The following is a 115343-nucleotide window of genomic DNA, read 5'->3' as shown; positions in this document are numbered from 1 at the left end:
CAACACCGGGGGCGCCGAGGTGCCCGGCCCGGGGCGCCCTTTCATGCGTCCCGCCGGCCCCTTCGCCAAGGTGGCTCCCGGAGCGCCCCGCGCGGGACGGCGCTGGTATTGCCAGGAGGGCGCGGGCACCCGCGGCCTGATGGCAGCACAGGCGCTGGACGCATGGGGACCCCGGGGGTTCTTGAGCCACATCGCGCGAGGGTCCATCGTCGACGAGGCGGCGCTCATCCGCGCGCTCCAGGAGGGCGCATCGCCGACGCCAGCCAGGGTGTCTTCGAGCACGCGCCGGACGTCCCTCCCACCCTCGCGGCCTGTGGGAAGGTCGTCCTGACGTCCCATGCGGCCAGCGCCACCGGCGCCGCGCGCGGACCAGGTCTTCGCCAGCGTGCGAGACCATTTCAGCAGCAAGCTCTGACAGCGCTCAGCTGTCTCGAATCTCGGGGTTCGAGAGGGATTTATCATCCAGACATGTCACTGAGGACTTGGGGTGGGGGCACGCTATGAGACCTGGCGCGAAGCCCACGCCGGGCGGCGCATTCCCCGTTGTCAGATAGACGAGCATCCATGTTCAAGCAGGCAGCAGTCCTCGCCGCGACCGGTGTCGCATGGCTGGCCGGTTGTGGCGGTGTCGAGCCTCAGATGGAGCAGGAGGAGATCATCGCCAACCTCATCGAGGCGGGCTACCCGGCCCGGGACATCCAGGTCATCGACGAGGCGGTGTTCGTGGGCGGCGACGCGCACGTGACGCTCCAGGCGTCCCGCGAGATGCTTCAGGCGACCGAGGGGAGCCAGGAGCAGTTCCGCACGACCAACCTCGTCGGCGCCCACGTGACGAAGATCTGCATCAACCCCGCGCCTGGGTACGACGACTACATCTTCCTGCGCCAGGGGCTCGACCTGGCCATCGAGAACTACAACGCGCTGGGGCTGCGCTTCACCCTCGCGCGCGGTCCGACCGACGGCTGCACCGCGAACATCACCATCGCGCCCACCTCCGAGAACGTGAGCAGGGCGGGCTTCCCTGATCTCGGGCTGCCCTACGCGAACATCACGATGACGACCCAGCTGGGCGAGTTCTCCCTCGACGTCACCGAGCACACCATCACCCACGAGATTGGCCACGCGCTCGGCCTGCGCCACTCGGACTACTACAACATCTACATCAGCTGCCTGCAGTACTACGGCCACAACGAGGGCGACATGGGCGTGGGCGCCATCCCCATCTCGGGGACGCCCGAGGCCGCCACGTGGGACGGCTCCGTCATGAACACCTGCCCTCACGTCAACAGCAGCGGCGAGTTCACCAGCTCGGACGCCGACGCGCTGTTCGCGCTCTATGGAAAGCCCTGCGGGAGCGTCAACGTCGCGGAGTATCGCGGACAGACGGGGAAGCAGCTTCGCTGCGCCTGCTCCTCGGGGGGCTCGGGCTCGGTCTGGGGGACGAACAACTACACCGATGACTCGGACATCTGTCGCGCCGCGGTGCACGCGGGGGTGATGCCCCCCAGCGGGGGGAAGGTGACCGTCGAGGTGCAGCCGGCCCAGAGCACGTTCATCGGAACCACCCGCAACGGCGTCACCTCGTCCTCCTACGGCTACTGGGGCGGGAGCTACCGCTTCATCGGGGCGCAGATTCCACAGCCCCAGACGACGCCGCTCTGCTCGACCTACAACTTGACGTCCTATCGCGGGCAGACCGGGAGGGCCATCCGCTGCGGCTGCCCGACGGTGAGCCTGGGCGCGTCGATCTGGGGCACGGACCTGTACACCGATGACTCGGATGTCTGCGCGGCCGCCGTACACGCGGGCGCGATTCCCGCCTCCGGTGGAGATGTCACGGTCACCATCCAGCCGGGCCAGAGCAGCTACACGAGCACCAGCCGCTACGGCGTCACCTCGTCCTCCTACGGCTCCTGGGCGGGGAGCATCTCCTTGAGCCCGTAGTCCTCCTCGCGGCAACGGGCGGCCCGGAGGAGAATGCTCCGGGCCGTCTCACCCAATCACAGACGCCGCGAGGGACTCGGGGCCGCGTGGTGCCTCCATCGGCGAGCACCTGCCTGCCAATACGGCGCGCTCCCGGGGCACCACCCTGACGGGATGACGCGCCTGGAGTCAGGAGCAGACCTTGGCGCACGAGGAGGCCATGCGGGCATGGGGTTTGAAATGCCACCGCGCCCATGAATGACACCGACGCCCCACCGCCCCTCCCGGACTCCCGCCCGCGCCCACGAAAGGTGTGGCCCTGGGTGGTGGCGCTCAGCCTGCTGTCCTGCTGTGGCTTCAATGTGTTCGCGGTCATCCTCCCCAATTACAAGGCGGCGCAGCTGGACCGGGCCCAGTACGACCTGAAGAACCTCCGGCGCATGCTGGTCGGCTACCGGATGAAGACAGGGCGATACCCGACGCGAGAAGAAGGACTCCAGGCCCTGGTGACGAGCGGGCTCATCATCGGGGCCGTGCCGCTCGACCCCTGGGAGCGGCCCTATGGCTACTCGGTCGAGGCAGACGCCGTGGAGGTGTGGAGCCTGGGCCCGGACGGCCGTCGCGGCTGCGAGTGCGATGACCTCGTGGATGGGTATCCCGAGGGCCGACGTCCACCGTGCGCGGCGCCGCCGCACGCGCGATGACGACTATCGCGCGGGGCCGGGCGGGGACCTCCCGCTCGGCCTCACACGGTGCGAACACGCCACGGACCTCCGCGAGGACTCAAGCGACGCGAGGGAAGTCCACCTCGGTGCCCGCCACGACGTTGAGGTAGTTGGTGAGCACGTTCTGCGCGACGGCGGCCACCACCTCCACCAGCTCCGCGTCGCTCAGCCCCACCTTGCGCGCCTGCGCCAGCTGCGGGCCCACGTCCGCCGCCCGCGTCCGGGCGATGGCCACGGCCAGGTCCAGGATGGCCTGCTCGCGCGGGTCCGCCGAGCGCCCCGAGCGGAACCCCGTGAGCTCATCCGCCTTCACCCCCTGCCCCTTCGCCAGCGCCGTGTGCGCGGAGAGGCAGTAGGTGCAGCGGTTCAGCTCCGCCACCGCGATGGCGATGGCCTCCTGCGTGCGCGCGGACAGCTTCGCGCCGCCCATGGCGTTGAAGTAGCCCGCCACGGCCTCCAGCGCCGCGGGCGAGTGCGCAAAGGTGGAGAACATCTTCGGCACACCCCCGAACTTCGTCTTCAGGGCGGCGAGCGTGGGCTCGGAGGCCGCGGGCGTGTTCGAGGGGCCAACAGGGGCAATCAGGGGCGTCGTCATGGGGTGCTCCCAGGGACTGCGGGTGGTTCAGCGGGTCGATTGGTATCGACTCGACACTAAATGCGCCCGTCCCCTTCGCTTGTCAACTCAGTATCGACACGATACCTTTTGACCCATGGCCGGCGACCGCCTCTACGCGCTGCTCGAGCGACTCGGGAACCTGCTCCGAACGGAGGAGCGGGCGGCGGGGCTGCCCCATGGGTTGCAGCCGGTGCACCTGCAGGCGCTGCGCTACCTGCAGGCGTGCAATCGCTACAGCAACACCCCCGCGGCGCTGACGGAGTACCTGGGGCTCACCAAGGGCACCGTGTCCCAGACGCTGCTGCTGCTGGAGGAGAAGGGGCTGCTCCGAAAGGAGGCGGACACGGAGGACCGGCGCGTCGTCCACCTGCTGCTGACGGACGAGGGCCGCGCCGTGCTGAGGGCGGCCCTGCCACCGGAGCTCTTCAAACGGGCCCTGGCGCGGCTGCCCGGCGATGGCGAGGGACTCGAGGAGGCGCTCACCGGACTCTTGAGCGCGCTGCAGGCGGCGAACGCCCAGCGCAGCTTCGGCGCCTGCGCCACCTGCAAGCACTTCCAGCGCGAAGGCTCGGGGCGCTTCCGCTGCGGACTGACGCGCGAGCCGCTGTCTCGCGAGGACAGCCAGTTGTTGTGTCGGGAGCATGAAGCCCTGCCCGTGCCTCACTGACACGAGGCTCAGTGCGTGCGCCCGGCTGCGATTCCATCCGGTGGAACGGCTCCCGGACACCCTTCCCACCGAGGGCTTCGACTTCACCGTCGCCCCAGCGCCGCACGGAGCGTGCTGAAGACGCGAGACGCCCCGTGGGAGGCAGATGGTTGCCGGATGAGTGGCATCCAGACACCTCCTTGAACCTGTCTCCTCGGAGGAGGTCTCATTGCATCAGGGCACGCGGTGGTGATTCACGGCCCCAACGGAGGAGGCATCGGATGCGGAAGGCGACGTTCGCGAGATTGGGAGCCATCGGCACCGTGGTGATGCTGTCGACGGGGTGCGGCTTCGAGAAGAGCGTTTACGACATCGAGCTGAACGAGGCCGAGCTGAGCGCCGTGCCCTACGTCTGCGACAACGGCCGGAAGGGCTTCTCGGCTGCCTGGGAGGTCTCTACGAAGCAGCGATGGACCATCACCGCGGGAGAGCATGGCGACACGCGCATCGAGGTCCCTGGCTACTTCCGGACCCAGCTCCACAAGGTCCCCCTGGATGAGACGCCCTTCATCGTCAACGGAACCTCGGTCGAACGAGGCCCGTTCCAGTTCGTGGGCCTCGAGACCTTCATCGAGGACGACACCGGCAGTGGGACGGTGGTGCAGCGCTTCGTCATCGAAAGCGATTCGCTCGAGGCAGACCGCGTCGAGGGATTCATCGACCTCAGGACCCAGCTCATGGATGCCAACTTCGACACGCCCACGTGCAACTACGTGGTGAGCTTCACCGGCCGCCGCGTGGACTGAGTCTCGCGATACTCCACCAAGAGGCGCGCCTGGCGCACCGCCAGCCCCTGACACGAGCGGGCTGGCGGCGCCGGAGCAAGCTCAGCGAGTCACCTTCGCGCGGCCCTGCACGGCCTGGGGCCGGGTGGGGCTGGACGCGACGGCGGCGGAGACTCCGAACACGACGTCGTCGTTGTCATCGTAGAAGCCGAAGGTGCAGCTCAGCTGCGGGCTGGACGCTTCCACGAACTGGGCCCTCAGGACGTGCTGACCCACGCTGCTGCCCGCGGTGAAGGTGTGGCTGAAGGTCTTCGCCCCGCTGCCCGTGCACTGCAGGCCGGTGACGAGCGTGGACCAGAGCGGGAAGCCGGACACGGGGGCGTAGTAGAGGTTGAGCTTGTCCGTGGCGTCGTAGCACCACACCGTCACGTCCACCTTGACCTGCTTGCCCGGGGTAATCGGCCCGCCGTCCACGCTGCGCAGCACGACACGGTCGATGCTCTCGTCCAGGTGGTAGAAGCCGAACGGACCATCCGGGCAGCCATCCAGCGTGTTGGGCTCGTTCGGCTCCGCCGCCAGGAACTGGCTGCCACGGCTGTTGACCAGCGTGCCGGTGTCGCAACCGCAGCCGTTGCCGCAGACGGGCGTGCCGAGCGTGGCGTCATACGTGGCCACGGGCGGCGTGGTGCACGTGCCGCCTCCGCCCGTCTGGGTGGTGAAGCTGAAGCCCGCGCTGTAGTTGCCGGCGCCGCACGCATCCACCGCGCGCGCCCGCCAGAAATACTGCGTGCCCGCCGTCAGCGCGGACGTCACGCTCCAGGTGCTGGTGGGGAGCGTCGAGGCCGAGCGGACCACGCTGGAGAAGCCCGCGTCGGTGGCCACCTGCACCTCGTACGACGTCGCGCCCGTCACATCCCCCCAGTCGAGCACGGGGGACAGCGCGACGCCCGTCGCGCCATTGGACGGCGTGGCGAGCACCGGGGCCGCCGCGGGCTGACAGGTGGTGTCCGCGGTGGTGAAGCGGAAGGCCGCGCTGTAGTTGCCGGCGCCGCAGCCGCTCACCGCTCGCACGCGCCAGAAGTACTGCGTATTGGCCGTCAGCGCGGGCGTCACGCTCCAGGTGCTGTTGGAGAGCGCCGTCGCCGAGCGCACCACGGTGCCGAAGGCCGCGTCGGTGGCCACCTGCACCTCGTACGACGTCGCGCCCGCCACGTCCGCCCAGTCGAGCACGGGCGACAGCGCCACATTGGCCGCCCCATCCGCCGGGGTGGAGAGGGTGGCGACACCCGGGGGCGTGCACGGACCGCCGGCCGTCGCGCAGGTGCACGCGGCGGCGGGGCCGTAGCAGGCGCTGGAGCTGGCCGGCACGACGGAGTAGCAGTACTGCCGGCCATTGGCGACCTCACCATCCGTGTACGTGGTGCCGGTGACGGTGGCGACGCGCACCTTGCCGAAGTCACAGCCCGCGTAGCCCTCCGTCTTCATCACCCAGTACTCGCTGGCGCCGGGCACGCTGTTCCAGCCGAGCGCCACCTGGCCGTCGCTCGGCGTGGCGGTGGCGGTGGGCGCCGTCTTCGGGCCCGTGGCGCAGCCGGAGTTGGCGGGCGCGGGCGTGGAGCAGGCGATGCCGTGGCGGTTGAACGCCGCGTGGATGGCCGTCATGTGCGGCGTGCCGTCGTTGAGGTTGCCGTTGTCGTCGTCCGCGGCCAGCCACTGCATGTAGCCGTGGCTCGCGCCGCAGCCATCGGACGTGCCCGCCGAGCAGTTGCAGGCGTGCCACGAGCCCACGTTGCCGCTGCCCTGGTAGAAGACCTTGTTGCCGATGATGAACGCCGTGTTGGAGTCGTAGTTGAACGGCGCGGCCTGCAAGTCACGAGCGACCAGGTCCCACGCGGCCTGACGCACGGGCGCCGCGGCGCAGTGCACCTGACGGCCGCAGGGGCCGGTGCCGGAGGAGCAGCGCGAGCACACGAAGTTCTGCGGCGTGGCCGGCGTCTGGTTCGCGTGCGCCAGGTAGTCCGCGTCGCGCACGCCGGAGCAGCGGGTGTTGCACCACGTCCCGCCCGCCTGCGCCTCGTTCTGGTTGTAGCCCGTGCCGTCCGGCGTCATGCCGCAGCCCAGGTTCGTCGTGGCGAAGAAGCCATAGCCCACGCACGAGGCCTGCAACCGGTAGATGGACGCGATGTCCGCGTACGCCTCGCTGGAGTTGCTCAGCGCGCCGCCGGAGTCGAAGTCATCCATGCCGTGGCCCCACTCGTGGTCGAACACGGCCGCGATTTCGCCCGTGTTCCGGCAACCACCGCCGCTGCGGTAGAAGTTGACGGTGGAGCCGTTCCAGAAGGCGTTGCACGTGCTGTTGATGTTCACGTTGGCGGTGAGCTGGTTCTGCAGCCACGTGTTGTTGGGCAGCCAGCCGCGGCCCAGCTCGGCGATGCGGTTGAGCTCGTAGAAGGCGGAGCGGGAGGCCGGCGTGTTGCCCGCGCCACCGCCGCCCGTGGTGCAGTCGTGCTGGTTGTTGGCGCCGCCCAGGTTGAGGTTGCCGGTGGCCGAGCTGGTGCTGGGCGAGCCGCACGTGTCGCTCACTCGCACGTAGCGGCCGGCCAGCGTGGTGGTGACGTTGCCGGAGGAGTAGTTGAAGACGCCGGCGCCGTCGGTGAAGTTGTTGGGCGAGGCCAGGCCCGTGTTCGCCCAGGGCATGGGCGTGTCCAGCTGCATGGTGCCGCAGGTGGTGTTGTCGGGGCAGATGCCGGTGCTGCTCAACGGATAGATGCCGCCCTTGATGGTGGCGTCCAGGTAGTGGTTGTCGTCCTCGAGCGCGAGCACCTCGCCGGAGTGCGCGTCCACCGTCACCTTCCAGCGCTCCACCTCACCGGGGTTCTGGAAGCCATACGTCCAGACGAGCTGGTGACGGTAGCCCTCGCCGAAGGCCGCGTCGGCGCGCGCCAGGGGGGCGAGCTCCAACGTGGGCTCCTGCCACAGCGTGCTCGGTGTCTCCAGGAGGCCAAAGCGCTCACCGCCGAGCGTCAGGGCCTGCTCGGGGCTCAGCGTGGGCTTCGTGGCCGCGGTGACGTTGCTCCACGCCTCCGTCCCCAGGAGCACCATGTTGCCGTGGCTGAGCGTGGCGACGAGCTTGCCGTGGCGCACGGGGATGCCGTCGACCTCCTGCGGGATGAGCACGTGCCACAGCACGTCGGTGACTTGCTTCACGCGGGGCTGGCCCAGCTGGCGCAGGTCCACGCCGAGCGCGGCCTCGTTGTCGCTCAGGAACTTGAAGAGTGCATCGGCGACGACGGCCTCGTCGACCTCGCCGGTGGAGCGGCCCAGCTGCTGCTGGAGCGAGCCGAGCGTCACGGTGTTGCCCACGCCCTTGCCGGGGATGAGGGGGATGGCGCCCTGGATGGCGGAGGGCATGCCCGTCAGCGGGTCCAGGTACACGTGGAAGTCGCGCCCGTTGCGGGCGAAGAAGTCGTCCCACGCGCCGGGCGCCGCGCCCTTCAGCTTCGAGCGGGCTTCATCCAGGGACACGTTGGAGACGGGCAGGTACAGCTCCGGCTTGAAGAACGCCTGGCTCGCCAACGGGCTCGGTTGTGAGGGCTGGAGTGCCCACGCCAGCGCGCTGCAACACAGCACGAGACAGGCGACCCACTTCGACGATTGACGCATGCGGTCCTCCCGCGAAACGCGAAAGACAGACACTCCCCCCTGGGAGCACGCGTCCAGTCGAGCCCGCATCTGCGGGGCGTGAAAATCGCTACTTTCAGGAACTGTCGGACTTGCGGAAACCCCTCTGGGGACGCGGAGCTGGACAGCCCACGAGTGAACACTCACAGAGACTTCGAGTCTCACGCGTTCAAGACGGCGGGAAAGCAGCCGTTGCACTGGAGTTGACGCTTCGCGCCGGGGTGGGGCTCAGGCTGGGAAGAGCAGCCGTGTGTATTGCTTCACCCAGGCGCGGCGGGTGTCGAGGGTGCGGAAGTCGAGCAGGAGGACCTGGTCGAACACGCGGGGGAGCATGGACACGAGGAGGATGGAGGACCAGACCTGGGTGAGCGCGAGTCGCCGGCGCGCTTCCTTCAGGTGGGGTGTGGCGGGGGCGAGCTTTCGGGACAGCGCTTCGAGGAAGGTGTTGAGGCGTTGGACAGCGGCGCCGTCGTAGCGTTGGTGCACGAGCGCGTCGTGCAGGTGGGCGTGGGCGATGCGGGGGTAGCGGCCGACGTTGCCGACGACGTCCTCGAGGAGGGTCTCGAAGGCCTCGCGGACGGAGAGGCCCTCGTCGAGGAGCCTGTCGAAGTCGAGGAGGACGTGGGTGAAGGCCTGGTCCAGGGTGGAGTCCAGGGCCTGGGTGATGAGCTTCTCCTTGCTGCGGAAGTAGTAGCTGATGGCGGCGCTGTTCACCTGCGCCTCGCGGGCAATCTCGCGGATGCCGGTGGCATCCAGCCCGTCGCGCTCGATGCAGATGATGGTCGCCCGGAGGATGCGCTCCCGGGCGTCCTGTTCCTTCGTTCCCATGCGCCACCATACGGTGGACCTCAGACCTCGGTGAAGCGCATCCCCGTGACACCGAGCGCTTCCAGTTCGAGCTTGAGGTCCTCGGAGATGATGAGCGCCACGGACCAGCCCCCCGTCCGGAAGAGCTTCGCGTCACCCACCTTCGACGGGTCGATTCTCAGCCCGTCCACGTCCCGGTACTGGCCCACCTTCTCGGGCCGTCCGTCCTCGGCTGTCCACCGCTCCACTTCTCGGGACGCCGCGTCGTCGATGCATTCGATGAGCCTCGTCGCCACGAGGATGCTGTACTGCTCGGGATGCCCGGGAATCTCCACGGGGATGACCTGCACGTCCTCGGGTGCCAGCTCCGTGAGCAGCGTCGCCACTCGGACGTGGACGACCGGTGTCGAGATCCCCGCGAGGGTGAAATCGAAGACCCTGCCCGGGACGTCCACGGGAATCCTCAATCGACCCGGGTTCTCGATGCGACGCCCCTTCTTGAACAGCCAGGGGTCCTCGACCTCGCGGCCACTCATGTCCGTGGGGATTCCGAGAGAACATCGCCCAGGGAGCGACATGTCGGGAGCAAGCTCGAAGAACCGTTTCGTCATGGGCTTTGAGCAGAAGGCTGCAAGTACGTAGCACCCATCAAGTCCCCGGGAGCGCCTCCGCGCGCCCCAGCGGCTGCGCGCTCTTCGACCACAGCACCGCGCAGAGCGCGCCAATCACCAGCTCCGCCACCATCGCCGCGACCAGCTCCGGCGCGGGCGTGCCGTCCACGGCCAGGCTCAGCAGCCGCGACATGCCGTAAGACAGGTACAGCGTCGTCGACACCGCCAGCGACGTGAACGTCAGCCGGCTCCAGATTCCGCCGGCCATGATGAGCAGCCCACACGCCAGCAATGCCCCTCCTGGCGCGCGCACCTCGCTCAACAGACTCACCTGCCCCCCATGGTCGATTCCACTCCACCCGTGGAACGCCTGCGGCGTGAACAACAACGCCGCGCCAATCGCCCCCCCGATTGCGCCCACGACCAGCAACACCGCCTTCGTCATCCGGTTTCGCATCGCCGCCCCTCGCTTGACACCGTGTCAATTGACTCCGCGAGAGATATTCGCGACTTTACATCATGTCAAGTGAACCGCCGGAGACCCGGACCCGCATCCTCGCGGCCGCGCTGCACCTGTTGGAGACACGCCAGGGGCAGGCCGTCCGGATGAGCGACATCGCGAAGAAGGCCGGGGTCAGCCGTCAGGCCGTCTACCTGCACTTCAGCACCCGGGCCGCCCTGCTCATCGCCACCACGCTCTACCTGGACGAGCTCAAGGACGTGCGCACGCGCCTGGTCCCCAGCCGCACCGCGAAGAGCGGCGCGGAGCGCCTGGACGCATACGTCGGCGCCTGGGCCGACTACATCCCCGAGATTCGCGGCGTGGCCAAGGCGCTGATGGCCATGGCCGACACCGACGAAGAGGCCGCCGAGGCCTGGAAGAAGCGCATGGAGGACATGCGCGAAGGCTGCGCCGCCGCCATCGAGGCCCTGCGCACCGACCACACCCTCTCCCCCGACTACACACCGCGCGAGGCCACCGACCTGCTCTGGACGCTCCTGTCCGTGCGCAACTGGGAGCACCTCACCCTGGAGCGCGGATACTCCCAGCCTCGCTACAAGGACCTGCTGCTGCGCACCGCGCGCCGGCTCTTCGTCCGCGCCCCGCGCTCGACTTCATGAGCGTGCGCCAGCCGCTGCGCACCGTGCAGTCCCCTGCACACGTCCCACCCCCTGCCTCCGCTGCAACTTCCTCCAGGTCCGTGCGTTGCAACTCCAGCACGCCATGAACCCACGCCTCCTCTGCGCCCTCCTCGTCCTCCTCCCCTTCGCGTCGCAGGCCCAGGTCTCCTTCCCCAAGAACGAGACCTGGCTCACCGTCGGCCCCCTCGTCAGCATCGACGACCTCACGGGCAAGCCCCGCTACGGGCTGGGGCTGGAGTCCACCCTCAACTGGGTCCATGAAGTCCAGAGCCTGGGCGCCTTCGCCCAGGCCCAGTGGATGACCCAGGGGGAGGCCCGCCTCGCCGGCGGCATCCAGGGCACCCTGCTCTTCGCGGGCCTGGAGCTGGGCGCCTACCACCTCACCGGAACCGAGGACCACCTGCCCACCACGGGCCTGCAGCTCACCCCCTTCCTCACGGGCATCTACGGCTCGCTGGGCGTGCGCATCAGCCTGCCCCTGAGCGACAAGGGCGGCGCGCTCGGCCCGGACGGCGTCCCCGGCCGCGTCCGACAGGGCCGCGAGGTGGGACTCGTCCTGACAGGCAAGCTCCCCTTCCTCCTGGGCGGCACGAGCACCTACGAGCCGTCCTATCCCTGGAACTAGGAGCGCATCCCTCCTCGGGCCCCCTTCCCTCCCTCGCTCCGGGTGCTATCAAGCACCCACCATGCCTGAGTCAGCGCCCCCCGCCCTGTTCGACGCCGTACCCGCGGAGATGGACTTCCCGGCCGAGGAACGCCGCATCCTCGCCTTCTGGAAGGACCGTCGCATCTTCGAGCGCTCGCTCGAGGCGCGCGAAGGGGCCAAGAGCTTCGTCTTCTACGAGGGCCCGCCCACCGCCAACGGTCTGCCCCACAACGGCCACGTCCTCACCCGCGTCATCAAGGATTTGTTCCCCCGCTACCAGACGATGCGCGGCCACTACGTGCCTCGCAAGGCGGGCTGGGACACCCACGGCCTGCCCGTGGAGGTGGAGGTGGAGAAGGAGCTGCGCATCCACGGCAAGGCGGAAATCGAGCGCTATGGCGTGGAGCCCTTCACCGAGCGCTGCATCGAGTCCGTCTTCCGCTACACCTCCGAGTGGGAGCGGCTCACCGAGCGCATCGGCTTCTGGGTGGACCTGAACCAGGCCTATGTCACCTACCACCGCCCCTTCGTGGAGAGCGTCTGGTGGGCGCTGGCGGAGCTGCACCAGAAGGGCCTGTTGTACCAGGGCCACAAGGTGGTCTGGTGGTGGCCGCAGGGCGGCACCGCGCTGAGCTCGGCCGAGGTGGGCCTGGGCTACAAGACGGTGGACGACCCGAGCGTCTACGTCGCCTTCCCGCTGCGCGACGCGCCGGACACCTCGCTGCTCGTCTGGACGACCACGCCCTGGACGCTGCCGTCCAACATGTACGCGGCCGTCAACGCGGGCGTCGACTACGTCACCGTGGACGCGGGCGACCGCAAGCTCATCGTCGCCGCCGCGCTGCGCGAGGAGCTGGCCAAGAAGCTCAAGAAGGACCTGCCTGTCCTCGACACGCAGCCGGGCCGCGCGCTGGTGGGCCAGCGCTACCTGCCGCCCTTCGACGTGTACTTCTCCAAGGAGGGGGACACGCGGCTGGCGCTGCGAGACGGCGGCGACGACGTGCGCGCCTGGCGCGTGCTGGCCGCCGACTTCGTCACGCTGTCGAGCGGCACGGGCATCGTCCACATCGCCCCGGCCTTCGGCGAGGACGACTACGACGCCTTCCGCAAGGACCGCGAGCGCTTCGCCCAGCCGCACGCGATGGAGCTGTTCTGCGCGGTGAAGCCGGACGGCACCTTCTCCGAGGACGTGCCGCTCGTCACCGGCAAGTTCGTGAAGGACGCGGACAAGGACATCCAGCGCAACCTCAAGGAGCGGGGCCTGTTGCTCGTCACCGAGCAGTACAAGCACGAGTACCCGTTCTGCTGGCGCGCGGATGACGACCCGCTCATCCAGTTCGCCCGCCCCGCCTGGTACATCCGCACCACGGCGGTGAAGGACCGCGCCATCGCCAACAACCGCGCCGTCAACTGGGTGCCCGAGCACATCAAGGAAGGCCGCTTCGGCGACTTCCTGGCCAACAACGTCGACTGGGCCCTGTCGCGCGAGCGCTACTGGGGCACGCCGCTGCCTTTGTGGGTCCACTCGGAGACGGGCGAGGTGGAGGCGGTGCCCTCGCTCGAGGCGCTGCGCCAGAAGCCCGGCAGCAACCTGGGCGCCGTGGAGTCGGAGCTCGCCGCGTTCCTCAAGGGCAAGCCGCACGAGGCCAACGCGCGCCACCTCATCGTCCACAAGCCCTGGATTGACAAGGTGACGTACGAGAAGCCGGGCACCCCGGGCCGCTTCGTGCGCGTGCCCGAGGTGGTGGACGTGTGGTTCGACTCGGGCTGCATGCCCTTCGCGCAGTGGGGCTTCCCGCATGCGGAGGGCTCGCACGCCATCTTCAACCGCGCCTTCCCGGCGGACTTCATCTCCGAGGCCATCGACCAGACGCGCGGGTGGTTCTACTCCCTGCTCATGGTGAGCACGCTGGTCTTCGACGAGGAGACGCAGGCGCGCCTGGGCCTCGTGCCCCAGCGGGAGTGGCCGCACCCGTACAAGAGCTGCATCGTGCTGGGCCACGTCTCCGACAAGGAGGGCCGCAAGGAGTCCAAGTCCAAGGGCAACTACACGCCGCCCGAAATCATCCTCGACGAAGTGCGCATGGACTTCGCGGTGCTCACCGCCGCCGAGGCGGGCATGCCGGGTGAGCCGGGCGTGGCGCTCATCGCGCGCGAGGACCTGGAGGGCCTGGACCTGGTGGAGGGCGCCAAGGTGCAGGTGTTCCGCCCGGACCGGCCGGACGTCTTTGTCACCGTGACGGTGAAGGCGCACAAGAAGCTCAAGCGCCGCGTGGTGCTGCTCGGGCCCGCGGAGCACGAGAAGCTGGGCGTGGCGCCGTCCGCCAAGGGCGCGGGCGTGATGCCGGTGGAGGTGCCGAGGCTCGCGGCCTCCGAGCGCGTCACCGTGAAGGACCCCAACGCCAAGGCCCCCGGCGCGGACGCGTTCCGCTGGTTCTTCTACGCGGCGAGCCCCACGTGGTCCAACACGCGCCACTCGCTGGCGAACGTGCGGCTGTTGCAGAAGGACTTTCAAATCAAGCTGCGCAACGTCTACTCGTTCTTCACCATCTACTCGAACATCGACGGCTTCAACCCGGCGAAGGGCAACCCGGACGCCAAGGCGGCGCCGTGGGAGGCGGTGAAGCAGAGCCAGGGCTGGCGCGAGGTGAAGCAGCGCCCGCTCCTGGACCGGTGGATCCTCTCCGAGGTGCAGCTGGCGCTGCGCGACGTGGAGAAGGCGCTGGACACCTATCAGGTGTACGACGCGGCCCAGCGGCTGGTGGCGCTGGTGGACGGCCTGTCCAACTGGTTCCTGCGCCGCAGCCGGGACCGGTACTGGACGGCCGGCCTGGAGCAGGACAAGCAGGACGCTTACTTCACGCTGTACGAGGCGCTGACCACCATCGCCGCCATCTCCGCGCCGTTCATCCCGTTCTTCGCCGACGAGATGTGGGGCAACCTGGTGCGCAAGCCCTGGCCCGCGACGCAGCCGGAGAGCGTGCACCTGGCGGACTTCCCCAAGGCGGACGCGAGCCTCATCGACGCGGAGCTGGCCGCGGACATGGCGGCGGTGCGCGAGCTGGTGTCGCCGGGCCTCAAGGTGCGCACGGACAACAAGCTCAAGGTGCGCCAGCCGCTGGCGCGCGCGGACATCATCCTCGCGCGCAAGGAGCTGACGGAGCGGCTGGCCGCGTACAAGGACTTGCTCGCGGACGAGCTGAACGTGCACGAGGTGCGCTTCGTGGAGCCGGGCAGCCCGGACGCGGACGTGGTGCGCTTCCGGGTGCGGCCGAACCTGCGCGCGGTGGGCGGGCGGCTCGGGCCCAAGCTGGCGCCGGTGCGCAAGGCGTTCGACACGGGCGACGGGCGCGCGCTGCACCGCGAGCTGCTCCAGACGGGGCAGGTGGCGCTGGAGCTGGGCGGCGAGAAGCTGGTGTTCACCGGCGAGGAGCTGGAGACGCTCGTGGAGGCCAACCCCGGCTTCGCGGCGGCGGGCACCGGCGCGGGCGTGGTGGTGCTCCACACGCAGCTCACCGAGGCGCTCATCGACGAGGGGCTCGTGCGCGAGCTGCTCGCGCGGGTGCAGGGGGCTCGCAAGGATTTGGAGCTGGGCTACACGGACACCATCCAGCTCTGGGTGGACGGTGATGCGCGCGTGAAGCGCGTGACGGACGAGGGCCGCGCGTTGATTGCGCGGGAGACGCTCGCCTCCGCCATCCACGTGGGGCCCGAGGGCTTCACCGGGCAGGAGGAGGAGGTCAGCCTCAACGGCCTGCCGGCCCGCCTGCGCGTCCAGCGCGGCTGAGCCTCACCGGCCCGCGTGCTCGACACGCGGGCCGCGCCCCGGGGTGCGCTATTTCGCGCGAGCGCGCGGGCGCCAGGCACGCCCCGGGCCCACCCTCACGAAGCTCGCGGGTTCAGCGACACCAGGCCCTGGCGCGATGGCAGGAGCAACATCCGCGCGAAGCGCGCATGGCTCCGCCGGCCCCTCATCTCGGCGCGAGAGCAAGGTCGACACCGGCGCGAAGCCCTTGTGAACCGGCGACGTGCTCGCGAACCCGCGCAGCCTCAGCGCACCAGCAGGAACAGGAAGACGCCCAGGAACACCAGCAGCAGGAAGCCCACGTGGCTCAGCCGGCTCAGCCCCTCCTCCCCGCGCCCCACCGCGCGGAGGAAGTGGTCCCGCATCCGCTCGAACCCGCGCAGCGTGCGCACCGTCAACTCACTCGGCTTCGAGTCCTCGCGCTCCGCCCCTCGCGTCAAGAGTCGCCACCCGGGGAGCACCCGCCGCGACAAGGGCCACAGCACGTCCCCCGCCGGTATCTCCGGCACGCTCCGGCCCATGCGCCACGCCACGACGCTCACGGCCACACCCAGCGCCACGGGCCAGGCCGCGGACAGCAGATTCTTCGGCTCCAGGAGCTTGGGCAGGAACTCCGAGCCCACCGGCGGCCCTACCAGCAGCACCGTGTCCACGACGAGCAGCAGCACCCATGACAACCACATCCCTCCGGTGGCGCGAGTCCCCTGCTCGGGCGCATCGGGGAGCACCGTCACCAGGAAGCGCGCCATGATGAGCGTGCTGCCCACCGCCGCCAGCGACAACAGCGTCGGCACCACCTCCGGCGCGTGCGCCACCGCCTCCGCCGACTTCAACGACAACTTCGCCAACGCCCCGCTCGTCAGCGGCGCTCCGGCGATCTCCAGCCCGGCCCACACCAGCCCCACCCACACCACCACCGCGCGCCAGCCCCGGCGCCCCGTCTCGTGCACCAGCCCGGCGCCCAGGAACAACAACCCCTTCGCCAGGGAGTGGTGCGTCGCATACACGAGCACCGCGCCCACCAACACCGGCGCCGCCTCCGGTGCGCCCAACGCGAGCCCCACCGCGAGCGTCAAGAACCCCATCTGGCTGATGCTCGAATAGGCGAGCACCGTCTTCGCCTCCCTCTGCGTCAGCCCCACCAGCACGCCGTAGAAGCTCGCCGCCAGGCCCAGGACCACGAGCACCTGCCCCACCTGGGGCACGCTCGCCTCGCCCAGCGGCAGGAAGCGCAGCCAGCCCAGCACGCCCACCTTGATGATGGTGCCGCTGAGCACCGCGCTGCCCGGCGCGGGCGCCACCGGATGCGCCAGGGGCAGCCACATGTGCAAGAGCAGCACGCCCACCTTCACGCCGAAGCCCGCGAGAATCAGGACGCAGATGAGCGCGCGCTCGGGCGACTGCGCCACCACGCGCGGCACCTCGTCGAACGTCAGGTTGATGCGCGTGCCCGCGATGAGGAAGAAGGCCGCGAGCAGCAGCACCTCGCCCACCAACGCCATGATGATGTACACGCGCCCCGCCCGCGCCGCGCGCTCGTCCCGCGAATGGACCACGAGCCCATACGCGCAGAAGGTCATCATCGCGAAGAACAGGTAGAAGCTCGCCATGTCCCGCGCGAGCACCGCGCCCACGTTCCCCACCAGCGTCGCCAGGTAGAAGCCCCAGAACGAGGCCTTCCGCCCGTCCTCGCGCAGATACCCTCGCGCGAAGAGCCCGGAGAACAGCCACAACACGCCGGTGAAGAGCAGGTACGTCCGCGTCACCTCGTCCGGCGCGTACAGCCGCATGCCCAACAGCACGTGCGGCCAATACACCGTCGCCCCGGCGCTCAAGCCCAGCACCACCGTCGGCAGCGCCGCCCACGGCGCCAGCAGGACGCCCCCCTTGCGCGTCGCCGGCAGCAGCACCGCCACCGTGAGCAAGAGCGGCACGCCCAACGTCGCCATGACCAGCAGCGAGGGCACCTCCTCCCAGCCGCTCATGGCCGGAACTCCCGGTCCGTGATGAGCCGCGTCCAGCCCAGGGGACTGAGCTCCGCGCCCGCGAACAGCCCGGCGGCCACCGACAGCACCGCCGTCACCACCGTCGGGAACAGCAGCGCCCAGCCAATCTCCCACCCGTGGGGACGCGGGCTCGGCGTCCAGTCCTCACGCGGCGCCTGGAACCACGCCGAGTAGACGATGGGCAGGAAGTAGCCCGCGTTGAGCAGGCTGCTCAAGAGCAGCACCACCACCAGCCACGACTCGTCCGCCTCCAGCGCGCCGATGCCCAGGTACCACTTGGTGATGAAGCCCGCGACGGGCGGAATCCCAATCATCCCCAGCGCAGCGATGGTGAAGGCCGCCGTCGTCAGCGGCATCCGCCGCCCCACCCCACGCAGCTCCTTCACCCGGTGCAGGTGCAGCTCCTCCGCGTAGTTCCCCGCGCAGAAGAACAGGGTGATTTTCATCACCCCCTGATGCACCAGGTGCACCAGCCCTCCAATCGTCGACACCGTGCCGAAGATGGAGATGCCCGCCACGATGTACGCCACCTGGCTCACCGTCGAGTAGGCCAGCCGCTTCTTCAAGTCCCCCTGCTGGAGCGCCTTCAGCGAACCGTAGAGGATGGTGATGGCCGCGACGACGGCCAACGGACGGGTCACCCCCAGGTCGTGCACCAGGTAGACGCCATACACGTCGTAGATGACGCGGGTGATGCCGAACGCCCCCGCCTTCACCACCGCGACAGCGTGGAGCAGCGCGCTCACCGGGGCGGGCGCCACCATCGCCACCGGCAGCCAGCCATGGAACGGCACCAGCGCCGCCTTCACCGCGAGCCCGCCGATGAGCAGCGCGAAGGCCACCGTCAATTCCGCGCGGTGGCCCGCCACGGCCGACAGCGCCCCCCGCTCGGTGAACTCCACCGAGCCCGCCAGCGTGTAGAGCAGCACCACGCCCGCCAGGAGCAGCGTGGCGCCGCTGAGCGTGTAGCGCAGGTACACGTTGCCCGCGCGCAGCGCCTCCTTCGTCCCGCGGTGGATGACCAGCGGATACGTGGACAGCGTGAGCATCTCGTAGAAGAGGAAGAACGTCAGGAGGTTGCCCGCCAGGGCGATGCCCATGGTCGAGGCGACGCACAGCGAGAAGAAGCCGAAGAAGCGGCTGCGGTGCCCGGTGCCCTCCAGGTAGCCCACCGCGTAGATGGTGGTCACGAACCACAGCACCGCGGACAGCGTGATGAAGAGCAGGCTGAACGAGTCCGCCCTGAGCACCAGGTCCGCGTTGGGGAAGAAGGTCACGCGCGACTCGTACTGACGCCCCTGGAACACGCCCCAGGCCATGGCCGCCGTGAGCAGCAGCTTCGTCGCCGCGGCCGTCAGGTTGAGCACCGTGCGCGTGCGCCGCGCCTCCTCGGAGAGCAGGAAGATGATGAGCCCCGGCAACAGCGAGCTCAAGAGCACGCACATGGGCAGCCAGGTGTTCATCGCGCCGCCCCCACCGCCAGCAGCCCCAACGGGAACCAGGGCACCAGCCCCAGCACCAGCGCGATGAGCGCCAGCGCGAACGGCGCCAGCTCGTTGCCCAGCGGGATGGCGCGCACCGTGACGCCCTCGGGCAGCGGCAGGAACGAGCCCCGGAGGATGCGGAAGACGTACGCCGCCGCCTGGAGGCTGCCCACCAGCAGCACCACGCCCCACCACCACTGGCCCGTGGAGATGGACGCGTTGAGCAGCAGCCACTTCGCGATGAAGCCCCCGCTCGGGGGAATGCCAATCAGGCTGATGCCTCCCAGGCCGAGCGCCAGGAAGGTGAACGGCATCCGCCCCGCCAGGCCCTGCACCCCGCCCAGCGTGGTGATGCCCACCGCCTGGTGGATGTTGCCCACCGCCACGAACATGGAGGCCTTGGCCGCCGCGTGCGAGACGACCAGGTAGATGGCCCCGGCCCTCGCGTCCTCCGTCGCCATGGGGAAGACCAGGAACAGGTAGCCGATCTGCGCGACGCTCGAGTACGCGACCACGCGCTTGAGCTGCGACTGGAGCAGCGCCAGCAACGAGCCCCAGATGACGGCGGCCGCGCCCAACAGCCCGAGCAGCTGCGCCACCTGGGCGTCCATCACCGGCGCGAAGACCTCCATCCACAGCCGGAACAGCACGTAGTAGGAGCCCTTGGAGATGAGCGCGGACAACAGCGCCGTCACCGGCGTGGGCGCGCCCGCGTACGTCGGCGGCAGCCACACGTGCAGCGGGAACAGCGGCGTCTTGAGGCACAGCCCCACCGTGACCAGCGCCGCCGCCACCCACGTCACCGGCCCGGGCTGGACGCGCTCGGCGAGCAGCCCCACGTCCAGCGCCGCATAGGCCCCGTACAACAGCGCGATGCCCAGCAGGTAGCAGAGCGAGCCCGGCAGCGCGAAGAGCAGGTAGCGCAGCCCTCCGTCCAGCCCCGGCGAATCCCGCCGCACCGCGATGAGCGCCACGGCGCCCAGCGTGGTCAGCTCCAGCGTGACGTAGAGGTTGAAGGCGTCCGCCGACAGCACCAGCGCGTTGAGCGCGCACCAGACCAGCAGCCACAGCGGCAGGAACTCCCGGTCCTCCCGGTCCGGCAGGTGGTCCAGCGCGTGGACGCTGGTGAGCGAGCCCACCAGGGCGATGGTGAGCAGCATCAGCACGGCGAGCCCGTCCGCCCGCCACTCGATGCCCAGCGGCACGCCCCAGCCGCCGATGCTCTGGCGCAGCACACCCCGGTGCGCCACCTCCCACGCCAGCACGGCGGACGCGCTGAGCGTGGCCACCGACGTCACGCCCGAGATGAGGCGCACCGCGGGCCGTCCCACCAGCAGCGCCAGCACCGCGCCCAGCAGAGGGATGACGACGGGCCACGCCATCAAGGCCGAGGCTCCCGTCATGAGAGCTCCCCATCGGAGACGGGCTCCCGCTCCGGGGTGTGGGACTGCTCGGCCTGCAGCCGCGCCATGCGCCGCGCCAGCGCCACCGCGAGCGCCGTGGCGCTCACCGACACCACGATGCCCGTGAGCACCAGCGCGTGCGGCACCGGGTCCGGCACGCCCGTGGGCACCCGCCGCGCGAGCGCCACCAGCACCAGCAGCACGCCGGAGCCCGCGATGTTCGCCGCGAGGATGCGCTTCACCACGTGCTGATGGGAGAAGAGCCCCACCAACCCCACGCTGAACATCGCCACGCCCGAAAGCGCATAGACGGCCCACGGGCTCACGGCGTCTCCTCCGGCAGCGCCCGGGGCGGCCGCGTCCCGGGGAAGAACATCAACAGCACCATGGCGATGGAGACCGTCAGCGCCGCCTCCACGACGAAGATGAGCGTGCCCGCGTACTTCTGGGGGTACTCGAGCAGCCGCCCTCCGGAGACGAGCGGCGCCACCGCCACCAGGATGAACATCAACGGCCCGGTGAGCAGCGCCCAGCGCACCCGCGGGGACGACATGCGCGGCGTGCCCATGCGCGCGGTGAGGATGGCCACCACCCCGCCGCCCGCGAGGATGGCGCCCGCCTGGAAGGCTCCGCCCGGACCGTGGTCGCCCACCCAGACCAGGTAGCCCGCCACCAGCAGCAGCGCGGGCGTCATCATCCGGAACAGCTCCCCCGTCAGCGGGTCCTCCATCGCCTCCTTGTCCGGCCGCTCGCTGCGCGGGTTCACCGCGCGCGCGCCCAGCGCGGCCACCAGCAGCACCGCGATTTCCAGCAGCGTGTCGTAGCCCCGGAAGTTCAAGAGCACCGCGGTGACGGGGTGCTCCACGCCGCTGTCCCCCTGGCGCGCGGCGATGAGCGGCCCCAGGCCCCGGCTGTCGGCGGGCAGCGCAAGCACCGCCCAGCCCAGCGGCGCCGCCAGCGCCACCGTGCACAACAGCGCCCAGGGCCTGCGCCGCGCGCGGGCGCGCACGTCCGAGGAGTCCTCCTCCGTCCAGCTCAGCGTGTGCATCAGCAGCGCGCCCGTCAGGCCCGTGCCCACCGCGGCCTCCACCAGCGCGATGTCCGGAGCGTCCAGCCGCGCCCAGCCCAGCGCGGAGAACAGGCCGAAGGCCACGAAGAGCACCACCGCCTGCGACAGCGCCTCCGTCCTCAGCACCAGCCAGGCCAGGAGGGGCAGACAGATGGCGAGGCTCGCGTCGAGCAGCCCGTCCATCATGACTCCCGCCGTCCAGTCCAGGCGGGCGTGCCCCGCCGCAGCGCCGCGCGGGCGATGAGCTGACACGTGAAGGCGCTGGCGACGAGGACGAACAGCCAGACCAGGAACAGCTTGAGCGCCGTGGCCCACGAGCCCGACTGGAGCGCCAGGCCCACCACCACCAGGCCCAGCCCCAGGTTGTCCACCTTGGTGAGCGCGTGCAGCCGGCAGTACACGTCCGGGAAGCGCAGCACGCCCACCGTGCCCGCCAGACAGAAGCCCGCGCCCGCGAGCATGAACGCCGAAGAGACACCGTCGAGGAGGGTCATCGGCGCGGCTCCTCGCCGCGAGCGCGCGCGTCCTCCGCGTCGCTGCCCACCGCGAAGCGCACGAAGGCCACCACCGTGACGGGCGCGAGCAACGCGAAGATGAGGGCCACGTCCCGCAGGGGAGCGCTCCCCTCGTTCCCGGCGAGCAGCACCAGCACGCCCACGCCCGTGGTGCCGAAAAGCTGCGCCACGATGAAGCGGTCCGTCAGCGTGGGCCCACGAACGACGCGCACCATGCCGGCCAGGATGTTCAGGAGCAGGAAGAGGGCCAGGCCCGTGCGCAACTCATGCATGGGCGCCCTCCCGCGGCGGAGCGGACGCGTCCAGGCCGAACAGGCGGCGCACGCGGCGCTCCAGGTCCTCCAGCTCCTCATGGATGCCCTGCCCCCGGTCCACGAGCGCGTGCACCACCAGCTCCTCGCCCTCCACGTCCGCGTTCAGCGTGCCGGGCATCAGGCTGAGGGTGATGCGGAACAGCGTCTGGGGCGCGCCCTCGGGCAGGCGCATCGGGTAGCGGACGAAGACGGGGGAGATGGGCAGGCTGGGCGAGAGGGCTCGCTTCGCCACGTCGAAGCCGCCGTGCACCGAGCCCTTCAGGAAGAAGAGCGCGAAGCCCGCCACGCCCAGGAGCGTCCACGCGTGGCGACGCGGCGGACTCAACACGAAGCTCACCCCGGACACGACGCCCACCACCACCAGGCCGAACGTCAGGCTGCTCGGGTCGCCGTCACACAGCGCCCACCACGTCAGCGCCAGGAAGACCACGCGCGCCACCGCGCTCTTCCAGGCCCCCACGTCCAGCCGAGGCGTCCGACTCCGGCCCTCCTCCGCGCTCGCGCGCGCGTCTCCAGTATCCACGGGGTCCACGCGTCGGACCCTAGGCCAGCCACCCCGCACGCGGCGGACGGAGTCCCTCGTCACGTTCGTCATCGGACGCTTGGTGGACGCAGTGGCGCATAACCGACGAAGCCCGGAGGCTCCAGGGGCGCGCTCGGGGCCTTTCGATTCCAGACATGCGCGGAGGCGCTCTGTCCGGGGCCCGCAAGCAGCTCGCCCTGCGGGGCATCGCCCTCGAGGACTGTCCGTCGGTTCAATGGGCAACGGAACCTCGGCGCCGCAAGTTCGTCGTCCCCAGCCCCCTCGATGAGGAGCGTCGCCGATGACGAAGCCCCAGGTCCTGCCCGAGCCCTTCCGCATCAAGATGGTCGAGCCGCTCGCCCTGCCCTCGCGCGACACCCGCGAGACGGCCCTGCGCGCCAGCCACTACAACATGTTCCAGCTCAAGAGCCGGGACGTGTATCTGGACCTGCTGACGGACTCCGGCACCGGCGCCATGAGCAAGGCGCAGTGGGCCGCGCTGATGAACGGCGACGAGTCCTACGCGGGCGCGGACAGCTTCTACACGTTGAAGAAGACCCTCCAGGAGCTGCTCGGCTTCGACCACTTCCTGCCCATGCACCAGGGGCGCGCCGCGGAGCACGTGGTCTTCAGCTCGCTGGCCCGCGAAGGGGACCTCATCCCCATGAACATGCCGTTCGACACCACGCGGGCCCACATCTTCCAGGCCCGGGCCCAGCCGCTCAGCTGCGTGGTGGAAGAGGCCTACCAGCCGGAGGTGGACGCCCCCTTCAAGGGCAACGTCGACCTGGGCAAGCTGGAGGCGGCCCTCGCGCAGCATCCGCACTCGCGGCGCATTCCGCTCGTCATGGTGACGGTCACCAACAACTCCGGCGGTGGCCAGCCCGTCAGCCTGGAGAACCTGCGGGCCTGCGCGCGGCTGACCCGCGCACGCGGCATCCCCCTGTTCCTGGACGCCGCGCGCATGGCGGAGAACGCGTACTTCATCCAGCAGCGCGAGGCGTCCTGTCGGAACCTCACGTGCGCGCAAATCCTCCGCCGGATGATGGACTGCGCGGACGCCATCACCGTGAGCTGCAAGAAGGACCCGCTGGTGAACATCGGCGGCCTGGTGGCCATGCGCACCGAGGCCCTCTACTACCAGCTGGCGCCCCGGACCATCCTGCACGAGGGCTACCTCAGCTATGGCGGGCTCGCGGGGAGGGACCTGGAGGCCCTGGCGAGAGGGCTGCGCGAGATGGTCGACGAGGAGTACCTGGCCCACCGCGTCTCCCAGGTGCGCTACCTGGGGGACCTGCTCACCGAGGCGGGGGTGCCCATCCTGCGCCCGGTGGGCGGACACGCGGTCTTCATCGACGCCGGCGCGTTCCTGCCGCACATCCCCCAGCGGTGCTACCCGGCGGACGTGCTCAGCGTGGAGCTGTATCGCGAGGGCGCCATCCGTGGCGTGGGGCTCGGCGCGCTGGCGTTCGAGGACACCGACCCGGTCACCGGCAGGAAGAAGCTCCCGCGCCTGGAGCTGTTCCGGCTCGCCATCCCGAGGCGGGCCTATACGAACCACCACATGGCCTACGTGGCGAAGTGCGTGGCCGCCGTGCATCAGCGCCGCGCCTCCATCCGCCACGGCCTGAAGCTGGTCCAGGACTCGCCCGTGCCGGGGCTGTCGCACTTCGTCGCGAGGCTGGAGCCCACGCCGCTCTGAGACACCCTCCCCCATCCGGGGGAGTCGGGAGCGCCTCGGCTTGGGGTGGGGCGCGACCGTGCACCTGGCTACGGTGGCTCTCGCGGAAGTCACTTCCCGAAGGAGCCGGCACGATGAGCATCGTCACGACGAAGGATGGAGCGCGCATCTTCTACAAGGACTGGGGCACGGGTCAGCCCGTCGTCTTCAGCCATGGCTGGCCGCTGAACTCGGACAGCTGGGACGAGCAGCTCCAGTTCGTCGCCTCGAACGGCTACCGCGCCATCGCGCACGACCGCCGGGGCCATGGCCGCTCCACCCAGACGTGGTCCGGTCACGACATGGACACCTACGCCGACGACCTGGCCGCGGTGCTCGACGCGCTCGACGTCAAGAACGCGGTGCTCGTGGGCTTCTCCACCGGCGGCGGCGAGGTGGCGCGCTACATCGCCCGGCATGGCACCCGGCGCGTGGCCAAGGCGGTGCTCGTGGGCGCGGTGCCTCCGCTCATGGCGAAGACGGCCAGCAACCCGGGCGGCCTGCCCATCGAGGTGTTCGACAACATCCGCGCGGGCGTCCTCGCCGACCGCTCCCAGTTCTTCCAGGACCTCACCACGCCCTTCTTCGGCGCCAACCGCCCCGGCGCCAAGGTCTCCCAGGGCGCGCGCGACGCGTTCTGGCTGGCCGGCATGCAGTGCGGCCTCAAGCCCGCCTACGACTGCGTCAAGGCGTTCTCGGAGACGGACCAGACCGAGGACCTGAAGAAGTTCGACGTCCCCACGCTCATCATCCACGGCGATGACGACCAGATCGTCCCCATCGAGGGCGCGGCGCGCGCGGCGGCCCGGCTGGTGAAGGGCTCCACGCTCAAGGTCTACGCCGGCGCTCCGCACGGCCTGACGGTGACGCACCGCGAGCAGTTCCACGCGGACCTGCTCGCCTTCCTGAAGTCCTGAGCCTGAACGGGCCCGTCGTCAGGGCGGGCCCACCTGGATGACCTGCGTGGCGAAGGCGCTCGCCCCCAGGTCGTCCGTGGCGGTGAGCGTGACGGTGTAGCGGCCCACGCCCGTGTAGCGGTGCTCCAGGTACGCCGCGTCGGACGTGGTGCCGTCCCCCAGCTCCCACCGGAAGCGCTGAATCCAGCGGCCCGCGCCCGTCGCGGTGCTCGTCGTCGCGTCGAGGAACACGTTCAAGGGCGCGCTCGTCCCGGAGAAGGGTCCACCGGTGATGCGCGGCACGGGACGCGAGCCTCCCCCCGAGGCGGGCGCGAGCAGCTTGCGCACCGTGGACGCGCCCTGGTCCACCACCAGCACGTCCCCGTTGGGCAGGCCCGCGATGCCCGCGGGCAGGCTGAAGGTGGCCTGCTCCGCCGCGCCATCCCGAGCGCCATGCGCGCCCGTGCCCGCGTACGTCCTCGCCCGGCCGGAGGCGACGGCGCGGATGCGCTCGTTGCCCGTGTCCGTCACCAGCAGCCGGTCCTGGACGTAGGCCGCGCCGAGCATCGGCAGGAACAGCGCCGCGCTGCCCGCCCCGTCCGAGAAGCCACCGGTGACGGCGCCCGCGGCGGTGGAGGTGGTGAAGGAAGCGTCCAGCGCCACGCGGCGGATGAGGCGGTTGCCCGTGTCCACCACCCACAGCGCGCCGCCGCCGAAGGCCACGCCCGTGGGCCGGTGGAGCTTCGCCTGGCTGGCGGGCCCGTTGGTGCTGCCCGAGCCGCGCGCGCCAATCAGCGTGCTCACCCGCCCGTCCGGGGAGATGCGCGCGAGCCGGTGGTTGAAGGTGTCCGCCACATACAGGTCCGTCCCGGCGAACGTCACGCTGGAGGGTGTCTGGAAGCGCGCGGCGGTGCCCACGCCGTCCACCTTGCCCTGCCGTCCGTCCCTCGAGCCCGCGAAGGTGCTCACCGTCCAGCGCTCGTCCCGGGCGATGCGGACGACGCGGTGGTTGCCCGTGTCCGCCACGTAGAGCGTGCCGTCGGTGGCGATGGCGATGGACTGCGGCGAGCGCAGCGCCGTCGTCGCGCCGGCCCCCTCGCCCACCCCCGGCGTGCCCGTGCCCGCGATGGTGGTGACGGTGCGCGCCGCGTCGTTGGCGATGCGCCGCACCGCGTGGTTGCCGGTGTCCGCGACGAACACGTTGCCCTGCGCGTCCACCGCCACGCCCACGGGCCGACGCAAGCGCGCCTGCGCCGCGGGGCCGTTGACGAACCCCTCCTGGAACGCGGCCCCCGCGAAGGTGGACACGCCCGCGGACTGTCCGGTGCGGTCCACGGGCCTGGGGTCGTCCGCGCCGAAGGTGTCGCCCGCCAGCGGCGGCACGAGGCCCGCCCTGCGCAGCACGTTGTCGGTGATGCGCTGCACGCGCAGGTCCGCGAAGTGTGGATGCGACAGGCCGTGGGACCAGGAGATGCCGCCGCTGGCGAAGACGAACGCGCCCGAGGGCGCGGTGTAGAGGGTGGAGGTGTGCCGGTTGGGCTCGCCCCTGCTGCTGATGGCCGGCGACTCGGCGAGGGCGACGAGCCCCGGCGGCGAGGCCCCGTTGCTCCACGCGCGGTCGATTTCGTAGCCCACCACGGAGAGGAGGGAGTCGCCCTGCGCGAGCCCCGTGCCGGCGAAGGGCCAGGCGCCCGGCGTGCGCACCACGTAGGGCTGCGGGATGAGGCCCCACGCGTCGGACATCACGCCCACCAGGCCGTTCTCCGGCTCGCCCAGGCGCGCGTTGCGCCAGCGCACCGTCATGAGGTTCGTGCCCGCCTTCGGGTCCTCCTGGGGCGCCTCGTCCTTGTAACAGACCTGCCTGCGCCTGGACGTGCCCGTGGGCCCCGCCTCCAGGCGGATGAGCCAGCAGCTGGTGTCGCTGCCCAGGAACGCCAGGTTCACCCCCGACGCCAGCGCCGCGTCCACCGCCTGCTTGAGCGGACGCGACCAGTACTCGTCATGCCCCACCGAGATGAACAGCTTCTGTCCCAGCAACAGCGAGGGGTCCCGGTCCAGGTCCACGTTGGTGACGTAGTTGAGCTCGTAGCCCTTGGACTCGGCCCACAGCACGAAGTGGTGCGAGGCATGGAAGTACTCGCCCGCCCCATTTCCATCCAGGTACGGCCGGTCGAACGAGGCGACCTTCGCGTGGCCTCCGGACAGTCCCAGGGAGGTGGCGTAGAGGCTCTCTCCGCCCCAGGCGTTGTAGGCCTGGAACGTGGTGAACGGAATCAGGACGACGCCCGTGTTCTTCCGCTCGTCGGCGCGCACCACGAAGATGACGTAGGACTGCGGCCCGTCGTCACGCACCAGCTTGAGCAGGTACACCCCGCTGGGCCACGAGGCCTGGGTCGCCACGGTGAAGCTCACCGGCCAGCGACACTCGACCAGCCCCGTCGTCCTGTCCGCCGCCGGCGTGGGCTGCGGGCCGAGGGTGACGGGACCTCCGGACGCCATGCGCCGCGAGCCCGCGCCGCCGTAGTGGCCCATGCGGTACAGCTCCCAGCGCACCGCATGCGGGCTGTCGGTCCGCACGTGGATGTCGATGGACTGGCCCCGCTGCACGCTCGTCGCGCTGGCGTAGCCCTCCAATTGCGCGCCCGTCGCCGGTTGGCTGAGCGCCCACTCCGTGCTGCCGGGCAGCCGGGCCTCGCTGCCCGCTGGAGCGACAGACATCAGCCCCACCCACATCGTCAGGAACATCGACAGTCCCATGCGCGCTCCTCCCCACGCGCCGTTGTCCCCGCACGCCTCGCGCGCCTCAACCCTCCGGGCCCGCGAGTGGGCGCCCCCGGACAGACTTCGCACGCGATGTGCCGGGGCCGACGCGGCGACTGTCCGTCATGACCCGCCTGCATGTCCCGCGCGACTACGGGGTTCCCGCGGGTCAACTGGCCCTCGGTACACTGCCGCCTTGTGCGGCAACGTGAGCGCGCCTGCGCGAGTCGTGACGTTCCGTCGGGTGGTCGACTTGCGAGCATGCGGGCTGCATCGTCCCGTGCGCCCCGCATCATCTAGACTCGCGCCATGACCAAGTCAGTCACCACTCGAAACAATGTGCAGGTCATTGGCCGAGGCGACGATGTGATTGTCTTCGCCCACGGCTTCGGCACCAACCAGAGCGCGTGGCACCACCAGGTGCGCGCCTTCGAGGACACGCACCGCATCGTCCTGTTCGACCACGTGGGCACGCACGGCACGGACCTGGAGGACTACAGCCCGCATCGCTACGCGGCCCTGGAGAGCTACTCGCTGGACCTGCTGGAGGTGCTCGAGTCGGTCAAGGCTCGCAACGTCTTCTACGTGGGCCACTCGATGAGCGGCATGATTGGCGTGCTCGCGGGGCTGGTCCGACCCGAGTTCTTCCGGGGCATGCTCTTCATCGGCGCCTCGCCCCGCTACCTCAACTCGCCTGACTTCAAGGGCGGGTTCGACCGCCAGGCCGTCGACGAGCTGTACAAGACCATCGAGCAGCACTTCGAGGCCTGGGCCAGCGGCTTCGCGCAGGCGGCCATGGGTCCCGCCGCCACGCCGGAGATGGTCAAGGGCTTCGCCGACTCGCTGCTAGCGCTGCGCCCCGACATCGCCGTCGGCGTGATTCGCATCATCTTCGAGTCGGACTACCGCGAGCAGGTGACCCGGCTGAAGGTGCCCACCTGGGTCGTCCAGCCGCTCAACGACTTCGCCGTCCCCACCGCGGTGGGCGAGTACCTGGCCAGGAGCCTGCCGAGCGGCAACATCCGCTACGTCCCCAACCAGGGACACCTGCCGCACCTGAGCGCGCCCAACGAGGTCAACACGCTCATCTCGGACGCCCTCGCGGCAAGCGCCCTCGCGGCGGCGTGAGCGCTTCCTCGACGGAAGTGACGGAACCGGGGCCCCCTCCCGGTTCCCTGACCGTGGACCCCGCGCTGGCGGAGCTGATGGTGGCCGCGGTGCGAGCGCTGGGCACGCGCGACGGCGGCCAGCTCACCCGGCTGCTGGAGGTGGTGCGTCAGGCCTGCCGCGCGGACGTGGCCGTCAGCCTGCGCCGCATCGACCCGCTCACCGTGTTCGAGCTGGCCGGCACGCCCGCGCAGCGCCCTCGGCTGGCGCACCTGGGCGAGGCGCTCTTCCGCGGCCCCCTGGCGGAGGACTCGACGTGGCGCTTCCATGAACCCCGTCCCCTGGAGAGCGGCGTCCCCGAGTCGCTGCGCGGCGCCATGGCCGTGCTGCCGTGGCACTCCGTTGACGACCGCAAGGGCGGCCTCGTGCTGGTGCGCCAGGGCCCCACGGGCTTCTCCCCCGCCGAGCGCGCCTGCCTCCAGGCCCTGACGGGGCTCCTGCTCACCTGCGCGCGGGAGAGCGACCTGGAGAGCGCCACGGAGACCTTGCGCGCGCGCGTGGACGCCATCACCGACGCGGTGCCCTGCGCGCTGGTGTTCCTGGAGCACAACCGCGTCGAGACGTGGGTGAACAAGCCGGGCGCCGTCATGCTCGGGCTGCCCGAGGGGCAGGTGCCCGCCCACCAGATGTCGCGCGCCATGGCCTCGCTGCGAGAGCGCGCGACCAACCGCGCGCAAATCGAGGAGCGGATGGCGAGGCTGTTCGATGGCAGCCAGCCGGAGCTGCGCGACATGCTCTGGCGCTTCGAGTCACCACACCAGACGTTGTCCGTCTCCTGCGTGCCCGCGCGCCGGGGCTCCGCGCGCGGCAGGCTGTGGGCGCTGCTGGACGTCACCGAGGCCCAGGACGCCCTCTCCAGCATGGGGGAGAAGAACCTGGCGCTGGACGCCGCGCGCGCGGAGGCGGACGCCGCCAACACCGCCAAGTCCAGCTTCCTGGCCAACATGAGCCACGAGATCCGCACACCCATGAACGGCGTGCTGGGCATGGCGCAGCTCTTGCGTGAGACGTCGCTCACCGAGGAGCAGCGAGAGAGCGTGGACGTCATCCACACCAGCGGCGAGGCGCTGCTGCGGCTCATCAATGATCTGCTCGACTTCTCCAAGATTGAAGCGGGCGCGTTCGAGCTCGACGGACAGTCCTTCTCGCTGCGCCAGAGCCTCAAGGAATGCCTGGGCCTGTTGGGGCCGCAGGCGGCCTCGCGCGGCCTGTACCTGAAGCACACGGTGGACGCGGACGTGCGCGACGCGCTGTGGGGCGACAAGACGCGGCTGCGGCAGGTGCTGGTCAACCTGGTGGGCAACGCGCTCAAGTTCACGCACGAGGGCGGCGTCAGCGTGCGCGTGTCGCGCGGGGAGCTGAAGCCGGGGCTCGAGCCCGACAGCTGGCCCCTGCGCTTCGACATCCAGGACACCGGCATCGGCATCCCCGCGGAGCGGATGAACCGGCTGTTCCGCTCGTTCAGCCAGGTGGACGCGTCCACCAGCCGCCACTACGGCGGCACGGGCCTGGGGCTCGCCATCAGCCTGCGGCTGGCGGAGCTGATGGGCGGCACCATCCGCGTGCACAGCACCGTGGGCCTGGGCTCCACCTTCAGCGTGGAGGTCGTCCTGCGCGAGGGCGAGGAGGTGGCCACCCGCGCCTCCGCGGAGCTGGACGCCACGCTGGGCCAGCGGCTGCCCCTGCGCATCCTCCTGGTGGAGGACAACCCCATCAACCAGAAGGTCGGCCTGCGCCTGTTCAAGAAGCTGGGCTACGACGCCGACGTGGCGGGCAACGGCGTGGAGTCGCTGGGCGCCCTGGAGCGCGAGCGCTACGACGTCGTCTTCATGGACGTGCACATGCCGCAGATGGACGGCCTGGAGGCCACGCGCCGCATCCGCGCGGACGCTCCCCGGTATGGCAGCCCCCGCATCATCGCGATGACCGCGAGCGTCATCCAGGGAGACAAGGACCTGTGTCTCCAGGCGGGGATGAACGACTTCGTGACGAAGCCGGTGGACGCCACGCTGCTCATGGCGGCGCTGGAGAGCGCGGCGCGGCTGCCCGACCTCCCGCTGGCGCCGCCGCCCGAGGCGCCCGGGTTCGACGCCTCCGCGGTGCAGAAGCTGGAGCTGCTCACCGGCCCGGACCGGGGCGAGCTGGCCACGCTGGTGCGCGACTTCCTGCGCAACGCCGACAAGCACCTGTCCTCGTTCCAGCAGGCCCTGGAGACCTCCGACGCGGCGGCGCTCACCCGCCACGCGCACAGCCTGCGCTCCAGCGCGGCCCTGTTCGGCGCGGCCCGGCTGTCGCGCCGGTGCGAGGCGCTGGAGACGCGCGCGCCGCACGAGCCGCTGGAGCTGCTCCGGGAGTGGGTGGACCTGGCGCGACGGGACTTCGAAGAGGCCCGTCAGGCGCTGGAGTCCGCCGTGCCGGAGGTCCTCGCGGGCCCGCCGTCCGGCGCCTGACGCGGCGCTTCGTCGGACAGGGTCAGCTCGTCCAGCCGCGCGTCCGGCGCCTCGACGATGCGCCCCAGCAGGTGACGGAAGGCCCGGGCCAGCTGCTCCACCTCCGCGGGATGGAAGACGGCGGAGGCGTACTCGAAGGCGCCGCGAAGCCCCGCCAGGTCCTCGCGCAGCAGCAGCGTCAGCGCATGGCGGGCGAACCCCGGCACGGATGCGTCCGGCGTGTCCGACAGCAGCGTGCAGGACAGGCCGGGGATGGACAGGTCCACCCCCGTCGCGCTCTCGAACACACACGCGGCCTGCAGCCCGTGCGGGAGGCTCGCGGCCACCTCGTCGAAGGGGAGCTCCTGGTGGCCCAGGTCCTCCGTGGTGCGCAGGCGGTGGCGCCGGAGCAGCTCGCGGAAGGACGGGTTGCCCGTCAGGTCGCAGCGCAGCGCCACGGTGTTGGAGAGCAGGCCCACCACGTCGCGCAGCTCGCGGCGTCCCCGGTTGGCCACCACCGTGCCCACGAGCACGTCCTCCTGGCCGGACACCTGGCGCAAGAGCGCGGCGAACACCGCGGACAGGGCCGTGAACAACGTGGCGCCCTCCGTGCTCGCCAGCGACTTCCAGGCGGCCGTCAGCGCCACGGGCACCTCGAAGCGCACCAGCCCGCCCTGCCCTCCCGCGGCCTCCTCGCGAGTCCATCGCGACGTCAGCGAGAGCGGCGGGGCGCCCTCCAGCCGCGCGCGCCAGTACTCGCGCTGCAGGCGGGCCGCGTCACTCGTCGACCAGCGATGTTGCCAGCGCGCCACGTCCACGGGCTGACGCGCGGGAGGCGCCAGCGGCGAGGGCACCCCGGCCTGGAAGACGCGGTACAGCGAGGCCAGCTCCCGCCCGAAGACCCCGAGCGACGGCCCGTCCGTGATGAGCTGATGCTGCGTCACCAGCAGGACGTGGGTCTGCTCCGCCAGGATGACCAGCGCGGCGCGCATCAGCGGACCGGACGCCACGTCGAAGGGCGCGCGCGCCTGGGCATCGTTCATCGCGCGGAACGAGGACGAGTCCAGCGCCTCCTCCGGCGCGCCCCCACCTCCGCCCCGCAGGTCGACGACCGGCAGCTCCAGTCGCGCCGCGGGCGAGACGACCTGGGTCAACGCGCCGTCGCCCTCGCGGAACGTCGTCCGGAGGGCCTCGTGCCGACGCACCAGCTCCTCGAGGCCGAGCTTCAGCGAGTCGACATCCAGCGGCCCGTCGAACCGCAGCCCGAAATGGACGTGGAAGCGCGGGCTGTCGGGCACAGGACGCATCAGCCGCCACAGGCGCCGCTGCCCCGAGGACGCGGGCGCGGTGTCCGACGCCAGCCCCCCCGCCGCGTCGCCCGCATCACTCACGGGCGACAGGGAGAACAGCGTGTCCGGCGAGGCCAGGGCGCGCGCCAGCGACTCGATGGTGCGCTGCTCCCAGAGGAACGACAGGGTGAGGGGCAACCCCAGCCACTGCTCCAGGTCGTACGTGAGCCGCATCGCCCCCATCGAGTCGAGGCCCTGCTCCACCAGGGGGCGCCGGGTGTCGATGGAGGCCGTGGGCATCTGCCAGTGCAGGGCGAGCCACTCCACCACCCAACCCTCGATGGTCACATTGTGAGCAGGCAGCCGTGACGCGGACAACCCCGGCCGCGACGGGCGCTCCCAGGACACCTCTCGGTCATCGGCTCGGAGCTTCACCACATCCTTCTCGTCGCGCACGCACGGCCACCAGGGCTGAGGTGGATGCGTGGAGGGGCGACGTCAAGGAGCGCTTACAATAGTCTGACATCCGGTCGTGCAAGAGCAGACGCGGCGCACCCAGGGGCGCGCCCCCAGGGCAGGGTTGCTGTCGCCTGGTCACCGCGCGCGCGCGGGTCTACGAGCACGCACGCCGGCCAGGAGCAGCTCCAGGCCGAACGTGAAGCGCGCGTCGAAGTCGGGGTCCACCAGGGCCTCCACCGCCCGGGCCACGTGGGGGAAGCGCGGCGTGGCCAGGGCCCGCATCTGCTCGGCCACCGGGGGCGCCTGGGCGTCGCGCGTGCCCAACGACTGCTCCTCGATGGTGAACCCGAGGACGTAGTCGAGCAGCGTGAAGGTGGTCCACCCCGCCTCCTTGGAGGACAGCCCCGCCTGCGTCAGCGCCTCCATCAGCCACTCGCTGACGCGGAAGGTGTTCTCCGTCGCGACGACGGTGCCCGCGAACACCCGGGCCGCGTCCCGGTGGCTCAGGAACGCGCGCCGCAGCTCCCCCGCGACGGCCTTCACCACCACCTCCCAGCTCCTCCCCGTCGGGCGCTCCACCGCCACGTCCGCCAGCAGCGCGTCCGCCATCGTCTCCAGCAGCGACTGCTTGCTGGGGAAATGCCAATAGAGCGACGGCGCCTGGATGGAGAGCGCCTGCGCCAACGAGCGCATCGTCAGCCCCTCCACACCCACCTCATCCACCAGCGCCCACGCCGCCTGGACCACCTGCTCCTTCTGGATGCGCATGCGCCCGTGCCACCTCGTGTTGACGGCCCAATCTAACGCCGTTAGATGAAAACTAACAACGTTAGATTCGTGATGAGGAGGCAGGTCATGGAGCTGGACGTCGAGGTGGCCATCGTCGGAGGTGGCCCCACCGGGTTGATGCTGGCGGCCGAGCTGGCGCTCGCGGGCGTGGAGGTGTGCGTCCTGGAGCGAAGGGAGGCGCCGGTGCGGGAGTCACGCGCCCTGACGATGCATCCGCGCTCCCTGGAGGTGCTGGCGCTGCGGGGGCTGGAGGCGCCCTTCCTGGAGCGCGGGCGTCCCCTGCCCACCGGGCACTTCGGCCTGCTGGACACGCGGCTGGACTTCTCCGGGCTCGACACGACGTTCCGCTACACGCTGTTCCTGCCCCAGGCGCTCACCGAGGCCCTGCTGGCGGAGCACGCGCGCGGGCTGGGGGTGGACATCCGCCGAGGCCACGTCGTGGAGTCCTTGCACGAGGACGAGGAGGGCGTGGTGCTCGCGGGGAGCGTCCAGGGGACGGCGTTCCGCTGCCGCGCCCGCTACGCCGTGGGGGCGGACGGCGCGCGCAGCGTCGTGCGACAGCTGGCGGGCATCGGCTTTCCGGGGACGGACTCCACGCGCACGTCGATGCTGGGCGACGTCACGCTGGAGCACCCTCCCTCCACGCCGTTCCTCGCGCTCACCAACGCGCGCGGCAACGCCGTCATCGTGCCCCTGGGCCAGGGCCAGTACCGCGCCATCGTCACCGACGCCCGGCGCGAGCGCACCTCGCCACGCGAGCCGCTGTCCCTGGAGGAGCTGCGTGAGAGCCTCACGCGCGTGGCCGGCTCCGACTTCGGCATGAAGGAGCCCCGGTGGCTGTCGCGCTTCGGCGACGAGACGCGGCTGGCGGAGCACTACCGGCGAGGCCGCGTGCTGCTCGCCGGAGACGCGGCGCACATGCACTACCCGGCCGGTGGACAGGGGCTCAACGTGGGCCTGCAGGACGCGATGAACCTGGGCTGGAAGCTGGCCGCCGTGCTGCGCGAGGGCGCGCCGCCCACGCTGCTGGACAGCTACCACCAGGAGAGACATCCGGTGGGGCAGTCGCTCCTGAGCAACACCCAGGCCCAGTCCGCGCTCATGGGCTTCACCCCGGAGGTCCTCGCGCTGCGCGAGCTGATGAACGGCCTCTTGCGCCTGCCCGCCATCAACCAGCGGCTCGCCGAACAGCTCGGCGGACTGGACGTCGCCTTCGCTGGTGCACCCATCCCCGCGCCTTCACCGAGCACCCTGCCGGGCTGGACGGGACGCAGGCTCCCGGACTGGACGCTGCGACTCGCCGACGGAGGCCAGCGCTCGCTCTACTCCGGCCTCCATGACGGCCACTGGCTGTGGCTGCACGCGACACCCGCCGCCGCGCCGTCCTCGGACTGGGAGCCCGCACCTGGCTGGCGCCCCCGCGTCAATGCCCTGGCGCTGGAGACTTCCGCCGACACAGCCGCGCTGCGGGGCGTGGACGGACTGCTCGTGCGTCCGGATGGCCATGTGGCCTGGGCGTGGACAGCCTCGTTTCCACGCATACCGAGACGCGTCATACGACTCTGCTAGGGTGTCGGCCTTCAGAGGTTCTCCCCTGCGGACACGCTTCACGACAGGTTTCTTCCGGGCTTGGGGTACGGCCGCCCTGCTCTTGCTGCTTCCCTGGGTCGTCTACGGAAGCGCCGTCTCGCTGCGCTACGGCCTGAGGGACGACTACGCCATCCTGCGCGAGGCGCGCGAGGAGCCCGGGAAGATTCTGCGCGTCTGCGGCGCCATGGGCCGTCCGCTGTATGGCTGGATGCTGGAGCGCACCACGCGCGCGGCCGAGGACCTGGACGGGCTGCGCGGCCTGCGGGCCCTGGCGGTGCTCGGACTGGGACTGCTCGCCGTGGTGCTCTACCTGCTCTTGCGCGCCGAGGGCTGGAAGCAGGTCCCCGCCGCGCTGCTGGCCGCGTTCATCCCGCTGATTCCGTCCGCGCAGGTCGTCGCCAACTGGAGCATCTGCTGGCCGCAGGCGGTGGCCCTGCTCGCGAGCGCGGGGGCCTTCGCGCTGACGAGACAGGCCATCGGGCCAGCTGGCGCGTGGCTCGGCGGCGTCCGCGGACGGCTGCTCCTGGTGGGCGGCGCGCTGGCGCTGGCGGCGTCGACGCTCATCTACCAGGCCAGTGGTCCGTTCTACGCGGTGCTGCTCGCGGCGGTGCTGGTGACGCGGCGACACGAGGACGTGCGCGCTCCGGCCCGCTGGCTCCTGGGCCACGTGTCCGTGCTGGGCGTGGGGCTGGGGCTGGCGTACGTCGTCACGCGCGTGAGCTTCGCGGTGGGGCTGTTCACCCCCTCGCCGCGCATGGCGCTGGAGCGACACCTGCTGGACAAGGCGGCGTGGTTCGTCACCCAGGTGCTGCCCAACGCCCTGGCGCTGACGGCCATCGACGACACGGACACAACGCCCGCGTGGGGCTACTGGCCCATGGTGGGCGTGACGCTGGGCCTGCTCCTGCTGACGCTCGTCGTCGAGTGGCGGCGCGCGGGGCGCACGGGCGTGGCCGCGTGGCTCCTGGCGCTGGTGGGGCTGTCCGGCGTCGCGTACTGCGCCAGCCTGCTCGCGGGTGAGCGCTGGCCCACCTACCGCACGCTCTTCGCGCTCGCGGGGGTGTGGAGCGTGTTCTTCTTCGCGGGCGTGGTGAAGCTGGGCGAGCACTGGCCCCGACACGGGCCGCGCGTGGCCGGCGCGGCGCTGGCGCTGCTCGTCGCGGTGAGCGGACTGCTCGCGCATCAACAGTCGCTGGAGCTGTTCGCCTGGCCCCAGCTGCGGGAGCTGGAGCTGATGCGCCAGGGGGCCGCCGCGCTCGTCCCCACGCGCACGCCGCGCGTCTTCGTGCTCACCGCCCGACAGACGGACTCCTCCGCGCCCCAGCGCTACCTGGACGAGTTCGGCTCGGTGTCCGTCGACACGGAGTGGGTGGCCAAGGAGCTCTTCGCCCTGGCGGCCCGGGAGCGCTTCCCCGACGTGCGCGCCAGCTACCGCTTCGACGCGGGGCCGGTACTCCCCAAGGCGCGGGCCTACGACATCCTGGTCGACATGCGTCAGCTCCGGACCTCCACCTCCCGGCCCATTCAGCTCGCCCGCTGACGCTGTCACCCTCCGAGCGCACTTCCCCGTTGACGCGGGGGAGCCCATGGAGGGATGCCACCGATTCGTGCCCTCCTACGAACAGCTTTTCGAGAACAACCGCCGCTGGTCCGCCGCCAAGACGAAGGACGACCCGCAGTACTTCGAACGACTGTCCGCGGAACAGAGCCCCGAGTACCTCTACATCGGCTGCTCCGACAGCCGGGTGCCCGCCAATGAAATCATGGGCGTGGAGCCCGGGGACGTCTTCGTCCATCGCAACGTCGCGAACCTCATCAACAACGTCGACCTGAACGTGATGTCGGTCATCAACTACGCCGTGCGCCAGCTGTCGGTGAAGCGCATCATCGTCTGCGGCCACTACGGCTGCGGGGGCGTGCGGGCCGCCATGCAGCCCAAGGACCTGGGCATCCTCAACCCGTGGCTGCGCAACGTGCGCGACGTCTACCGCCTGCACAAGGCGGAGCTGGACGCGCTCGAGGACGTCGAGGCGCGCTATGCACGGCTGGTGGAGCTCAACGTCACCGAGCAGTGCATCAGCGTCATCAAGACGGCCGCGGTGCAGCGCTCGTACGTGGAGAAGGGCTTCCCCACCGTGCACGGCTGGGTGTTCGACATGCGCACCGGCCTGCTGAGGGACCTGGAGCTGGACTTCCCCCAGCTGCTGCGCGGCGTGCAGGAGGTCTACAACCTCACCGACAAGGACTCCATCTTCTAGAGGGAGACCGCGCTTCCGCGCCGGGGCGCACCGGCGCGGAAGGCCTCAGGCCGCCTTCGAGGGACTACTGGCTCTCCTCGGCGCCCGTGGGAGCCGGGTCGTCATCGAGGCTGCCGTCCGTGCCGTCCGCCGCGTCCACGCCCGAGCCACCCGTGCCCTCGGTCGAGTCACGCGGCTCGGAGCCACCCGGCTCCTCCATGACGTCCCACTTCTCGCCGTCCGGCGTCGTCACCTGGGTGTCCGTACCGGAGCCACCCGTGGCCTCGTTGTCGTAGATGGTCGGCGCCCCGCCCCGGTCCCGGCGCTCGTTGTCCACCACGTCCGCGGCCTCACCCGGGCTCTCGTTCGCGTCGCGCTCATCCTCGCGCGCCTGACGCTCCTGCTCGGCCGCGTCCACCGAGCCCGAACCACCCGTGGCGCTCGGGACGCTGGAGCCCGAGGGGCTGTCCGCCCGCGTGCTCGCCGAGTGGCTGGAACAACCCCAGAACGTCAGTGCGGCCACGGCCGCCATCAGTGGAAGCTTCATGGAAGTCTCCTTGGGAAAGGATGGTTCCTGAAAGCTGGAGACTGTTCCGGAGAGGACAACCCGGGACACAGGCCCGTGTCGGCCGGCCCGCCCCAAGGCAGGCGGCCGGACGGGCGCTCACTCCTGACGGAGCGCGATGATGGGGTCCACCCGCGTGGCGCGCCGCGCGGGCACCCAGCTGGCCAGGAGCGCCACGGCGACGAGCAGCACCGCCACCGCGCCATACGTCACGGGGTCCCACGGGGCGACGCCGTACACCAGCCCCTCCAACAGCCGGCTGACGACGAGCGCCAGCCCGAGCCCCACGCCGAGCCCCACCAGCGTCAGCCGCAGGTACTGTCCCAGCACCAGCCGCATGAGCTCCACGCCGCGCGCGCCCAGCGCCATGCGGATGCCGAACTCCCGCGTGCGGTGGCTCACCGCGTGGGCGATGACACCCGACAGGCCCACCGCCGCGAGCAGCAGCGCGAGGAGCGCGAAGCCCGTCGTCACCAGCATGTAGAAGCGCGGCCGTGACAGCGCCTCGCCCATCAGGTCCTCGAGGGTGCGCACGCTGCCCAGCGGCAGGCTCGCGTCCAGGGCGCGCACCTCCTCGCGCACCTGGGCCATCAGCGAGAGCGGCGCGTCCTTCGTGCGCACCACCACCGTCATCTTCCCGTACAGCGCCTGGGAGAAGGGCACGTACACCTGGGGGAAGGAGGCCTTCTCCAGCCCGTTGTTGCGCGTGTCCCCCACCACGCCCACCACCTGTCCGCCGAAGCGGCCCAGGCCGAAGTTGATGCCCATCTCCACCGTGCGCCCCAGCGGGCTCTCCCCGGGCCAGTAGCGCCGCGCGGCCTCCTCGCTGATGAGCAGCGCGCGCTGCCCCTCGCCCAGGCCATCCGCGGACGTCAGCCACCGGCCCGACACCAGCCGCAGGCCGAGCGCCTCCGAGTAGCCGGGGGTGATGACGCCCACCTGCACGCCCCAGCTCTGTCCCGGCCCGGGCTCCGGCCGCGCCGAGTCCCACATCCCCGTCACCATGTAGCGGCCGTCCAGCGGCACGCCCAGCGCGGCCCCCGCGGCCTGCACGCCCGGCAGCGCGCGCAGCCGCTCCAGCAGCGCGTCGTAGAAGCGCTGGTTCCGCGTCGACGCCCAGCCGTAGGCGCTCTCCGGCAGGTCCAGCTCGAAGCTGAGCACCCCGTCCGGACGGAAGCCGGGGTCCACGTCGGAGAGGCGGTGGAAGCCCTTGAGCAGCAGCCCTCCACACACGAGCAGCACCACCGCCAGCGCCGTCTCGCCGACGATGAGCAGGTGACGCGCGCGAGCACCACCGCGCGTGCCGCCCTTGGCGCCCACCTCGCGCAGGCTCACCGCCGGACTCTCGCGGGAGGCCTGGAGCGCGGGCAACAGGCCGAACAGCAGCGCGGTGACGAGCCCCAGTCCGCACGTGAAGGCGACGACACGCGCGTCGATGGCCACCTGGGCCAGCCCGGGGATGTCCTGCGGGGACAGGCTCACCAGGACATCCAGGAGCCACCCGGCCAGGAGCACCCCGAGCCCCGCCCCCATCGCCGCCAGCACGCCGCTCTCCACCAGCAGCTGGCGCAGGATGCGGCCCCGGCTGGCCCCCAGCGCCATGCGCACGGACAGCTCCCCCCGACGACTCACCGCGCGGGCGAGCAGCAGGTTGGCGAGGTTGGCGCACGCGATGAGCAGCACCAGCCCCACCGCGCCCAGCAGGAACAGGAGCGCGGGACGGACATTGCCCAGCAGCGCCTCGCGCAGCGGTACCAGCGTGGCGCGGTACCCGCCGTTCGAATCCGGGTAGGCCACCGCGAGCGCCTGGGCCACCGCGGCCACGTCCGCGCGGGCCGCCTCCAGCGTGACGCCCGGCTTGAGCCGCGCGTAGACGCGCAGGCTGTGGGTGGCGCGCATCGTGGCCCCGGTGAGCGACTCGTCCCACACGAAGGGCACCCACAGCTGCGTCTCCAGCGGGAAGCTGAAGCCCTCGCTCGCCACACCCACCACCGTGTGCCGCTCACCGCCCAGCCACAGCGAGCGGCCCAGCACCTCCGGGTCCGCGTTGAAGCGGCGCTTCCACAGCGCATGGCCGAGCACCACCACCCGCTCCTGCCCCGGCTGCTCGTCCTCCGGACGGAAGGCCCGGCCCAGCGCCACCCGCGCGCCCAGCACGTCGAAGAAGTCCGCGGTGCTGGTGGTGCCGCGCAGCCGCTCCGGCGCCGCCCCGTCGCTGGCCAGGCTCTGCTCGCCGCTGCGCACCGCCGTCATCCCGGAGAAGGAGCGGGTGCGCTCGCGGAAGTCCACGAAGTCCGGCCCCGACGACGGCGAGTCACCCGGCGAGCCGTCCGAGCTGTACAGCCGCACGAGCCGCTCGGACTCCGCCATGGGCAGGGGCCGCAGCAGCACCGCGTCCACGACGCTGAAGATGGCGCTGTTGGCGCCGATGCCGAGCGCCAGCGTCAACACCGCCACCAGCGTGAACCCCGGCGAGCCGCGCAACCTGCGCAGCGCGAGGCGGAACTCCTGGACCAGGCCCGTCATGCCAATCTCCCAAGCTGAACCAGCGACTCGGTCCCGACAGCAAGGCGGGTGCCACGGGCTCTCCACTGGGAGCCCCCCGTGGGACACACCTCCGCCTTCCCACATCCGGGGGAAGGGTGCCCGAAAATGGGATGTGCTGATACGCCGGCTGGCGGGTGGAATTTGGCGACAACGGCGCAATACACAGCCATCGCCGAGTTTGTCTCGGATTCACCGCCTTTCGCGTGTTACAAGAGGACGGGCTGTCTGCCTGTCTTTCCCTCACCCCCTCGGAAGACGCCCCCATGAATCGGATTCCCTCCCGCCGAGCGCGCTGGCTCGCCGTGCTCGTTCCCTGGTTGAGCGCCTGTGGCCCCACCACCTCCGAGCCTGTCTCGGAGCCCCCTGGCGACACGGCCGAGGCGCGGGCGCTCCAGGCCGTCACCTTCATCGCCGCGGGGAGCACCTGGCGCTACCGCGACACGGGCGTGGACCCGGGCGCGGGCTGGACGTCGGTGGGCTACGCGGACACGTCGTGGGCCCAGGGGCCCGCGCAGCTGGGGTACGGCGACGGGGACGAGGCCACCGTCGTCGCCTACGGCCCGAGCACCAGCTCGCGCCACGTGACGACGTGGTTCCGCCGGGCCTTCACCGTCGCGGACCCGGCGCGGGTGAGCAACGTGGTGCTGCGGCTGCTGCGCGATGACGGCGCCATCGTCTACCTGAATGGCCAGGAGGTGCTGCGCAGCAACCTGCCCTCGGGCACGGTGACGGCGTCGACCTTGGCGAGCACCGTCATCGCCGACAGCGCCGAGCAGGCGTGGCACACCGCGAGCATCCCCAGCACCGCGCTGGTGGCGGGCACCAACGTGGTGGCGGTGGAGGTGCACCAGTCCACGCTGAACTCGTCGGACCTGAGCTTCGATGCGTCGCTCACGGCCGAGGTGGAGGACGCCCCGGCCACGCCGTGCTTCGCGCTGAACCTGCCGGCGCTGAGCACGCTGCGCGCGTCGCCGAAGAAGGTGTTCGCGCACTACTTCTCGCCCTACCCGCTCTCGCTCGACAACCGGGAGCCCTCGGTCGACTACTACGCGCGCAACTACCTGCAGCCCACCGGGGAGAACTCCAAGTTCGCGTACTGCGGCGGGCTGCTCAAGCAGCGCCCCCTGCCCCAGGCCCCGCGCGCCTCGGGCGTGGACTACGAGCTGGCGAACTTCGAGGTGGAGGTGCGGCGCGCGGCGGCGCTGGGGCTGGATGGCTTCACGTATGACATCCTCAACCACACCGGCACGCACTGGAACCGGCTGCTGAAGCTGCTCCAGGCGGCGAGCAACGTGGACAGCGGCTTTCGAATCGTGCTCATGCCGGACATGAGCTCCACGTACTCGGGCACGGACGCGGAGGCGCTGTCGGCGTTCGTGAGCTCCATCGGCTCGGTGGCCTCGCACCCGGCGGTGTATCACCTGCCGGACGGGCGGCTTTTGCTCTCGCCGTACATGGCGGACAACCGCACGCCGCAGTGGTGGGCGTCGGTGCTGCAGGCGCTCCAGGCGCGGGGCATCCCCTCCGCGCTGTGGCCCGTGTACGTGCGCCCCTGGGTGGCGGCGACGAACACGCTCCAGGCGGTGGTGCCGCTGCATGGGACGTCCACGTGGGGGAACCGAACGCTCGGTAGCGCGGCGGGACAGCGCACCAACGTGGGCACCGCGCACGGGATGGGGCTCCAGTGGATGGCGCCCGTGGCCGTGCAGGACTCGCGGCCCAAGGACCTCGTCTACACGGAGGCGAACAACTCCCAGGCGTACCGGGCGCTGTGGGACGCGGCCATCCAGGGCGGCGCGGACTGGGTGCAGCTCATCACCTGGAACGACTACTCGGAGGCGACGGAGATTTCGCCCTCGTCCGGCACGCAGTGGGCGGCGTTCGATTTGACGGCGTATTACACCGCCTGGTTCAAGACGGGCGTCCAGCCGACCATCGCCCGGGACGCGCTCTACTACTTCCACCGCGTGCACTCGACGAGCGCCGCGCCGGACCTGACGCAGCAGCGCGCGCCCTACGAGCTGCGGGGCGGGGCTGCGGCCGCGAACGAGGTCGAGCTGCTCGCCTTCCTCACCGCGCCCGGGACGCTCGAAATCGAGTTCGCGGGCGTCGTTCAGCGCAGGGACGTGGCGGCGGGCATCCAATCGTTCCGGGTGCCGCTGCAGCAGGGCACGCCGCGCTTCCGGCTGGTGCGAGGCGGCGTCACCGTGGCGTCGGTGACGAGCGCGTTTTCCATCAACAACACCATCGTCTACCAAGACATGCTGTATCGCGCGGGAGGCAGTCTCGCTTGCGACCGTTCGTTCTTCTTTCCCTGACATGAGTCGGGTCCGCCGTTGAACAGACATGGCGGACTCGACGGCCGTGAAAGACTCGCATGCCTAGCTTTGGGCCGCTTCACCTCCCACAGGAGTGGCTCACATGCGATTCGTCCCAGGCAGGAAGGCTCGGGGTTTGTTGACGGCGGTGGTGTGCGCGGGGTTGTTCGCGGGCTACGCGGAAGAGGACGCCGTGTCACCGTCGGGTGACGCGGCTTCGTCGTCACAGGCGCTCACTGCGTTGCCGCCCCGCGTGGGGCTGACGTTGCAGGCCATCCGGGACGCGGGGTCGAACCTCCCCTACTGCGACCTCTACAAGGACTACCTGACGCCGCAGGTGCTCCAGGCGTACTACTCGGACCAGGGGTTCGACGGGTGCGTCGTGGCGTGGATTGGGGACACGGGTGAGACGCTGGAGGTGAACACGAACTACGCGGAGGATGTCTACCGCGTGTATGTGAAGCGCTCGGGGCCGGTGCTCAACAACACGGTGTACCGCAAGCTCGGGGACGGAGTCGGTCCGGTGGACCTGCGGCTGGGTGGGCCGCCGGGGAGCGCGGTCAACACGTTCACGCTGGCGCTGGACGAGCGGGGCTTTCCCACCGTCGCGTGGCTGAAGAAGGCGTCGCCCCACTTCAGCAACGTGGAGCTGCGCGCGTCGCGCTGGGATGGACAGGCGTGGCATGCGCTGGGCGGGGTGCTCAACGTGAATGACGCGCAGGACTCCGTCGCGTCCCAGCCCGTGCTGAGCTGGGATGTGCAGGAGCGCCCCGTGCTCAGGTGGGTGGAGACCACGGGGGCGTCCACGGTGAATGTCACCCGGACGTGGAACGGGAGCAGTTGGGAGTAAGGACCGACGACGCGAGGGGGCTTATCTCCCCGAGGGCCGCAGCGGCGCCAGCCGGGCCTTGTCCAGCTTCGCCGCGACACCGACGCTGCGCCCCGCGAGGTTGGCGACGACGTACTGCACGCTCGTGCCCATCACCTGCGCGCTCTCCGAGAGCGACAGCCCGTAGTCCTGCGCCAGCCACTGCGTCAGCCCGCTCGTCGCCTGGCGCAGCGCATCGTCGAGCGAGCCCGCCTGTCCCAACACCATCAGGTGCGTGGGCGACTCCACTCGCGGCATCGACGGCGCCTTGCCGCGGATGACCTCCACCGTCAGCTCCACCTCCATCGACGTCTCCAGCGCGAACTGAGACGTCTCGCCATCCCCCTGCCCCGCGTGCGCGTCCCCCACGTAGAGCAGCGCTCCCGGCTGGAACACGGGCAGGTACACGGTGTTGCCCTCCACCACCTCGTTGAAGTCCATGTTCCCACCGAAGCGCCCCGTGTCTCCCGTGGAGACAGGGGGCGAGCCGAAGCCCGGCGCCACCGCCAGCCCGCCCAGCATCGGCCGCAGCGGCACCGTGAAGTCCTTCAGCTTCTCCGTGGGCGACTCCGGCCGCGCCACGCCCTTCTCCCAATCCAACGTCCAGCGCACGGGCTTGCCCAGCTCCGTCGCCTTCGACGCCAACAACGGCGTCATGGCCCGCCCGACGATGCTGTCCAGGCTGTCCGCGCTGCGCCGGTTCAATCGCAGGCGCTTCAAGTGGACCGCCAGCATGTCCCCCGGCCGCGCATCCGCGATGAAGAACGGCCCCGTCTGCGGATTGCCATACAGCGCGCGTGAGACACCGTGCTCATCCATGCCACCGGAGTCGAGCGTCGTCGTCTTCACCGTGTCCCCGGACCACAGCGTCAGCACCGGCGCCCGGTCCGCCGAGAACTCGTTGGACCACGACGTCGGCGTGAACTCATGCCGACGCGGTGGGCCTGAAGGCCGCTCCGGAATCCGGCGCGCCGTGAAGGCCCGCTTCACCCGCGCCTTCTTGTCGTTCGTGTCCGGCACGTCCGCCGTTCCCTCCAGCCGGTCTCCCCGCACCTTGCCCGTGTAGACGTAGCGCGCCTGCCGTGAGTCGGTGACGTTGAAGCGGACCTCGTTGCCCGTGCGCTCGCCCTCCAGCGCGTCACCGTCGAACGTGCCGGACAGCTTCTTCCCCGAGCGCTCCAGCGTGAGCCCCTGGTGCAGGGCGTTGCCCCACATGTCCGTGGTGACGACCCACTCCTCCTTCACCACCGACTGCGCGAGGACGAGGGACGGGACGCAGCAGCACAACCAGGCCAGGAGGAGTCGTCGCATGTCCGCGGCACCATGCCAGAGACATGGAGGGTCCGCACACTGCGCCGCCTAAGACTTCTTCAGCTGCGCCTCCACCGCCTTCAGGAGCGCGTCGAAAGACTCCTCGAAGAGCCGCACGCCGTCCACGGCCAGCCGCTCGGTGACGCTCTTCATCGACACGCCCCCGGCCTCCAGCTGACGCAACGTCTCCTTCGCGCCCGCCAGGTCCTCCAGCAGCGTGGTGCGCACCTTGCCGTGGTCCCTGAAGGCGTCGATGGTGGCCGGCGGCATCGTGTTCACGGTGTCCGGGCCAATCAGCTCCTCGATGTAGAGCACGTCCCGCAGCTTCGGGTCCTTCGTGCTGGTGCTCGCCCACAGCACCCGCTGCACCTTGGCGCCCTTCGCCGAGAGCGCCTTCCAGCGCGGGCTGCTGAAGACCTCCTGGTAGATGCGATAGGCGAGCTTCGCGTTGGCGATGGCCACCTTGCCGTGCAGCGACTCCAGCACCTTGCGCTGCTCCGCGGTGACGCCCGCCTTCAATCGCTGCTGAATCTCCTTGTCCACCGCGACGTCGATGCGACTGACGAAGAACGAGGCCACGCTGGACACCTTGCTCAAGTCTCCGCCCGCCTTGGCGAAGCGCTCCAGGCCCGTCAGGTACGCGTGGGTGACCTGCCGGTAGCGCTCCTGGCTGAACAGGAGCGTCACGTTGACGTTCAGCCCCTCCGCCGTGAGCTGCTCGATGGCGGGCACCCCGGCTTCCGTCCCGGGGACCTTGATCATCACGTTGGGCCGGTCCAGCGTCTTCCAGAGCCTGCGCGCCTCGTCGAGCGTGGCCTTCGTGTCGTTCGCGAGCCGCGGGGAGACCTCGAGCGAGGCGTAACCATCCTTCCCCTTCAGCGCGTCGTAGACGGAGCGCAGGATGTCGGCGGCGCCCTGCACGTCGCGCACGGCGAGCTGCTCGTAGACGTCACCCGCCGAGCGCCCCTGGCCCCGCGCGGCCTGGAAGAGGTCCTCGTAGTCCTCGCTGCCCGACACCGCCTTCTGGAAGATGGTGGGGTTGGAGGTCAGCCCCTTGAGCCCATCCTCGGTGATGAGCTTCTGGAGCGTCCCCTGGGTGATGTAGCTCCGCTGGAGGTTGTCCACCCAGACGGCCTGGCCGAATTCCTCGAGCTGACGCAGTGGATTCATGGCGGTTCACACCCCTGGCTCTGAATCTGCCCACGCGCGCCGGAGCGTGAGCGGGCCTGCACACGGGAGCCCCCTCGTCGGGTTGCCCTGCGAGGAGAGGCCCCTCGTCCGCCCTCTCCCCGCGCGCGCCCGCGCCGCTTCACCCGAGGCCCCGCCATCAACACCCTACGGAGGTCCCCCAGCCTGGAGAGAGACGATGGCAGACACACTGGCAGGGCTCGCGGCGCAGCTGCGGGTCGACAGCATCCGCGCGACGACGGCGGCGGGCTCCGGACATCCGAGCTCGTCCATGTCCGCGGCGGACATCGTCGCGGTGCTGTTCCAGAAGTACCTGCGCTTCGACTTCCAGCACCCGCACGCCCCGGACAATGACCGCTTCGTGCTCTCCAAGGGCCACGCCTGCCCGGTCCTCTACGCCGCGTTCAAGGCGGCGGGCGCCATCGACGACGCGGAGCTCCTGACCCTGCGCCAGTTCGGCAGTCGCCTGGAGGGACACCCCAACCCGCATGTGCTGCCGCTGGTGGACGTGGCCACCGGCTCGCTCGGCCAGGGACTGGCCATCGGCGTGGGCATGGCGCTCACCGCGCGCCTGGACCAGCGCCGCTTCCGCACGTACGTGATGATGGGCGACAGCGAGACGGCGGAGGGCTCGGTCTGGGAGGCGTTCGACAAGGCCGCACACTACAAGCTCGACACCCTGTGCGCGCTCATCGACATGAACCGCCTGGGCCAGAGCGGCGAGACGGAGCTGGGCTGGAACGGCGAGGCCTATGTCGCCCGCGCGCGTGCATTCGGCTGGCATGCGCTGGCCGTGGACGGACATGACCTGGGCGCCATCGACCGCGCGCTGGCCGAGGCCCAGGCCACGAAGGGCAGGCCCACGTGCCTCGTCTTCAAGACGGAGAAGGGCCATGGCTACTCGCTCATCGCCAACCATGAGCACTGGCACGGAAAGCCCCTGCCCGAGGACAAGGCGCGCGAGGCCATCCAGGAGCTCGGCGGCGAGCGGAACCTGCGCTTCGACGTGAGGAAGCCGGAGGTGACGAAGCCCACCGCGAAGCCCGCCGCCGGGCCGCTGAAGCTGCCCACCTACGCCACGGACGAGAAGGTCGCCACGCGCAAGGTGTACGGCGACGCGCTCGCGGCGCTGGGGGATGCCTACCCGGACCTGGTCGCGCTGGACGCGGAGGTGTCCAACTCCACGTACTCGGAGGAGCTGCGCAAGGCGCACCCGGACCGGTACTTCGAGATGTACATCGCCGAGCAGAACATGGTGTCCAGCGGCGTGGGCATGGCGGTGCTGGGCAAGCGCGTCTTCGTCAGCACCTTCGCCGCCTTCCTGTCGCGCGCATATGACCAGCTGCGCATGGCCGCCGTGTCCAACGCGACCTTGCACGTGTGCGGCAGCCACGCGGGCGTGTCCATCGGCGAGGACGGTCCCTCGCAGATGGGGCTGGAGGACCTGGCGATGATGCGCGCCGTCGCCGGCAGCACCGTGCTCTACCCGAGCGACGCCAACCAGACGGCCCGACTGATGGCCGCCCTGGTGGACCTGCGCGGCATCAGCTACCTGCGCACCACGCGCGCCAAGACGCCCGTGCTCTACGCGCCCACCGAGGAGTTCCCCATCGGCGGCAGCAAGGTGCTCCGACGCTCCGACCGGGACGTCGTCACCATTGTGGCCGCCGGGATTACGCTGCATGAAGCGCTGGAGGCCCACGCGCGCTTGCAGGACGCGGGCGTGTCCGTGCGCGTCATCGACCTGTACTCGGTGAAGCCCGTGGACGTGAAGACGCTGCGGCAGGCCGCGAAGGAGACCCAGGGTAGGCTCCTCGTCGTCGAGGACCACTGGGCCGAAGGCGGGCTCGCGGACGCGGTGCTGGAGGCCTTCTCGGACGGAACCGAGCCCTTGCCCCGCGTGAAGCGCCTCGCGGTGCGCAAGCTGCCCGGCTCCGGCAAGCCCGAGGAGCTGCTCGCCGCGGCGGGCATCGACGCGACGCACATCGTCGAGGCCGTCCACGCCCTGCGCGACACCCCGGCCTCCGAGGGCTCGCGCGCCACCGGCACGGCGCAGACCCGTCGCACCCATTGAACCCGATGGAGGGTCGCCGCGAGAATGCGGCCCTCCATGCCCCACGACCTCGCCTCCCTCACCGAGCTCTCCACCCTCGAATCCCTCCTCGCCGCCGAAGGGGTGGACGGACTGCTCGCCGCGCTCGACGACGCGCTCGCCCGGACACCCGCGGACACGCGCGTGCTGCACGAGGACGGGCCCACCGTGGGCCCCCAGACGCTCGGCGTGCTGCGCAAGGCCGTCGCGCTCGACGCGGACTTCCTGCGCGAGCACCCCGAGACCCTCTTCCAGTGCCTCTACAACCGGCTGCGCTGGTACGACGCGCCGGACGCCGCGCCCCACTACGCCACGACGGGACAGGGCCCCTGGGACGACCCGGAGGCGCACCTGTACCAGCTCGCGGCATGGTGGCGACGACAGCGCGAGGCCTCCGGCGGCGCGGCCTGGGTGGAGTCCCTGCTGCCGCTGCGTGGCGCACTGGACGGCGCCGACACGTACCTCTGGCACGAGGCCCACGTCCTGTGCGCGGCGTTCGATGCGACGGGGACGAGGCTGGCCACCGGGTCGAACAGCGACGCCGACAACGTCCACGTCTGGGACGTGGCGACAGGCAAGCAGCTCCGGGTGATGGAGGGCCACGAGATGGAGGTGCGCGGAATTGCCTGGAGCGCGGACGGCAAGCGCCTGGCCTCGGGCTCCAGGGCGCATGACGCGCGAGTCTGGGACGTGGAGACGGGCGAGCAGCTCCACGTGTTCGGGCGCCAGGAGGGCCAGGTGACGTCGGTGGCCTTCAGCCCGGACGGCACATTGCTCGCGGTGGGCAACCTGGGCTGGCGCATCCACCTGTACGACCTGGACACGGGCGAGAAGGTCCGCACGCTCAAGGGGCACCAGCAGTCGGTGTTGAGCGTGGCGTTCCATCCCTCGGGCCGCTGGCTCGTGTCGGGCGCGTCGGACGACACGGTGCGCGTGTGGGACGTGTCCACGGGCGAGCAGGTGGCGCGGCTGGACACGCAGCGCTCCGTGAGCACGGTGGCCTTCAGTCCGGACGGCGAGTGGCTCGCGTGGGCGGACCTCGACGACGTGGGCGTGGCGGAGACGAAGACCTGGCAGCGGGTGCGCGGCCTGCAGGGCCAATCGCGCTACTCCCACGTGCAGTGGCTGGGGACCTCGCGGCTGGGCCTGTTGGGATACGACCGGCTGGAGATGCTGGACGTGAAGGACGGCGCCACGGTGTGGTCGCGCCCCTATTCCTCGGATGGGCATGAGCGCGGCGCGGCCTTCTCGCCGGACCTGAGGCACTTCGCGTTGACGGCCGTCGATGGCGGCGTGCTCGTGAGCAGGCTCGACGCGCCCATTCCGCCCAGGCTCCTGTCCGAGCAGCACCGCGTGAAGCACCTGTGGGGGCGGGCCGAGGGGACCCTGGCCGTCGCGAAGCGGATGGACGGCATGCTCGTCATCGACGCCCAGGGCCGCGTGCGCGAGCCGCCCCGTGATGCCCACGACTCCGGCCTTCATCCCTGGAACCTGAGCCCGAACGAGGCGTGGGCCGCCTATCCCGTCACGCGCTACCTGGATGACGGTTGGCGGCGGGGCATCCAGCTGTTCGACGTGGCGCGCATGACGCCGACGACGGAGCTGACCGACGAGCCGCTGGAGGGGCGGGACGCGTCCCGGAAGATGACGATGGAGCAGGTGATGACCTTCTCCCCGGACTCGACGCTGCTCGCGGGCACGTTCGAGCTGGGCGTGGTGCGTGTGTGGCGCGTGGCCGACGGACGGCTGCTCCACACGCTGAAGGGCCCCGAGGCCGTCGTCACGATGGTGGAGTTCACGCCGGACGGCGCCCATGTCGTGTCGGGCTACGAGGCCCTCTCACGGCTCCAGGTGCACGACGTGAAGACGGGGCGGCTCGTGCTCGACACCCAGGCCTTGATGAAGCCCGCGGTGGCGTACACGGCGGCCGAGCGCGTGCCGCGCATCGCGGTGGGCCGGGCCACGGGGGAGCTGGAGCTGCTCGACCTGCCCGCGGGCTTCCGGCGCGTGCTCCAGGTCTCCGAGGAGCCGGTCATCGCCGCGCGGTTCTCCGCGGATGGCTCGCGGGTGGCGGTGTGTACGCTGGACGACCGGGTGCGCCTGTACGAAGCGGACACGGGGCGGCGGGTGTACGAGGTGCCGCACCCCGCGCTGCCGTTCGAGGTGGCCATGGAGGGGGACGTGCTGGTCACCCGCTCGGATGACCAGAAGACGCGCTTCTTCGACCTCGCCACGGGCGCGCCCCGGGAGGTGCTCGACGGCAACGCGCCGCCGGACGAGGTGACACGCCGCGCGTACTGGGAGGTGCTCGGCGACGCGCCCGTCGCGTTCCACCGCCGCCTGGACACCACGCCCCTGGCGCACTTCCACGACTCGCTGGAGGAGACGCTCATCCTGCGCGATGGAATCGTCGTGGCGCGCGGCCTCACCGTCCCGGACTTCCTCTACGTGCTCAAGCTCCACGACCCCACGGGCGGAGCCTGAAGCCCGCCATCACTCGCAGCCCACGCGCCGCGGGCCCACGGCCAGGTCGTCCAGCCACCAGTCCGTGGGCGTGGAGAGCCCCTGGTAGAGGAACACCCCCGCCTCCAGCACCGTGAAGTCGCGAGCCTTCTCGCGAATCAACGGTGCCTCGGTGGGCGGGTCGGAGAAGACGAACGTACGAGGCCACTTCAGCTCCACGCCGTCGAGCCACACACGGGGCTCGGCGGCCTGGGGCGCGTCACCGTTCGCGCCGTCGAAGAGCCACTCCACGCAGGCCCACCGGTCCAGCACGAGCGGCGTGTCGGAGACCTGCACCCACTCCGGGAAGCCGGGCGGCTCCGGGGGATGCCAGATGGCCATGTACTTCTCCTGGTACGTCGCCACCTCGTACCAGTCGAGCGCCTCGAACGCGGTGTCCTGGCTCCCCGGGCGCGGATACCGCGCGTTGAAGAGCCCCGCGTGCGAGGCCGGCCGCGCGGGTGTCACGTAGACGTGGACACGCCCCCAGAGCACGGGGCCGAAGTCCTTCGGGAGCTGGAAGCGCACCGTCTTCTTCGGCCCCCCCTGCTCGCCTTCGCGCCCCCCGACGAGCTGGCTCGCGTGCAGCGAATACCTGCCACCATGTGCACGCGTGGCATCCACGAGGAGCTGGCCGCTGAACTCGTCACGGAACGGTGTCCAGCCTTCCGGCAGTCGCCCCTCCTCGAAGTCCCAGCACAGGGTCCCGGGTGCCGAGCACCCCGTGGCCCCCGTCCGCTCCGAGGAGGCAGGGTGTGCACACGCGGACACGAGCAACACCACGAGCCATCCAGGAGCGACTGCGACGCGCATGTTCCCCACCTCTCGGTACCCGGGTGGACGGTACACCCGCGCAAAACACGGAGGCCATGAGACTTGCCGCGAGCGGCCCCGTTCTTCTCCAAGAGCCCGAGGAGGAGGACACCATGCGAAGGATTCCGTCTCGACTGTGCACCCTGGTGATGGGCGTGCTGCTGGGTTGTGGCACCCCCGAGGAAGCTGGCGGCCCTGAAGCCCTCTCGCGACAGGCCGCGGCCCTCGCGGAGCCCATCAACGTCACGCTCCACAAGCCCGCCACCGCGAGCGCCACGCAGGGCAGCTTCCTGCCGGAGTACGCGGTGGATGGGGACATCAACAGCGATGACTCGCGCTGGTGCCCTGGCGTCTACAACGAGACGCGCCTGTTGGACATCGACCTGCAGGGGACATTCGACCTGGTGCGCATGGAGCTCTACACGGGCTTCCGCGCCGACCGGCCCATCAAGAGCTACGAGCTGTTCTACGACGACGGCACGGGCTGGAAGCCCATCCCCGGCGCGAGCCAGACGAACAACACCAGCATCGCGGTGTCGACGACGTTCACCCAGCCGGTGACGGCGAAGAAGGTGCGATTCTCCTGCAAGGACCCGCTCGCGGACAACTGCCGCGTGAAGGAGCTGTGGGTCTTCGGCACGCCGCACGCCACCGAGGTGAACATCCCGCCGGTGGCCAACGCCGGCCCGGACCAGGCCATCACCCTGCCCACGAACAGCGTCACCTTCAGCGGCGGCGCCACCGACGCGGACGGCACGGTGGTCTCGCTGGCATGGACACAGGTGAGCGGTCCCACCGCGACGCTCTCCGGCGTCAGCACCGCCACGTTGAGCGTCACGGGACTGACGGTCGGCACCGCCGTCTTCCGGCTCACCGCCACCGACAATGACGGCGCCACCGGGACGGACGAGGTCAGCGTGACGGTGGCCCCCGCGCCCCAGACGCTCACCAACGTGGCACTCGGCAAGCCGGTCTCCGCCGGCAGCAGCAACGCCAACCTGCCGCCCTCCAACGCCGTGGACGGGAACCTCACCACGCGCTGGGAGTCCGGCTACCACTTCCAGACGCACAATTATTTCGACGTCGACCTCGGGAGCGCCCACGAAGTGCACGGCGCGACGCTGCACCTGTCCACCAGCGCGACGTCGTCCTACGCGATGACCGCGTTCGAGCTGCAGAGCTGGGACGGCGGCTGCTGGAAGACGATTCCGGGCTCCGTGGTGGAGGGCAACCCGACCAACACCACGCAGCGCTCGCTCACCTTCACCGCGCCCGTCACCACCACGAAGGTCCGGGTGGTGTGCAAGGACCAGCCCTACTGCCGACTGCGCGAGCTGGAGCTGTCGGGCCGACCCGGGGTCGCGTCGACGGCGCCCACCACGTGCGCCGCCGGACAGCAGACGCTGGTGCGCAACGTCCGCTACGACTACGCCCTGTTCCTGCCCCAGCAGTACAACGCGGACCGCACCACCCGCTGGCCGCTCATCATCGCGCTGCACGGCCTGGGCGGCGCCACGCTGGCCACGGACCGCTCCGGCGTTCTCGCCAACCCCGAGGGCCTGGCGCGGCAGTTCAACTCCGCCAGCTTCCGCGCGGCGATGAAGGCCATCGTCATCTCCCCGAACCAGCGGCTGCCGTTCACCAACTCCGGCACGGGCTGGTTCAACAACGACGCGCTGCTGGCCCTGGTCGAGGACGCCAAGAAGGACTACCGCGTGGACACGGACCGCATCTACTTCACCGGCCTGAGCGGCGGCGCCAACCGGAGCCTCGAGCAGGGCATCACGGACAACGGGCCGCTCGCGGCCATCGTCCCCATCGCCTTCACGTCCACGCCCACCAACGACGCGAACGTCTGCAACCTGAAGGCCCTGCCCATCTGGTCCTTCCAGGGCGAGTTCGACACGCCGAGCCGCCCGAGCAACCTCAAGAACTGGCTGGACACCCGCTGCGGCGCGGGCTCCAGCGCGATGCGCTTCACCGTCATCCCGGGTGGACGCCACGACGGCTCGACGTGGGACACCGCCTACGCCACGCTCGAGCTCTACGACTGGCTGCTCCAGCAGCGCCGCAGCCACCGCCCGTAGCCGGCCCTCGGGCGGAGGGACAACGCCGTCACTGTCCCCCGCCCCACATGGCGCTGCCCACGGGGCCGATTCCCGCCACGTCCTCCAGCCCTAGATTCCGGGGGGCCGTAGGCGGGGAGCATGGGGATGAGCCTGGAGAACCTGGTCGTGCTCATCCCGCCCCTGTGCTGGGGCATCCAGCCGCTGCTCGTCGCGAAGGTGGGCGGTCTTCCCAAGCAGCAGGTCCTCGGCAGCACGCTGGGCGCGCTGGCGCTGGCCCTGTTCGCGCTCAACGTCGTCTCACCGCACCTGTCGCGCACGGTGGTGCTGGCGGGCTTCGCCTCCGGCGCCTGCTGCGCGGTGGGCCAGACGAACCAGTTCCGCTCGTTCGCGCTGCTCGGCGTGTCGACGGCGATGCCCGCCATCGTCTGCCTCCAACTGCTCGGCACCTCGCTGATAGGTGTCCTGGTGTTCCACGAATGGCCCACCACCGCGAAGGTGGCGCTGGGGACGACGGGGCTCGTCGTGGTGATGCTGGGCGTCGCGATGACGTCCTACAAGGAGGTCCGCGACACCGCGAGCCCCGCCCAGCGCAACGCGGGGCTCACGGCGCTCCTGCTCTGCGGCGCGGGGCTGGTCGCCTACGTCATCATCCCCAAGTGGTTCGGCGTCAACGGCTGGGACGCCATCCTCCCCCAGTCGGTGGGCCTGTTGACGACGGCCTTCCTGCTGTCACTGCGTGGCGAGGGCCGGCCCTTCGTGAAGAAGACCTGGCTCAACATCCTCCCCGGCCTCATCTGGGCGACGGGAAACCTGGCGCTCCTGCTGGCCGACGAGCGCGTGGGCGTCACCACCGGCTTCACCGTGTCGCAGATGGGCGTCATCATCTCCACGCTCGGCGGCGTCTTCCTGCTGGGCGAGCACAAGACTCGCAAGGAGCTGGTGCTCGTCTTCATCGGCGTCGCCCTGGTGATTGCAGGGGGCGTCCTCGTGGGGCAGGCCCGCGCCTGACGGAGGGGCCTCCGGGTCCGAGCCCCCCCTCCTGGAGCAGTGGCACACCGCCATCCGCCTCCAGCGGAAGAACGACCCCGCGAAGGCGATGGAGGACCTGCGCCGACTGGTCGACGCGGGACACATCCCCCCGACGAGTACGAGTCGAAGCGGACTGAAATCCTGGCCCGGATGTGAGGCCGGGACGTCAGACGGGCAGCCCCTCGGCCTCGAGCGCCTTGCGCACCGCGGGACGCGCGGTGACGCGCTCCATGAACGCGAGCAGGTTCGGGAAGCCGGACATGTCCACCTTCACGTACTTCGCCCAGCGGGTGACGGTGTAGAGGTACGCGTCGGCGATGCCGAAGGTGTCCCCGAAGAGATAGGGACGCGTGGCCAGGCGCTCCTCGAGCAGTTGGTAGCGCTTGAACAGGTAGGCCGTGCGCTCCTCGCGCACCTCGGCCGACGTGTTGGGGCGGAAGAGCGGAGCGTAGGTCTTGTGCAGCTCGGAGTTGATGTAGCCGAGCATCTCCTGCACGCGGTAGCGCTCCAGGCTGCCCGCCGGAGGCACCAGCCCCGCCTCGGGCCGCAGGTCCGCCAGGTACTGCACCAGCGCGGGGCCCTCGGTGAGGACGTCGCCCGGCTCCAGCTCCAGCGCCGGCACATAGCCCTTGGGGTTGATCTTCCAGAAGTCACCGCCCGACTGCATGACCTTCGTCTGGGTATCGACCTTCTCGAGCTGCAGCGTGAGGCCCGCCTCGTGCGCGACGATGTGGGGGGACAGCGAGCAGGCGCCCGGCGCGAAATAGAGCTTCATCGGCTTCCTCCTGGTGGGTGGGAACGACGGCGCATGAGTAACGGGGCCGGGTTACTTCTGGAAAGTAGCGCGGATAAGGTGAGCGCACTTTCCACTCACCCCGCGGTAACTCCACTCACCTGGCGGTAAGTCCCCATGTCCCTGAAGCTGCGCAAGAGCAAGGCCCCACCGCCACCGCCCGGCTGTCCCATCCATGCCTGCATGTCGCTCCTGGGTGGAGCGTGGACCACCCATGTCGTCTGGCAGCTGTCCGGCGGCCCGCGGCGCTTCGGCGAGCTGTTGCACGACATCCCCGGCATCTCACCCAAGGTGCTCACCACGCGGCTGAAGGAGCTGACGGCGAAGGGCGCGGTGACGCGCGAGGTGCGGCCCACGTCTCCGCCCTCGGTGGAGTACGCGCTGTCCCCGCTCGGAGAGGAGCTGGTGCCGGTGCTCCACGCCATCGTCCGGGTGGGAACCCAGCTGCGCGAGGTGACCCTGGACCCACATCGCCACGAAAGGCCCACCCGCCGCGCGCAAAGACAGACCTGACCCCTCCTCGATGTGGCCCCAGGTCCAAGTGCCGTCTGGTCAATGATTGTCACGCCAGGAACCCGACAGCCTCCTTGCCCCCAGGTGTCGGCCCCCACGGCGCCAGGGCACGTATCCGTATGCTGTATGCCCATCAACCCAAGGGGCATTCATGCGTCGTCACGTGTCGGGCTTCGTCGCGGGGCTTCTCGTCATCGCGGGGTGTGGTGTCGGACCGGAAGCGCTGGAGCCGGAGCCAGGGGCCTCGACGAGCCCGGCAGAGGTCGGCGCCGCCGAGCAGGGACTGCTGACGCTGGTGACCTGCGGAGGCACGGTCATCTCCACCTTCGACCCGCCCCTGAAGAACGAACCGCAGGACGTGGTGGCCTCGGCGGGAGGCGTGCTGTCCAACTGCCTGCTCTCGGGACTGACCGCCACCTTCGTGCCTCGGACGGGCCCCATCAAGGCCGCGTCGTGCCTGGACCTCCTGCACTCCAGCTACGGCACGCTGCGGCTCATCTGGAGTGAGCCGGGAAACCCAGCCCCGGGAGAGTCCGAGGTCCTCTTCTCCGCCACCGTCATCGGGGTGGGAGACGTGGCGACGACCATCACCGACACGGGCACGGTGAGGTCGGGGAGGTTCGCGGGCGCGACCATGGTGCGGGTCAGCACCTACGCGAACGACCTGCTCGGCAACAAGTGCGCTTCGCCAGAAGGGCTCGCCACGCTCAACGGGTCCGTGACGTTCGTCCTGACCAGGCTGTTGTGAGCCCTTGGAGGCACGCCAGGGACTGCCCCGAGGTGCGCTGAGCCGACGGGCGGGGGCTCGTCCGCGCGGATGCCCCCGATGAGTCCGCCTTCAACGAGGCCGGGGCGTCCCCACCCTGCACCGGCCTCGCGTGTTACAGGGGCGGCATGATTGTCCGCCCGCGAATGCACTGGCTTCGCATGCTCTTCGTCTGGCGTGGCTCGGTCATGCCACGCATCTTCCCCCGGCTCGGCTTCTTCCTCGCGCTGGCGTGCCTGGCCGTCGTCCTGCAGCCGCTGCCCTTCAACCTGAAGTTCAACCTCCGGGAAGGTCCGCTCGGCCTGCTGGGCGTGGCGCTCGCCATCTTCCTGGGGTTTCGCAACAGCACCGCCTACGACCGCTTCTGGGAGGCGCGCAAGCTGTGGGGCTCGCTGCAAATCGTCTCGCGCTCCTTCATGCGCCAGGCCCTCTCGCTGCCCACGCCCGCCCTCTCCGCCGAGGAGCGCCGCGACGTGACGGACCTGCTCCGCGCGCTCGCCCTCACGCTCAACCACCAGCTGCGCGGCACCCCCGTGGCGCTCGACGCCCTGCCCCCGGGCGTGCGCGCGTGCGTGGAGCAGACCGGACAGCGTGCCCCCCGCGTCATCCTGGCGCTGGCGGACTGGGTGGCCCGGATGCGGCGGGAGGGACGGCTGGGCGAGCTGCTCGTCGCCCCGCTCGAGGCCAACCTGGACCGCTTCTCGGAGGTGCTCGGCGGCTGCGAGCGCATCGCCAGCACCCCCATCCCCTACGTCTACAGCGTGATGCTCCACCGCACCGTCTACATCTACAGCCTGCTCCTGCCCTTCGCCCTGGCCGGCAGCCTGGGCTGGTCCACGCCCCTGGTCTCCGTCTTCGTCACATACACGTTCATCGCGCTCGACATGGTGACCTCCGAGCTGGAGGACCCCTTCGGCACCGAGCCCAACGACTTGCCGCTCGACGCCCTGACGCGGAACATCGAGCGCGCCGTGCTGGAGCTGGCCGGCGAGCCCCTCCCTCCACCCACACGGCCCGACGACAGCTTCCTGCTCACCTGAGGCCCCACCGGTTTTTTCCGGTGTCTCCCGCGCGACACCATATTACGCTCATCATACGTCACGCGGGAGCGGGAACCATGCAGGTGAAGAGCGCACTCTCCTCGGAGGCCGAGGCCAGCGGCGAGCAGAAGGCGGGCGCCGCGGGCGCGGACATCCGGCAGGCGCTGCTGCACGGGCCCATCCTCCCCACGCTCTTGAAGCTGGCGGTGCCCACCACGGTGGTGCTGGTGGCGCAGTCCTTCGTCGGCGTGGCGGAGACCTGGTACGTGAGCTTCCTGGGCACCGACGCGCTGGCGGGCGTGTCGCTGGTGTTCCCCATCTTCATGTTGATGACGATGATGTCCAACGGGGGCATCGGCAGCGGGGTGGCCTCCGCGGTGGCGCGGGCGGTGGGCGCGCACCGCAGCCAGGACGCGGACGCGCTGGTGTGGCACGCGGTGGTGATGGGCGTGGGCCTGGGGCTCGTCTCCACGCTGCTCGCGTGGCTGGGAGGCCCCGCGCTCTACCGCGCGCTGGGCGGCGAGGCGGGGGCGCTGGACGCGGCGGTGGAGTACTCGAACTACCTGTTCCTGGGGGCCATCCCGTTCTGGGTGGTGAACCTGTTGGCGGCGGCGCTGCGAGGCGCGGGCAACGTGAAGCTGCCGGCGAAGGTGACGCTGGCGGGCGCGGGGGTCCTCGTCGTCATCTCCCCGGCGCTCATCTTCGGCGTGGGGCCGCTGCCGGCGCTGGGCATCGCGGGCGCGGGGCTGGCCATGGACCTGTTCTACCTGGGCGCCGCGCTCTGGCTCCTCAAGCACCTGGCGTCGGGGCGCACCTCGCTGCGGCTCTCGCCCGCGCGGCTGGAGGGGCGGCTCGTCCGCGACATCCTGCGCGTGGGGCTGCCCACGGCGTTCAGCGCGGTGCAGCCGAACCTCACGGTCATCATCGTCACCGGCGCGGTGGGCCTGTTCGGCGTCGAGGCGCTCGCCGGCTACGGCATCGCCTCCCGGCTGGACTACCTGCTGGTGCCGCTGCTGTTCGGGCTGGGGACGGCGGTGCTGACGATGGTGGGCACCAACGCGGGCGCGGGGCAGTTAGAGCGGGCGCGGCGCACCGCGTGGGTGGGCGCCTGGCTGGGCTTCGGGGTGACGTCGGCCATCGGACTCGTCGTGGCGGTGGCGCCCGGCCTCTGGCTGCACCTGTTCAGCCAGGACCCTGCGGTGCTCGCGCCCGGGGCGCTGTACCTGCGCATCGTCGCGCCGTTCTACGGCCTGCTGGGCCTGGGCTTCGTGCTCGGGTTCGCCTCCCAGGGCGTGGCGCGGGTCTTCTGGCCCGTCGTCGGAGGCACCGCGCGCATGCTCATCGCCGCGGGCCTGGGCTGGCTCGCCGTCTCCCACTTCGGCGCGGGCCTGCCCACCCTCTTCGCGCTCGTCTCCGCCGCCCTCGTCGCCTTCGCGGCCGTGACGAGCGTGGCCACCCTGGCCGGCGCCATCTTCCGCGAGGGGCCCCGGTAGCGCGCTTCATTCCCACGAAGTGACGCGGACAGGGGTGATGGAACATTCCGGCCGGCAAAGGAAGACAAGCCCCGTGTGAGGAATGAGGCCAGGAGCGCCACGATGTCCTGGTAAGATTTGCATCGCATTGAGCGCATGGCCCCTCGCCCGAGCAGCCGGGCGCAGGGTTCCCTCTCGACATCCCGTCGGTCCTCGCCAGGATGAGGAGACCATCTCGTCCGGAGATGGCCACACCTCTGACTCGAAAGGATTCGCGATGCGATGGAGCTCCGTCCCCCTGTTCCTGATGGGCGCCGCGCTGATGGGCGGCTGTGGTGGGCCCGAGACGCCGTCCGCGGGTGGCCCCGGTGGCGCCCCGGAGGAAGGCACCCTGATTCCTCCCATGCACGTGGAGACGGGAGGCGCGCCCTCCGGCACCGGCTCCGTCACCGCCAGCGCCATCTGTAGCGACGTGGCGACGTGGGACCCGGCCTGGGCCGCGTTCGAGGAGCAGGTCCTCGTGCTCGTCAACCAGAAGCGCGCGGCCGGGGCGACCTGCGGCGGCACGGCGTATCCCCCGGCGCCCGCGCTCACCATGAACGACCAGCTGCGGTGCGCGGCGCGGCGACACTCCAAGGACATGGGCGTCAACAACTTCATGAGCCACACCGGCTCGGACGGCTCCACGCCCTGGCAGCGCATGACGGCGGCGGGCTACTCCTACCGGCGCGCCGCGGAGAACGTCGCGGCGGGCTACGCCACGCCCACGGCCGTGGTGAACGGCTGGATGGCCAGCAGCGGCCACTGCGTGAACATCATGAACGCGCAGCTCGTGCACATCGGCGTCGGCTACTACAACGCGCCCTCCAGCACCTACAAGCACTACTGGACCCAGGCGTTCGGCGCGCCTTGAGCCTGTCGCACCCGGGCCCGCGCCTCACCGGCGGGCCCGGGGCAATGACTGCTCATCCAACGCCGTATCGCGGGATGAGTCAGACCTCGCCACCCGTTTGCCAATCAAACCTTCACGCGGCTGTAGCGCTCCTCGCCACGCGTCGGACGGATTCGTGGCGGAATGGGTTACGCCCTTTCGTCCACCGGTCGACACTCCCACCTCCCCTCGGTCGGGGAGGTCCGGGGGCTGTCTCAGGAAAAACAAACAATCCATGTCACGGGCACGAGACCTGCTTTGACAGACACCACGACCGACAATCCCTGTCGGCCGTGCCTCCTGTCTCATAAGGGGTTTCCCCATGTCATACCGTCCCACGCGGGGTCTTCTGGACCTCGTGCTGCAACCGCTGCGCTCGCTGCCCCTGTCCGTGCTCGCGCTCGGAGGCCTGCTGCTGGCCCCGATGGCCCGCGCCGCCGACCCAGACCCGCAGGCGGAGAAGGGCGCCGCGGCGACCATCACCGGGCTCTCCCTGGTGGGCGAAGGCGGACTGAAGGTCCGCATCCAGTGGGCCGACAACCAGGAGCTCCCCTCCGGCCTCGTGCTCACGTCCTACAACGGCAAGGACGAGGGGACGGCGAGCGTGGAGGTGCAGCCGGAGCCCGGCAAGGAGACGGAGATCTCGCTGGATGGCGCCATCAAGGAGTTCTGGGAGACGGGCTGGTCCCAGCGGCTGGTGCTCGAGGACAGGGAGGGCAAGGAGACCCTCCTCACGCAGCCCTACAACCTCAACCTCGACTGCCCTGACGACAAGGAGTGCCAGCTCACCGTGGCGCCGGGCGCGGGGACGAGCGGCGACGTGCTGCACGTGAGCGAGGAGCTGGACGCGGCGCTCGCCGAGGTCGCCGCGAAGGCCGGTGAGGGCAAGGAGGTCGACCTGCTGGACGAGGTCGTCGCCATCAATCCCGCCCTGCGCGGCCAGGCGGTGGCCTACTCACTGGCGCTCTCGAAGCTCCAGGTCCAGGGCCCCTGCACCTGCGTGTGGCAGGCCGTTTATGGCCAGAGCCCCTCGGGCTCCGGTTACAGCGTCTACATCAACAACAGCGGAGGCATCGTCAGCGGCACGAACGGCCCCGGCGCCAAGCACGCGCTCACCGCCCTGGGGCGCAATGGCATCTCCTACGGGTTCTCCGGCATCAGCCAGGTCAACCTCCGGCTCAACTGCTCGCGGTGGATCATCACCTATCACATCGAGTGGATCGTCACCTGGCCGGGTGGCCCGCGCTTCCCCATCCTCGTTCCCCGCCTGAGCATCGCCGCGTGCACCTCGACCTGCCGGGTGCGCTTCGACCACCAGGGCCGCATCAGCGGCTCCACCTTCGCGGCCTATACCAGCCCCGGCGCGGCCACCGCGTACGAGCAGGGCTCCTATCGCGTGGACGGCACGTATCTGTTGAACACGAGCGCCAGCAACGGCGGGTTCTTCAACCAGCTCAGTGGCGTGTCCCTGTTCTCCAACGTCGGCACCATCGGCCGCGTGGACTCCTACGGCTACGTGTATGCCTACTCCCCGACCTTCCCCTACTTCGCGTCGGCGTCCATCTCGAATGGCCACTCCATCGCCATCCACGGTCAGTCCTCCTGCCCGAACGGGCCCTATGGCCACGCCGCCGTGTGGACCTACGGCACGTCGCAGGGCACGCCGCAGACCACCAGCCTGCGCAACTCCATCCGGAACTTCTTCCTGAACTGGGGCATCTGGACCAACCCCTGAGTCCCGAAGCGGAGTGATGGCACCCCGGAGGCCAGCCCGAGCACCTGGGCCGGCCCCCGCCGGGGCGCCGTCGTCCTCAGCGGCCCGAGGCCTGGGCGTCCACCGCGGCCAGCTCGTCCTTGCTCAGTGAGAGCTCGGCGCCCGCGAGGTTCTCCTCCAGGTGCTTCACCGAGGAGGTGCCCGGGATGGGCAGCATCACCGGCGAGCGGGCCAAGAGCCACGCGAGGGCAATCTGCGCGGGGCTCGCCTGGTGCTTGCGCGCCGCCGCGTCGAGCGCGCCGCCCGGCTTCGCCAGCCCGCCGGTGGCCAGCGGGAACCAGGGGATGAAGCCCAGCTGCTCCTGCTCGCAGTACGCCAGCACCTTCTCGTGCACGCGGTCCGTGAGGTTGTAGCGGTTCTGCACCGACACCACGTCCACCACCTTGCGCGCGCGCTGGATGTCCTCGACGGAGACCTCCGACAGGCCGATGTGGCGAAGCTTGCCCTCCTTCTGGAGCGCCTTGAGCTCGCCCAGCGACTCCTCGACGGGGACCCTCGGGTCGATGCGGTGCAGTTGGAACAGGTCGATGCGCTCCAGCTTCAGGCGGCGCAGGGACATCTCCACCTCCTGGCGGAGGTACTTGGGCGCGCCCACCGGGTGCCACTGATTGGGGCCGGTGCGCACCAGGCCCGCCTTGGTCGCGATGACCAGCCCCTTCGCGTACGGGTGCAGGGCCTCGGCGATGAGCTCCTCGCTGACATAGGGGCCGTAGGAGTCGGCGGTGTCGATGAAGTCCACCCCCAGCTCCACCGCGCGGCGCAGCACGCGCACCGCCTCCGCCCGGTCCTTCGGCGGGCCCCAGATGCCGGGGCCGGTCAGCTGCATGGCGCCATAGCCCAGGCGATGGATGGGCAGCACTCCGCCCAGCTTGAAGACGCCGCTCTTTTCGACAGGTCGTGACGAGGTGCCGCTCATGGAACGCTTCCTCCTTCTCTGAAGGTAGGGCGCGTGGATAACGCCCCTGGAGGACGCCTGCTCGCCGCGATGACGGGCGACGGGGCCTGCGTCCCCCCGGGCCCTCCAGCCGGGGAGCGGGCGTGCTCGACGTGGTGCGTCGCCCTGGGGGCTTGCGGCTCCCCGATATCCTTTTCGACCCCGAGCGTTCCAGCCCCGCCACTGAGTTCTCCGACGCGACAAGGGAGGCCATCGATGCACCGAGCCCTGGCTGGTCTGGTGTTGCTGCTCGCGGGTTGTGCGAGGAACGTCCGTCCCCCCGAGCAGGCCGAGGCCACCCAGCCCGCCCCGCCGCCCGTGGAGCCGGAGCAGCCGAAGTACGAGCACATCTTCCTGATGCCGCCGGAGCGGGCGCTCGCCGAGGCCGCGAAGCTCCTGAAGAACGAAGGTTGGGTGCTCCAGCCCATGGAGGACCCCCGGCTGTTGCTGACCGAGTGGCGCGCGGCGCAGATCGGCACGAAGTCCTGGGGCTACCAGAGCGACGGCGACCACACGCGCTACCTGGTGTCCAGCGAGTCCCTCTCCGAGCGCGAGTGCATCATCCGCATCTTCCGGATGAAGCGCGTCGCCTTCAGCAACGACGTCGAAATCAAGCCCGAGGCGAGCGGCGCCATCCACAACCGCTTCGTGGGCATGAAGCGCTTCGAGGACGAGTTCCGCGCCCGGGGCGCGCCGGTGGAGCTGGCGCAGCGCGAGCGGGACACCGCGGCGTGGGTGGAGCTGGACGGCGCCACGCAGGGGACGCGGGACTTGGAGCTGGAGCGGCAGCTCACCCTGATTCTGGAGTCGCGCCCCTCGCTGGAGACGCTCACCGGCTCGCTGAAGCTGTCGCGGGATGACTCGTTCGCGCGGGATCCGACCTTCTATCTGCGGCGATGGAAGGAGCCGGTGCAGGAGCCCTGTGAGCGCAAGGTCCCTGGGTTCCAGCCGCTGCTGAAGGCGGGGCTCACGGTGCTCATCGGTGAGCAGTTGGGCACGCGGGAGGTGCCGGCGAGCGTGGGAGATTTGATGTGCGAGGCCTCGCAGGCGGGCCATGCCGTCACGCTCGCGCTCACCGTGCCCGACAAGGAGCAGGCGCGTATCGATGCGTACCTGGCGAGCGCGGGCAAGCCGGCGGACCAGGACGCGCTGCTCGGGGGCCACTTCTGGCGCAAGGTACAGCAGGACGGCCGAGGCAGCCGCGCGATGATGGACTTGCTGGACCGGGCGCGGGCGCTGAAGGCGCAGGGACGCGCCATCTCCGTGGTGGCGATGGACACGGACATGAGCCAGGGGAAGGCGCGTGACGCGCACATGGCGGGCAAGGTGTTGAAGCCTCGCGCCGCGCGGCCCCAGGACGTGTTCCTGGTGCTGGCGGGCAATGCGCACACGCGGCTCGGGGACGCGGACTGGAACGATGACTTCGTGCCCCTGTCGCGGCACGTGGTGGAGAAGCACCCGGACGTGAAGGTGCTGGAGGTGGGCTACGCGCAGGGCCGCCGCTGGGGTTGTGACGTGGAGCTGAACGGGGACATCACGTGCAACGTGATGGGCATCACCCCAGGCCCGGTGGTGGAGATTCGTCCCCAGACGCCCGTGGGTATCCGGATGCTCCCCAAGGTGCACTCGGAGGGGTTCCATGGCTTCCTGGACGTGGGGGCGCTGACTGTGTCGCTGCCCGCCATCGCGCTGCGAGGACATGAGCCAGAGGCGCCGGCCGCCGAGCCCGCGAAGCCCCAGGCTCCCACGCCAGCGGCCAGTGGGGCGGCGACGACGCCCAGGTCCGCGCCGTAGCTACCGGAGTCGGGGAGCCAGTTCCGGCACGGGCGGCGCTTCCGGGTGCCAGCCATTCAGGGAGGAGCGCTCGCCGGGCTGGCGCTTCTCGACGCGCCACTCGATGCGCTCGGTTGGGGCGCGCACGTCCAACGAGAAGCAGACCACCCAGTGCGCCGCGTACTCGTCGAGCGGGAAGCGGCTCTGTACCAGCGAATCGCGAATCACCACGCCCCCGGACATCCCGGTGGACCAGCGCACCTCGATATCGACGGCGACCTTGGCCCGGTCCGAGTCGTCCTTCAGCAGCGTGAAGTGGGGATACACCTCGGGAGGTGCATCGACGACGCGCAGGCCATTGCGGTCGGCGATGTCGACGAGCAGCGGCTGGCAGTAGAGCTCGAGCAAGGACGCGAGCAGCCGTGAATCCAGCGTGGCCAGCTGCGACTGGATGACAGGCTCCAGCAAGGTGCGGACAGCGAAGTGGATGTCTTGACGTCGAACCGCCGCGGCGAACTCGGTTTGCAGGTTCACGAGCGTTCCCCCCACCTGATTCCCCGCAGCATTAATCGAACCCGTCCCCCGCCGCCAGTTCCCGCCGCTTCCGGCCACGAGGGGCTACCCACTTCGCTCAGGCTTCGTCGTCCGGTAGGAGCGCCCGGAGAAGTTCGTCTTCGGGTCCGAGCGGGCGCCAGCCGATAGGCGGGGGATTGGCGAGAAGCGCACTCCCTGCCCGGTCAACCCGCTCCCTGTGGGTTAGGGGGGTGTAGGCGAACCACGACCCGAGTCCCATCGCCACTTCGACACGGGATGCGTCGTCCAGCACGTCCGGCCAGCCATTCGGGAATCTCTCGGCCAACTCGCGCACGAGGACGTCACGAACCAAGCGCGTGACCTGATTGCGGTGCTCCGCCTCGTACATCAAGCCACTTAGGATCTGCACGGCAGCAACGTCGTTGCCCATTTCGTCGGCCAAGACGTACAGCGGAACGGCAGGGCGCGACTCAGCAAATGCGGTCAGTGAGTCGTAGCCTCGCTCGCGGACCCGTTCGTACAGGCGAGCCTTGATGTTGCCCTGCCAAGCTGCTCCGTCGCTCATCGCCTTCTCCTCTGCATGACGTCCAGATTGACTCGTGGCGGCGCTACAACGTGGTGCCCCGCCTCACCCACTGGCGGGGCCACCATCTCCGGCTCAGGCTTCGTCGTCGGGTAGGAGAATGCGGAGCAGCTCATCGTCGGGGCCCATCGGACGCCAACCGGGCGGCGGCGGGTTTGTGCGAAGCGCAGCTCTGGCGTGCTTCACGCGCGCCTCATGCGTCTCCGGGGTGTAGCAACTCCAGCGAGCGAGGGCTTGGGCAACATCGAATCGGTTTGTGTCATCCCGTACAGAGGGCCACCCAGTAGGAAGGCTCGCATGCAGTTCACGCACGAACTGCCCACGCACCAAACGAGTGACCTGATGGCTTCGCTCCGCTTCAGCCACGAGCCCGCTGAACACCTGCACTCCGGCAACATCGTCAGGCCCCAGTTCCTCGGCCAGTGCCGCGAGCGAAGCAGTCGGGCGTGCCTCGGCAAATGCGGTCAGCGAATCGTAGCCGCGCGCTCGGACGCGCTCATACAGACGGGCCTTCCAGTTCCCCTGCCACGAACGCCCGTCGGTCATCGGCTCGTCCCCTTCATGAACTTCATCGGGATGTCGTACTCCTTCAAGTATCCCGCGATGAGCCTCAAGATCTCGTTCCGCGTCAACCTCTGGCCGTTTTCTGCTTCAGCCTCCCGCAGCACCTTCATGATCATCCGGTTCCACTCCCCGGGCCATGTGCGTCCCAGCCTCCAGTTCCCCCCTCCGTGAATCGCCTCGTGATGGGCCTGCTCCAGGCGGACACAGAACTGGTCGATGTCCATGTCGCCCTTGAAGCCGCGCTGCTCGAACCACTCGCGGTGCTCCTTCGGCATGACATGGTGCCTTGGCACCTCGGACATGCCCGCCCCAGCTCTACCTGTCACCCGCATACCGCGCACCTCGGGACTGTCCCCCAGCGCTTCTCGCACGCCCTCGGGCAAGTCCTGGTGCGCCTGCGCCATCATCACCTGTCCACTGTGGATGCGGACCGCCGCGCTAACGACGGGAAGTGAGATGACGCCTGCCTGCACCAGTCTTCGCATCATCTCCACCCACTCAGCGGAGACAACGAGCTGGGAGCCCGCCATGACGCCGCCTGAACTCATGACGAGTCCCACGCCGAGCGTCGCAGGGGCGGAAGGTGGAAGCCTGGGCATCCCCAGCTTCAGCGTGGAAATCATGGCGAGCATCTCCAACACCTGCGCCGCCACCATGACCTTGCCTCCGGTCTCCATGGCGGCCCTGGCATCCGCGTGCATCCTGTTGAACTCGCGCGTCAGCTTCCCCATCAGCTCAGGCATCGCGAGTGCCGCCGCCTCCACTCGCTCGGGGTCGCGAGAGGCGAGGTCCGCGAGCGTGGGCTCCATCAAGCCCTGAACGCGGTGGAGGTCCACGAACAGCTTCTCGTCGCCGCACATCGGGCACTCGCGCAGCAGGACGTCGGAGAGCTGGAGGAAGTCCACCCAGGTGGCGAACAGCAGGGCACCGAACATCGCGGACTGGAGCCGTGGACCCGCCATGCGAAGGAGGGCCAACTCCAGCTCCGAGTCCCCCACCTCCGACGCGTCCCCCGCCAGCATCGTCGCGCTTCCGAGGGCGCCGCGAATCCACGCCACTTCATGGGTGCCCTGGTCGAGATAGCGCGTGAACGCTCCCCCACTGAGAGCCCTGCCACTGAACACGGGAGCGCTCTTCGCGAGTTTGGAGAACATGGCTTCGGACTCCTTCAGCGAGTCCTTCACCTCGTCGAGGGAGTCAAGGAAGGCTTGCCGCGCCGAGGCGGCTTGCGGGCCTCTGCCTCCGACAGCTCCAGATGCGGCGGCAGGTGCTGCCTTCGTTGCCTCACCTCGTGGCCCGACATGACGGAAGAGGCGCTGCCCAGCCCCTGAGCCCGCGAGGGAGTACGGAGGGGAGCCGGAGGCATGAGGGCCTTCGTCACTCAGCACGTCCACCCGCTCGGGAGAGGTCGTCCCGCGAGGCGTGTAGTTCAGCGTTCCACCACGCCCGGAAGCATGCGGCACCGACGCGCATCCCGTGGCCAGCACCATGACCAGGAGCAGGGCTTCAGCGCGCATTGTCCACCCCCAAGCCCATCGAGGCGAAGGCCCCCGGTCGCAACGTCCCGTCCGCCGTGGGGAACAACAGCGTGCCGCCTGTCCCCATCACGTAGAACTTCCCACCCAGGAACCTCCAGCGGACTTCCGCGGCCCCCAGGTAGCGCGCCCCGATCTTCCAAGCTCCAACCGCGAGCCCCTTCAACGCGACTTCCAAGGCGCGCTCGAAGAGCTGCACCGCAACGCGACCGTCCACGTCGACGCGCCCCCACGAGAAGGCTTCCGCGCCCACCGAGAGGCTCAGGTGCTTGTAGGGCCCTCCGTAACTGACTGCATCCCACTCCACGAGGGCTTCTCCGAATGCGGAGTAGCCGTCCGGGAAGTGCGCCTCCGCGAGCGGCACGCCGTCAGGGCCCGCCGCCTGGAAGCGCGCCAGTTCGTAGTCCGCGCCGAAGTAGCCTTGTCGGAAGCCGCCATGCTGGCGCCTCGCCTCCAGCCGAAGGCGCAGGTTGAACCTCTCGGAGAGGGAGTCCACCCCGCCTCCCATGACAGCGCCCCAAGCACCGCCCTCTCCCGGCTGCCCGCCCCACCCCGCGTTCACGTAGGCCTCCATGCCGGGCCGCACCACCATCACCGCCATGGCATCCAGGTGGGCCAGCGTCATCGAGGGCGCTGCTCCTCCCGCTCTCCCCCAGTCATGAGCGGAGGACAGGGCCAGCGTGTACCGGCCCCGCTGCTCGGGTTGCCCGAAGAGGATGTGCTCCAGGTCCAGGGAGAACTCCGCGCCCACCAGCCGCGCGCCGAGCACATCCGAGGCGAACGCTTCTGTGTAGAGCGGACCCAACGTGCCCGTGAAGATGCCCCCAGCCGGGTGGTAGTCGGGATTCGTGCGATTGGAGTAGCGGCGGACGAGATGGCCGGACAGGAGGCGGTATTCCTCCAGTGCGCCGAACCAGACGCCTACCGGTGCGTCGTCGGAACCCAACTTGAGGCCGCGAACGAGCTGCCCCCAGTCCGAGAGCGTGTCCCAGTCCTCGCGACGCACGAGGGTCCAGCCGTCGTTCCCGCCCCACAGGCGAAAGCGCACGGGCGCTCCCACGTTGACGCCGAACTCTGGACCACCGTCGAGGATGAACGTGGGCGCCACCTGCACGAAGCCCTCGTCATCCCCCGCGCCAGCGCGAGGCAGCAACGCGAACGACGTGGTTTCCACGCGCGTCAGGTAGTGCCACTTGCGCGCGGGTGGTGCGGCCGAAGCGTTGGAGGCTTCTTCCTCCGGGGCCGAAGGCTCCGAGGCCCCTCCTGTCGCCGGCAACAGCAGCAGCGCGGCGGCCAGACAGCTTCGACTCCTGTGCATACACGCCTCCTGTGCGTGCCCCGGGATGAGGCACGAAGAACACACGCCTCCCGGTCGGCTGGAGCGACTCGCGCCGCGCCGATGGTGGCTCCGTGGTGGTGAAGGGAACGGGGTGCCGCCGCTACGCGGTCAGCGGCTTCGTCAACGTGCGACGGCGCGGAGCTGCACCGGGCTCCGTTGCCACCGGGTTGACGATGCCGAGCGCGAAGCTCGCGTCGTCCATGCGCGCATGCACGCAGGCCAAGGCCGCCGCGACCTCCGCGCTCCCGTAGAGGATGAACGCCTCGGAGAAGTAGCGGTCACGCGCCTGGGCAACGGACAGCAGGGTGTTGAGCGGCAACCCTGCGACGCTCTCCATCGTCACACGCAGGCCCGTCTCCGACTCGAAGAGGCCATGGACGCGCGCGATGCTCGGGCGACATGGGACAGCGCTCCCGGCAGGCCGAGAGTCAGATGGATTGGACATGGGCAGGACGCTCCGAGTGCCAGCGCAACAGGGGTCGCGCAAAGGCAGACTCAAGGTACTACCAGTCCTTCCACATCTGAACGACGTGACAGGTCCAAAATGCTCGAATCACTATCGTCAAGGAGAACGCACACTGGAATAGTCCAGCCGTCTGGAAGCTGGGCCTCCGTGTAGCGCCCTACTGCAACTCAAAACCTGCAAGACCCGCAGGGAGCAGACCGGCCGGGCCACTCGCCACGGCGTGAGCACGAAGCGCTTCCACCAACTCGGCGTGAGCGAAGTGGCTCGCCCCCCTGAGGATGACGAGCCCTTTCAACTGGAGGCGGCGGGAATCGAAGCCGCCACCCTGCCACCCTCCCCCGTCCACCAGAGGCCTGGGCGAGCAGGTGACACACCGCGACTACGGGACCGCGTTCACATCCACGTCAATCACCCGAGGCTCCTCGGTGTGGGCGTCCGTGTTGACGGAGGGCAGCGAGGCGTTGACCTGCAGCGTCAGCGCCCAGGTGCCGTCGGTGAGCTGGCGCGGCACGTACTTCCAGCTGAGCCGCACGCGGCCCGTCGTCAGGCCCTCGGCCACGAGCGCCTCGGTCGCCTTGCGCTCGATCTCCGCCGTGCTCAGGCGGGTGCGCAGCAGGTGCCCCTCACGCGCCAGCGCCGGCCAGCGGATGAGCGCGCGCTGGAAGCCACCGTCCACGCCGTGCGTCACCACCGCGCGGTGCCCCTGCACGCGGATGCCATTGATGGCGCGCAGCACGAACGTCTTGTGACGGTGCAGCTCCGCGGGCGAGACCTCGCCCACCTCCTCGTTCTGAAGGAAGGACTGCACCTGGCGAATCTCGCCAATCTCCCCAGAAGGGATGCCCCAGCGCTGCAGTCGCGCCACGGAGTTGCGCTGCAACACCCCGGGCTCCTGCGGCGTCGCGGGGCCGCTCTCCACCTTGTTCAGCACCAGCACGCGGCCGGACGAGATGTCCCGCTCGAACCGCCAGGACGGCGACTCCAGGTCGCGGCGCGTGCCCAGCTCCTCCGCGACGGTGAAGGACTCGGAGGTACCGATGAGCCCGCGCTGGACCATCGCCTCGTTGAAGGCCGAGGCCGGCAGCAACTGCGTGGGAAGCGCGCCCGAGGGCAGCGCGGCGATGCCGCTGGAGTCGAAGGCGAAGCTGACAGTGGTCGCCGCCTGGGCCACCTGCGCGGGCGCCGTGTCCTGGCCCTCCTCCGCCAGGGGCGCCGCGGTGTCGCAGCCGAGCAGCGCGGTGAGAGGCAATGCGGTCAGGAATCGGATGAGTTGGGTCTTCATGGTTTCGAGGTCCGAAAAGAATGGATGGGTGGAGAGAGGAAGGCTCAGGGCAGCTTGCGACCGTTGTCCGGGTTGCAGCCGCTCACGTAGAAGTAGGAGGAGCCCGTCTTGCTGCCGGTGTTCTTGCGGTCCCTCCACCCACCCGCCTCGTACATGCTCTTGCGCTTCGCCTTCGAGTCTCCGAAGACGATGGAGACCGGGCAGTCGTCGTAGATGACGCCCCAGTCGTAGGCCTCATCAATCCAGTTCTCACCGACGCCGTCGTTGCGGGAGTCCTCCAGGTAGTCCTCGAGGTAGTCCTTCACGAAGCCGCCGCACGACGAGTCGCCGTGGAAGGCATTCCAGACGCTGAAGCCGCTGGTGGCCGTCACCAGTTGCTGGCGGTAGCCACCCCGCTCCCAGACCTCGATGTTGCCGGACCGGCAGGCCTTGATGACGGCGATGTCCAGCTTGCCGTTGCCCAGCCGCATGTGGCTGTCCGTGAGCGCCGAGCAGGAGGGGCTGTTGCTGCCCATCACGAGCGAGCTGCGGGGCGTGGACACCTCGTGGCCGCCGTGCGTGTGGATGAAGATGACGTCCGCGTCGTCCACGCCCGCGTTGAGGGCGGCGTCGTTGGACTCGCCCACCGCGCCCTTGGCCGGGTCCGTCCAGAGGTCCCGCGTCACGTTCATGTTGGAGAGCGTGCGCACGTCGGACCAGAGGCCGGAGTTGCGCAGCGACGTGAAGTAGCTGGCGAACGCCGACGCCGTCTGGGTGTGCACCGAGTGCGACGAGCCCGAGCACTGCCCGGAGCCGCCGAAGTTGGCGATGCCGTAGGCATGCGTCTCGTTCGCCAGCGCCGCCGCCGGCACGAGCAGGGCGCCCGCGAGCGCGCCTGCCAGCCACTGCTTCTTTTGAGTCCGAATCTTCATGGTCCAGGTCCCCCTCGAAGGAGGGCGTGCCCGCATGGCACGCCGGAGACGGGAAGGAGCGCGTCGCGCTTCTGCTTCCCGGCCTCGGCACCTGAACGAGCCTGGGTCCGGATATTCCCGGCCGTATTTTCCAGGAGGATTCGGAAGGCCGCGCGCGGCGCCCGGCTCAGCCCGCCGCGACGCGGGAGCGCTTGAGGACCCGGGCCACGACGTCGAGGAACTCGTTGCTCGCCTCGGCGAGGTCCACGGCGCGCGCGTCCACCCAGCCCTGCAGGGAGTTGTAGCCCATGACCGCGGGGATGGCGACGAGCAGGCCGAAGGCCGTCGTCACCAGCGCCTCGGAGATGCCGGTGGAGATGTTCCCGATGCCGCCCGCGCCCGCCTCGCCCATCTGCTGGAACGCGGTGACGATGCCCATCGTCGTCCCGAGCAACCCCACGAAGGGCGCGGTGGAGGCCACCGTCGCCAATTGTCCCAGGCCGCGCTTCATGCCCTGCACCTCGCGCTGCGCCTGTCGCTCCAGGTTCCGGGCGACCGACTCCATGACCTCGTTGCGGTCGTCATCGGAGGCGGTGCGATAGGCCGTCAGGCCGGCGCGGATGGTGCGGCCGAGGTAGCCCACGTCGGGCCCCAGCTTGACGTGGGCGGCGGTGTCGAAGTCCCCGTTGGCGAGCAGCGTGGCCAGCTCCGAGGCGAACCTGCGCGAGTTGCGGCGCGCGGTCCGGAAGACGAGCGCGCGCTCGACGAGGATGAGCAATGACAACACGGACATCACGCCCATCACGATGACGATGAGCTTCGCGAAGGGGCCCATGTGGCCCCACAAGCCAATGAGGGTGAAGTTCATGGTGATTCGAAACGCGCCTCCTCGCGCGTTGGCCCCGCGACGGAGCCACTGGGGGAACGACGACTCGAGCACTCGCGAAGCAAGGTATGCGGCGCGGACGGAGGCAGGGCGTTTGCCTTTCCATGAGTCAGTCATGATTGCGTCATGGGCGGCGACGGACTCCCCGCAAGACATTGCGCCCGCATCCCAGGACAGACGTGGACCCGGGTACAGTTCCGCGACGCCCCGCATCCGGGTCACCGTACGCGCCATCGCCGCCACGTCGGCGGCGGAAGTCGGAGGAGCCATGTCCGGACCTGCTCGTGAATCTTCCTGGAACCGATGGGGCGCGCTCGCGCGGCTGCTGGGACTGCTGGTGGCGGCGCTCCCCGCCCATCAAGCCTTCGCGCAAGCGGCGGTGGTGAGCTGTCCCTCGGGGACCAACTCGGTGACCTTCAACCCCGGGCTCACGAACGAGCCCCAGGACGTCCTCATCACCGGAGAGACGACCTACAGCCTGTGCGCCACCGTGCTCGGCCCCCGTGTGACCACCGCGACCTGGTCCGTGGGGCCGGTCCTGTTCCCCGGCAACTCGTGCGACAACTTCCTCTCCACCTACCGCAGCACCCTCACGTTGCAGTGGGACACCGGAGAGACCTCCACCGTCCTCTTCACCACCGTGAAGGTCTCGCTGCAGAGCACCACCTTCGCCTTCGTCCAGACGGGCACGGTGACCGCCGGCAAGTTCGCCGGCAACCGCGCCGTCCAGACCATCACCTACCTCAACGAGGACCTGGAGAACGGCTGCAATTCGCCGTCCGGCCTGACGCGCCTGGACGGCCCCGCCACGCTGACCATCGCGCCGTTGTTGTGAGCCGGAGCACCTCGCCCGGGGCCCTGGGGTACGCTGGGCAACATGAGCGCACCGCGCGTCATCCTCGTCTCCGGTCCTTCGGGTGTCGGAAAGTCCACCGTGGCACGGAGGCTGACGGAGCAGTCACCCGAGGCCCGCTCGGTCCACCTGCCGTCGGATGACTTCTATGCCTACGTGCGCCAGGGCTACCTCGAACCCTGGCGCACCGAGGCCCATGACCAGAACACCACGGTGATGAACGCGCTGGTCGCGAGCGCCACGGCCTATGCCGCGGGCGGGTACGAGGTGGTGGTCGATGGGGTCATCGGCCCCTGGTTCTTCGCGCCCTGGCTGGCCGCCGCGCGCACACACCCACTCGACCTGCGGCTGGTCATCCTCCTGCCGGACGAGGCCCGGACGGTGGCACGTGCCCGGGCGCGCACCACGTCGGACGCACTGACGGACGCCGCCGTGCTGCGTGGCATCTGGCGCGGCTTCCGAGACGTCTCCCTCCCGGAGGGTCATGTGCTCGACACGAGCGAGCAGGATGCCGCCGCCACGGTGGCCGCCGTGCGCCTGGCGATAACTGAAGGACGGTTCAGGTTGGTGTGACGATGTCGGCACATCCACCATGCATCTTCTCGCACGTTGAGAACCGCGCCGTGGAGGCTCATGGGCCTTAACAAGGCCCACGGAGTGAAGTTAGGTGGGTGCCGTGCGCGGCATGTCGCCGCCAGCTGCGACGGACGGACGTGCAAGCGATGTCGGCGCCTCCACGCATTGCCTTCGCCATCGAGACGACGCTCGGCAACGCCGTCTTCCTGCAGAACCTCAAGAGCGCCATGGCCGCGCGCACCGACATCACGCCGGTGTGGCTGCCCATCGACGAGCACGCGGACGACCTCTGGGAGGGCCTGCCCCTGGTGCGCTCGCGCCTGTCGCTTCGCGGGGGACTGAGGACACGCTCGGCGTTGAATCAGGCGCTCGCGCAGGCCCCGGTGCAGGCCGCCGTGGTCCACACGCAGCGCATGGCGCACCTGGCGCACGACTTCATGGGGCGCGTGCCCAGCGTGGTCTCCACGGACGCCACGCCGAGCGGCCTGGAGGACTATCTGCGGTACTACGGCCTGCGCTCGCAGCACGCCGGCTGGGTGGGCAAGGCGAAGAACGCGCTGCACCGCCGCACCTACTCCATCGCGAAGGGCATGCTGTCCTTCTCGGAGTTCACCAAGCGCTCGCTGGTGGAGGAGTACGGCGTCCCGCGCACCCGCGTGCACGTGGTCTGGCCGAGCGTGGACACGCGGCTGTGGCGTCCGGCGCCCGAGCGCAAGGCACGGGACGGCGTGGTGCGGCTGCTCTTCGTCGGAGGGGACCTGGGCCGCAAGGGCGGACACCTGCTCCTGCGCTGGGCCCGGGAGACGCGACTGAGGAACTGGCGGCTGGACCTGGTGACATCCGACACCTTCGAGGCGCCGCCCGGCGTCCGCGTCCACACCGGCGTCCGGCCCAACTCGCCCGAGCTGATTGGACTGGCGCAGGCGGCGGACCTGTTCGTGCTGCCGACGATGGCGGACATGTCCTCGTGGGCCATCGCGGAGGCGAAGGCCGCGGGCCTCGCGGTGGTGGCCACACCCGTGGGCGGCGTGGGCGAGCTGGTGCGGGACGGCGTGGACGGGCGGCTCGTCACCGCGGGCGACTACCCGGCGCTCGCGCGGGCCCTCGACTCCCTGGTGTCGAGCCCCGACACCTTGCGCACCATGGGACACGAGGCCCGCCGCATGGCCGAGGAGCGGATGGACCTGCATGCGACGTGCGACCAGATGCTCGCCTTCATCCGGGGCGTCACCGGCGTCTGAAGTCCGCTAGTCGTCGTCCTCCTCGTCATCGTCGTCGGCCTTCTCCAGGACGACGTCGTGCAGGCGCTCCTCGCCCTCGCGGACGCAGACCTGCTCCTCCTTCTTCGCGTGCTCCTTCGCGTCGACCTCCAGCTCGTAGCACCCCTCGGGCAGGGGCCCCACGCGCAGCTCGCCCGTCGACGGGTCCACCGGCAGGTCATCGAAGGGCGTGCCATCCACCTCCACCTCCCCCTCCTCGGGCACGTTGCCGTCAGGCCCCCGCAGCCGCACGGTGATGAAGGCGCCCGGCGGCGCGTCGATGTCTCCCACGTCGATGATGCGAGCCCCCTGCGGCACCACCCGCACCCGGGCCGCGTGCGTGCGCGACGCCAGCACGAACAGCTCCACCGTCCTGGCGGGCACGCCCTCCAGCTCGAAGCGGCCGTCCGAGGACACACCGGTCATCAGCTCGGACTCGCCGAACACGCTCACCCACGCCACGTCGGCATCGGCGCCGAGGATGCGCCCGCGCACGGTGCCCTCCCCCAGCTGTCCATTGTTGAAGCCGCCGCAGGCCCCCAGGAGGACGAGCATCGACAGGAGCCACGGCTGTCCAGGCGCACGCATCAGAAGCGATACCCTCCGCTCAGCCACAAGCCACCGAAGCCCACCGCGCGAGTGCGTCCGTCCACGGGCACATAGGCCCAGAGCAGCTGCCCCTTGGCCTCCAGCACCCACCGCGCCCCCAGCTTCCATGACACTCCCGCCATCCAGCCAGGCCATACCGTGAAGTAGCGCTCATCCTGTTTCAACAGGTCCAACTGGAAGGAGCGCTCCATCCACAGAGCGGCCACACGAGGCCCCGTGGACACGCCCAGCCGCCCCCACTCCCACGACGGCCCCACCGTCAGCCCCAACATCACCGCCCGGTGTCGCACCGGCACCGCCCCACCCAGCTCCAACTGGAGCGCCTGACGCCCCTGCCCCACGGCCAGGTCCACGCCCACATCCAACCGCTCCTCGAGCAGCAGCCCATGCCACCGCAGGCCCGCGCCCGCCATCAACGTGCGCGGGAGGACCTCGCGCCGGCTGCGGGCATCCAGGAAGCCCAGCACGCCCATGTCGAGCGAGACGGTGCGCCGAGGCCCCTCCGCCTGCTCGCGCAGCATCGAGTCCAGCGCCCGACGCTCCCCGGGACGCAGCACCACCGTGTCCTCCCACAACACCGCGCCGCCCTTGTGCAGCCCCAGCCGGCGGTTTCCCTCCGGGAGCGCCACACCGCCGGGCAGCTCCCCCGCGTCCACGCCATCCACCTTGAGCGTGAAGCCCTCCAGGCGAGGACTGTAGGAGAACACCTCCGGCTGGCCGGGCTGGGACAGGGAGCCGGAGAGCAACACCGGGTCCGCGCCCACTTCCGTCATCCGCACGCTCGGGCGCTGGCGCCCCTGCGTATACGTCCACGTGTGGCGGCGCGCCCAGTCGTGCGCCTCGGTGGCGCTCACCGCGCCGTCGCGGTTGCGGTCCGCGCGCCCGTCGAGCGCCTGGACGAAGAAGTGGGTGTAGATGTCATTGCCGAGCGCGTCGTCCTCGCGCGCCGCCTCGCCCCAATCACTGGCGGAGAGGACGAGCGACGCGCGGCTGTCCTCCTCCAACGGGCGAGGGAGGAACGCGGCCTTGGTGCGCTCCAGCTCCGAGCGCACCGACTCCGGCAGCAGCGACTTGCCCGTGCCGCTGTGGCACGTGGCCAGCACCAGCACCCGGCGCAGCGAGCCCAGCCGCTCCAGCGCCTGCTCCAGCACCACCATCTCCAGCCCCGTGCCCTGCACGTCCCGGAAGCGCGTGTCGCGCATCACCAGGTAGCGCTGGAGCTCGCCCCGCGTGTCGCGCGCGAGCGTGCCGTGGCCGGAGACGTAGACGACCACCACGTCCCTCGGATTCCACGCGCGCGCCTGGAGCGTCCGCAGCGCATCCAGCACTCCCGCGCGCGTCGTCTGCTCCGGACGGTTGAGCACCGTCACCGAGGCGAAACCTCCACGCCTCGGGTCCGCCAGCACGCGCCCCAGGTCCTCCGCGTCCTTGCCCGGATAGCGCAGGTCGTTCCAGGAGTCGTCGTCGTACTGGTCGATGCCGATGAGCAGCGCGTGGCGCTCCCCCTCGTGCGCCGAGGCGAGGCGCGCCGGGTCCAGGCGCACCTTCACCGCCTTCCCCTTGTCCCGCGCGCCACCGCAGGCCGAGAGCGCCACGAGCACGAGACAGAAGACGAACTGGAGCCGGAAGCGAATCAAGGGCCCACGCTCAGCGAGCGCCCTCCGGAGTCACCCGCAACCCGAGCCGGGCCAGCGTCGCCTCTTCCGGCACCCGTCCTCGCGCGAGCGCCGCGTCACGAGCCTCCCGGGAGCCCTCCCCCCGGGGCCACGCGGCCAGCACGAGGGTCCTCGGGCCCTGCTCGCCCTCCAGGGACACGCCCGCCAGCTCACCGTCCTCGCGCAGGTCATGCGTCCCCGCCTCCAGCGTGTAGGCGCCCAGCATCTGCACGGAGCCGTCGGGCGACTCCAGCGCGAGCAGCGCGTCCGCCAGCTCGCTCGCGCGATAGCGCACCAGCACCACGGCCTCGGGAGGAAGCTGCGCTCCATCCGTCAGCGGGCGCAGGTTCCCATCCGGCATCCGGGCGAGCGCCGTCAGCTCCAGCGACAGCGCGGCGCCGCCCTTCAGTCGCACCGAGGTGCCCGGCTGCCCGCCCGTCAGCATCGCGGGATGGAACGCGAAGGTGACCATGGCGGCGACAGCCACCGCCACCGCGCCGGAGAGCCACAGGAGCCGAGACGGACCGAGCCGCTTGCGCAAGCGGGCCCAGCCCACCGCGTCCTCGCGAACAGGAGCCAGGCTTCCGAGCGCCTCGTCCGTCATCGCCTCCAGGCCGAACGCGTCGTCGTTCTTCTCGAGGAACGCCTCGCACTCCTCGCAGGGCCGCGACAGGTGGTCGGCGAAGTACGCCACCGCGTCGGGGGACTTGTCCCGCAGCGCCCGCCAGCTGTGCGCATCCAGGTGCCTGCTCGCGTCACCCATGGCTCATCCCACTCCCGCGGCCAACAGCCGCGACAGCAACTGGCGCTTCACCCGCGCGCGGAAGCGCTCCAGGCGCATCGTCACCGCGCTCTTGCCCAGCCCCAGGCGCTCGGCGATCTCCCGCGCGCTCAGCTCACCCTCCAGATAGAACAGGCGCACCGTCTCCTTCTCGGGGCCCTCGGGCAGCGCTTCAATCAACTCGCGCACCACCGCCACGCGCCGCTCCAGCTCCAGCGCCGGAGGAATCGCGGGCGTGGTCGACTCCAGCTCCAGCGCCAGGTCCTCCGCCGCGCGACCTCGCAGCTGCGCGCCCCGACTGAGCGACTGCGCGTGGTGGCGGGCAATCGTCACCAACCAGCTCCCGAAGGCGCGGGGGTGCTGGAGCCGGGGCAGCTCGCGGAAGGCCCGGACGAAGGTCTCCTGGACCACGTCCTCCACCTCCGCGGGCCCCAGCGCCGAGTAGCCCAGCGCCACGCGGCGCACGGCCCCATGGAAGCGCTGGTACAACTCGCGGTGCGCGTCCTGAGCCCCCTCGGCTGCCCGCCGGATGCAGGTGGCGACCTCCTCCTCCGTCACGCCCGCTCTCCCCCGCCCATCCCCCACGCATCCCCACGTGCGTCCACCTGGGAGCACACGAAGAGGGCTCCGGACCACCGGAGGCACTCCCATCTCGAGGCACGCGCACAAACCATGTCTCCCCAGTCAGTACCTGTCTCATGGGAAGGAGTCACGGGCCCCGTTTCGGCCACGCCGCCCTTCATGCAGGCGAGGTGATGTGGCCGATTCGGGCCTCAAGGCTCCTTCATTTCCAGACCGGGATTTTCGGGCGGCGGCAGGCCGGAGACGCCGCTCGCCAGGTCCCTCGATACCAGGAGATGGAAGGTATGCGATTCATCGGATTGTGCGTGTCCGCCATGCTGCTCGCGGCTTGCGGCAATGAGGACAGCGTCAAGGTCGGACTGAGCACCCGGGTGGGCGCGGCGCGTAGCGCCCAGGCCGTCGGCAAGAGCGCTCAGCAAGAGGAGCCCGCCGCCGGCATCACGCTGGACCGGGTGCGCCTGTCCGTGCGCGAGCTGGAGCTGGAGTACGAGGGCGATGATCGCGACGATGACCGGGACGACGACGACGATGACCAGCTGCGCCCGCGCGATGACGACGAGCAGCGGCTGGGGCCCGTCCTCATCGACCTGTCCGCGGAGGACCTGAATGGCCGCATCGTCCCCGTGGGCAACCTGCGGGTGACGCCCGGCATCTTCGATGAAATCGAGTTCGACATCGGCAAGGTCACCGTCGCCCAGGCGGGCCAGGACGCGCCCCTGCGGGAGCTCGCCGAGCTCGGCGCCTCGGTCATCATCGATGGCCACATCGACGGGCAGCCCTTCAGCTTCGTCTCCAGCGTCCGCCTGGAGCAGGAGCGCGAGGCGCGCTTCGAGGTGAAGGAGGGCCAGGAGCCCAACATCACGCTCAACATCGACCCGACCGGCTGGTTCGTCGATGGCAATGGACAGCGGCTGGACCCGCGCGACGCGGCCGCCCGCTCCACCATCGAGAACAACCTGCGCCGCTCCATCGACGCCTTCGACGACGACGACCTGGACGGTGACGAGGACGACGACCACGACGACGACTGAAGCCCGGGAATGAAGTCGGGTTGCAACGGCAACCCCATCCCAGGAACATCAGAAAATGATTAATCTGGACTTCACGGATTAATCTGGATTGTCCTTGGCCTCCTCACCATCCTGAATGAGGAGGCCTTCGTGATTCGTTCGCGGCTTCGTGAAGCATGGCTGTGTGGTTTCGCCTCGCTGGGCATGCTGGTCGGCTGTGGTGCACAACAGGAGGGGGACGGCGTCGAACAATCCCTCTCCACGGTGACGTCGCCGCTGGTGGGGCAGAAGCTGGTCATCGACCCCGCCAACGTCCAACCCGACGGCGTCCGTCCGACGCTGGGCGTCTATCAGAACCTGTATGACGAGCAGACCCTGATAGGGGACCCGCGCGCGGGCTCGACCTTCAAGCCCGCGACGACCTGGGGCAATGTCGTCTACAACGAGAACCAGTACCCCATGGGTTTCGTCATCGACCTGGGGCAGCAGTACGACGTGACGGAGGTCGGCGTGTTCGACACGTATGACTCCGGCACCGTCTTCTTCAGCGTCGGGGCGCCGGGGGCCTGGTCCACGCCCCTCTCCCTCACCACCAACGGGTGGGAGCAGTGGAAGTGGCTGACGGTGGGCCAGCGCACGCGCTACCTCCACTTCGCGCGCAGCATGTACGGCGCGTCGAACGAAATCGTCGTCTACGGCACCCCGGCGGGCACGACGGCCAACGTGCCGCCCACCGCCTCCGCGGGCCTGGACCAGACGCTCATCCTGCCCACGTCGTCGGCGCAGCTGACGGGCACGGCGAGCGACCCGGACGGGACGGTGGTGTCACGGCAGTGGACGCAGGTCTCCGGCCCCAACATCGCGACGCTGACGGGCGCCACCACGCTGTCCGCCACGGCCTCCGGCCTGGTGGTGGGGCTCTACGAGTTCGAGCTGAGCGTGACGGATGACCAGGGCGCCTCGGCGAGCTCCCGCACGAAGGTCCGGGTGGAGCCCGCCCTGAACGGACGCGGGACCACCGTGGAGATCTACAAGGACACCACGAGGGTGTTCCAGGGCAACTACGGTCACGTCGTGTACCTGCCGCCGGGCTACGACGCGGGCACGAACTGGCCCATCGTCATCTTCCTGCACGGCGCGGGTGAGCGGGGAGACGGCGGGCCGACCCAGCTCAGCCGGGTCCGCAACATGGGGCTCCAGTCGTACATCGACAGGAACGGGAAGGACTATCCCTTCATCCTCGTGTCGCCCCAGACGAGCACCTCCAACTTCTGGAACGACCAGGAGGCGCTCGACAGCCTGGACCCGTTCATCGAGCGAATCCTGTCGACGTACAAGGTGGACAGGAAGCGCGTGTACCTGACGGGCCTGAGCATGGGCGGCGCGGGCACGTTCTCCTATGCGTCCACCTTCCCCGCGAAGCTGGCGGCCGCGATTCCGGTCTGCAACGGCGGCTACGGCTCCTCCGTCGCCCGCGCGCAGGCCATGGTGAACGCCAACCTGGCGGTCTGGGGTTCGCACGCCATCAACGACCCCGCCTCGTACACGGGCACGCGGGACTGGTTCACGCGCCTGGGACAGGCCCTGGGCGCCACGGGGACGGTCATGGACTCGTACACGTACCCCAGCCGCGCGCAGACGGCGTTCTTCCGTCAGGGCCCGGCGCGGTGGGAGTGGGTCGACGGACAGACGGCGCAGGATGCCAGCGGCAATGCTCCCGCGAAGCCGGTGCTCTTCACCCTCTTCCATGATGGCGGCCACTCCATCTGGGACCGCGTCTACCAGGAGCCGAAGGTGCTGAGCTGGATGCTCGCGCAGCAGCGTCCGTGAGGCAGAGCGCGAAGTGGACCCGTCACTCCCGGGTAACGGGGCCTTCTCGCGCCGGAGGGCCGCGCGCATCCTGCGCCGGCCTTCCACCTGCCCTCCTCGGGCAAGCCCTGCTGAACGCGTCGATCCTAATGGATGGGATTCTTCGTCTCCGCGTCCGGCACGCGCGCGTACCGCGTCGTCCTGCTGGCCGGGGCGTCGCGGGCATGCGAATCGACCCCACGAGAGTGGGCGACGCCAAGGTGTTCCGGACATGGGGATGGACCATCGCGCTCATCGTGTCCGAGGACATCAAAGAGGCGCTCGAGCGCGCACGCGTCGGAAAGCTCATCCCAGCTGATGGACGGCCTCCAGCTTGTGCCCATCCGGGTCCGTCACGAAGCCCGCGTAATACGTGTCGCTGTAGTGAGGACGCAGGCCAGGAGCCCCCTGGTCCTTGCCCCCGTGCTTCAAGCACGCGGCGTGGAAGGCGTCGACGGCCTCCCGGCTCGGCGCATTGAAGGCCAGGTGGAAGCCGTCACCGGGCGGCGTGGCCTCCGGCCGCAGGAACAGCGCCAGCGTGTCCCCCTCTCCCTCCGGGCCGTAACCCGCCGAGCGCTCCGAGCTCCACACCCGCGTGTAGCCCAGCGGCGCCAGCGCTGCGTCGTAGAACGCGATGGCGCGCGCGATGTCCCGCACGCCGAAGGAGAGATGACCGAGGAGAAGCCCCGCCCGCGCCACGCTCTTCTGGAGCGCGCGCGCGAGCACGGCCTTCTCCTCGACGCTCAGGCCCGAGTCGTTGATGGCGGCCAGGACCTCTTCACCACGAGCCGATAGCTTCATGCGAGGGGCACCTCCTCAGGACTCCAGCGGATAGCCGTAGCGCTTCAGGGGCTCCGCCAGGAGCTCGTTGACGTAGCCGTGCCACTCCTTCGGGATGATCTGCCGCCACTTGCCCACCGAGCCATCGCCCGTGACGTGCAGCCCGTTGATGCCGTCGATGGTGTAGGCCTGCCACTTCTCGTCGATCCACCCCGCCCCGCCCTCCTGCCTGCAGACCACGGCGACGCGCTCGGAGCGCGCCTTGTTCGCCTCCAACGAGTAGCTCGAGCGGGCCCGCTCCTTCTGCTCGTCCGTGAGCTTCATCCCGAAGAACCGCTCGATCTGCCCGAACAGGTAGTCGAAGTTGCCGAAGAAGTCCTCGTACCGCAGCCAGAGCACGTTCTTCCGGTCGCCCCAGGTCTCGCTGACGCGGTACAAATCGCTGAACGAGGAGTTGTCCTCCGCGTGCTCCTTCACCAGGAAGTCGATGCTCGCCTTGGTGACGGGCAGGTTGGCGCGCTTGAAGTAGGTACAGAGGATGTCTCGGAAGTCCCGCACGGTGACGACCACGCGGTCCTCCGGCCGGAACTGGGGACACTTGTGGGTCTTCTTCACGTTGCCCAGGATGGAGTTGAGCACCTGCCAGACGAACGTGGAGCCGCTGCCCGGGAAGCCGAACTGGATGATGAGCGGTTCGGCCCGCGCATCCCCGTGGGGGTCCACTTCCTTCTCGAAGTCTGAGTAGGACTTCACGCGGTCCATGACAGTACCTCCCGATTGCACGAGCAGGGTTTGGCGACAACCCTATGCCATTGCCTGGAGAGGACAGAAGCCCAATCCCTCACGCGAGAGCACCCAACTGGAAGAATGCCGCCAGGACAGAAGGCAGACCTCGCAACCCCTCACGCCCACCCCGAACCTCAGCGGGGGTAGAACTGCTCGATGGTGACCTCCTCCGCCAGGGCATGCAGCGGGGCCCCGAAGGTCGTCACGGTCGTGAACCAGTGCGTGGCGACGCCATCGACCACGAACGTCAGCGGAACCAGGACGCCCGCGGAGCGGCCAGGCATCCTCGCGGGGAGCTCTCGCGCGTCCGGGTACGTGAGCACTCTCGCCAGCACGTTCGCGACCTCGGACCCGGGCCCCCGCAGGCGCGCGTTCTCCTTCAACCGCCCGAGCAGGTAGCCCGCGATCTCCTGCCAGTTCCCAATCGCGGAGCGGACCCGCCCGGGCGCGAAGACCAGGTCCATCAGGTTGGTGCGCCCCAGTGCGTCGCGCCCCAACCCCATCATCGCCAGCGCCCCCGCGTTCGCATCCAGCACCGTCGACGCCGCGTCCAGCGCCAGCGCCGGATGCGGCTCGTGCGCGCCGAGAATCAGCGCCGCCGCCTGCCGCAGCTCGCGCATCTCCTCACTGTTCCAATCACTCTCACCGAACTGGGGCGCATACCCCGCCGCGACCAGCAGCGCATTGCGCTCACGCAAGCCCAGGCCCAAGGCCTCCGCCAATCGCAGGACCATGTCCTGGCTGGGCTCCGTCCGGCCCGACTCGATGAAGGCCAGATGCCGGGGCGACACCTCCGCGTCGAACGACAGCGCCAGCTGGCTCTTGCCCCGCGACGCGCGCCAGTCCTTGAGCAACGCCCCCAGTTCGCTCCGGGGCTTCGGGACACCCTTGCGCGGACGCCGGGTCGACACCTCGACCTCCCGGAGCGCGGTCCGCTTCATCGCGCGCCCACACGCGAGGTGGCCACACACTTCCCTCCCAGGTCATTGCGGGGCAGTCGAGGCAACACCGAGTCTTCGAGGCATCCCATCACCCGAGGATTCCCCATGAACGACCGCCTCGTCTATCGCCTGGATGCCTTCGCCGCCTTCAGCATGGGCGTCACCTTGCTGTTCGTCGCCACCCCGCTCACCACGCTCGCGGGATGGACGCTGCCGCCGTCCTTCCTCTTCGGCCTGGGCGTGTTCCTGGTGCCATGGGCCGGCATCAACGTCTGGGCCTCCACCCAATCGCCCGTCGCCACGAGCATGCTCCTGGTGCACCTGCTGGTGGACGGCACCTGGGTCCTGGGGAGCGTGGCCCTCATGCTCGTCCACTCCGCCACCTTGTCGACCCTGGGCTTCGTGATGCTCGCGAGCCAGGCCGTGAGCGTGCTCGGCGTCTTCTCCCTCAAGCTCGCCCCCTCCCTGCGCCTTCGCCTCGCGCGGTGAGCCGGACGACCGACCCCGAATGCTCGCCATCTCACGAGGGCCACCAGGGAACCAGGTGGCCCCTTGTTTCACTCGGCGACCGGGTTCCCGCTTGCATCTGGATGTTATGTAGTCCAAAGACTGAAGGATGGCATGGGACCCCCGCGTATTGAAGCCCGAGCCGAATGGCCGGGATCCTGGTGATGTGCTGGATGAGCTGCGCAGGCAGCTCAAACGAGGCTTGGGCCGCCGGCTGCTCTTCGGTGGCGTCGGTCTGGCCCTGCTGGTGGGCCTGTTCACCAGCTACGCGCAGGTAGAGCCCGACGAGGTCGGCGTCATCCTGCGGCTCGGGCGCTTCGTGGACACGGTGGAGCCGGGTCCGCACTTCCGGCTGCCGTACGGCATCGACCGCATCGTCAAGGTGCCCGTGCAGCGCCAGCTCAAGGCGGAGTTCGGCTTCCGCACCGAGTCCGTGGGCGCGCGCAACACGTCCTACGCCGCCAGCGGCTCCGACATGAAGCGCGAGTCCCTGATGCTCACCGGCGACCTCAACGTCGCCGTGGTCGAGTGGATCGTCCAGTACAAGATCAAGGACCCGTACAAGTACCTCTTCAAGGTGAAGAACGTGGAGGGGATGCTGCGAGACATCTCCGAGGCGTCGATGCGCGCCGTCGTGGGTGACCACTCCGTCAACGAGGTCCTCACCACCGGCCGCCAGACGGTGGCCACCCAGTCCAAGCTGCTCCTCCAGGACCTGGCGGACCGCTACGAGACGGGCGTGGACATCCAGCAGGTGGTCCTCCAGGACGTCAACCCGCCCGACCCCGTGAAGCCATCCTTCAACGAGGTCAACCAGGCCATCCAGGAGAAGGAGCGCGCCATCAACGAGGCCTTCGCCGAGCTCAACCGCGCCATCCCGCGCGCCAAGGGCGAGGCCGAGGAGGCGCTGCGCTCCGCGGAGGGCTACGCCATCGAGCGCGTCAACCGCGCCAAGGGCGAGGCCGAGCGCTTCACCCGCGTCTACGAGGAGTACCGCAAGGCGCCCGAGGTCACCCGCCGCCGCATGTACCTGGAGACCGTGAGCCAGGTGCTCACCAGCACCGGCCAGAAGGTCGTCATGGACGAGAACCTCAAGGGCCTCACGCCCATGTTGCGCATGGACGGCCCGGACTCCGCGGCCGCCGGCGCGGCGCACTCGACGGAGGCCCAGCGATGAGCCGCGTGGCAACGATTGTCCTCGGCGTCGCGGTGCTCGCCATCGTGCTGGGCTTCTCCAGCACGTACACCCTGAGCGAGCACGAGCAGGCCGTCATCACCCGCTTCGGCCAGCCCCGCGGCCAGTCCATCACCGAGCCGGGCCTGCACTTCAAGCAGCCCTTCGTCGACACGGTGAACCGCTTCGACAAGCGCTGGCTCGACTGGCGCGGCGACCCGAACCAGATTCCCACCAAGGACAAGAAGTACATCTGGGTGGACACCTTCGGCCGCTGGCGCATCGTCGACCCGCTGCGCTTCTTCCAGCGCCTGCGCGACGAGCGCAACGCGCAGTCCCGGCTGGACGACATCATCGACGGCGAGACACGCAACACCATCGCGTCCTTCGCGTTGATTGAGGCGGTGCGCTCCACCAACCGCCCGTTCGAGGACGACGAGTACACCACCGAGGAGGAGCGCGGCGAGTCGCTGGAGCAGGTGGCCCAGGGCCGCGACAAGCTCACCCGGCAGATCCGCCTGCGCGCGGCCGAAATCGTGAAGGAGTTCGGCGTGGAGCTGGTCGACGTGCAGATTCGTCGCATCAACTACGTCGACGAGGTCCAGGTGAAGGTCTTCGAGCGCATGATTTCCGAGCGGCGGCGCACCGCGGAGCGCTCACGCTCGGAGGGCATGGGCCGCGCCGCGGAGATTCGCGGTCAGCGCGAGCGCGACCTGAAGGAGATCCGCTCCGAGGCCTACCGCAAGGCGCAGGAAATCACCGGCAAGGCCGACGCCGAGGCGACGCGCATCTACGCCGACGCCTTCGGTCGCGACGCGGAGTTCTACCAGTTCATGCGCACCCTGGAGGCCTACCCCCAGGTGATGGACCGCTCCACCTCGCTCTTCCTCGGGAGCGACTCGGAGTTCTATCGCTACCTGCGCAGCTCCAAGAAGTAGCCGGACCCACTTCGCGAAAACACTCGGGCCGGACTCCATGCACGTGACATGGAGCCCGGCCCGTTCATTTCCGGTGACGACGTCCGCGCGTCAGTGCACGCGGCCCGGGGGCAAGTTCGAGCGCGGCGGGAAGCCCGGCACCGCGTCCTGCTTCGGCGCCGACGAGCCACTCAGCGAGCGAGGCGCGAGCAGCCCCTCCCCCACCGAGCCCAGGCTCGGCGCCAGTGCCTGCGGAGCGCCGCACACCAGCGTCTCCAAATCGTCATCCCGTCGTCCCAGGTCGTTGAAGACGCGCGGCGTGCCCGTGAGCGGGTCCGGCACGGGCTGCGCGCTGACGAGGAAGGGCGACAGGAACGAGGGTGCTCCCGCGGAGCGCGGGAAGACGTGGAGGAACGGCGTCTGCGTCTCACCCGCGTGGCAGCCATTGCAGGTGTTGAGCGAGAAGCGATGCCGGACCTCCGGGTCCGCGCCGGGGACGGACCACGTCAGGCCGAAGGGCGTCAGCGCCGAGCCGGCGACGAAGGCCTGTCCCTGGTACAGCGAGGGCACCTCGTGCGTGCCGGCCAGGATGGCCACGGCGTTCTCCTGCACGAAGCTCGCGAGCCGGGGCGAGTTGTTGAGGCTCAGCTCCGGCGTGAGGGCCACGGGGGAAGGGACGAGCCCGTTCGGACCGAAGTGGAACTCGCGCAGCTCCCACAGCGGGTTCAGCGCGTTCTCGTTGGTGCGCACCTGGTGGATGGCGCTGCCCATGAAGCGGCCCTGCGCGACGAAGGGCTCGGTGAAGCGGTCGGTGAGGGCCTGGAGCTTCGCGTTGTAGAGAGGGCTGCCGAGCGGCAGCGAGCCCAGCTCGTGCCAGTCCCGCGCCCAGCGCTGGATGTCCTCCGGGCCGTCGCCGGGCAGCATGTACTCGAGGATGACGGTGAAGGGCAGGTCGAGCCCCGCGGGCGTGGTGACACCGAAGACGAAGCGCCCCTCACCCGAGTGCGTGCCCTCGCTGCGCAGGTCGATGCGGTTGACGATGGCGAGCAGCCGGAAGGGCGCGGTGTTGAAGTCGAGCGGCGCGGACGGGCCGCCGCTGCGCGTCTCCCAGGGCGTGAGCACGTCGGGGAGGATGCTCGGACGTCCGGCGACGGGCAGGCCCGCGATGACCTGGTTCGTCTCCCAGGTCTTGAGCCAGGTGCGAATCATCTCGGACGGATTCTGGCCGCCGTTCATGCGCCGCATCAGCGTGCCGAACGTCCAGGCGCCGCCGTTGACGGTCCGCACCGGGTCCTCCACCACGGGCAGCGCCGTGATGAGCAGCTCGTTCTCCGGCGACACCTGACACACGCCGGGCGCGCAGGCCGTGCTGGACTCGCAGCCGTTGAGGGGGCTGCCATCGCAGTCGAAGGTGCCCACCGCGCAGGCGAGGCCGCAGGTGCCCGCGCCGCAGACCCCGCTGGCGGAAGGCGCGCCGGCGCACACGGTGCCGCACGCGCCGCAGTTCGCCGCGTCCTCCATCACCGAGGTCTCACAGCCGTTGACCGGGTCACCGTCGCAGTCGCGGAAACCCGCGAAGCAGGTCTCCTCGACGGCCACGCACGGCGACAGGTTGCCCGCCATGTCCCGGAGGCGAAGGGACATCGGGACGCCGACCTGGCTCGCGACCAGGGGCACCAGCGCGCTGCCGCCGCTGTCCACCGCGACATCGGTGCTCGTCGGGTTGGCGCAGTCATTCCCCCAGAAGAGGAAGAGGCGCGAGCGGGGCTCGGCCTGGACGCGCATGCCGGCGACGATGGAGCCCTGGGACAGGGGCACCAGCCCCGTCGTGAAGGTCGGCGCGGCCGGCGCGACGGAGTCATGCGTGTACGCCACGGACGTGCAGCCCGACAGGTTCCCCGCGGCGTCCACGGCGCGCACGGAGAAGGTCGTCACCGTGTTCGCGAACACCGCCCGGTTGGTGCTGAAGACGCCGGTGGTGGCGTGCGCCGTGGCGGTGGTCGGCACGGACCCCGAGCAGTTGGCGCTCCGGAAGACGAGCACGACCGCGCCGGCCTCGGTGCGGCCCTCGAGCTGCGGGTTCAGCTCGGAGCCCGTGTCGCTGGGGACGAAGGCGAGCTGGAAGGGGGTGACGGGCGCGACGTTGTCGTGCGTGTAGCTGACGGGAGCCGAGCACGCGGAGACATTGCCGACCAGGTCCTCGGCCTTCGCGGAGAACGTGGTGGTGGTGTTGGTCGCCACGGTGAGCGCGCGGGAGAAGGCGCCCGAGCCCGTGGCCGTGAGCGTCGCGATGGGCGAGCCCGCGCAGGTGCCGCCGGAGAAGAGGCGCACGGTGGCGTTCCCCTCGGTGACGCCGTTGAGGGTGATGGCCGTCTGGTTGCCGGGCGACGGCGGGGTGAAGGCGGAGAACGAGGGGACGATGGGCGGCGTGGTGTCGCGCTCGCAGCCGAGCAACTCCACGCGCGCGAGGGCGACGGTCTCCACGCCGGCGCGCGGGTCATTGTCATCCGTGATGTCGAGCTTGAAGCGGTTGAAGGCCCTGGGGAGGCTGAGCGGGTACTCGCGCCGCTCCGCGCTCGCCCAGTTGAACTCGTCCACGCGCCTGTCGACGACCACCCAGGCGGTGCCGTTCCAGGCCTGGAGGGTCCAGCTCTTCGGAGCGCGGGGGGCTGCCTCGCCGTTGGGGAACTTGAGGGCGTAGCGGGTGAGCATGCGCGAGGCGCCAGGCCACTCGTAGGAGAGCCAGGAGGGCGTCGCCTTGGAGGAGAGCCACATGGACGCGGAGGTGTCGACGTTGTCGAAGGCCTTCCACGGCTCATTGCCCGCCTGGAGGAAGCCGGAGCCCGTGACGGTGCCCGAGGGCGCGGTGGCGCTCGTCATGGCGGGCACCTGGTTGACGATGGTGGCACAGGCGCAGTTGTAGAAGGACAGCCGGCCGATGGAGAGGACATCCACGCCCGTGCCGGCGGTGTTGTCCTCGGTCACCATCAGACGGTACTTGCTGTAGGCGCCGGGGGTGGTGATGGAGAACTCACGCTCCTCGGCGCCGCCCCAGTTCGTCTGCTGCGTGCGGGTGTCCAGCGTGTTCCACGCGCTGCCGGACCACCCCTGGAGCGTCCAGTCGCGCGGCGCGCGGTTGTTGAGTGAGCCATTGGAGAACTTGATGGCGTAGTGGGAGAGCGTGCGCGCGCCGTCGAAGAACTCGTAGGTGAGCCAGGCGGTGGATTGGCCGCTCGCGGTGAGCCACATGGTGCTGTCGCCGCCGTCGACCGCGTGCCAGGCGGGGTTGGACGCGTTGAACTCGCTGGAGGCGATGACGAGGCCGCTGACGGGGTTGTCGCGGGCCGACATCACGGGGATGAGGCTGCCGCCGCAGGTGAGCCCTTGCGAGACGGTGCCCAGGGGCTCGGGGTCGATGACAGGCGGGGCGTCCTGACACCCGGGCACGAAGGCCAGGGTGAGGGCGCTCGCCAGGAAGAGGCTGTTGAAGGACATCGGGCGATGCATGCACACGCTCCTCGCTACGGGCCGCCGGTGACGCCGGTGGCGCTGGAGGAGCGTGTCGTACCGGGCGCCGACGAACCCGATGCGGGGGATGTGGCGAAACCGCCCGGGCGCGTGACGAACGCTCCGCCCGGAGGGACAAACGCTCACGGAGGAAGCGTGACGGACGCGCGAACCGCGAAGTGGTCAGAGCCACCACCGTGCAGCACCTTGGCGTCCGATAACGAGAGCTGTCGTCCCAGGATGTGGTCTATCTCCACGAAGCTGGGGACCACGGACGCCGCGCCCGGCCAGGTGTCTCCACACAGCGCGTCCGGCCCATCACAGGCATGCGTGAAGCCCGCGGCGGCGAAGGTCGTCATCGCCTCCTGCGTGCGCGACTCGTTCATGTCTCCGAACAGGAGCACCGGGCCGCGCTCCTTGGCGTAGCGCTTCACCAGGGCCTCCGCCTGGTGCTTGCGGAGCGTGTCGTTCTTCCTCAGCGTCTCGAGGAGGCTGTCTTCCGGGCGATGCGAGGCCCCTGGCGGCATCAGGTGGAGACAGGCGACCTTCAGCGCCCGCCCACCGACGACCACGTCCGCTTCGAGCCCGGGCATGCGGTGTGGCTTCTGGGCAAAGCGCTCCACCCGCCGCAGCGGGTGTCGGCTGGCGAGCCCCACGCCCCAGGCCCCCTTGCGAGGCATGAGCTCGAGGTGGGGATAGTCCTTCCCCAAGCGCTTGCGGAAGGCGGCCGCGAACCCAGGCGTCAGCTCGCGCAGGCAGAGGACCTCCGGCGCCTCCTTCTCGATGACCTCCAGGGACTCGTCGATGTCCTCCGCCGGCGAGGAGTAGAGGACGTTGTATGCCATCACCCGCACCGTCGCGGGCGGCGACGGAGCGGCACCGAGGACAGCGCAGACGAGCGACACGACGTGGCTGGAGGGACTCATCCCCTCCCACCCAAGCAAACCCCAAGCCCATGGCGCCCCCCCGTGAAGCCGTGGCTGCCCGGACTCGGCGTGGCCGCGCGGCCACAGGCTCTCGAGTGGCGTCGACGCGCGCCGACACACCGCCTGGACGCCAACCTGGTAGCCTGGTCATCCCCGCCCCGGAGCCTCCCACGGCGGTGGGTGCCCATGTCCCCGGACTCCGACTGGCCCATCCGCGTCGCCGCCATCAACGCCCTGCAGGAGCGGGTGCGTCGCCATGGGGACGTGCTGCCCTGGGAGGTCATCGACGCGGGCTTCACCTACCAGGGCGAGACGCTCCACTTCGCCAACCGGGCCCGCGGCATCTTCTGGCCCCGGCAGATGCGAGAGACGGCGCTCTCCATCAAGACCACCGTGCCACGCCATGGGCGCGAGGCGCGCTACGACGACCTCCCCTCGGACGAGGGCTTCGACTATCGGTTCCAGGGGGAGGACGTCGACGGACGCGACAACCGCAGGCTCGTGCGCGCCATGGAGCTGGACGCGCCGCTCATCTATTTCTACGGAATCGAGCCCGGCCTCTACGCGCCCATCTGGCCCGTCTACATCTCCGGCGTGGACCTGGCCACGAAGTCCTTCACCGTCGCGTCCGGCCTGCCGGAAGCGCAGGTGCGAGCACCGGGGAGCTACGTGGCGGACTCGAAGCTGCTCGGCCTGGAGCGCCGCTACACCACGGTGCAGGTGAAGAAGCGCCTGCACCAGGTCGCCTTCCGACAGCACGTGCTGCGCGCCTATGAGCAGCGCTGCGCCATCTGCCGCTTCCCGCGTCGGGAGCTGCTGGACGCAGCCCACATCCTCCCGGACCGGGACGTGCGTGGCCGACCCGAGGTGCCCAACGGCCTTTCGCTGTGCAAGCTGCACCACGGTGCCTTCGACACGGACCTGCTGGGCATCCGCCCCGATGGCGTCATCGAAATCGCCCGGCGACTGATGGCCGAGCAGGACGGCCCCACGCTGGAGCACGGGCTCAAGGGCTTCGCGGGCAAGCCGCTGGGAGTCCTGCCCCTGCTCCCCGCCCAGCGCCCCCGTCCCGATTATCTGGAAGAGCGCTACGAGCGCTTCCGCCTCACGCGCGACGCCTGAAACAGAGGCATCCTCGAGGCTTGGCGCAAGGGTCCACCGCGACCACGCCTCTCTCTGACTATCCTCATTAAATAAGAAGTCCCAACCCTCGTCTCGACGCCGCTTCAATCTCACACGAGGGTCGAATGTCACATCCGTCGTCATCACGGTTGCGCGGTGTATTGGGTATCACGCTGGGACTCCTGCTGTCCGTGGGCTGTGGTCAGCAGGAGGCGGGCGTCGACCATCCGGCTGAAGGCAGACATGAGGCCGCCATCTCCCGCACGCGGCCCCGGGTCAAGCTCGCCGCGAATCGCCGCCACTCGCTCGCCATCCGCTCAGATGGAACGGTGTGGGCCGCCGGGCAGAACCTCCGCGGCCAGCTCGGCCAGCCCGGCACGGCCAGCACCGCCACGCCGGTGCAGGTCCCCGGCCTGACGTCCATCACCTCCGTGGCCACGGGCGACTACCACTCCGTGGCGCTCCGCTCGGGAGGCACCGTCTGGACCTGGGGCGATGGCTCCCATGGACAGCTGGGCACCCCTGACTTTCCCTACGGCCCCGTCGGCTTTCGCCCCACGCCCGTCCAGGTCCCGAACCTGACAGGCGTCGTGGCGGTGGCCGCCGGAGACATGCACACCCTCGCGGTGAAGGGCGATGGCACGGTGTGGGCCTGGGGCTACAACGGTGAAGGCCAGCTCGGCGACGGAGGAGTCGACAGCACCCGCTACGCCCCCGCGCCCGTCCCCGGGCTGACGAACGTCGTCGCCGTGTTCGCCCGGTACATGACCTCCTGTGCCATCCGCTCGGACAGCACGCTCTGGTGCTGGGGGAGCAACCAGTTCGGGATGATGGGCATCGGCAGCACCCAGGGCAACAGCATGGTCCCCGTGCAGGTGCCCGGCCTGACGAACGTCGTGGCCGTGAGCATCGGCCCCAGGCACACGCTGGCCGCGAAGTCGGACGGCACCGTGTGGAGCTGGGGGATGCAGGACCCGACGACCTATACGTTCCACCTCTCCCCCGTCCAGGTGGCCGGGCTCACGGGTGTCACCGACGTCTCGGCGGGCCTCGACACCTCCTTCGCCCTCAAGTCCAACGGCACGGTGTGGAGCTGGGGCGAGAACACCCAGGGCCAGCTCGGAGACGGCACCAAGCAGCGCCGCGCCACCCCGGTCCAGGTGTCGGGGCTGACGGGCGTCTCGGTGGTCGCCGGAGGCGAGACGCATGCCCTGGCGCTGCGCAGCGATGGCACCCTCTGGACCTGGGGAACCAGCCATGAGGGCGAGCGCGGTGACGGCGCCGTCACCTTGTATCCGCTCCCCGGACTCATCCCGCTCACCGAGCCCGCCCTCGCCGTCGCGGCCGGCGCCGCGCACTCCCTGCTGCTGAGCGCCCAGGGCACCGTCTGGTCCTGGGGCTCCAATGAGGCGGGGCAGCTGGGCGATGGGACCACCTCGCGCCGCGTCCTCCCAGCGCCTGTCGCGGGACTCCAGAACGTCATCGCCATCGCGGCGGCGGGCCGGACGTCCCTGGCCCTGCGCGACGACAACACGGTCTGGGCCTGGGGCGGCGGCACGCTGACGCCCACGCAGGTGCCGGGACTCCAGAACATCATCGCCATCTCGACCAGCGCCACCCACCGCCTCGCCCTGCGCGACGACTCGACAATCTTTGCCTGGGGCGACAACACCCACGGCGCCCTGGGGGATGGAACGCTCGTCTCCCGGACCACGCCCGTCCAGGTCTCCAACCTGAGCGACGTGATGAAGGTCGTCGCGGGACCTCACACGTCCTACGCCATCCGCTACGACGGGTCCGCCTGGGCCTGGGGACGCAATGATTATGGCCAGCTCGCCGACACCACGACCACCCAGCGGCTCACGCCCGTCCTGATTCCGGGGCTGAGCAATGTCCTCGCCATCGGCGGCGGCACCCACCACGGCATGGCGCTGCTGGCGGATGGGAGCGGGATGAGCTGGGGCCATGGCGCCTCCCGTGCCGGCATGGGACTGGGCAGCCCCAGCAACTACAGCCCGCGTCCCATGGTCATCCCGGGGATGCTCGAGGTGGTCACCAGCGAGGACGCGTCCGCGGCCATCACCCTCAGCGGCGAGCTGTGGACGGGCGGAAACACGCCCTGGGGTCAGGCCGGCAACGGCGCCTGGAGTGGCGGCGCGGCCCCCGTCCAGGTGTCCGGCATCACCAGCGGCGCGACGTCTCTCGCGGTGGGCGGCGAGCACATGCTGGTCGTCCAGCCGGATGGCACCGTCTGGTCCTGGGGCAGCAACTCCGACGGGCAGCTCGGCCGAGGCCAGCCGCTCGACGCCCTCATCCCCATCCCGTCCTTGCTGGACTGACGACGCGCCTCTTGCAACCGGATGACCGCAGGGTTGCGGGGGCAAGAATTCATTGAATAGCCTGCAAAAGCCAGCAATCCCCCGCTGGCCCCCACAGAGCACTCCAGGAGTCTCCCATGCGAATCACCTCGTCGCTCATCGCGGCCGTCGCCGCCCTGACGCTCTCCATCACCGGCTGTGGTGGTGGCGCGCCGAGCGAGCCCGAGCAGGCGCCCGAGGCCATCTCCAGCGAGGCGCCTTCTTCCGAGGGTGAAGTCTCGGCGATGGCCATCTGCCCGCAGAAGTGGACGTGCAACTCCACGAGCAACTACTACGGCACGCTGGAGACCTGCACCGCCGCGTGTGGCACCAACATCTGTTATCGCGACTTCGACTGCCGGGGCGCCTGCTTCTGTCCCTGAGTCGTCTCGCGCGACGTGAAGCACGGGGCGGGAAGCCCGTCCGCCCCGTGTCTCACCGACGCGTCACCGCGAGCCCTGCTGCGTCCCTTCCGCGGCCGCGGGCACCGGCTTCGGCGCACCCTGGGGCCGCGTGTCCGGCGAGGTGGAGGCCCCGCCCTCGGGGCGCAGCGCGTTCTGTCCCAGGCGCGAGAAGTTGATGGAGTTGCCCAGGATGCGCACCGCCTCCTGGTCCGCGTGGAAGCCCATCGAGTTCTCCGCCTCCACGAAGTCCAGGTAGAACTGGGCGCGCTTCTGGTAGTCCCGCGCCTTGGCCAGCGCCTCGTCGGACACGCCCGCCTTCTGGGCGTTCTGCAGGTCGTGGATGAGGTCCACCAGCGCGTCCATGGCGATGTTTCGCGTCTCGAAGGTGCGCGTCTGGATGGCCTCCGCGCGGCTGAGCAACTCCGCCTCGCTCCACTTGTGACACGTCTGGCAGGCCCGGTTGATGTTGAGCAGCGGGCTGCGCACGTGGTGGTCGCTGACCTTCATGGCGCCCTCGCGCTGATAGGGCATGTGGCAGTCCGCGCAGGCCACGCCGCTCCTGGCGTGGATGCCCTGGTTGTACATCTCGAACTCGGGGTGCTGCGCCTTGAGGACCTTCGCGCCCGTGAGCTTGTGCGTCCAGTCGGTGTGCCCGTCCTCGTCGTAGTAGGCCATGATCTGCTCGATGTGGATGCCCTTGGCCCACGGGTACGTCAGGCGCTTCTGCTTGCCCTTGAAGTAGTACTCGACGTGGCACTGCCCGCAGACGTACGTGCGCATCTCCTGGCGGGTGGCGTGCTCGTTCACCTTGAAGTCGGGCACGCCCTGGCTGGCCTTGAGCGCGGCGATGCCCTCGATGAAGCCGGGGCGCGTGACGCGCAGCTGCATCGTCGTGGGGTCATGGCAGTCGATGCAGGACACCGGGTGGTCCACGAGCTTCCGAGCCTCGGCGAAGGGCAGCTGGTTCATCTTCTCGAAGCCCTTGATGAGGTCCCCGTCGCCCAGCTTCTTGTAGGGCACGTACACGCTGCCGTGGCAGTGGATGCAGGTGCCCGGCTGCGCCGTCACGTGCTGCCGCTCGGTGAAGACCTGGTCCTCGAGCATGTGCGCGTGTCCGCGCTCCTCGCGGAAGTCGGTGGCGAAGGCGTAACCGCTCCACATCGTGACGAGGCGCGGGTCCTCCTCCAGCCGGCTCTGCGCCACCACCGAGCGCGGGTCCGCCTTCGTGGGCGTGCGCGCCACCGCCTCGCTGCCGCCGTAGCGGGTGCGCTGCTGGTCCACGGTGCGCTTGTAGCTGTCGTACTGGAGCGGGAAGTTCTTCCCCCACACGGCGGGGTCGGTGATGGTGTCGTCCAGCTCCACCACCCGGTAGAACGGATTTCGCGCCTCCTGCTTGCGCTCCATGATGTTGACCAGGAGCGCGGTGACGCCCGCCGAGGCCAGCGCGGCCGCCACGGCCACCGCCACCACCAGCCGGACGCCGCTCAACCAGCGCCGCTTCCCAGGAGCCTTCTGGGGCTCGGTCATCGTGCAATCTCCTGACGGATGAGCTCGGGGTTGCCCGAGCCTTCGGGGTGGCCCACCGAGTTGTGACAGGTGAGGCACTGGAGCTGCTCACCAGGGGCCACCTGCGCGTGGCCCGCGGGGGGCGTCTCGATGGCCTCGACAATCGAGGCGTGGCACTTGCGGCACGCGCTCTCCGTCACCACCCGGTTGCCCGGACGCAGCCGGATGGGGTCCGGGAAGGTGCCGGTGGTGAAGTAGTACGAGTGCCAGAAGCCGTTGCTCGCCTTCGTGTAGTACTTGGGAATCAAGCCCGCCGGCGTGTGACAGTCGTTGCAGGTGGCCACCGCGTGGTGGCTGCTCTTGCGCCAGCCGTCGTACTGCTCATTCATGATGTGGCAGTTGGCACACGCGGCCGGGTCGTCCCGCAGATACGACGCGCCCTTCGCGTAGACGAAGGTGAAGCCTCCCAGGCCCACCGCGACGCCGAGCGCGATGCCGAGACTCACGGCCAGGACGGTGCGGGGCGCGCAGAGCACGCCGCGCAACCTAGCAATGCCCATGCGATGCGGAAGTAGAACTTGAACAAGACTTGGACAAAAACCCCGGCCCCGGGTGACGGCCACACCCAAGGCGAAAGGAATGCGCGCTCACCGAAAAGGCGCGCAAATCCTGCGCGGCGAGGACGGTGCGACGAGGCCCTCGGGCCCGTCTGGGTTCAGCGCCGAGCCCTCGCGCGAGCTTCCGCTCCCGCCGCAAAGATGTCATCGGATTGCGAAAACCCCCGTCGAGGTGCGACAGGGGCGCGCCGCTCGTGCCTGGAGTTCAACATCCGCGGCGCACGACACCCGAAGATTGCTTGAGCCCGCACCTGGATACCGTGAAAAGACGGAAAACAAGGAGCGTGGCAATGACTCGTCGTCCGCCGCCCGTCGCAGCAAGCCGCATCATCCTCGCCGCATGTCTCACCACCCTCGCCGCCTGTGAAGCCACGCCGGAGCCAGACCGCGAGGAGCTCGGGTCGCAGTCCGCTGCGGTGACGGCGGGCACGCGGCTCATCAGCGCGCAGTCCGGCCGCTGCCTGGACGTGTCGCAGAACAGCCAGACGTCGGGCCAGGGCCTCAACATCTACGACTGCCACGGGCAGGGGAACCAGCGGTTCCTCTTCACGCCCGAGGGCGAGCTGCGCGTGTTCGACGGCGCCTGGTGCGTGCAGCCAGCCACCGCCACCGCCGGAGCGCGCGCGGTCATCAGCGCCTGCACGGGCGCGGCCGCCCAGCGCTGGGTGCGCAACGCCAACGGCACGGTGGTCCACACCGCGTCCTCGCTGTGCCTGGACGTGTCCGGCGGGGCCACCGCGAACAGCTCGCCGGTCATCGTCTGGGATTGCAACGGTCAGACGAACCAGCAGTGGAACCTGCCGGCGGACACCCAGCCGCCCACCGTGCCCACGGGGCTGGTGGTGACGAACCTGACGTGCAACACGGCCACGCTGTCGTGGGCCGAGTCCACGGACAACCAGGGCGTCGCCTTCTACGACGTCTACCACGACGGTCAGCTCATGAAGTCCGTCTCCGGCGCCGTCCTCTCCACCGGGCTGACGGTGGTCCCCGGCGCCACGTGGGGCCTGTATGTGAATGCGCGCGACGCCGCGGGCAACGTGTCGCAGGGCAGCGCCACGCTGAGCATCACCCCGCCGCCGTGCCAGGTGGACACCCAGGCCCCGAGCATCCCCACGGGCCTCACCGCCACCGCCACGGGCACCAGCGTCACGCTCAACTGGACGGCGTCCACGGACAACGTGGGCGTGAGCGCGTATGTCGTGTTCCGGGGCGGCGTGCAGGTGGCCACGGTGCCCGGCGCCCCGCCCGCGACGACCTTCGTCGACAGCGGCCTGGCCGCGAACACCGCCCATGTCTACAGCGTGCTCGCCCGGGACGCGCAGGGCAACGCGTCCGCACAGAGCACCACGGCGAGCGTGACGACGGGCCAGGCCTGCACCAACCCCGTCTGCTCCGTCACCCAGGTGGCCACGGACACGGACATCCCGTGGGGCCTGGTCAGCCTGCCGGACGGCGCGGTGCTCTACGGACGCCGGGACGCGCAGGACATCATCCGGCTGGACCCGGTGACGGGACAGAAGACGTCGGTGGGGACGGTGCCCAACGTGCAGAGCACCGACGGTGAGGGCGGGCTGATGGGCATCGTGCTCTCGCCCACCTTCGCCACGGACCGCTGGCTGTACGTCATGCACACCTCGCCCACGGACAACCGCATCGTCCGGCTGCGGTACGAGAACGGGGCGCTGAACACGGCGTCGCTCCAGGTGCTGCTGCAGGGCATCGGCCGCAACAAGTTCCACAACGGCGGGCGGCTGCGCTTCGGACCGGACGGCAAGCTCTACGCGGCCACGGGTGACGCGCAGAACGCGGCCTACGCGCAGGACCTCAACAACCTGGCGGGCAAGGTGCTGCGGCTCAACGCGGACGGCACCGTCCCGTCCGACAACCCCTTCGGCAACTACGTGTGGAGCTACGGCCACCGCAATCCCCAGGGGCTGGCGTTCGACTCGCAGGGGCGGCTGTGGGAGCAGGAGTTCGGCAACTCGGTGATGGACGAGACGAACCTCATCCAGCGCGGCGGCAACTACGGCTGGCCCAACTGCGAGGGCACCGTGTCCCAGGGGGGCTCGGGCTGCGCGACGCCCGGCTACATCGCGCCGAAGCAGACCTATACCACCGCGGCGGGCTCGTGCTCGGGCATCGCCGTGGTGCGCGACGTCCTCTACGTGGCCTGCGCCCGGGGCACCCGCCTCTACCGCGAGGTCATCAGCGGCACGGAGCTGACGAACGTGCAGCAGTTCTTCGTCGGCACCTACGGCCGGCTGCGCACCGTGGAGCCGACGCTGGACGGAAACCTCTGGCTGACCACCACCAACCAGGGTGACAAGGACAGCATCCCGAACAACAGCAACGAGCGCATCTTCCGCGTCGTGTTGGGACAGTAGGCGCGTCTCCCCCTGTCCCCGGCATCCACCGTGCCGGGGACAGGGCGGCGGCACCCCGTCCTTGCGACTTCCGCCGCGCCGGTGCGTTTGCAACACGGTGACGATTCGTCACCTCCCCCTGCTGAAAGGCCCCCCTCATGCGCTGGCATCCCCCGAGCCTCCTCGCCGCGGTCCTCTCGCTGGTCGCCCTCCCCGCCTGGGCGCAGACGACGAACGTCGCGCTCAACAAGCCCTCGACGGCGTCCTCCATCCACCCCAACGGGTATCCGACGCAGTTCGCGAACGCGAAGGCCTTCAACGGCATCCTGAACACGGAGGACCGGTGGGCCGGAGCCTCGGTGCCCTCGGCGACGACGCCCGAGTGGATTGAGGTGGACCTGCAGGCCGTCCACCGCATCGAGGGCATCACGCTGTACTCGGGCCGCGACAACACCGTGGGCCAGCAGATGCTCGACTTCGACTTCCACCACCGGCTGGCGACCACGGCCAGCTTCGAGCCCATGCCCGGTGGCGCCGTCACGAACAACACGCAGCCCACCTGGACGCTCGCCTTGGCGCAGCCGCTGGAGACGCGCTACGTGCGCCTGTCGTGCAAGCGCGCGTCGAGCGACGGCCTGTGCCGGGTGCGGGAGCTGGAGCTGCGCGGCGCGCGACTGGCCAACCAGCCCCCCACGGCCTTCGCGGGGAACGACACGGCCATCGTGCAGCCGGCCAGCTCGGTCCAGCTCCAGGGCACGGCGAGCGACACGGACGGCACCATCGCCACCTACCAGTGGCAGCAGGCCTTCGGCCCGACGCCGGCCACGCTGACGGGGGCGACGACGCGGACGGTGACGGCGAGCAACCTGACGCCGGGCTCGTACATCTTCCGGTTCACCGCCACGGACAACGGCGGGGCCGCGGTGTCGGACACGGTGAGCGTCAAGGTGCACGCGGGCACGCAGGCCGCGGACGCGCGCGCGGGGAAGATTCACGTGTGGTCGCGCGGCGGGACGTATGACACGGCGGTGTTCCTGCCCATCGAGTACGGCGCGGACCCGCTGAAGAAGTACCCGCTGGTCCTGTCGCTGCATGGCCGGGGCGGCACGACGCTCAGCTCGGACCACACGACGGTGCTCTCGAATCCGGAGGGGTTCATCCGGCAGCTCATCCCGGGCAAGGCGATTGTCACCACGTACCCGGCGGTGGTCATCGCGCCGCACGCGCCGCGCATCGGCGCGACGCCGCCGTATGACACGTACTGGAACGTGGACCTCACGCACGCGTTGGTGCTCGAGGCCATCACCCGCTTCAACATCGACCCGGACCGCGTGACGATGACGGGCCTGTCCTTCGGCGGCGCGGGGGTGAATGACCAGCTGCTCAAGTACCGGAGCACCTATGCGGGCGGGATGCCGCTGGCGTACACGTCGCCCGTGGCCAACCCGCTGTGCAGCATCGCGGACTTCCCGCTGTGGGCCGCGGGCAACTCGGGCGACGGGACGTTCAACGCGTGGAAGTGGACCAACCCCACCGACGGCGTGCTGACGCAGCTGCGCCAGTGCCCCAACTACACCGGGGAGATTCAGGTCACGGTGACGCCGGGCACCACCCACAGCGGCTGGGATGAGTTCTGGAGCCGCCCGGATGCCCAGACGTGGCTGGTGAGTCAGGTGCGCTGACGGCCCGGGCCCGTGCGTCCACATGGACCCACGGGCCCGTCACGGCTGGAACCGCGCTGCGCAGGCGCGCCCGACTACAGCCGGACGACACCGGTCTTGCTCAGCAGGTCGAACAGCTTCTCCCGGTCCAGCGTCCTGCCCTTGAAGGCCTTCGGGACGAACACCTTCTTGAGCGCCGCGTCCGAGGCGTCGAACCCACCATTCGCGTAGTGGTGCTCCGCCTTCACCTTCGCCTGCACGTCGTGGTCATCCGCGATGACCACCTCGGCCTTCAACACGCCGCCGACCCGGAGCGAGGTGTCGTTGCCGTGGCCCCAGACGACCTGGGCCTCCACGTCCTTGCCGACGATGACCTCGCCGTCCGTGTCCAACCCGCTGACGCGCAGCGTGCCTCCCACCGCGAGCAGTCCCTCCAGGCCCGCGTTGCGCAGCACCCCGTTCACCGTCAGGTCCCCCGTCACCAGCAGGGGCGCGTCCAGGTGCACGTCGCCCTTCACCACCAGGTTCCCCCGGACGAAGCGCGGCGCCTGGGTGAAGACAGGCGTCTTCTCCTCGGCGGGGAGCACGTCCCGCGCGAGCTCCACCAGGGCCATGACCGTCCAGGGGAACTCGCCCCGGAGCGCGGCCGCGAGCTCATCCCACGACGTGGCACCCTGCAGCTCCAGCCCCTTCAGGACCTGCTCGATGGCGTCCACGTCCTCGCCCTCGTAGTACCAGGACGCGAGCACCGCCTTGCGCCGACGCTCCAGCGCCTCCAGCAGGGGGCGCACATCCAGGGCGCCCTTCTTGCCCTTGGGCGCCTTGGCGCCCAGCAATTGTGCGAGGGCCGCGTGCTTGTGCTCCAGCGCCTCCTGCACCGGCGTCTGTCCGCTGGAGTTCTTCAGCGTGACGTCCGCGCCGGCCGCGAGCAGGACCTCGATGACGGGCCCACGCTCCTTGAAGCGCGCGTGCTGATGCAGCGGCGTCCAGCCCTTGCCCGCGTTGGGGTTGGCCCCGGCGTCGATGAGCGCCTTCGCCACCTGCGCCGTCCGGGCCTCGAAGAGCGCGGTGCGCCCCGAGCCGTCGAGCGCATCCACGGGCACGCCTCCCTTCGCGAGCGGGCCGATGCAGGCCACGCTGCCGTGCTCCGCGGCGGCATGGAGGGGCGTGGACTTGTCTCCATCGACAGCATCCGTGGAGGCCCCCAGGCGCAGCAGCTCCTTCACCAGCCCGGCGTCATCCACCATCGCGGCGAGGTGCAGCACGCCCTGCTTGCGGGAGTCCTTCGCCTCCAGGTCCGCGCCCAATGCGAGCAGCGCCAGCACCCGGCCCGTGCGACTGTTGCCCACGAAGCCCGGGCCGAAGAACGGCTGGGCGTCGAGCCCCGCCGCGAGCAGCAGTCCCTTGTCGAGCGCCTTGCCCTTCTTCTTCGCGGGCTTCTGCTTGCGCAGCCACGTGTGGAAGCCCTCGTCGGAGAAGGCGCCCTCCAGGCCCTGGAAGTTGAGCGGGTCGTCGTCGTCCGTCACGCCCTGTGCGGACATGCCGGGGTTCTCCTCCAGCAGGGAGAGCAGCTCGCGGTAGCCCTGCTCCTTCTTGCCCTGGGTGAGCGCGCGCCAGGCCTGGAGCCCACGGCGTCCGCGCTGCTGGTCCGGCAGGGGCCGCAGGCGCTCGGATTCGTCGAGCGCGGCCTCCACCTCGTCAAGCTGGGCGACAGTCGGAGTGCCTCGCACCACGTCCTCGGCCCACTGACTCAGGGCCAACGCGCGGGCCTTCTGCGCGAGCGTCAGCTTGCCACCGGGCTTCGTGCCCCGGGTCAGCGCGAGGATGCGGTCCCGCAGTGCCCAGTGCTCGGCCTTCACCTCGAGCGCCCAGCGATGGGGCTCCATGCGCCGGGTCGCGTCCAGCGACCAGCTCAAGGAGTGGAGCGCCAGCAGATGCTCGGGGTCCTCCGCCACCACCTGACGCAGCAGGACCACCGCCTGGTCGAGCTGCGGCGGCATCTCGTCCAGCAGCGCATCCGCTTTCTTCATCAGCGCAGCGACATCCACCTTCTTCGGTTCCCGGGCACGCGACATGGTCCCGAAAACTGCCACGCACCCGAGGAGCCGGCGCGAAAATCGCACCGGGTCTCGACACCATCGCAATCCGAGAATTCTCTCGGTTCAAGATGCGATGGAAGGCACGAGCCAGGGGCGTCGAGGCAGGTACGCTGCGGGTGTGACGCCCCACACACCCCAGGCCACGCCGTTGTCGCACGCCGCTCCCCTCCCACAGCCCCTTCCAGGAACAATGCTCCGCAAACATCCCGCGCTCTGGGCAGTGCTCGCCGCATCGACCGCTGGCTGTTCCATCCTCGGCGCGTACCCGTATCCGGATGAATCGCATCCAACCACGCCCTCCTCCGCCAGGCAGCAGCAGTCGCCGGTGACACAGCTCTCCAGACCCCTGGAAGCCGTGTGTCATCTGACGACCCGGCGGCGGAGCATCAAGAAGCTGTGGATCGGCGACGTCTACTCGAATGGGAGCGCCGCGCTGGCCCAGGGTCGATACCTCATCACGGCGGCGCACAACGTCTACGACTATCCCCTGGGGTGGCTCGACCACGTGGACGTCAGCTGCAACCAGAAGACGGCCACGGCGCAGACGGTCATCGCGAGCTTGAATCGGGAACACATCCAGCAGCGGGTCTCCGCGCCAGGCTACGCATGGCGCCTGCATGGCTCGGAGCGGAAGTTCGAGTTCGACTTCGCGTTCATCGACCTGGGGACGAGCGTCGTGAGTGATGACCCGTTCCTGGTGGACCCGCAGGTCGTGCCCCGCGTCGGCGAAGCGCTCTTCCTCGGAGGGTATCCCGGCGGCGACATCTCCGATGCGCACACGCTCCACCTGGGCAGCGGCGTCGTCGTCGGCATCGACAACAACCTCATGACGTACGACATCGAAACGGCCACCGGGAACAGCGGAGGCCCTGTCTGGGTGACACGCGAAGGCAAGCACTACCTCGTCGGCGTGCATGTCTCGGATGGCAGAGCAAGGCTCTTCAATGCGAGCTTCTTCACCGCGTGGAACACGTTCCTGAAGTCCGCGGAGGAGAGTCCCGGCACGCACTGAGCCGATTCTCCTCGGCCCCTTTGACATCCAACATCGGCCCCCGGCGCACCGTCACGAGCCCCAGACACGCTGCTCCATCAACCGCCCGTCCGGCCCCCGCTCCAGGCGCACGCCACAGGCGTCCCGGGGCCCCAGGTGGCTCGCCGCGTACACCTGGGTCCCACCGCGGTACAGCGCGACCTCGAGCACGCCCACCTCGGTCGCCAGCGGAGAGAACACGGACGAGCACCGCAGCGCGCGGTGGCGCAGGTAGCTCCACACATCCCGCCGCACGAAGCCGGCGTCGGTCAGGAACCAGGCCGCGAGCAGCGGCACCGTCACCGTGGCCCCTTCGAGGTCCTCGTCGCGCGCGATGGGCCCCCACAGCACCACCCAGGCCCCCCGAGGACGACGCTGCTCGTCACGGGACGACCACTCCGCCACGAGTCGCCGGACCGCCTGCTCGATGAGCCACCGACCTGAGGAGTCCGCATCCGTCATGGGCGCCCGTGAAAGCACGATTCGGACACCGCCGCCATGCCCCCTGCCGCTGCGGGTGCCCAGATGAAGGGCCACTGCAATCCAGGGGCTGGCGCCCGAGGCATCGCGCGGATTTTGAATCTCCGCGCCGCCGGTGCGTACATTGCGCGTGCATCCACACAAGAGGTCCACCGCAATGCGCAACCCATTCAAGTCGAAGGCCTTCGTCGTCATCGCATGTGTGCTCGGGTCGATGTCCGCCAGCGCCCAGGACGAGGACGAGGCCGCGTCGGTCAAGGTCGGCAAGGACGGCAACGTCCGGGTGAAGGCGCCGGGCGCCACCATCGAGGCTCGCGACGGCTCGGCCCGGGTTCGCGGCGGGGGCGTCGACATCCAGGCCAACGGCGCCGCGGCGCGTGACGACGACGACGCGGCGGAGACGACGTCCCAGAGCGAGGGCTCGCTCGAGCTGGTCGACTCCGACCGCACCGTGAAGCACGACTGCGGCGAAGGCGGCAAGGTGGAGATCGTCGGCTCCAGCAACCAGGTCATCCTGACCGGGACCTGCGAGTACATCGAGGTGACGGGCAGCGAGAACAAGGTCAGCGCCCACACCGTGCGCCGCATCGAGACGACGGGCAGCGACAACAACGTCGTCTGGAAGCAGGGCCCGCAGAAGGGCAAGAAGCCGCGCATCAGCAACACCGGCACCAACAACCGCATCTCCCAGGCGCGCTGAGCCGGAACGTCGCGCCGAGGTGGGGCGGTCAGCCCTCCGCCCCCCTTTCGGGTACAATGTCCCCGCAGGTCCGACGAGGGGGACGTCCATGGGCTCGTTGCACTCCGCGACTCGCGCAGCCACGCCCGCACCGGCGCCGAAGGCCACGCCTCCACGTGTGACCCGGGCGGTGGCCGCACAGCCCTCCGCAGCGCCCACCTCGGACGTCTCCCCGGGTGAGTCCGCCGACAGGGCTCCTCGCTTCGACATCGGCACCGTCGCGCTGTACCCGCCCGCCCGCGCCTTGCGTCCCATGCCCGGCGGCGCGACGACCCGGCCGCTGGGGAGGGTGCAGGCCCCCAGCGCTCCCGTCAGGCCGGGGCCGGCGCTGGGCGCCATCCCGACCTCCGTCGCGGCCACGGTGGGCACGTTCGGAACGAACCTGCTCCGCGCCGCGCTGACGCCCCGCGCGCCCGTGGGTGACGCCTCCCCCTCCCTGTCCCGACTCGCGGGTGGCAACCCTGTCCCCGCCTGGCTCCGGGCGCCGTTCGAGCAGTCCTACGGCTACGACCTGTCACCGGTCCGCCTGCACACCGGCCCCGGCGCGAGACAAGCGGCCAGGTCCGTGGGCGCCGCGGCCTTCACGCTGGGCGACCACATCGTCCTGGGAGGCGACGTCGACGTCGCGAGCGGCGCGGGGCGACACATCCTGGGGCACGAGCTGGCGCACACCGTCCAGGCGCGGCTCGGGGGTGGCCGGGGCCGCATCAGCGAGCCCTCCTGGCCCTCCGAGCGCGAGGCCGAGCGCGCCACCCGCGCGGCCCTCATCCAGTCACCCTACGAGCTGACCGAGGGCGCCGGAGAGGACCTGCACCGCATCGCGCCGTGGCTCGTGCTGGCGGGCATCGGATTGGTGGCGGGCGTCGTCACGTGGGCCACCTCCGACAGCACCGAGGAGAACCAGCGGCGCCACGCGGAGGGCGCCCCGGACCCCTCCAGGAGCCTCTGGGCGCTCGTGCCCGTCTACGGCTCGGTCCAGCAGATTCGGGAGGCGGAGTCGTTCTTCCAGCGCGCCCTGGGCACCGGCTTCCTGATGGTCGACTTCGCCACGCTGGGCGCCGCGGGCGTCGCGGGCCGGGCGCTCATCCGCGTTCCGGTCTCCGTCTACCGCACCGCCGTGGCCCGGCGCGCCGCGGGCGAGCTGGTCGTTCGCGAGGGCGGCGAAATCCTCACGGAGGCGATGGCGCGCGAGACGGCGGCGGCCTTCGGTCGCGAGGGCGGCGCGGTCTTCGCCACGCGGGCGGCCGCGGCCACCGAGCTGGAGCGAGCCCTGGGACGCGGCGCCATGGTCGCGGTGACGGAAGGCGGGCTGAATCACGCCGTCATCTACGCCCGCAACGCCGCGGGGCAGATCATGAAGCTCCACGGCGGTCCGCTGCGCGTGCTCTTCCAGGAGGTGCCCCAGGCCCTGACGCCCCAGCTGGCGGAGAGCGTCGCGCGGAGAGCCAACGCCTACGTGGTCATCGAGGCCGCGGAGGCCGCCGTCACCATCGAGCAGGCGGTCGCCGTCGCCCAGCGTGGAGGCAATGCCATCCTTCGCTGGCTGCGCGGCACGCCCACGAGTTGCGGCATCATGCAGGGCGCGATCCTGGAGGCCACGGGGCTCCCGGCGCAGACGCTCGCGAGGCTCCTGCCCTCGGGCGGGGCCGCGGCGCGGCTGCTCCCCATCACCCTGCTCGAGCACATGGCGGGCAACGCCGGCCTGCGCTTCGTCGAGGGCGGCATGGCCCGCATCATCGGCGGCACGCTCCTGCAGGGCGGCCTGTCCGCGTTCGGCGGCGGCGTGGGCGTGGTCACCTCCACGCTGATGCGGGTGTTCACCGGCCTGCTGACGCCCGAGCCCGAGGCCACGTCCACGCCGGCCCGTCGCCCCAGGACGGCGAGCACGGCGCGACGCACGCCCGAGAGTGATGCCTTCGCCCGCACCATCATCGAGCGATGGGGACGCACCCTCCTGGGACCGGCGAGCATGGTCAGCGCCTCGCTCCCGGACATCATCCCCGGCTGGATTCTGCGCACCCAGGAGTTCAGACAGTCGTTGCTGCTCTCCCTGGTGGCCGAGGGCATGACACCCGAGACCGCCATCGCCGTGATTTCCGGAGCCTGAGCCGAGGTCACCCGGACGACGTGCCCCGCTCCTGCCGCCACACGCAGACCTGGCACACGCCGGCGATGAGCAGCAGTCCCCACGTGCACCGAGGCTCGCGCGTCGCGGCGAGCACCACCACCGACAGGCCCAGCATCCATGGCACCCAGAGGGATTCCCCCTCCCGATAGCGCACGTACACGCGCGCGGGGAACACCAGCAGGAGGCACGGCAGGGCGAACGACAGCCAGTCCCCGGAAGGCGCGCGGAGCATGAGCCACAGCGACAGCGCCGTGAACGCGCTCCACTCCGCCAGGACGAGGCCCGTGCGTCGCGCCAGCACCCTCCGCGCTCCGCGCCACGCCAGGAAGGCCCGCGCCTGCGCGACGGACGGGCCTGGAGACGCAGCCTCCTCCGCCGAGGGCGGGGGCATCGCGGCCTCCTGGAGCAACCGCGAGCGTCGGGAGTGGACCTGCGCGCCGAGCGCCACGAGCCCCAGGGCGCCGACGCCCACGATGACACCCCAGTCCCAGGCCGATGGGGCCCGAGCCTCCGGGGCGACACGTGGGCCCTCGGGTCGAGGCGAGGACACATCCAGCCGGGTCGCGATGACGTGAGCCATCATCGCGGCCAGGGCGACGAAGACGCCGAGGATGATGGGGACCTCGCGAGGCGCTGCCATGACGACAGTGCAGGGAAGACCGGGCCGCATGTCAATGGCCCGGTTGACTCACCTGCCCGAGGGCCTGGACCGAGGGGCTCGGCTCAATCGCCGCAGGTGCCGAACTCCGAATCCCAGACGCATCCCTTGATGCGGCAGAGGGACTCGCTCGTGATGTTCGCACAGATGATTTCCGCGGAGGTCGACTCCTCGGGGGATGCCGCCGGCGCCTCCGTGCGCCCGGTCCAGCCAGACAGGGTCAGGAACGCAGCCAAAGCCATGAAGCCTCGCATGGTCACCTCTCCTCGTGGACTCATGGACAGCCATGAGTCCAAGCAGCGTCTTCCTTTCAGCCACCCCAAGTCAAACACACACATGATGCGACCACCGCCGTCAGAAAAATCCACCCTGCGGCGAGGCGCATCCCCACAGAGGCACCTCCTCTGGAGCCCACGAGGCGCGTCTGTCCGCGGCAGGTCGCGCCCCGACCTCCACGCGAAGCGCTCTGGATTCAGCCGACGTGGGGTGAGTCCCGAGGAGGGTCTTGAGGCTTCCACCCTGGCGTGGTGTGTGCGCGTGGGTTCCCGCTAGGGCGTCACGGATGACAGCTCGGTGAGGACCTGGCACGAGCTCAGGACATCGGGAGGAGCGCTTCCTCCGAAGCGCTGGGTCAGCCAGGCCACGGTGCCAGGGATGTCATCGCCCAACACGCCGAAGTGGTCCGCCACCGGGCACCCCACGTACTCCACCGAGGCCCGACGCGCGATGAGCTCGTTGCGGACGACCCACGTCTGCGCCGGATTCACGCGCGCATCCAGGCGCCCCTGCACCAGGCGCACCGGCACTCCGATGCTCAGATACCCCGGATGCATCGCCCGCAGCTGCGCGAGCAACGGCGGCCAGTTCGCGGTCTCGCTCATCACATTGCCCTTGGGGATGAAGCTCCCCCAGGAGTCCGTCAGGCTCAGCTCGGTGCGGCACTTCGTGTCGACCTCCGCGTACAGCTTCAGGGCCTGCGGCTTGAGCAGCTGCTCCAGCTTCACTCCGTCGGGGTCTCCCTCCGCGGCCCCGGTGAGGAAGAGTGGAATGAACGCGGCGTCCGGCGAGGCCTCCGCGACCTGCACCGCGAGCGGGAACGTCAGGTGCATCGCGGACCCTGGCGCATAGGCCAGCGCGCCCACCAGCTCCAGGTCCTTGCCTCGCAGCCGCTCCGGGGCCTCGGCCGCGGAGAACAGCGCGGCCTGTCCTCCCTGGGAATGGCCCACGATGGCGTACTTCTTCGACAGCTTGCCCGGGTACAGCTTGTGCGCCGCCACCACGCTGTCGAGCACGCCTCGTGCCTGCGAGCGTCCCAGCAGGTACGGGTGCCGCCCCTCCGTGCCGAGCCCCTCGTAGTCGGTCATCACCACGGCCCACTTCATCTCGCCCAGGAAGTAGTTCAGCAACCGCTGCGGCGCCTGATTGTACCAATGGGCGCTCGAGCCCAGCACATCGCGCGATGGCGCGCACTTGTCGGCCACGCCCACCGTCCCGTGTGCCCAGGCAATCACCGGCCATCCACCTTCCGGCGGTTCTCCCTTTGGGAGCGCGATGATTCCGGACACGGCGATGGGCCGGTCCCCCTTCACCGCATCCGAGCGGTACAGCACGCGCACGTTGCTCCCCGCCTGCTCCAACGCGGCGAAGCCCGTGAGCGGCTCGTGTCGGAGGACATCGCCCTGAGAGGAGGTCGGGAGCGAGTCAGGCGTGCGGTAGAACGGAGGGAGCTCGTCCTGCTGCGGCTGGGGCGACCCGCGAGAGCACGCGAAGACGAGGACGGCCAGGGACACGAGGGACACAGCGCACCTGCGCGAGACAGGCATGACGACTCCCAGGAGAGTGCCGCGCGCGCGGGAGCTGGACGAAGGTGTCGGCGTGGGCGTCCAGTCTCGAAGAGCGAGCCAACGGCTCACAAGCCCGACACGGAGCCTCGGGCGGGAGCACTGCGCGCCGCGAGCCGCCGTCGTGAACCAGCCGACACGCGCCTGCCCTCGCGGGCCACGTCCGTCAAGGCGGCTCCAGCAACGGCGAAGGCGGCACCCTGTTCGAGCAGTGCCGCCACGGTCCCACGGATTCAGGTGGGCGACTCAGAGGTCCACGTGCCACAGCTGGTTGTCGGCCGCCTTGCGATGCATCGGGTAGACGATGAGCCGACCCGCGCCATCCTTCCTGGCGCCCTCGATATCCAGCACGAAGCCATTGAGGGCGCTCTGGATGTAGTAGGTGCCGCGGGCGCGACCGGGCACGAGCTTCCATACCTGGTTGGGGCTGCCGTGGGCTTCCCACATGATGACCCGGGTTCCCGGCGCCTTGTTCGCGCCATCGATGTCGAGCACGAGTCCGTTGAGCTTGCTGCGGATGAGGTAGCCGCCGCGGGTCGGCACCAGCTCCCACTGCTGGTTGTCGTTGCCCTCGCGGTGGGACTTCGCGGGGTGGGCGATGAGTCCGGCGCCGAGCGAGCGGTTGTTGCCCTCGATGTCGAGCACGAGCCCCGCGAGCTTGCTGCGGATGAAGGTGGTGCGCTGGTGGCGCGGCTCATCGCGGTCGTGACCATGGCCCCGGCCCGGCGGCGGGGGCGGAGGAGTCGGGCGGGCCTCGCCCTGGCACCAACCGGCGTGGCTGCAGGTGCGCGCGCCGTCGCACTCCGAGGAACTGTGGCAGCGGTTGGGACCGGGGCGGTTGCGAGACTCGTCCCAGCGGTAATCCGGCCCGGGACCCGCCGCCGCCGTCATGGGCAGGAGCAGCAGCGCGAGCGCCATCCATCCCCTGCCCTTCGCGGACGACCGGTTTTCACGCGCACGAACACCCTCGGAGCCACCGCGAACCGCCAACATGGGACCTCTCCTTGTCTGGAATCACCGCGGCGGGGCCGCTCTCGCTGTCCCGCTCACCGTGTGCTCTTCATGACGGGGGGCCGGGGATTTCATTCACGCCCGGCCCGCGTCACTCGACGGGCACGTACTTCTGGAGGAAATATCCCACCCGCCCCCGGCCGAGCTGTCGGCCGAAGCCGCCGTCCCAGATGTCGAAGCCGTGCTCGGCGTACGGGAGCGTGAAGAGCGCGTGGGGTACTGCGTACTGCGCGAGCCGGGCGGCCATCGCCTGGGAGGCCTCGGGCGGCACGACGCTGTCGGCACCACCGTGGAGCAGGAGCGTGGGAGGAGCGCGTGGACCGATGTGGTGGATGGGAGAGAGCAGCTCGTACAGCTCGCGGTGTCCGTCCAGCGGTGCACCGGTGAAGCCCTCGAGCGTGTCGGCGTTGATGGCTGCGTGAGCCACCAGGTCACCCGGCGCGTAGAAGCTGATGATGGCCGCGACGGACGTATCTCCAGTGGAGCCACAGGAGGACGGGAGGCGGGAATCGCCCGCGGAGTACCCCGCCAGCATCGCGAGGTGCCCACCCGCGGACTCACCGAACAGGACGAGCCGGGACGGGTCGATGCCGTAGGTCTCCGCGTGGTCCTTGACCCAGCGGATGCCGCACTTGACGTCTCCCGGAGCGGTCATGCCGGTGGCGGGAGGGAAGAGCCGGTAGTCGAGGGCGATGAGGACGTAGCCCTTCGCGGTGAAGAAGTCGGCCCAGGCGCGGGCATACGCGCGCTCGCCGCCGCGCCAACCGCCACCGTGGAAGTAGAGCACCGCCGTGCGTGGAGTGGATGGAGCGCCTGGGGGAAGGAAGATGTCGGCGTGCAGTTCGCGCCCCGCGGCTTCGGCGAAGCGAACCGTCTGACTCGGGAGGGGGCGAGCAGCGACGAGAGGACGGAGATACGCGCGGAGGTCGAGCGGGAGGTCGTTCGCACGGGCCATCCGCCAGGCGGAGACAGCGGGCCATGCCGCGAGGACTCCGACGAGCAGCGCGGACGTGGGGGTCGCCCAGCGCAGCCACTTCCACACGTCCACGTGAGCGCACCAGACGGCCACCAGCGCGGTGAGGAGCGCGGGGACCAGCATCACCAGGCTGTACTCGCGCAAGATGCCCTTGAGCAGATGGACGAGCGTGGGCACTCCGGCGGGAGCGAAGAAGACGGCGGCGAGCAGCACGCAGCCCAGGATGTGAAGTAGCGCCAGGACGGTCGGCATGGAGTTCGGAGTGCCCTGGACGGTACGCGTCCGGCACCGGTCGCGCCATGCCCCACGACACCGTGGCGCTTGAAGATGGCGCCCATCGCCGCCGACTGACATCTTCACGGGATGGACGCGAGTGCCCGCGAGTATCTCGCGATTCAGACGTTCTACGGACAGCGTCGCGCTCGACGCTCCGGCGTACCGTACATGCACCACATCGACGAAGGGCTGTGGGTGCTACGTGCCCTGGGCGCGAGCGACCGGGCTCAACGCGCGTACTGCCTGCATCCCCTGGTGCAGGACGATGACGAACGCGCAGCAGCCTGGGCCCGAGCGCTCGCCACAGGAGCGGACCTCTCCTTGCCGCCGGTCGATGGCGTGAGTGACGACCCGCGAGTCCTCGCGCTCGCGCTGGACTACCGGGAGACGGCCAACGCGGCCCTGTCCCCTCGACCGGACTTGATGGGGCCCGAAGACATCGCGCTCAGCACGGAGCCCGAGGTCAACGACATGCTCCGCGCCGACAAGGTCCAGAACTACAAGGACTTCCTTCGACATCACCGGGGAGTACATCCCCGGTCCGTCGAATTGGAGCGCTACTTCCAGGCATGGCTCGCGCGCCTCGATGTGTCTTCGGACCAGGTCACCCACTGGCACGCGGAACTGGACCGTCTCCACCCCGCCAGGCACTCAGGCTGGATGCCCTCGTGAGTTCCGACCTGGCGGGGCAATATCCAGCGCAAGTTCAACGTCGACGCGCCTGAGCGACAAGCGTGTGCCCGAGAGCGGAGCACCAGTCTTCGTGGCGCCGCTGCCATCCCGAGTGCTTGCGCATCAGATTTCCTGGATGCGTCAGATGCACGATCGAGAGCGGCCGCCCCCATGGCTCCAGCTCAACGGCCGCCCCATAGAGAAGCTTCTGAGCATCTCGTATCGACGTCAGTCCTCGAACGAACGCGGCTGCCTCGGTGCCGAGCGTCAGCAAGAGCCTCAGCGCTGGGTTCCCGAGAACCTCTGCGAGTCGGTCGAGATTACCCGGTAGCTCCCGGGAGCGCGCCAGGAGCTCATCTGGCGCAGGCCGTGGCTCCACGGCAGTCCGCCTCCCTGTCTCTGCCTCGTAGCGCGCGACGTTGTCCGCCATCGAGCGGCCGCGCTTCCCAGTCACCGTGGTGGACAGGTAGTAGGGCCAGAGGTCCGTGATGAGGACGGAGCTCCGATTGAGACCGAGCGGCGCGAGGTAGCGCGCATCCAGGTCCCTTCCGGAGCGAGAGACAGGCTCGAAAGAGGTCCGCTCGACCTGAGTCGGAAGGTTGCACACCAGCCCATCATGTTCCCACCTGGAGAGCTTCGTCGCGGCGGGGTACACGCCAAGAATGGCGACCGCGGCGTCCGCCGGGCCCGACGCGTCCGTGCGTACGAGGTCTCCACCCAGGGGGAGGCTGCCTCGTCTATCAGGAAGCAACTCCCGCCAATGCGGCACCGCGTACTCCCAATCCGGCCTCTACGACAGGCAGCAAACCCGGGGGATTGTACCCGTCGCGTGGGCATGGAGCCGAAGTTCAACGTACCGAAGGCTCGGGTTCCGGGGCCGCACCACGAACCAGCCCAATCACCTGCGCGGCGAAGTGAACCCGGTCCGTCTTCACGATGTTGAAACGGCCTCGATGGCCCCAGAGCGTCTCTGGGTTGTCCGCATGGATTTCGCAGTTCCAAGTCCCGTCGGGCTTGGTGGCGATTCTCACGCGCTTCATGGTGTATGCCCGCTGGTCGATGTAGTCATTGGCCGCCAGCACATAGATGCCATCGTTCTCGATGATGCCCGGCAACGAGGAGTTGGATGGGGGCTCCGAGATATCAACCGGATCCAGATAGACCCCGTCCAGGAACCTGAGGGTCGTGTCCCTATAAGTGTGTAGTCGGCGAGCAGGGACGAGCGGGAAAGAGGGAAGCTCCTCGGTGAAACCAACCGAGACGGTCTCCCCCTG

The 115343-nt window shown here is 70.0% G+C and carries 95 protein-coding genes and 1 pseudogene; 45 read left to right on the top strand and 51 right to left on the bottom strand.

The genetic code is table 11. From position 1 onward, the window contains the following. Positions 1–43: 43 nt before the first annotated feature. The 3 genes from K8625_RS44360 (at position 44) to K8625_RS00470 (ending at position 2627) form a co-directional block, all read left to right on the top strand. Complete coding sequence (locus K8625_RS44360) at positions 44–331, top strand: NAD(P)-dependent oxidoreductase (protein WP_223751382.1); 288 nt, start codon at positions 44–46, stop codon at positions 329–331. Between the two features lie 233 nt (positions 332–564). After that, the gene (locus K8625_RS44065) at positions 565–1944 is read left to right on the top strand and encodes a M57 family metalloprotease (RefSeq protein WP_305070844.1); all 1380 of its coding nucleotides are present in this window, start codon (positions 565–567) and stop codon (positions 1942–1944) included. Between the two features lie 302 nt (positions 1945–2246). Then, positions 2247–2627 carry a type II secretion system protein GspG gene (locus K8625_RS00470; protein WP_223751381.1) on the top strand — a complete coding sequence of 127 codons (381 nt, stop codon included), beginning with the start codon at positions 2247–2249 and terminating at the stop codon, positions 2625–2627. Between the two features lie 79 nt (positions 2628–2706). On the opposite strand, the gene K8625_RS00465 is transcribed toward K8625_RS00470, so the two are convergent. Further along, positions 2707–3243, bottom strand: coding sequence for a carboxymuconolactone decarboxylase family protein (locus K8625_RS00465; protein WP_223751380.1), 537 nt, complete (start codon positions 3241–3243; stop codon positions 2707–2709). Positions 3244–3358: 115 nt separating this feature from the next. Here K8625_RS00465 and K8625_RS00460 point away from each other — a divergent pair, with 115 nt between their 5' ends. Next, positions 3359–3931: a MarR family winged helix-turn-helix transcriptional regulator gene (locus tag K8625_RS00460; RefSeq protein ID WP_223751379.1), complete on the top strand. Its 573-nt coding sequence runs from the start codon at positions 3359–3361 to the stop codon at positions 3929–3931. Positions 3932–4191: 260 nt separating this feature from the next. Beyond that, the gene (locus tag K8625_RS00455) at positions 4192–4716 is read left to right on the top strand and encodes a hypothetical protein (protein WP_223751378.1); all 525 of its coding nucleotides are present in this window, start codon (positions 4192–4194) and stop codon (positions 4714–4716) included. Between the two features lie 81 nt (positions 4717–4797). Here the strand turns inward: K8625_RS00455 and K8625_RS00450 are convergent, their stop codons facing one another. The 4 genes from K8625_RS00450 to K8625_RS00435 form a co-directional block, all read right to left on the bottom strand. Next, positions 4798–8358: an endopeptidase gene (locus tag K8625_RS00450; RefSeq protein WP_223781533.1), complete on the bottom strand. Its 3561-nt coding sequence runs from the start codon at positions 8356–8358 to the stop codon at positions 4798–4800. A 246-nt stretch (positions 8359–8604) separates the two neighbouring features. After that, positions 8605–9204, bottom strand: coding sequence for a TetR/AcrR family transcriptional regulator (locus tag K8625_RS00445; protein ID WP_223781532.1), 600 nt, complete (start codon positions 9202–9204; stop codon positions 8605–8607). Positions 9205–9224: 20 nt separating this feature from the next. Then, a complete protein-coding gene (locus tag K8625_RS00440; RefSeq protein ID WP_223781531.1) occupies positions 9225–9794 on the bottom strand; it encodes an imm11 family protein in 570 nt (189 codons plus the stop codon). Positions 9795–9831: 37 nt separating this feature from the next. Beyond that, positions 9832–10251, bottom strand: a complete 420-nt coding sequence (locus K8625_RS00435) for a DUF4345 domain-containing protein (protein WP_223781530.1) — start codon at positions 10249–10251, stop codon at positions 9832–9834. Positions 10252–10313: 62 nt separating this feature from the next. On the opposite strand from K8625_RS00435, the gene K8625_RS00430 reads away from it, so the two are divergent. From K8625_RS00430 to ileS, 3 genes are all read left to right on the top strand, one after another. Beyond that, on the top strand, positions 10314–10916 hold the full coding sequence (locus tag K8625_RS00430) for a TetR/AcrR family transcriptional regulator (protein WP_223781529.1): 603 nt from the start codon (positions 10314–10316) through the stop codon (positions 10914–10916). A 103-nt stretch (positions 10917–11019) separates the two neighbouring features. Continuing rightward, a complete protein-coding gene (locus K8625_RS00425; RefSeq protein ID WP_223751372.1) occupies positions 11020–11562 on the top strand; it encodes a hypothetical protein in 543 nt (180 codons plus the stop codon). Between the two features lie 61 nt (positions 11563–11623). Beyond that, a complete protein-coding gene (gene ileS, locus K8625_RS00420; protein WP_223781528.1) occupies positions 11624–15370 on the top strand; it encodes an isoleucine--tRNA ligase in 3747 nt (1248 codons plus the stop codon). A 263-nt stretch (positions 15371–15633) separates the two neighbouring features. On the opposite strand, the gene K8625_RS00415 is transcribed toward ileS, so the two are convergent. Genes K8625_RS00415 through K8625_RS00380 form a run of 8 tightly spaced genes read right to left on the bottom strand, consistent with a single transcriptional unit; the run spans position 15634 to position 22702 of the window. Next, entirely contained in the window at positions 15634–17373 is a 1740-nt protein-coding gene (locus K8625_RS00415; RefSeq protein ID WP_223781527.1) for a complex I subunit 5 family protein, read from the bottom strand. Next, on the bottom strand, positions 17370–18857 hold the full coding sequence (locus K8625_RS00410; protein ID WP_223781526.1) for a proton-conducting transporter membrane subunit: 1488 nt from the start codon (positions 18855–18857) through the stop codon (positions 17370–17372). The genes K8625_RS00415 and K8625_RS00410 overlap by 4 nt, the downstream gene beginning before the upstream one ends. Further along, positions 18854–20281, bottom strand: a complete 1428-nt coding sequence (locus K8625_RS00405; protein ID WP_223751368.1) for a complex I subunit 5 family protein — start codon at positions 20279–20281, stop codon at positions 18854–18856. Before K8625_RS00405 ends, K8625_RS00410 begins: the two co-directional genes overlap by 4 nt. Continuing rightward, entirely contained in the window at positions 20278–20607 is a 330-nt protein-coding gene (locus tag K8625_RS00400; protein ID WP_223751367.1) for a cation:proton antiporter subunit C, read from the bottom strand. The genes K8625_RS00405 and K8625_RS00400 overlap by 4 nt, the downstream gene beginning before the upstream one ends. Beyond that, positions 20604–21536, bottom strand: a complete 933-nt coding sequence (mbhE, locus tag K8625_RS00395; RefSeq protein ID WP_223751366.1) for a hydrogen gas-evolving membrane-bound hydrogenase subunit E — start codon at positions 21534–21536, stop codon at positions 20604–20606. Before mbhE ends, K8625_RS00400 begins: the two co-directional genes overlap by 4 nt. Continuing rightward, a complete protein-coding gene (gene mnhG / locus K8625_RS00390) occupies positions 21533–21844 on the bottom strand; it encodes a monovalent cation/H(+) antiporter subunit G (RefSeq protein ID WP_223751365.1) in 312 nt (103 codons plus the stop codon). The genes mbhE and mnhG overlap by 4 nt, the downstream gene beginning before the upstream one ends. Continuing rightward, positions 21841–22137 carry a monovalent cation/H+ antiporter complex subunit F gene (locus K8625_RS00385; RefSeq protein WP_223751364.1) on the bottom strand — a complete coding sequence of 99 codons (297 nt, stop codon included), beginning with the start codon at positions 22135–22137 and terminating at the stop codon, positions 21841–21843. The genes mnhG and K8625_RS00385 overlap by 4 nt, the downstream gene beginning before the upstream one ends. Continuing rightward, complete coding sequence (locus K8625_RS00380; RefSeq protein WP_194869425.1) at positions 22130–22702, bottom strand: Na+/H+ antiporter subunit E; 573 nt, start codon at positions 22700–22702, stop codon at positions 22130–22132. Before K8625_RS00380 ends, K8625_RS00385 begins: the two co-directional genes overlap by 8 nt. 301 nt (positions 22703–23003) lie before the next feature. Between K8625_RS00380 and K8625_RS00375 the strand changes: the two genes are divergently transcribed. Both K8625_RS00375 and K8625_RS00370 read left to right on the top strand, forming a co-directional pair. Next, positions 23004–24404, top strand: coding sequence for a tryptophanase (locus K8625_RS00375; RefSeq protein WP_223781525.1), 1401 nt, complete (start codon positions 23004–23006; stop codon positions 24402–24404). A 113-nt stretch (positions 24405–24517) separates the two neighbouring features. Beyond that, complete coding sequence (locus tag K8625_RS00370; RefSeq protein ID WP_223751362.1) at positions 24518–25339, top strand: alpha/beta fold hydrolase; 822 nt, start codon at positions 24518–24520, stop codon at positions 25337–25339. Positions 25340–25357: 18 nt separating this feature from the next. Here the strand turns inward: K8625_RS00370 and K8625_RS00365 are convergent, their stop codons facing one another. Further along, complete coding sequence (locus tag K8625_RS00365; protein WP_223781524.1) at positions 25358–28075, bottom strand: N,N-dimethylformamidase beta subunit family domain-containing protein; 2718 nt, start codon at positions 28073–28075, stop codon at positions 25358–25360. Between the two features lie 369 nt (positions 28076–28444). On the opposite strand from K8625_RS00365, the gene K8625_RS00360 reads away from it, so the two are divergent. Both K8625_RS00360 and K8625_RS00355 read left to right on the top strand, forming a co-directional pair. Then, on the top strand, positions 28445–29206 hold the full coding sequence (locus K8625_RS00360; RefSeq protein WP_267699564.1) for an alpha/beta fold hydrolase: 762 nt from the start codon (positions 28445–28447) through the stop codon (positions 29204–29206). 53 nt (positions 29207–29259) lie between these two features. Beyond that, positions 29260–31695: an ATP-binding protein gene (locus tag K8625_RS00355; RefSeq protein WP_223781523.1), complete on the top strand. Its 2436-nt coding sequence runs from the start codon at positions 29260–29262 to the stop codon at positions 31693–31695. Here K8625_RS00355 and K8625_RS00350 read toward each other — a convergent pair. Beyond that, positions 31638–33419, bottom strand: a complete 1782-nt coding sequence (locus K8625_RS00350; RefSeq protein ID WP_223781522.1) for a condensation domain-containing protein — start codon at positions 33417–33419, stop codon at positions 31638–31640. The two genes, K8625_RS00355 and K8625_RS00350, sit on opposite strands and share 58 nt — an antisense overlap. Positions 33420–33557: 138 nt before the next feature. Then, complete coding sequence (locus K8625_RS00345) at positions 33558–34190, bottom strand: TetR/AcrR family transcriptional regulator C-terminal domain-containing protein (RefSeq protein ID WP_223781521.1); 633 nt, start codon at positions 34188–34190, stop codon at positions 33558–33560. A gap of 87 nt (positions 34191–34277) precedes the next feature. On the opposite strand from K8625_RS00345, the gene K8625_RS00340 reads away from it, so the two are divergent. The 3 genes from K8625_RS00340 (at position 34278) to K8625_RS00330 (ending at position 38059) form a co-directional block, all read left to right on the top strand. After that, positions 34278–35780 carry an FAD-dependent monooxygenase gene (locus tag K8625_RS00340; protein ID WP_223781520.1) on the top strand — a complete coding sequence of 501 codons (1503 nt, stop codon included), beginning with the start codon at positions 34278–34280 and terminating at the stop codon, positions 35778–35780. Between the two features lie 82 nt (positions 35781–35862). Next, on the top strand, positions 35863–37341 hold the full coding sequence (locus K8625_RS00335) for a glucosyltransferase domain-containing protein (RefSeq protein WP_223781519.1): 1479 nt from the start codon (positions 35863–35865) through the stop codon (positions 37339–37341). 67 nt (positions 37342–37408) lie between these two features. Continuing rightward, positions 37409–38059 carry a carbonic anhydrase gene (locus K8625_RS00330; protein WP_223751354.1) on the top strand — a complete coding sequence of 217 codons (651 nt, stop codon included), beginning with the start codon at positions 37409–37411 and terminating at the stop codon, positions 38057–38059. A 64-nt stretch (positions 38060–38123) separates the two neighbouring features. On the opposite strand, the gene K8625_RS00325 is transcribed toward K8625_RS00330, so the two are convergent. Next, the gene (locus K8625_RS00325; RefSeq protein ID WP_223781518.1) at positions 38124–38585 is read right to left on the bottom strand and encodes a hypothetical protein; all 462 of its coding nucleotides are present in this window, start codon (positions 38583–38585) and stop codon (positions 38124–38126) included. A gap of 117 nt (positions 38586–38702) precedes the next feature. After that, complete coding sequence (locus tag K8625_RS00320) at positions 38703–41129, bottom strand: ABC transporter permease (protein WP_223781517.1); 2427 nt, start codon at positions 41127–41129, stop codon at positions 38703–38705. A 284-nt stretch (positions 41130–41413) separates the two neighbouring features. Between K8625_RS00320 and K8625_RS00315 the strand changes: the two genes are divergently transcribed. Both K8625_RS00315 and K8625_RS00310 read left to right on the top strand, forming a co-directional pair. Beyond that, positions 41414–43468: a glycoside hydrolase family 71 protein gene (locus K8625_RS00315; protein WP_223781516.1), complete on the top strand. Its 2055-nt coding sequence runs from the start codon at positions 41414–41416 to the stop codon at positions 43466–43468. 103 nt (positions 43469–43571) lie between these two features. After that, complete coding sequence (locus K8625_RS00310; protein WP_223781515.1) at positions 43572–44318, top strand: hypothetical protein; 747 nt, start codon at positions 43572–43574, stop codon at positions 44316–44318. A gap of 21 nt (positions 44319–44339) precedes the next feature. Here the strand turns inward: K8625_RS00310 and K8625_RS00305 are convergent, their stop codons facing one another. Both K8625_RS00305 and tal read right to left on the bottom strand, forming a co-directional pair. Continuing rightward, positions 44340–45647 (bottom strand): acetamidase/formamidase family protein, encoded by a 1308-nt coding sequence (locus tag K8625_RS00305; protein ID WP_223751348.1) that lies wholly within the window; start codon positions 45645–45647, stop codon positions 44340–44342. 48 nt (positions 45648–45695) lie between these two features. Beyond that, on the bottom strand, positions 45696–46817 hold the full coding sequence (gene tal / locus K8625_RS00300) for a transaldolase (protein ID WP_223751347.1): 1122 nt from the start codon (positions 46815–46817) through the stop codon (positions 45696–45698). A 196-nt stretch (positions 46818–47013) separates the two neighbouring features. On the opposite strand from tal, the gene K8625_RS00295 reads away from it, so the two are divergent. Further along, positions 47014–48909 carry a transketolase gene (locus K8625_RS00295; RefSeq protein WP_255665399.1) on the top strand — a complete coding sequence of 632 codons (1896 nt, stop codon included), beginning with the start codon at positions 47014–47016 and terminating at the stop codon, positions 48907–48909. 36 nt (positions 48910–48945) lie between these two features. Then, positions 48946–51411, top strand: a complete 2466-nt coding sequence (locus tag K8625_RS00290) for a WD40 repeat domain-containing protein (protein ID WP_223781513.1) — start codon at positions 48946–48948, stop codon at positions 51409–51411. A gap of 9 nt (positions 51412–51420) precedes the next feature. Here K8625_RS00290 and K8625_RS00285 read toward each other — a convergent pair whose 3' ends face one another. Next, positions 51421–52242: a hypothetical protein gene (locus tag K8625_RS00285; protein WP_223781512.1), complete on the bottom strand. Its 822-nt coding sequence runs from the start codon at positions 52240–52242 to the stop codon at positions 51421–51423. 113 nt (positions 52243–52355) lie between these two features. Here K8625_RS00285 and K8625_RS00280 point away from each other — a divergent pair, with 113 nt between their 5' ends. Further along, a complete protein-coding gene (locus K8625_RS00280) occupies positions 52356–54329 on the top strand; it encodes a discoidin domain-containing protein (RefSeq protein ID WP_223781511.1) in 1974 nt (657 codons plus the stop codon). Between the two features lie 126 nt (positions 54330–54455). Next, positions 54456–55319 carry a GRP family sugar transporter gene (locus K8625_RS00275; RefSeq protein ID WP_223781510.1) on the top strand — a complete coding sequence of 288 codons (864 nt, stop codon included), beginning with the start codon at positions 54456–54458 and terminating at the stop codon, positions 55317–55319. 187 nt (positions 55320–55506) lie between these two features. Here the strand turns inward: K8625_RS00275 and gstA are convergent, their stop codons facing one another. Further along, positions 55507–56115, bottom strand: coding sequence for a glutathione transferase GstA (gstA, locus tag K8625_RS00270; protein ID WP_223751341.1), 609 nt, complete (start codon positions 56113–56115; stop codon positions 55507–55509). A gap of 135 nt (positions 56116–56250) precedes the next feature. Between gstA and K8625_RS00265 the strand changes: the two genes are divergently transcribed. The 6 genes from K8625_RS00265 (at position 56251) to K8625_RS00240 (ending at position 62590) form a co-directional block, all read left to right on the top strand. Continuing rightward, positions 56251–56646, top strand: coding sequence for a helix-turn-helix domain-containing protein (locus K8625_RS00265; protein WP_223781509.1), 396 nt, complete (start codon positions 56251–56253; stop codon positions 56644–56646). A 151-nt stretch (positions 56647–56797) separates the two neighbouring features. After that, positions 56798–57394, top strand: a complete 597-nt coding sequence (locus tag K8625_RS00260) for a hypothetical protein (RefSeq protein WP_223781508.1) — start codon at positions 56798–56800, stop codon at positions 57392–57394. Between the two features lie 146 nt (positions 57395–57540). Then, positions 57541–58452: a bestrophin family protein gene (locus tag K8625_RS00255; protein ID WP_223781507.1), complete on the top strand. Its 912-nt coding sequence runs from the start codon at positions 57541–57543 to the stop codon at positions 58450–58452. Positions 58453–58529: 77 nt separating this feature from the next. Then, positions 58530–59945, top strand: a complete 1416-nt coding sequence (locus K8625_RS00250; protein WP_223751337.1) for an MATE family efflux transporter — start codon at positions 58530–58532, stop codon at positions 59943–59945. A 256-nt stretch (positions 59946–60201) separates the two neighbouring features. Then, positions 60202–60837 (top strand): CAP domain-containing protein, encoded by a 636-nt coding sequence (locus K8625_RS00245; protein ID WP_223751336.1) that lies wholly within the window; start codon positions 60202–60204, stop codon positions 60835–60837. Between the two features lie 340 nt (positions 60838–61177). Next, entirely contained in the window at positions 61178–62590 is a 1413-nt protein-coding gene (locus K8625_RS00240) for a hypothetical protein (RefSeq protein ID WP_223781506.1), read from the top strand. Between the two features lie 76 nt (positions 62591–62666). On the opposite strand, the gene K8625_RS00235 is transcribed toward K8625_RS00240, so the two are convergent. Further along, entirely contained in the window at positions 62667–63545 is an 879-nt protein-coding gene (locus K8625_RS00235) for an aldo/keto reductase (RefSeq protein ID WP_223781505.1), read from the bottom strand. A gap of 234 nt (positions 63546–63779) precedes the next feature. Here K8625_RS00235 and K8625_RS00230 point away from each other — a divergent pair, with 234 nt between their 5' ends. Beyond that, on the top strand, positions 63780–65357 hold the full coding sequence (locus K8625_RS00230) for a hypothetical protein (protein ID WP_153882689.1): 1578 nt from the start codon (positions 63780–63782) through the stop codon (positions 65355–65357). Here K8625_RS00230 and K8625_RS00225 read toward each other — a convergent pair whose 3' ends face one another. From K8625_RS00225 to K8625_RS00185, 9 genes are all read right to left on the bottom strand, one after another. After that, entirely contained in the window at positions 65358–65870 is a 513-nt protein-coding gene (locus K8625_RS00225) for a hypothetical protein (RefSeq protein WP_223781504.1), read from the bottom strand. It abuts the gene before it with no gap. A 97-nt stretch (positions 65871–65967) separates the two neighbouring features. Next, entirely contained in the window at positions 65968–66435 is a 468-nt protein-coding gene (locus K8625_RS00220; protein ID WP_223781503.1) for an NUDIX hydrolase, read from the bottom strand. 93 nt (positions 66436–66528) lie between these two features. Beyond that, positions 66529–66999: an NUDIX hydrolase gene (locus K8625_RS00215; RefSeq protein WP_223781502.1), complete on the bottom strand. Its 471-nt coding sequence runs from the start codon at positions 66997–66999 to the stop codon at positions 66529–66531. Beyond that, positions 66996–68171: a DUF2380 domain-containing protein gene (locus K8625_RS00210; RefSeq protein WP_370641862.1), complete on the bottom strand. Its 1176-nt coding sequence runs from the start codon at positions 68169–68171 to the stop codon at positions 66996–66998. The genes K8625_RS00215 and K8625_RS00210 overlap by 4 nt, the downstream gene beginning before the upstream one ends. A 352-nt stretch (positions 68172–68523) precedes the next feature. Further along, entirely contained in the window at positions 68524–69870 is a 1347-nt protein-coding gene (locus K8625_RS00205) for a hypothetical protein (RefSeq protein ID WP_223781500.1), read from the bottom strand. Between the two features lie 121 nt (positions 69871–69991). Then, entirely contained in the window at positions 69992–70234 is a 243-nt protein-coding gene (locus K8625_RS00200; protein WP_223781499.1) for a hypothetical protein, read from the bottom strand. A gap of 502 nt (positions 70235–70736) precedes the next feature. After that, a complete protein-coding gene (locus tag K8625_RS00195; protein WP_223781498.1) occupies positions 70737–71639 on the bottom strand; it encodes a hypothetical protein in 903 nt (300 codons plus the stop codon). 44 nt (positions 71640–71683) lie between these two features. Then, complete coding sequence (locus tag K8625_RS00190; protein WP_223781497.1) at positions 71684–72550, bottom strand: DUF6345 domain-containing protein; 867 nt, start codon at positions 72548–72550, stop codon at positions 71684–71686. Positions 72551–72716: 166 nt separating this feature from the next. After that, positions 72717–73397: a MotA/TolQ/ExbB proton channel family protein gene (locus K8625_RS00185; RefSeq protein ID WP_223747237.1), complete on the bottom strand. Its 681-nt coding sequence runs from the start codon at positions 73395–73397 to the stop codon at positions 72717–72719. Positions 73398–73683: 286 nt separating this feature from the next. Between K8625_RS00185 and K8625_RS00180 the strand changes: the two genes are divergently transcribed. The 3 genes from K8625_RS00180 (at position 73684) to K8625_RS00170 (ending at position 76085) form a co-directional block, all read left to right on the top strand. Next, positions 73684–74250, top strand: coding sequence for a hypothetical protein (locus tag K8625_RS00180; RefSeq protein ID WP_223781496.1), 567 nt, complete (start codon positions 73684–73686; stop codon positions 74248–74250). Positions 74251–74292: 42 nt separating this feature from the next. After that, positions 74293–74841, top strand: coding sequence for an AAA family ATPase (locus K8625_RS00175; RefSeq protein ID WP_223781495.1), 549 nt, complete (start codon positions 74293–74295; stop codon positions 74839–74841). Between the two features lie 149 nt (positions 74842–74990). Further along, the gene (locus tag K8625_RS00170; RefSeq protein ID WP_223781494.1) at positions 74991–76085 is read left to right on the top strand and encodes a glycosyltransferase family 4 protein; all 1095 of its coding nucleotides are present in this window, start codon (positions 74991–74993) and stop codon (positions 76083–76085) included. Positions 76086–76091: 6 nt separating this feature from the next. Here K8625_RS00170 and K8625_RS00165 read toward each other — a convergent pair whose 3' ends face one another. Genes K8625_RS00165 through K8625_RS00150 form a run of 4 tightly spaced genes read right to left on the bottom strand, consistent with a single transcriptional unit; the run spans position 76092 to position 79706 of the window. Continuing rightward, complete coding sequence (locus K8625_RS00165; RefSeq protein WP_223747233.1) at positions 76092–76691, bottom strand: carboxypeptidase regulatory-like domain-containing protein; 600 nt, start codon at positions 76689–76691, stop codon at positions 76092–76094. Continuing rightward, on the bottom strand, positions 76691–78349 hold the full coding sequence (locus K8625_RS00160; protein WP_223747232.1) for a caspase family protein: 1659 nt from the start codon (positions 78347–78349) through the stop codon (positions 76691–76693). The genes K8625_RS00165 and K8625_RS00160 overlap by 1 nt, the downstream gene beginning before the upstream one ends. A gap of 10 nt (positions 78350–78359) precedes the next feature. After that, positions 78360–79130 carry a hypothetical protein gene (locus tag K8625_RS00155; RefSeq protein ID WP_223781493.1) on the bottom strand — a complete coding sequence of 257 codons (771 nt, stop codon included), beginning with the start codon at positions 79128–79130 and terminating at the stop codon, positions 78360–78362. A gap of 3 nt (positions 79131–79133) precedes the next feature. Continuing rightward, complete coding sequence (locus K8625_RS00150; protein ID WP_141333301.1) at positions 79134–79706, bottom strand: RNA polymerase sigma factor; 573 nt, start codon at positions 79704–79706, stop codon at positions 79134–79136. A 308-nt stretch (positions 79707–80014) separates the two neighbouring features. Between K8625_RS00150 and K8625_RS00145 the strand changes: the two genes are divergently transcribed. Together K8625_RS00145 and K8625_RS00140 are read left to right on the top strand one after the other, a co-directional pair. Further along, positions 80015–80761, top strand: coding sequence for a hypothetical protein (locus K8625_RS00145; RefSeq protein ID WP_223781492.1), 747 nt, complete (start codon positions 80015–80017; stop codon positions 80759–80761). A gap of 129 nt (positions 80762–80890) precedes the next feature. Beyond that, positions 80891–82570 carry a hypothetical protein gene (locus K8625_RS00140; RefSeq protein ID WP_223781491.1) on the top strand — a complete coding sequence of 560 codons (1680 nt, stop codon included), beginning with the start codon at positions 80891–80893 and terminating at the stop codon, positions 82568–82570. A gap of 324 nt (positions 82571–82894) precedes the next feature. Here K8625_RS00140 and K8625_RS00135 read toward each other — a convergent pair whose 3' ends face one another. The 3 genes from K8625_RS00135 to K8625_RS00125 form a co-directional block, all read right to left on the bottom strand. Beyond that, the gene (locus tag K8625_RS00135) at positions 82895–83389 is read right to left on the bottom strand and encodes a VOC family protein (RefSeq protein ID WP_223781490.1); all 495 of its coding nucleotides are present in this window, start codon (positions 83387–83389) and stop codon (positions 82895–82897) included. Positions 83390–83404: 15 nt separating this feature from the next. Next, the gene (locus K8625_RS00130) at positions 83405–84130 is read right to left on the bottom strand and encodes a sulfotransferase domain-containing protein (protein ID WP_223781489.1); all 726 of its coding nucleotides are present in this window, start codon (positions 84128–84130) and stop codon (positions 83405–83407) included. Positions 84131–84288: 158 nt separating this feature from the next. Continuing rightward, positions 84289–85065, bottom strand: coding sequence for a helix-turn-helix domain-containing protein (locus tag K8625_RS00125; protein ID WP_223747226.1), 777 nt, complete (start codon positions 85063–85065; stop codon positions 84289–84291). 135 nt (positions 85066–85200) lie between these two features. On the opposite strand from K8625_RS00125, the gene K8625_RS00120 reads away from it, so the two are divergent. The 3 genes from K8625_RS00120 to hflC all read left to right on the top strand — a co-directional run bounded on the left by K8625_RS00120 (position 85201) and on the right by hflC (position 87714). Then, the gene (locus K8625_RS00120) at positions 85201–85584 is read left to right on the top strand and encodes a hypothetical protein (protein ID WP_223747225.1); all 384 of its coding nucleotides are present in this window, start codon (positions 85201–85203) and stop codon (positions 85582–85584) included. A gap of 127 nt (positions 85585–85711) precedes the next feature. Then, the gene (hflK, locus tag K8625_RS00115; RefSeq protein ID WP_223781488.1) at positions 85712–86779 is read left to right on the top strand and encodes an FtsH protease activity modulator HflK; all 1068 of its coding nucleotides are present in this window, start codon (positions 85712–85714) and stop codon (positions 86777–86779) included. Then, positions 86776–87714 (top strand): protease modulator HflC, encoded by a 939-nt coding sequence (gene hflC / locus K8625_RS00110; protein ID WP_141327784.1) that lies wholly within the window; start codon positions 86776–86778, stop codon positions 87712–87714. Before hflK ends, hflC begins: the two co-directional genes overlap by 4 nt. A gap of 90 nt (positions 87715–87804) precedes the next feature. Here the strand turns inward: hflC and K8625_RS00105 are convergent, their stop codons facing one another. Together K8625_RS00105 and K8625_RS00100 are read right to left on the bottom strand one after the other, a co-directional pair. Further along, positions 87805–91200, bottom strand: coding sequence for an Ig-like domain-containing protein (locus K8625_RS00105; RefSeq protein ID WP_223781487.1), 3396 nt, complete (start codon positions 91198–91200; stop codon positions 87805–87807). 143 nt (positions 91201–91343) lie between these two features. After that, complete coding sequence (locus K8625_RS00100; protein WP_223781486.1) at positions 91344–92126, bottom strand: endonuclease/exonuclease/phosphatase family protein; 783 nt, start codon at positions 92124–92126, stop codon at positions 91344–91346. 186 nt (positions 92127–92312) lie between these two features. Between K8625_RS00100 and K8625_RS00095 the strand changes: the two genes are divergently transcribed. The 3 genes from K8625_RS00095 (at position 92313) to K8625_RS00085 (ending at position 95988) form a co-directional block, all read left to right on the top strand. Beyond that, the gene (locus K8625_RS00095) at positions 92313–93248 is read left to right on the top strand and encodes an HNH endonuclease (RefSeq protein ID WP_223747221.1); all 936 of its coding nucleotides are present in this window, start codon (positions 92313–92315) and stop codon (positions 93246–93248) included. Positions 93249–93373: 125 nt separating this feature from the next. Beyond that, on the top strand, positions 93374–95587 hold the full coding sequence (locus K8625_RS00090; protein WP_223781485.1) for an RCC1 repeat-containing protein: 2214 nt from the start codon (positions 93374–93376) through the stop codon (positions 95585–95587). A gap of 116 nt (positions 95588–95703) precedes the next feature. Continuing rightward, on the top strand, positions 95704–95988 hold the full coding sequence (locus K8625_RS00085) for a hypothetical protein (protein ID WP_223781484.1): 285 nt from the start codon (positions 95704–95706) through the stop codon (positions 95986–95988). 63 nt (positions 95989–96051) lie between these two features. On the opposite strand, the gene K8625_RS00080 is transcribed toward K8625_RS00085, so the two are convergent. Together K8625_RS00080 and nrfH are read right to left on the bottom strand one after the other, a co-directional pair. Then, positions 96052–97536 carry an ammonia-forming cytochrome c nitrite reductase subunit c552 gene (locus K8625_RS00080; protein ID WP_223781483.1) on the bottom strand — a complete coding sequence of 495 codons (1485 nt, stop codon included), beginning with the start codon at positions 97534–97536 and terminating at the stop codon, positions 96052–96054. Continuing rightward, complete coding sequence (gene nrfH / locus K8625_RS00075; RefSeq protein WP_223747217.1) at positions 97533–98051, bottom strand: cytochrome c nitrite reductase small subunit; 519 nt, start codon at positions 98049–98051, stop codon at positions 97533–97535. The genes K8625_RS00080 and nrfH overlap by 4 nt, the downstream gene beginning before the upstream one ends. A gap of 371 nt (positions 98052–98422) precedes the next feature. Between nrfH and K8625_RS00070 the strand changes: the two genes are divergently transcribed. After that, positions 98423–100519 (top strand): lectin, encoded by a 2097-nt coding sequence (locus K8625_RS00070; protein WP_223781482.1) that lies wholly within the window; start codon positions 98423–98425, stop codon positions 100517–100519. A gap of 137 nt (positions 100520–100656) precedes the next feature. Continuing rightward, positions 100657–102180: a discoidin domain-containing protein gene (locus K8625_RS00065; RefSeq protein ID WP_223781481.1), complete on the top strand. Its 1524-nt coding sequence runs from the start codon at positions 100657–100659 to the stop codon at positions 102178–102180. 74 nt (positions 102181–102254) lie between these two features. On the opposite strand, the gene K8625_RS00060 is transcribed toward K8625_RS00065, so the two are convergent. Further along, a complete protein-coding gene (locus tag K8625_RS00060) occupies positions 102255–104189 on the bottom strand; it encodes an ankyrin repeat domain-containing protein (RefSeq protein ID WP_223781480.1) in 1935 nt (644 codons plus the stop codon). A gap of 259 nt (positions 104190–104448) precedes the next feature. Here K8625_RS00060 and K8625_RS00055 point away from each other — a divergent pair, with 259 nt between their 5' ends. Continuing rightward, positions 104449–105270: a serine protease gene (locus tag K8625_RS00055; protein WP_223781479.1), complete on the top strand. Its 822-nt coding sequence runs from the start codon at positions 104449–104451 to the stop codon at positions 105268–105270. 51 nt (positions 105271–105321) lie between these two features. On the opposite strand, the gene K8625_RS00050 is transcribed toward K8625_RS00055, so the two are convergent. Continuing rightward, complete coding sequence (locus K8625_RS00050; protein WP_223781478.1) at positions 105322–105750, bottom strand: hypothetical protein; 429 nt, start codon at positions 105748–105750, stop codon at positions 105322–105324. A 175-nt stretch (positions 105751–105925) separates the two neighbouring features. On the opposite strand from K8625_RS00050, the gene K8625_RS00045 reads away from it, so the two are divergent. Both K8625_RS00045 and K8625_RS00040 read left to right on the top strand, forming a co-directional pair. Then, complete coding sequence (locus K8625_RS00045) at positions 105926–106468, top strand: DUF3060 domain-containing protein (protein WP_223781477.1); 543 nt, start codon at positions 105926–105928, stop codon at positions 106466–106468. A 169-nt stretch (positions 106469–106637) separates the two neighbouring features. Then, the gene (locus K8625_RS00040) at positions 106638–108614 is read left to right on the top strand and encodes a DUF4157 domain-containing protein (RefSeq protein ID WP_223781476.1); all 1977 of its coding nucleotides are present in this window, start codon (positions 106638–106640) and stop codon (positions 108612–108614) included. 7 nt (positions 108615–108621) lie between these two features. Here K8625_RS00040 and K8625_RS00035 read toward each other — a convergent pair whose 3' ends face one another. The 5 genes from K8625_RS00035 to K8625_RS00015 form a co-directional block, all read right to left on the bottom strand. Next, entirely contained in the window at positions 108622–109275 is a 654-nt protein-coding gene (locus tag K8625_RS00035) for a hypothetical protein (RefSeq protein WP_223781475.1), read from the bottom strand. An 83-nt stretch (positions 109276–109358) separates the two neighbouring features. After that, entirely contained in the window at positions 109359–109547 is a 189-nt protein-coding gene (locus K8625_RS00030) for a hypothetical protein (protein WP_223781474.1), read from the bottom strand. A gap of 294 nt (positions 109548–109841) precedes the next feature. After that, positions 109842–111083: a lipase family protein gene (locus K8625_RS00025; RefSeq protein ID WP_223781473.1), complete on the bottom strand. Its 1242-nt coding sequence runs from the start codon at positions 111081–111083 to the stop codon at positions 109842–109844. Positions 111084–111380: 297 nt separating this feature from the next. Then, positions 111381–112127: an RICIN domain-containing protein gene (locus K8625_RS00020; protein ID WP_223781472.1), complete on the bottom strand. Its 747-nt coding sequence runs from the start codon at positions 112125–112127 to the stop codon at positions 111381–111383. 109 nt (positions 112128–112236) lie between these two features. Further along, positions 112237–113373 (bottom strand): alpha/beta hydrolase, encoded by a 1137-nt coding sequence (locus K8625_RS00015; RefSeq protein ID WP_223781471.1) that lies wholly within the window; start codon positions 113371–113373, stop codon positions 112237–112239. Positions 113374–113718: 345 nt separating this feature from the next. Between K8625_RS00015 and K8625_RS00010 the strand changes: the two genes are divergently transcribed. Continuing rightward, on the top strand, positions 113719–114069 hold the full coding sequence (locus K8625_RS00010) for a hypothetical protein (RefSeq protein ID WP_223781470.1): 351 nt from the start codon (positions 113719–113721) through the stop codon (positions 114067–114069). Positions 114070–114917: 848 nt separating this feature from the next. Here the strand turns inward: K8625_RS00010 and K8625_RS00005 are convergent. Further along, positions 114918–115343: pseudogene (locus K8625_RS00005) on the bottom strand (hypothetical protein); the annotation flags it as partial.

The sequence above is a fragment of the Myxococcus sp. AS-1-15 genome (assembly GCF_020037055.1).
GTDB lineage: Bacteria > Myxococcota > Myxococcia > Myxococcales > Myxococcaceae > Myxococcus > Myxococcus fulvus.
This window is presented reverse-complemented; position numbering and strand designations above follow the sequence as displayed.

Excerpts from the sequence above, each read along its gene's own strand:
- K8625_RS44360 (WP_223751382.1), top strand. The coding sequence starts at position 44 with ATGCGTCCCGCCGGCCCCTTCGCCAAGGTGGCTCCCGGAGCGCCCCGC.
- K8625_RS44065 (WP_305070844.1), top strand. The coding sequence starts at position 565 with ATGTTCAAGCAGGCAGCAGTCCTCGCCGCGACCGGTGTCGCATGGCTG.
- K8625_RS00465 (WP_223751380.1), bottom strand. The coding sequence starts at position 3,243 with ATGACGACGCCCCTGATTGCCCCTGTTGGCCCCTCGAACACGCCCGCG.
- K8625_RS00460 (WP_223751379.1), top strand. The coding sequence starts at position 3,359 with ATGGCCGGCGACCGCCTCTACGCGCTGCTCGAGCGACTCGGGAACCTG.
- K8625_RS00455 (WP_223751378.1), top strand. The coding sequence starts at position 4,192 with ATGCGGAAGGCGACGTTCGCGAGATTGGGAGCCATCGGCACCGTGGTG.
- K8625_RS00450 (WP_223781533.1), bottom strand. The coding sequence starts at position 8,358 with ATGCGTCAATCGTCGAAGTGGGTCGCCTGTCTCGTGCTGTGTTGCAGC.
- K8625_RS00445 (WP_223781532.1), bottom strand. The coding sequence starts at position 9,204 with ATGGGAACGAAGGAACAGGACGCCCGGGAGCGCATCCTCCGGGCGACC.
- K8625_RS00440 (WP_223781531.1), bottom strand. The coding sequence starts at position 9,794 with ATGACGAAACGGTTCTTCGAGCTTGCTCCCGACATGTCGCTCCCTGGG.
- K8625_RS00435 (WP_223781530.1), bottom strand. The coding sequence starts at position 10,251 with ATGCGAAACCGGATGACGAAGGCGGTGTTGCTGGTCGTGGGCGCAATC.
- K8625_RS00430 (WP_223781529.1), top strand. The coding sequence starts at position 10,314 with ATGTCAAGTGAACCGCCGGAGACCCGGACCCGCATCCTCGCGGCCGCG.
- K8625_RS00425 (WP_223751372.1), top strand. The coding sequence starts at position 11,020 with ATGAACCCACGCCTCCTCTGCGCCCTCCTCGTCCTCCTCCCCTTCGCG.
- ileS (WP_223781528.1), top strand. The coding sequence starts at position 11,624 with ATGCCTGAGTCAGCGCCCCCCGCCCTGTTCGACGCCGTACCCGCGGAG.
- K8625_RS00415 (WP_223781527.1), bottom strand. The coding sequence starts at position 17,373 with ATGAGCGGCTGGGAGGAGGTGCCCTCGCTGCTGGTCATGGCGACGTTG.
- K8625_RS00410 (WP_223781526.1), bottom strand. The coding sequence starts at position 18,857 with ATGAACACCTGGCTGCCCATGTGCGTGCTCTTGAGCTCGCTGTTGCCG.
- K8625_RS00405 (WP_223751368.1), bottom strand. The coding sequence starts at position 20,281 with ATGACGGGAGCCTCGGCCTTGATGGCGTGGCCCGTCGTCATCCCTCTG.
- mbhE (WP_223751366.1), bottom strand. The coding sequence starts at position 21,536 with ATGATGGACGGGCTGCTCGACGCGAGCCTCGCCATCTGTCTGCCCCTC.
- mnhG (WP_223751365.1), bottom strand. The coding sequence starts at position 21,844 with ATGACCCTCCTCGACGGTGTCTCTTCGGCGTTCATGCTCGCGGGCGCG.
- K8625_RS00385 (WP_223751364.1), bottom strand. The coding sequence starts at position 22,137 with ATGCATGAGTTGCGCACGGGCCTGGCCCTCTTCCTGCTCCTGAACATC.
- K8625_RS00375 (WP_223781525.1), top strand. The coding sequence starts at position 23,004 with ATGACGAAGCCCCAGGTCCTGCCCGAGCCCTTCCGCATCAAGATGGTC.
- K8625_RS00370 (WP_223751362.1), top strand. The coding sequence starts at position 24,518 with ATGAGCATCGTCACGACGAAGGATGGAGCGCGCATCTTCTACAAGGAC.
- K8625_RS00365 (WP_223781524.1), bottom strand. The coding sequence starts at position 28,075 with ATGGGACTGTCGATGTTCCTGACGATGTGGGTGGGGCTGATGTCTGTC.
- K8625_RS00345 (WP_223781521.1), bottom strand. The coding sequence starts at position 34,190 with ATGCGCATCCAGAAGGAGCAGGTGGTCCAGGCGGCGTGGGCGCTGGTG.
- K8625_RS00340 (WP_223781520.1), top strand. The coding sequence starts at position 34,278 with ATGGAGCTGGACGTCGAGGTGGCCATCGTCGGAGGTGGCCCCACCGGG.
- K8625_RS00325 (WP_223781518.1), bottom strand. The coding sequence starts at position 38,585 with ATGAAGCTTCCACTGATGGCGGCCGTGGCCGCACTGACGTTCTGGGGT.
- K8625_RS00320 (WP_223781517.1), bottom strand. The coding sequence starts at position 41,129 with ATGACGGGCCTGGTCCAGGAGTTCCGCCTCGCGCTGCGCAGGTTGCGC.
- K8625_RS00315 (WP_223781516.1), top strand. The coding sequence starts at position 41,414 with ATGAATCGGATTCCCTCCCGCCGAGCGCGCTGGCTCGCCGTGCTCGTT.
- K8625_RS00310 (WP_223781515.1), top strand. The coding sequence starts at position 43,572 with ATGCGATTCGTCCCAGGCAGGAAGGCTCGGGGTTTGTTGACGGCGGTG.
- K8625_RS00305 (WP_223751348.1), bottom strand. The coding sequence starts at position 45,647 with ATGCGACGACTCCTCCTGGCCTGGTTGTGCTGCTGCGTCCCGTCCCTC.
- tal (WP_223751347.1), bottom strand. The coding sequence starts at position 46,817 with ATGAATCCACTGCGTCAGCTCGAGGAATTCGGCCAGGCCGTCTGGGTG.
- K8625_RS00295 (WP_255665399.1), top strand. The coding sequence starts at position 47,014 with ATGGCAGACACACTGGCAGGGCTCGCGGCGCAGCTGCGGGTCGACAGC.
- K8625_RS00290 (WP_223781513.1), top strand. The coding sequence starts at position 48,946 with ATGCCCCACGACCTCGCCTCCCTCACCGAGCTCTCCACCCTCGAATCC.
- K8625_RS00285 (WP_223781512.1), bottom strand. The coding sequence starts at position 52,242 with ATGCGCGTCGCAGTCGCTCCTGGATGGCTCGTGGTGTTGCTCGTGTCC.
- K8625_RS00280 (WP_223781511.1), top strand. The coding sequence starts at position 52,356 with ATGCGAAGGATTCCGTCTCGACTGTGCACCCTGGTGATGGGCGTGCTG.
- K8625_RS00275 (WP_223781510.1), top strand. The coding sequence starts at position 54,456 with ATGAGCCTGGAGAACCTGGTCGTGCTCATCCCGCCCCTGTGCTGGGGC.
- gstA (WP_223751341.1), bottom strand. The coding sequence starts at position 56,115 with ATGAAGCTCTATTTCGCGCCGGGCGCCTGCTCGCTGTCCCCCCACATC.
- K8625_RS00265 (WP_223781509.1), top strand. The coding sequence starts at position 56,251 with ATGTCCCTGAAGCTGCGCAAGAGCAAGGCCCCACCGCCACCGCCCGGC.
- K8625_RS00260 (WP_223781508.1), top strand. The coding sequence starts at position 56,798 with ATGCGTCGTCACGTGTCGGGCTTCGTCGCGGGGCTTCTCGTCATCGCG.
- K8625_RS00255 (WP_223781507.1), top strand. The coding sequence starts at position 57,541 with ATGATTGTCCGCCCGCGAATGCACTGGCTTCGCATGCTCTTCGTCTGG.
- K8625_RS00250 (WP_223751337.1), top strand. The coding sequence starts at position 58,530 with ATGCAGGTGAAGAGCGCACTCTCCTCGGAGGCCGAGGCCAGCGGCGAG.
- K8625_RS00245 (WP_223751336.1), top strand. The coding sequence starts at position 60,202 with ATGCGATGGAGCTCCGTCCCCCTGTTCCTGATGGGCGCCGCGCTGATG.
- K8625_RS00240 (WP_223781506.1), top strand. The coding sequence starts at position 61,178 with ATGTCATACCGTCCCACGCGGGGTCTTCTGGACCTCGTGCTGCAACCG.
- K8625_RS00235 (WP_223781505.1), bottom strand. The coding sequence starts at position 63,545 with ATGAGCGGCACCTCGTCACGACCTGTCGAAAAGAGCGGCGTCTTCAAG.
- K8625_RS00230 (WP_153882689.1), top strand. The coding sequence starts at position 63,780 with ATGCACCGAGCCCTGGCTGGTCTGGTGTTGCTGCTCGCGGGTTGTGCG.
- K8625_RS00220 (WP_223781503.1), bottom strand. The coding sequence starts at position 66,435 with ATGAGCGACGGAGCAGCTTGGCAGGGCAACATCAAGGCTCGCCTGTAC.
- K8625_RS00215 (WP_223781502.1), bottom strand. The coding sequence starts at position 66,999 with ATGACCGACGGGCGTTCGTGGCAGGGGAACTGGAAGGCCCGTCTGTAT.
- K8625_RS00210 (WP_370641862.1), bottom strand. The coding sequence starts at position 68,171 with ATGTTCTCCAAACTCGCGAAGAGCGCTCCCGTGTTCAGTGGCAGGGCT.
- K8625_RS00205 (WP_223781500.1), bottom strand. The coding sequence starts at position 69,870 with ATGCACAGGAGTCGAAGCTGTCTGGCCGCCGCGCTGCTGCTGTTGCCG.
- K8625_RS00195 (WP_223781498.1), bottom strand. The coding sequence starts at position 71,639 with ATGAAGACCCAACTCATCCGATTCCTGACCGCATTGCCTCTCACCGCG.
- K8625_RS00190 (WP_223781497.1), bottom strand. The coding sequence starts at position 72,550 with ATGAAGATTCGGACTCAAAAGAAGCAGTGGCTGGCAGGCGCGCTCGCG.
- K8625_RS00185 (WP_223747237.1), bottom strand. The coding sequence starts at position 73,397 with ATGAACTTCACCCTCATTGGCTTGTGGGGCCACATGGGCCCCTTCGCG.
- K8625_RS00180 (WP_223781496.1), top strand. The coding sequence starts at position 73,684 with ATGTCCGGACCTGCTCGTGAATCTTCCTGGAACCGATGGGGCGCGCTC.
- K8625_RS00175 (WP_223781495.1), top strand. The coding sequence starts at position 74,293 with ATGAGCGCACCGCGCGTCATCCTCGTCTCCGGTCCTTCGGGTGTCGGA.
- K8625_RS00170 (WP_223781494.1), top strand. The coding sequence starts at position 74,991 with ATGTCGGCGCCTCCACGCATTGCCTTCGCCATCGAGACGACGCTCGGC.
- K8625_RS00165 (WP_223747233.1), bottom strand. The coding sequence starts at position 76,691 with ATGCGTGCGCCTGGACAGCCGTGGCTCCTGTCGATGCTCGTCCTCCTG.
- K8625_RS00155 (WP_223781493.1), bottom strand. The coding sequence starts at position 79,130 with ATGGGTGACGCGAGCAGGCACCTGGATGCGCACAGCTGGCGGGCGCTG.
- K8625_RS00145 (WP_223781492.1), top strand. The coding sequence starts at position 80,015 with ATGCGATTCATCGGATTGTGCGTGTCCGCCATGCTGCTCGCGGCTTGC.
- K8625_RS00135 (WP_223781490.1), bottom strand. The coding sequence starts at position 83,389 with ATGAAGCTATCGGCTCGTGGTGAAGAGGTCCTGGCCGCCATCAACGAC.
- K8625_RS00130 (WP_223781489.1), bottom strand. The coding sequence starts at position 84,130 with ATGGACCGCGTGAAGTCCTACTCAGACTTCGAGAAGGAAGTGGACCCC.
- K8625_RS00120 (WP_223747225.1), top strand. The coding sequence starts at position 85,201 with ATGAACGACCGCCTCGTCTATCGCCTGGATGCCTTCGCCGCCTTCAGC.
- hflK (WP_223781488.1), top strand. The coding sequence starts at position 85,712 with ATGGCATGGGACCCCCGCGTATTGAAGCCCGAGCCGAATGGCCGGGAT.
- hflC (WP_141327784.1), top strand. The coding sequence starts at position 86,776 with ATGAGCCGCGTGGCAACGATTGTCCTCGGCGTCGCGGTGCTCGCCATC.
- K8625_RS00105 (WP_223781487.1), bottom strand. The coding sequence starts at position 91,200 with ATGCATCGCCCGATGTCCTTCAACAGCCTCTTCCTGGCGAGCGCCCTC.
- K8625_RS00100 (WP_223781486.1), bottom strand. The coding sequence starts at position 92,126 with ATGAGTCCCTCCAGCCACGTCGTGTCGCTCGTCTGCGCTGTCCTCGGT.
- K8625_RS00095 (WP_223747221.1), top strand. The coding sequence starts at position 92,313 with ATGTCCCCGGACTCCGACTGGCCCATCCGCGTCGCCGCCATCAACGCC.
- K8625_RS00090 (WP_223781485.1), top strand. The coding sequence starts at position 93,374 with ATGTCACATCCGTCGTCATCACGGTTGCGCGGTGTATTGGGTATCACG.
- K8625_RS00085 (WP_223781484.1), top strand. The coding sequence starts at position 95,704 with ATGCGAATCACCTCGTCGCTCATCGCGGCCGTCGCCGCCCTGACGCTC.
- K8625_RS00080 (WP_223781483.1), bottom strand. The coding sequence starts at position 97,536 with ATGACCGAGCCCCAGAAGGCTCCTGGGAAGCGGCGCTGGTTGAGCGGC.
- K8625_RS00070 (WP_223781482.1), top strand. The coding sequence starts at position 98,423 with ATGACTCGTCGTCCGCCGCCCGTCGCAGCAAGCCGCATCATCCTCGCC.
- K8625_RS00065 (WP_223781481.1), top strand. The coding sequence starts at position 100,657 with ATGCGCTGGCATCCCCCGAGCCTCCTCGCCGCGGTCCTCTCGCTGGTC.
- K8625_RS00060 (WP_223781480.1), bottom strand. The coding sequence starts at position 104,189 with ATGAAGAAAGCGGATGCGCTGCTGGACGAGATGCCGCCGCAGCTCGAC.
- K8625_RS00055 (WP_223781479.1), top strand. The coding sequence starts at position 104,449 with ATGCTCCGCAAACATCCCGCGCTCTGGGCAGTGCTCGCCGCATCGACC.
- K8625_RS00050 (WP_223781478.1), bottom strand. The coding sequence starts at position 105,750 with ATGACGGATGCGGACTCCTCAGGTCGGTGGCTCATCGAGCAGGCGGTC.
- K8625_RS00045 (WP_223781477.1), top strand. The coding sequence starts at position 105,926 with ATGCGCAACCCATTCAAGTCGAAGGCCTTCGTCGTCATCGCATGTGTG.
- K8625_RS00035 (WP_223781475.1), bottom strand. The coding sequence starts at position 109,275 with ATGGCAGCGCCTCGCGAGGTCCCCATCATCCTCGGCGTCTTCGTCGCC.
- K8625_RS00030 (WP_223781474.1), bottom strand. The coding sequence starts at position 109,547 with ATGCGAGGCTTCATGGCTTTGGCTGCGTTCCTGACCCTGTCTGGCTGG.
- K8625_RS00020 (WP_223781472.1), bottom strand. The coding sequence starts at position 112,127 with ATGTTGGCGGTTCGCGGTGGCTCCGAGGGTGTTCGTGCGCGTGAAAAC.
- K8625_RS00015 (WP_223781471.1), bottom strand. The coding sequence starts at position 113,373 with ATGCCGACCGTCCTGGCGCTACTTCACATCCTGGGCTGCGTGCTGCTC.